The organism is Nocardioides sp. (assembly GCF_041393715.1).
Lineage (GTDB): Bacteria > Actinomycetota > Actinomycetes > Propionibacteriales > Nocardioidaceae > Nocardioides.
Genome location: NZ_JAWKJQ010000002.1, coordinates 278628 through 390166, shown reverse-complemented (window position 1 = coordinate 390166; position 111539 = coordinate 278628). Strand labels below are relative to the sequence as shown.

Below are 111539 nucleotides of genomic sequence, written 5' to 3'. Positions count from 1 at the left end.
TCGCCCCGACACGGCGGCGCGCCGTGGTCGCCGGCACCCCCGACCTCGAGGGCAACAGCGTCGAGGTGGTCCGGGCGCTGGCGTCGCGGATGCCGGTGCGTTGGCTGGTCTCGGCACCCGCCGAGGAGCTGGCGTGGCTGCTCGACGGTGTCCCCCGCGCCGACCGCGTCGAGCTGGTGTCACGACGGTCGACGCGGGCGCTGGTCTCCTACCTCACCTCGAGCCATGTGTTCTTCACCCACGGTCTCTACGGCTCGCCGCAGCCCCCTCGCCGGAAGACGTTCGTCAACCTGTGGCACGGCGACGGACCCAAGCGGCGCAAGGGCTTCGCCGCCATCCGGTCGAGCTACATCGTCGGCGGTACCGAGCTGTGGGGCCGGCGCCGCGGCGACACCTTCGGCGTCGGTCAGGACCGGGTGCTGGTGACCGGCAACCCGCGGATCGACCAGCTGGCCCGGCCCACGGACGCCGACGCCCTCGCGGCGCTGGGCCTCGACCCCGCCCGGCCGCTGGTGCTCTGGCTGCCGACGTACCGGCGCACCCGCTATCGCGGCCGCCGGCTCGGCGACGTCCGCAACTGGGCCGACGGCCAGGAGCTGAGCCGCGCGCAGCCGGTACAGGACATCCTGGCGTCGGCCGCCGACTGCGCCGCCGACCTGGGCATCACCCTCACCGTGAAGCCCCATCCGCTGGACGCCGACCGGTTCCGCGAGACCGGCCTGACGGTGCTCACCGACGAGGACCTGCTGCGGGCGCGGACCACGCTCTACTCCCTGCTCGGACGGACCGCCGGGCTGGTCACCGACTACAGCAGCGTCTGGACCGACTACCTCGCGGCCGACCGGCCGATCGGCTACTTCTGCCCCGACCTCGAGGACTACGACGCCGACCGGGGACTCAACGTCGTCGACTACCGGTCGGTGATGGCGGGCCCGCTCCTCGAGACGCCCGGCGACTTCGCGGACTTCCTCGCGTCCTGCCTCCAGGAGGGCGACGAGGCGCGCGCCCACCGACACGCCATCGCCCGGCTGGTCGGCGCCGAGACCCACCCCGGGGCCACGGAGCGACTGCTGCACGCCCTCGGCCTCTGACCCGGCGGTCGCGCGCCCTCAGCCGGCCGTCGACCGCAACAGCGCCCACCGTGGGCGCAGGGTGGCGTGCGTCGACACGTGCAGGAGCATCCGGGCGCGGGTCCAGGTGGCGGCGTAGACCATGGCCGAGACCGCGGTCGACGAGGCGGCCAGGCCGACCACTCCCCACTGCCAGGCGCACAGGGCGCCGGCGACCGCACGCACGGCGACCGCCACCCAGGTGATCACCGCGACGTCGCCCTCGTGGTGGGCCATCGACAAGGTGGTGCCGGACAGCCCGCTGACGGCGTTGAGGAGGAGCCCGGTCGCAAGGAGCGCGAGCGCCCAGGCGGCCTCGGAGAAGTCGGGGCCGTAGACGAGGGTCAGCACCGCGGCCGGCGCGAGCACCATGGGCAGCCAGAGCACCCCCGCGGCCGAGGTGGACAGCGTCGCGGCGGTGCGGACCAGTGCCTGCAGGCGCTCGCGGTCGTGACCGCGGGCGAGCCGCGCCAGCGCCGGGCTGAAGACCACCTGGAGCGCCGACGACGGCACGTTGAGCAGCATGGCCAGGCGCTGGCCGGCCGCATAGAGCGAGGTGCCGTGCCCGGTCAGCAGCGCACCGGCGACCCAGAGCTCCACGCTGGTGTTGAGGAAGCCCCCGGTCTGGCTGACCGCGAACTTCCAGTCGCGGCGGGCGGCGTGTGCCAGGTCGGCGAACAGCCGGCCACGCACCGGACGCGCGGGCCAGGAGCGGCGCATCACCCGGCCGGCCCACAGCAGCGGCACGAGCGCGCCGAGTGCCGTGCCCGCCAGGACGCCGAGCAGCCCCGGGGAGGGCACGGCCAGCCACACCACCAGCACGCACAGCGCCTGGGAGACCGCGATCAGCGCACCGCCGGACCGACCCGTCACCAGGCTCGCGGCCTGCACGTGGCCGAGCCCGCGCAGGAAGTTGGCGCTGATCTTCTGGTAGGCCGCCGTCGCCACCAGGACGCCGGCCATCGCACCCGCGGCCCAGGCCCGCGGGTCGCCACCGCGCCACCAGGCGACTCCGAGCGCGGTCGCTGCCGCGGCCACCGGTACGGGGACCAGCATCACCGCGCGGGCGCCGCCACGGAGCTGCTGCAGCTCGTCGTCGGAGTCGGCACTGGCGGCCTCCCGGAGCCCGGATCGGTGCACCCCGAGCAGCGCGAGCTGACCCACCAGGGCGGTGACGTTGAGGATCACCATCAGGTAGCCGAACCCCGCCGTGCCGAGTGCGCGGCCGGCCACCACGGAGTAGGCCAGATAGCCACCGATCGCGACGCCGTACGACGGCACGAAGTAGGTCAGGGAGCGGACCAGCGAGACCGACCGCGGTCGTCGGCCTGCGGCGGGCGAGCCGGCGCCGTCGGGTGCGTCGGACGGCACGGCGTGGCTCCTTCCCGGGCGCGTCTGCGCCGCCACCGGAGTCTACGGGGCCGCCGCCGGCGGAGGTGCGCACTCGGCACCGTAGGCTCCGCGGGTGACCCGAACCGGACGGCGGACCGCCGCGGCGGCGCCCGTGCTCGTCGCGGCGGTGGCCCTGATCGCGATCAACCTGCGCCCCGGTGCGACCTCGGTCGGCCCGGTGCTGGAGGAGCTCCGCGCCGAGCTCGGGATGGGCTCCGGGACGGCGGGCGTCCTCACCTCGCTGCCTCCGCTGTGCTTCGGCCTGGTCGGCGCACTCGCCGTCGGGCTGGCCCGGCGGGCCGGCGCCACGGCGGCCATCGCGCTGGGAGCGCTGGCCCTCACCGCGGGTCTGCTGCTGCGAGTGACCACCTCGTCGGTCTGGCTGTTCCTGGGTCTCACCGTGGTCGCCCTTGCCGGCATCGCGGTGGGCAACGTGCTCACGCCGGCCTGGGTGAAGCATCACGGTGGCCGGATCGAGGTCGCGCTGATGACGCTCTACAGCACCGGCCTGGTCGTGGGCGGCGCACTCGGCGCGCTGCTCACCGCACCCCTGGAGGGGACCTTCGGTGGCTGGCGGCCGGCGCTGGCCCTGTGGGGCGCGGCCGCCCTGGCCGCGGTGCCCCTGTGGGGCTGGCTCGCCCTCCGCGAGAAGCCGCTGCCGGAGGACCGCGAGGCCCCGATGGTGCGGCCTGCCCGGCAGATGGCCGCCTCCCCCACGGCGGTCGCGATCACCGCGCTCTTCGGCATCCAGTCGATGCACGCCTATGTGCAGTTCGGCTGGCTGCCGCAGGTCTACCGCGACGCCGGGCTGACCGCGACGCACGCCGGCGCCCTGGTGGCGCTGATCGCCGCGACGGGGATCGTCGGCAGCCTGACCATGCCCGTCGCGGCGGCGCGGGCGCGCTCGCTGGCCCCGTTCGCCCTGGTGTTCGGTGTCCTGCTCGCCGGCGGCTACGCCGGCCTGTTGGGCGCACCGGCCACGTTGCCGTGGCTGTGGGCCCTGATGCTGGGCGTCGCCGGCTTCGCGTTCCCGCTGGCGATCGCCCTGCTCACCGCGCGGACCCGGCACCCCCAGGTGACCGCGCAGCTCTCCGGCTTCGTGCAGTCCGTGGGCTATCTGCTCGCGGCGTCCGGCCCGGTGGCGGTCGGGCTGCTGCACCAGGCGACCGGCTCGTGGACGCTGGTCCTCTGGCTGCTGCTGGCCAGTGCCGTGCCCTTCACCTGGGCCGGGCTGCGCCTGTCGAAGCCGGCGTACGTCGACGACGAGCTGGGCTGACCGGACCCGCATCCCGGGCCTCGCCCGGGCGGTGTGACGGACGTGACGTCCCGAATCGCATCATTCCGGCCCGACCACCACGGTTCCGGAGTAGAGGGGCGCAGACGGCCGCGCCGACTGGCCGCACCTTGCACGCGGCCGGCTCGTGGAGCCGGCGCACGAGACGCAGGCGCCCCCCGTCCCGGACGGCGTCCGGGACACACCCGGCCCCGGAGGGGCCATCGCAAAGGGGGATCCATCATGTCCATCAACGGTCTCGCCACACGCACCCACACCTCGCGCGGCGCCCGCAGGCTCGCCGCCGTGGCGGCGGCACTGGCCTGCGTCGCCGTCGGCCTTCCCGCATCCCAGGCGCTGGCCGACACCGGCACCGACCCGGTGCTCGGCGCCTGGGTCCTGACGGGATACACCGACCCGCAGACCAGCCCGGACCCGCCCGCGGACCCCGACGACCAGAGCGGCGAGGACAACATCCTCAACGTCGTCCAGCTCGGGGAGCGCTCCGAGACGGTGGTGCCCGGCACGACCGTCCAGGAGTCGACCGGCTGGGTGACCGAGCAGCCCGAGGGAGAGGGCTGGGTGCAGGTCGACGAACGCCTGGTCGTGGACCAGGAGGAGATCGCGGCCACGCCGGACACCTGGGTGGACCGGGTGTGGCACGTGTACGCCGGCAACAACAGCTCCGACGTCGCACCGCCGGTCGACGACCCGCACTGGCAGGCGACCGGCGCCGACCCGCAGTCGGCCAACCACGCCTTCGAGAACCACACGCCCAACGTGCCCTACTCGGTCGACCGGGCGAACGACCACGGCTCCGACTGGTTCCTGTGGACCGCCACCCTGGTCCCGGGCACCGCGGCACAGGAGGGCGTCGCACACCAGGAGTTCGTCTTCGAGCGGACCGTCACCACGGCCGACCAGACGCTGTACCAGTGGGCGATCTACGAGCGGACCAACACACCGGGCCAGCCCGGCACCGACGACTCGACCGAGACCGAGGTGCAGGACGACAACGCGACCCGGCAGCCCGCGACGTCCCCGCGCCACCAGCGGGCGAGCGAGCGGGCGGTCCCGCTCTCCGTCGACGCGGGTCTGTGACGTGCGCCGGCTGCTGCTGTGCCTGACCGCCGTCCTCGTCCTGTCCGGATGTGGGGGCGCGACGGCACCGCAGGGGCCGGCGTCGACGACGACCCCGACGGCGGCCCCGACGGCGACCCCGACCTCCGCGTCGGTCCCGGCGTCTCCGAGCGCCTCCGCCACCCGGGCACCGACCGTGCCCACCCGGCTGCGTCTCGGTGACATCGACGCCGCCGTCGTCCCGATCGAGCTCGACGGCACCAGCCTGACTCCTCCGGCCGACCCGAGCGTGGTGGGCTGGTGGGGTCGGCGGGCCGGCGCCGCGCACGGCACGACGCTGCTCACCGGGCACACGGTCCACGACGGCGGCGGCACCTTCGACGACCTCGAGGACACGCCGCTGGGCACGCGCGCCCGGGTGGACGGTCACGTCTACCGGGTGCGATCGGTCGAGGTGATCTCCAAGGAGGAGCTGGCCCGGAGGGCGGAGGTCCTGTTCGACCAGGGCGGGCCGCCGCGGCTGGTGCTGGTGACCTGCGAGGACTACGACCCGGACACGGGTCACTACGCGAGCAACGTCGTGGTCGTCGCGACCCCGGTCGGGTGAGCGCCTACGGGCGAGGCGGCGGCAGGAAGTGCCGGAAGTCCTCGTGGGTCCAGCCGGTGTCGGCCCGGACCAGCACCACGGCGAGCGCCGCCGCGGCCACCAGCGCCGTCACCACCAAGGCGACCCGGACCGTGGTCCCCGCGGGGTGCGGCACGCCGCCACGGACCACGGTCTGACGCAGCGCCGGGATGATCCGCCCCAGCAGGTGCAGGCCGGTGGCGACACACCACACCGCGAAGAAGCCCTGGTGGACGGTGATCCAGTCGGCGCGGAAGCCCCCGAGGGAGAACAGCTGTTGCCGGGCGCTCTCCTCGCCATCGACCACGAGCCAGATCCCGCTGGCCAACAGCCCGAGCGTGGAGACCACCACGAGCGGCCCGAGCACGCGCAGCAGCATGGCCGGCGGACCGGCCTCGACATAGGGCGCGGAGCGGGAGTAGTAGCGCAGCATCCGCCACCCCGTGGTGGCGGTCTTGAGCAGGGCCGGCGGCACCAGCAGCGCGCCGAGTGCGACATGCCACGACACCAGGCCGCGGACGTCGAAGAGGGTCAGCAGCTCGGCCACGCCGAGGACCAGGATGACCAGCCCGGTCCAGGCCGTGAGGACCGCGTTGCCGGCCGGCCCGCCGGTGCGAGGCAGCGCGGGGTCGGGGCGATGGCTGCGTCCGGTGGCCTCCGCCACGGCGTCGGCGACATGACCGGGTGGCAGGTTGTCGAGGAACGTCACGCGCACAGCCTGGACCCTTCGTGCTGTGAGGGCGCTGAGGCGCGGACGGCCCGCGCCCCGAGAGCGCGAGCCGTCCGGTCGGGCCGCGGCCCGGCGCCGGTCAGTGGTGGGAGCCGGGCAGGTGGATCGCGATCACCCGGCCGTCGGACCCGTCGGGCTGCTCCTGGTCCTGGATGGACAGGTAGAGCAGCTTGCCGTTGCGGGAGAAGATCGGGCCGGTGCCCTCGCCACCGTCGCGGACGGTGGCCAGCTTCACGAGGCTGTCGGAGCCCAGGGTGCCCTTCGGGAGCACGTAGACCTCGTTGTTGCCGCCCGTGTCGGAGTTGGCCAGCGCGCTGCCGTTGTCCTCGAACACGTAGAGGTTGCCGGCTCGGTCGTAGCGCAGGTTGTCGGGCCTGCTGAGCTTGGCGAAGTCACCCTCGAGGAGCACGGAGGCGACCACGCCGTGCCGGGTGTCGCGCAGGTGCCAGACCCGACCCGGGTCGCTGCTCGAGGCCGACTCCGAGAAGACGACTCCGTTGCCGTGCTTGGCCTTGATGATCCCCTCGTGCTTCCAGAAGGAGTTGGTCGCGTCGGGGACGCCGACCTTGGCGGCCATCTCCGCCTCGGCGTTGGCGGGGTCGTCGATCGGCACCCAGCTGCCGGTGTTGGTGGCCCGGTCGAAGTTCAGGCCGTAGAGCTGACCCGTGGTCAGGTCGCGCTGCCGGTCGGGCACGAACTTGTAGAGGAACTGGAAGTTGCCGCGGTCGTCGGTGAGGTACCACGCACCGTGGGAGCGGACCTCCTGCTCGTGGCTCATCCGCCCCATGCCGGTCAGCTTCGTGGCGGCTCCCGTCTTCGGGTCGATCTCCCAGACCCAGCCGGACCGCTGCTCGGGGTCGTCGAGGAAGGGGAACTCCTCGTTGACCAGGAAGGTGCCCCGAGGGGTCAGCACGCCCGCGCACAGGTTGTGCAGGCCGGTCGCGATCAGCTCGCTGCGCTTGACGGTGGTCCCGTCGCGCCCGAGCGTCAGCCGGGAGACCGAGCCCCAGCCGTCGCTGTCACCGTCGTCGGTGGTGGCCTGCTCCGGGACGGCGCACTTGCCGGCGTCGCCCTGGTAGTCGCCCGGCACCGGCTTGGTGAGCTCGTGCGCCGTCAGCAGCTGCACCTGCCCGTGCGCGCCGCGCACCAGCTGGTTGCTGTCGAAGTCGCTGGGCATCGCGAAGGTCGCCCCCGACTCCGTGGAGGTCACCTGGTCGACGCAGTCGCGGACCAGCACGTCGTAGGAGTAGCCGGCGGGCAGGTCGATCACTCCGTCGGGGTCGGTCAGCACCGGTCCCGGGTCGAACCCGCGGCCGTGGCCCGGACCGGCCGTCACCGGACCTCCGGTCGCGCCGAGGATGAACACGGCGGTCGCTGCGACCGCCATCGCCTGGGTCGTGGATCTCATCAGTGCCGAGCCTCCTGTGTGGTCACGAGCGGGTGTCCGCCCTGGGGTACCCCACAGTCAGCGAGGCCAACGCCGTACGCCGGTCGCGCAAGGGCCGCGGGAGAGGCCGCGCAGGCGGGCTCAGCGGAACGGACCCCGCGGAGGAGGCTCAGCCGGCCGGCAACCCGGCGGCGAGCGCGGCGCTGCGCAACGTGGCCTCGAAGAGCTCCTCGCGGGCGGCCTCCGTCATCCAGGAGAACTGGCCGTAGACGTCGAGGCAGGTGGCGCCGTGCAGGGTGGCCCACGCCCCGATCATCGCCTGGTGGGTGGCCGGGCTGATCAGGTCGCTGAGCTCCCCGTGCTTCTCCCGGGCGCAGTCGACCATCTCGTCGGAGACCTCGGTGACCAGCGGGTCACCGAGCACGCCCAGCTCCGCCGCACGCAGGAACAGCGCCGCCAGCTGCGCCATCGCGTCGCGGGCGGCGTCGGTGGTCGGCCCCTCCTCGGGGGCGACGTAGCCCGGCAGCGGCATGCCCAGGATCAGCGCGAACTGGGCCGGCTCGCGTCGAGCCCAGTCACGGTAGGCCTTGCCGGCGGCCAGCCACCGCCCGGCGACATCGTCGGCGGCACAGCGCTCGCGGGCCTCGGCGACGGTGGCGCCCAGCTCGCGGTAGGCGTCGGCGATCAGGTCGGTCAGCAGCTCGTCGCGGTCGGCGTAGTAGCGATAGAGCGCCGGCGGGGTCATCCCCATCTCCTTGGCGATGTCGGTGAACCTCACCTCGGTGCCGCCGTGGTCGCGCATCAACCCGCGGGCGACCTGCTTGATCTCCTCGATCGTGGCCGCGCGCTGACGCTCTCGGCGGGTCAGGGTCCCGGCGACGCTGCTCACGGGTGACCTCCTTCGCAACACAGGCGGATGAACGCCGGATGACGGTTCTGTAACGCATCTTCACACGAGTGAAGAGACTTGACAAGTGACGCAGCATCGTGTTCGTTATGAGTCATCACTCATCCGAAGGAGCTTCACCCATGACCCTCCTGTCGCCGGACCGCCCGCTGGAGTCCGCCCCGACCGCTCCCCGCGTGGGCCCCCTGGGCCGGCTCGCCCGGCTGACCTTCCGCTACCGCGGTCGCACGCTGCTGGCCTGGCTGCTCGCCCTCGCGATCGCCGTCGGGCTGGCGTCGGCCTTCGGTGGCGACTTCAAGGCCGACTACTCCGCACCGGGCTCGGACTCCTCCCAGGCGCAGACGCTGCTCGAGGACCGCTTCCCGAGCGCCGCGGGCGACACCGTGGACGTCGTCGTCCACACCGACGCGGGCGTCGACGGAGCCCGATCGCAGATCGAGCAGGTGCTGACCGAGCTCGGCCGGGTCCCGCACGTGGTCGGGGTCTCCGACCCGTTCCAGGACCCCGCGGGCGTGAGCGCCGACGGCACCACGGCCGTGGCGCACCTCCGGCTCGATGTCGAGAACCCCGTCGACATGCCGGTCGAGGACAGCCAGCGGATGCTCGACATCGCCGCCGACTCGACGGGTCCCGGCCTCCAGGTCGCCCTGGGCGGCCAGTCCATCCAGCAGGCCGAGCAGGGTGAGATCGGCTCCGAGGGACTCGGCCTCGCCGCCGCGGCCATCATCCTGCTGCTGATGTTCGGGTCCGTGGTCGCCGCGGGGCTGCCGATCCTCGTCGCCCTCGCCGGCCTCGCCGTCAGCGGGACGCTGACCACGGTGCTGATCTCCTTCGTCGACGCGCCCGACTGGTCGACCTCGCTGGCCACGATGATGGGCATCGGCATCGGCATCGACTACGCCCTGCTGATGGTGACCAGGTTCCGCGAGTGGCGGGCCGCGGGTCTGGACCCGGAGGCGGCCGCCGTGGCCACCCTGGACACGGCGGGTCGGTCGGTGATCGTCGCCGGCACGACCGTGGTGATCAGCATGCTCGGCCTGTTCGCCATGGGGCTGTCGTTCATGCGCGGCGCGGCCGTGGTCACCATCCTCGGGGTCCTCGTCGTGATGCTGGCCAGCGTCACGCTGTTCCCCGCGCTGCTGGGCTACCTCGGCCGCCACGTCGACCGGCTGCGGCTGCCGGTCGGCCGCGGGCACCAGGTCACCGTCGCCGAGGGCGGTCACGTCGAGCCCTCACCGGGCTGGCTCGCCTGGAGCCGCCTGGTCGACCGGCACCGCCTGGTGTCCGCCGCGGTGGGCGTCATCGCGCTGCTGGTGATCGCGTCGCCGTTCCTCGGGGTGCGCTTCGGCTTCCCCGACGCCGGCAACAACCGCGAGGAGACGAGCAGCCGGCAGGCCTACGACCTGCTCGCGGAGGGCTTCGGCCCGGGCATGAACGGCCCCCTGCTGCTGGTCGCCGAGCTGCCGGCCGGCTCCGACGCCGGCAGCCTCGAGGGCGTCTCCGCCGCCGTCGCGGCGACGCCGGACGTGGTCGCCGTGGCACCCCCGGCACTCAGCGACGCGGGCGACGCCGCGGTCCTCACCGTCGTCCCCGCGACCGGACCTCAGGACCAGCAGACCGAGGACCTGATCCGCGACCTGCGCGACGACGTGCTCCCTCGGGCCACCGCCGGTACCGGGATCGACGTGCACGTCGGCGGCGTGACGGCCACGTCCATCGACAGCACGGACAACATCGCCAAGCGGCTCCCGCTGCTGATCGGCGGCGTGGTGCTGCTGTCGATGCTGTTGCTGCTGGCGGCCTTCCGGTCGGTGGCCGTGGCGCTGAAGGCCGCCGCGATGAACCTGCTGTCCGTCGCCGCGGCGTACGGCGTGGTGGCGCTGGTCCTGCAGGGCGGCTGGGCCGGCCGGCTGGTCGGCATCGACACGGCCACCCCGCTGCCGGCGTTCGTGCCGGTGCTGATGTTCGCGGTGCTGTTCGGGCTCTCGATGGACTACGAGGTGTTCCTCGTCAGCCGGATGCGAGAGGGCTGGCTGCGCACCCGCGACAACGAGCGGGCGATCCTCGGCGGCCTGGCCGGCACCGGTCGGGTGATCACCGCGGCGGCGGCGATCATGGTCGCCGTGTTCGCCGCCTTCATCCCGTCGCCCGACGTGGTGCTCAAGGTGATCGGCGTCGGCATGGCGTCGGCCATCTTCATCGACGCCACCATCGTCCGGATGCTGCTGGTGCCCGCGGTGATGTACCTGCTCGGGCGGGCCAACTGGTGGATGCCCGCGTGGCTGGGGCGGCTGCTCCCCGAGCTGCACGTCGAGGGCCACCCCGAGGAGCACCTGCGGCGGGTCGCGGAGCCGGCGGCCGGCTGACCCTGCTTCCGGGCCGCTCCGCAGCGTCTGCGGAGCGGCCCGCCTGGCCGGTCTTCCTAGGTCAGGCGCTCGAAGACCATCGTCGCCTGGATCCGGTCACCGCCGCCGAGCCCCTTGCTGCCCGAGGACGCCGTGGAGATGGTGTGCAGGCGGTAGCCGAGCGCCGCCTGGGCGTTGATCGCGTGCTCCAGCTCGGTGAGGTTGCCCGAGCCGGTCCCCCACAGCTTCTCCTTCAGGATCACCTGCAGGACGACATAGCTGGCGCCCTGCACGGCCGGTCGCGGCTGGGCGCCGGCGACCGCGTCCGCCTCGATCTTGCGGACCATGCCGCCCAGGCCTCCGCCGCCCTCGGCGGCCGGCGGCCTCTGGGGCTCGGCCGCCTGCGGCTCCTGGACCTCGTCGGTCCACTGCTCGCCGTCCCACCAGCGCTTCTTGCCCGCGCCGTCGTCGTACCAGCCTGCTTGCGCGTTGCTCACGGTGCCTCGTCTCCCCTGGGTCCGAACGTTGCGAGGGCAGACTATGCGTCGGGGCCTGCCGGGGTTCACGAAACCGCGCAACGGAGTGGACAGCCAGGGCTCGGCGATCGGGCGGTGTGCCGCCGGCCCGGCGACCGGCGGCACACCCCTCTGGGTCTCAGCCCTTCACGCACATCAGCGTGGTGAGCCGCGCGACGACCTCGACCAGGTCGGCCTGGGCCTCGATGACGGCGTCGAGGTCCTTGTAGGCGCCGGGGATCTCGTCGACCACACCGGCGTCCTTGCGGCACTCCACTCCCGCGGTCTGCGCCGCCAGGTCCTCGACCGTGAAGGTGCGCTTGGCCTGGGAGCGCGACATCGTCCGGCCGGCCCCGTGCGAGGCCGACCAGTACGACGCCTCGTTGCCCAGGCCCGTCACGACGTAGGACCCGGTGCCCATCGAGCCGGGGATCAGCCCGTACTCTCCGGCACCCGCGCGGATCGCGCCCTTGCGGGTCACGATCAGCTCCGTGCCGTCCGAGAGCGTCTCGCGCGCCACGTAGTTGTGGTGGGCCGAGATCTGCTCGTCGAACCCGACAGTGAGGCCGAGCTCGGCGAACTCCGCCGCGACCACCTGCTGGAACAGCGCCATCATCACCGCACGGTTGCGAGCGGCGTACTCCTGCGCCCAGGTGAGGTCTCGCAGGTAGGCGTCCATCTGCGGCGTACCCCCGAGGAACACCGCCAGGTCCCGGTCGGGCAGGTCGAGGTTGTGCTCGAGTCCCTTGGCCTCGCTGATGTGTCGCTCTGCGATCTCCTTGCCGATGTTGCGCGATCCGGAGTGCAGCATCAGCCACACCTGCCCGTCGTCGTCGACGGTCAGCTCGAGGAAGTGGTTGCCGCCGCCGAGCGTGCCCATCTGCTGCCGAGCGCGGCGCTCGCGGTCCTGCACTCCCTCGTGCAGCGAGCCGAAGCCGTCCCAGAACGACGACCAGCCGGCGAAGCGCCCATGGTCCAGGCCGAGGCGCTGCACGTGGGGCGCCGCGTCGTGGGACGCGAATCCCACCGGGATCGCCGCCTCGACCGCCAGCCGCAGCCGGTGCAGGTCGTCGGGCAGGTCGGCCGCGGTGAGGCTGGTCCGGGCGGCCTGCATGCCGCAGCCGATGTCGACGCCCACGGCGGCCGGCGACACCGCGTCGCGCATCGCCACGACCGAGCCGACGGTGGCACCCTTGCCGAGATGCACGTCGGGCATCACCCGGACGCCGTGCACCCACGGCAGGCGGGAGATGTTGCGCAGCTGGTCGAGGGCGGCGGGCTCGACCTCGTGCGGGTGGGCCCACATCAGGGTCTCGGCCCGGGCACCGGGAAGGGCGACCGGGAAGTCGTGCGTGGTGGTCATCATGATCGCCTCCTCTGGCGTTTCGTCGGATCGGATGGTGGTGCCCGCACCTGGACTCGAACCAGGCTGCCAGCCTTCGCAGGTCCGGAGGCACGTCTGAGCAGGCGTGAGCAACACCGGCGGGGTGACTGCCCGGAATCGAACCGAGGACCTCCAGAGCCACGATCTGGCGTGCAGACCCGCTACACCACAGTCACAGCACCCCCTCCAGGAATCGAACCTGGATCCCCGGTTCCGTAGACCGGTGCCTTCTCCGTTGGACTAAGGGGGTATGGCTGCTGGGTAGCCCTGCGCGCTTTCGCGGCCCCGCACGCAGCCGGTGCGGTGTTACTCAGGCGGCGGTCGTCCGCTTGGGCCGACCCCGCTTCTTGACCTTCTCGATGGGCTTGCCGCCCTTGATCAGGACACCACCCCAGACGCCCCACTCGTCCCGGCTCAGGCTGAGAGCGAAGCAGTCCGACCGTACGTCGCAGCCGGCGCAGACTGCCTGGGCCTCGACCAGGGCCTTCTGGTCAATCGGGTCGAAGACGTCGGGGTTCGCGTATCCCTCACAGCTCCAGGTGAGCGCACGCGGCGTGGGGTACCTGTAGGCCACAGTCACGCCCTTGCTGTCCAGGAGCTCGTCGATCTTCCTCTCCATGTGCCGGTCACCTCCAATGGCTGCTCGGTGGCACCAGGTCCTTGTTGTCCGGCTCAATTCAGCCGGGAGACGTTGGTGCCCCCGGCAGGACTCGAATCTGGGACCCTCGCCTTAACAGGGCGCCGCTCTGCCGACTGAGCTATCGAGCATCGTGCTCCAGTCCCGGAGCTGGTGGGGCCGCGAGGGATCGAACCTCGCCCTGCCGGGCTTCAACCGGCCGCGCCGCCTGCAACGCTTCAGCCCCATGCCGGCCCCTTGGTTGGCGCCGAGGTCGGGCAGGCGGGACTCGAACCCGCGATTCCCTGCTCCCAAAGCAGGTGGGATGGCCGCTTCCCTACAACCCGTTGCGTACCCGCCCCCGGACTCGAACCGGGATGCCCCGAAGGACACGACGTCCTGAGCGCCGCGCGTCTACCTGATTCCGCCAGGCGGGCTTGCCTCATCTGATCGAGCGGATGACCGGCCTCGAACCGGCTGTCTCCTGCATGGCGAGCAGGTGCGCGTCCACATGCGCTTCATCCGCGTACACGGGTTCGCCGCCGTGTCGGCTGGTGGAGCGGCGGGGTATCGAACCCCGGCCGGCGTACGTGCAAGGCAAGCCGGGACACCTGTCCCCGCCCCGACGTACCCACCGAGGGAGTCGAACCCTCACGCCACAGGGGCGCCGCTTCTTGAAGGCGGTGCGTCTGCCGGTTCCGCCACGAGAGCATCGGTGCCCCCAGCCGGGCTCGAACCGGCGTCCTCCCGGCTGAGAACCGGGCGTCCTTGACCGCTAGACCATGGGGGCGCGTGTGGTGTGCCGTGGACGGGGATCGAACCCGCGCGGCCCGGATTGAAAGTCCGGATGGGCAGCCAGCAGCCACCACGGCCCCGTCGACTTCCAACGCGCGCTCCGTACGGGACTCGAACCCGTGATCTCCCGCTCGACAGGCGGGCGTCCACTCCAGCTGGACCGACAGAGCCTGGCGGAAGGCGGAGGAGTCGAACCTCATGGCGGGGCCACGACCCGGGTAGCAACCGGGCGCCGGGCCACCCCGGCGTCGCCTTCCATCCGCGGAGGGAGCGAGGATCGAACTCGCACGCCCGTGTGGGCCTTCCGTTTTCGAAACGGCTGCCGTCGCCGGCCATCGGCTGGTCCCTCCTCGCAGCACGTTGTACGCCGGGCAGGACTCGAACCTGCATGCCCGCGAGGGGACCTGGTCTACAGCCAGGCGGGCCAGCCACTTGCCCAACCGACGCATGTGCCGCAGCGCTGGCATCCCCGACGTCTCCGCCGTGGGTCGCTGCGGCGACAGGAAGCCGCTCCCGCTGTCCGGGTCCGGATCCTGCCTGATGCTGTCCACTGTTCTGTTCGCCCTCACTCCCCATCGCTGGGGTCTGAGTCGGGAAAGGTGTCCCACGGCCATGTGACCGTCAGCCCGGTGCCACGTTGCTTGCCGGCCTCTCGGCCAGGTCGCGGGTCCGGTGCCCGTGGGACCTTCCACGATGCGCATGGACGGAGGGAATCGAACCCCCAGCCGCCGGTTTTGGAGACCGGTGCTCTTCCGGTTGAGCTACGTCCACTTGCTGCTGTTGTTGAGTTGTGCGCTCTTCGCTGTGATTCGTGGCGCGGCAACCGCGGCCGAAATGCAGAAGGGCCGCTCCGGAGGCTGCGAGTCCTGGGTCCTGGTGACCTCGTGGACTTCCGCCTCAGCTGGAGCGGCCCGGTTGCGTACCGGTGCTTGACGGCACCTACACGGGCGACTCCAGCTGGCTCGGCCACTGACCGTTGGTCTCGAGGCGGGGCGCATAGCCTTCGCTCCTCGACCGCAGCGGGGCAGCATCCAGCGCACGAGCCGCAAGGCGACTCGTGACGGCGTGGATCAGGCGCATGCCCATCTCCGTGGCCCTTCCGGTAGGTGCTTCCTGGCTGGTCCCTGTGACCGGCCGCGCACCAGGGTAAGGGCGGCCACCCCGTTTGGCCTAGCGGGTTTCTTGCCGGCCCACGCATGCGCTCGCCTGCCACAAGCATCTGGATGGCGCGCAGCAGCGTGATCAGGTCACTCAGTGCGACGACGGTCGTCGATCTCGCCTAGACCTCCTGCTGACCGCTGGCGGACTGGACAGACCTGACGGGGCAACGATCTCCTTCGAGGACTAGCGATTTCCGACGACGCTAGACATTGAAGCGGAACTCCACGACATCGCCGTCCTGCATGACGTAGTCCTTGCCCTCCATCCGGACCTTGCCGGCCTCCTTGGCCTTGAGCATGGAGCCGGCGGCGAGCAGGTCGTCGTACGAGACGATCTCGGCCTTGATGAAGCCCTTCTGGAAGTCGGTGTGGATCACGCCGGCGGCCTCGGGGGCGGTGGCACCCTTGCGGATCGTCCAGGCGCGGGCCTCCTTGGGGCCGGCGGTGAGGTAGGTCTGCAGGCCGAGGGTGTCGAAGCCGACGCGGGCCAGCACCTCGAGGCCGGGCTCGTCGACGCCGAGCTCGTGCAGCATCTCGAGTGCCTCGTCGTCGTCGCCGAGCTCGACCAGCTCGGCCTCGAACTTCGCGTCGAGGAAGATCGCCTCGGAGGGGGCGACCAGGGCGCGCATCTTGTCCTTCAGCGACTCGTCACCGAGCTCGTCGGCGTCGCAGTTGAAGACGTAGAGGTAGGGCTTGGCGGTGAGCAGGGAGAGCTCGCGGAGCAGGGCGCGGTCGATCGAGGTGGCGATGACGGGGGTGCCGGCCTCGAGGGCCTCGACGGCCTCCTTGGCGGCGGCGACGGCCGGGAGCAGCTCCTTCTTGCCCTTGGCCTCCTTCTCCAGCCGCGGGATCGCCTTCTCCAGCGTCTGCAGGTCGGCGAGGATCATCTCGGTCTGGATCGTGGTGATGTCGGAGGCAGGGTCCACCTTGCCGTCGACGTGGGTGACGTCCTCGTCGCGGAACACCCGCGTGACCTGGCAGATCGCCGCCGACTCGCGGATGTGGGCGAGGAACTTGTTGCCCAGCCCCTCCCCCTCCGACGCACCGCGCACGATGCCGGCGATGTCGACGAACTCGACGGTCGCCGGCAGGATCCGCTCGGAGCCGAAGATCTCGGCGAGCTTCGCCAGCCGGGGGTCGGGGACGCCGACGACGCCGACGTTGGGCTCGATGGTGGCGAACGGGTAGTTCGCCGCGAGCACGTCGTTCTTGGTGAGGGCGTTGAAGAGCGTCGACTTGCCCGCGTTGGGGAGTCCGACGATGCCGATGGTGAGGGCCACGGGCGGGGAGTCTATTGCCGGGCGGGTGGCGGCGACGAAACGGCGCCGGCGAATCGGCGTGGGGGACGCGACAGGTCCGCGACAGGTGGCCGGGCCAGGCTCCCGGCATCGACAACGCCGAGACCAAGGAGCTTCGCCCGTGCACACCCGCCACCGCACCAACCCCGGATCCGCCCACCGTTCGCCTCTCGGCTCGGTGGATGGCGTGACCTTCCACCTCATGCGCCACGGGGAGGAGCACCTCATCCGGAGCGTCGTGGAGGCATCCAGCCCTGCCTCGCGGTTCCAGCGCTTCCACACCCCGGTGCCCGTCGTCCCCGCTCGGCTGGTGTCAGCCTTGAGCAGGGTCGCGCCGGGCGAGCGCGAGATCGTCGTCGCCCTGCTGCGCGGACGCGCCGTCGGGCAGGCCGAGTGGACGCGGACCGAGGACCCGTACCCGCGGGCCGAGATCGCGGCGCTGGTCGCCGACGCGCATCAGGGCCACGGCATCGGGAGGGCGTTGGTCGCGCGCGTCGCCGAGCGAGCCTGGGGGGCCGGGCTTCGCGAGGCCGTCCTGTACGTGCGCCCCGAGAACCGGAAGGTCCGCCAGGCGCTGGGCCGCCGCGGCGCGATCACGGTGGCAGACACCTGCGTCCTGCCGCTGCGAGCGTTGCGTCCGCACCCCGTGGTTCGATGGGAGGGTGCGGTTCCGCGTCCTCGGACCTCTGACGGTCACCTCTGCGCGCGGAACTGACGTCACGCCGCGTGGGCGGCGCGGCGTGGACCTGACGGCGGCGCTGCTGGCACACCGACGCGGGGCGCTGCCCGCCGACACGCTGCTCGACCTGGTGTGGCCCGACCAGGCGACCCGGCTCGAACCCTCGGTCGTGCACACCGCCGTGGCGCGACTGCGGCGCTCCTGGGGTCCGGGCTCGATCACCCGCGACGCTCGGGGATACCGGCTCGGCGCCGAGGTGGACACCGACGAGGACGCCTTCATCGCGCACCTGCAGCGAGCCCGGCGCGCCGGCACCTCGGCGGCCGCCCTGGCGGCGTACGACGCGGCCGTGGCCCTCTGGCGCCCGGGCCCGGCGTACGGCGGCGCGAGCGAGGAGCTCGTCGGGCCCGACCGCGCCAGACTGGCCCAGCAGCGTGACGAGGCGAGGCTGGCGCTCACCCAGCTGCTCGTCGACGCGGAGGACGCCGCTGCCCACGAGCGTGCGCTGGCCGAGGCCAGGGCGCTGCTCGGGGACAACCCGCTGCTCGAACCCGCCCATGAGCTGCTCATCACCGCCCTGGCCAGGCTCGGACGCCAGGCCGAGGCCCTGGCGGCGTACGACTCTCTCAGGCTCACCCTGCGCGACGAGCTGGGCATCGACCCTGGACCCACCGCCGCCGACCTCCATGGGCGCCTGCTGTCCCAGGACCCCCAGCTGGTGATGCCGAGGCCCCGCACCCCCCGGCTCGAGCTCTCCCGCAGCCGTCCGCCGGCACCCCTGACCTCGCTGGTGGGCCGCGAGGCCGCGATCGAGCAGATCGGGGTCGCGGTCGGGCGCCGCCGGCTGGTCACGCTGACCGGGCCCGGTGGCGTGGGCAAGACGCGGCTCGCCGGCGAGGTGCTGCGTCAGCTCGAACGGGACCTGCCGCCCGACACGCTGACGGGCTACCTCGACCTCTCCGCCCTCGAGACGGCGGAGACCGGCGAGGTGGTCGACGGACTGGCCCGGGCGCTGGGGCTGCCCTCCCGCGGCGAGGGCGGGGTGAGCGCGCTGAGCGCGACGCTCGAGGGCCGGGAGGCGGTCGCCGTCGTCGACGAGGCCGAACGTCACCTCGCGGCCTGCCGAGCCGTCCTCGGTCCGCTGCTGGCGGACTGCCCCGGCCTGCGGCTGCTGGTGACCTCTCGGGAGCCGCTGGAGCTCAGTGGCGAGCAGCTGATCGACACCCCTCCCCTCGAGGTCCCGGCGCCGGCGGCGGGCACGAGCGAGATCCTCGCCTCTCCGGCGGTGCGACTGCTGGTCGACCGGATCGAGGATCGGACCGGCCCCCTGCGGGTCGAGGACCAGGCGGCCGGCGAGCTCGGCCGGCTGGTCAGGCAGGTCGACGGCATGCCTCTCGCGCTGGAGCTGCTGGCCCGCCAGGCGAGCGCCCAGCCCCTCGCCGCCCTGACGGAGCTGGCCCGCAGGCCGCTCTCGCTGGCCGGTGAGCCCGATCGCAACCCCCGCCACCGGAGCCTGCGTGACACGGTGGCCGACTCCGTGGAGGTGCTGGCGCCGGAGCAGCGGAGGGTCCTGGAGTGCCTCGGGGTCTTCGCCGCGCGGTTCGACGAACCCGCCGCGCAGGCGGTCGCCGGCGGCGGCAGTCAGGTGCGCGAGATCCTCCATGACCTGGTCCGGCGGTCGCTGGTCCGCGTGCAGCGCGACGACGCCGGCCTGGGCATGCGCCTCCTCGCCCCGGTGCGTGAGCTGTCCCTCGAGGGGCTCGCCGCACGCGGTGAGGTCGCAGAGTGCCGACGACGCCACCGCCGGTGGTACGCCGACCGGTGGCGCGACGCGCCGCGCAGCGACGCCCTCCTCATCTCCGTGCGCGACAACTACGCGGATCACCTGCTCGCACTCCGCACCGCCCTGGAGGACCAGGACGGAGCGCCGCTGGCCGACCTCGCGATCGCCCTGGCGCGGGTGTGGGCGGTCGCCGACCACCACGAGCCGGCGCGTCGCTGGCTGACCCGGGTCCTCGACAGCGGCCTGCTCGACAAGACGGCTGACGCGCGCGTCCGAGCCCTCCGCGCGACCCTCCTCGTGCACCGCGACGGCGCCGCGGCCGCCCAGGACCTCGAGACCGCGGCCCTCGCCCTCGAGGAGGCCGGGGACGACCGGTGGCTCACCACGGTGCGACTCAACCAGGGGGTGCTGTACGCCGACCGCGGTGACTATCCGCGAGCGAAGGAGACCGGCGCGGCGGCCGTCGCCCTGGCGCGGACGGTGGACGACGAGCGAGTGGCCGAGACCGTCAGCATCCTGGCGCTGTGGACCGCGCTGGTCACCCCCGCGGCCGCCCCGCCCCTCATCGACGAGGCCTGGGCGCTGGCCAACGCCACCGGCTCGACGATCTCGCTCGAGTCGGCCGTCAACAACCTCTTCATCGCCGAGATGCAGCTCGGACGGGTCGACCGAGCCCGACGGTTGCTCGACCAGGCCGCGGCGCGGGCTGTCCCGCACGCGCCGCCGCCGTTCCTGGTGATCGCCCGCGGCTGGTCTGCGCTCTACGACGGCGATCCTCGAGCAGCCGCGCTCCTGATGGGAACCCTGGTGCCGGCCCCGGGCGAGGACGCCTCGGACACCTACGCCGCCGAGATCTTCACCTGTCTGGGCCGAGCCCTCGTCGACCTGGGCGAACCGACGGGCGACCTGCTGCTCGCCGGCGCGGCCGAGGTCCTCGAGCGCCACGGCACCGTGCTCGTCCCGTGGCAGCGACCCACCCGCGTTCCCGGCCGCGGCGGCCTGCCCGCGGTCACCTCCAGCCAGGCTCTCGGCGCCTGGCTGGCCGACGTCGCGCGCGCCGCCGTACGCGCCGTCGAAGGTTCAGCCGATGTGTCAGGCTCGGGGCATGCACCTCGAGGAAGCTGACGCGAGCGCGCCCGCTCTGCGCGAGCCGGCCCACCTCGTGTCGCCGCGCGCGGTGACCTACTGGCGCACCTCCGCGCTGCTCGCCGCGGCGGTGCTGTGGGTGCTGGCGGGGGTGGTCTTCTTCCTGCTCGGCCAGCTGCCCGACGGGCGGCCGTGGTACGTCGGCCCGCTGGCGCTGCTCGTCGTGCTCGCCACGCTGGTGCGGATCGCGGCGATGCCGGCGGTGCGCTACCGCGTGCACCGGTGGGAGGTGACGCCGACCGCGATCTTCACCCGCTCCGGTTGGCTCTCGCGCGAGCAGCGGATCGCGCCGCTGTCGCGGGTGCAGACCGTCGACTCCCACCAGGGGGCGATGATGCGGCTGTTCAAGCTCGCGTCGATCACCGTGACGACGGCGTCGGCGGCCGGGCCGGTGCGCATCGACTGCCTCGACGAGGAGGTCGCGCGACGGGTCGTGGCCGAGCTCACCGAGATCACCGGCGCCTCCGAGGGTGACGCCACGTGAGCCTGCCTCCGGACCCCGCCCCGCCCCCGGGGGCGCCGGTCGAGGAGCTGCCCCCGCCCCAGGGCTCGCCGGTCGGGGGCCTGCCGCCGCCCGCCGAGGTGGATCGGGCCGTCGTACCCCCGGGGGCCGTGGAGCCCGAGTGGCAACGGCTCGACCCGCGGATGCTGCTGGTCGGTCCCCTGGGGTCGCTGCGCCAGTTCGCGCTGCCGTTGATCGTGGCGCTGTTCGGCCTCAGCAGCTCGGCCGGCGGGCTACAGGTGTGGATGATCGGCCCGGCGGTGGCGATCCCGGTGCTGCTCGGGCTGCTGCCGTGGCTGACCACCCGCTTCAAGATGACCGGGAGCCAGTTCGTCCGGCGCAGCGGGCTGCTCAACAAGAAGCAGGTCACCGCGCCGCTCGACCGGGTGCGCAGCGTCGACCTCGAGTCGAGCCTGCTGCACCGGCTGCTGGGGCTGACCAAGGTGCAGATCGGTACCGGCGTCGACGACACCCGGATCGAGCTGAACGCGCTGTCGACGGACCAGGCCGCCGCGCTGCGGGCTGCGCTGCTGGGGCGGCGCGAGGCCGGGCCCGAGGTCGCCCCCGGCGGGGGCAGCCACGTCGCCCGCGAAGGCGACGATTGTGCGGAAACGGCAGTCGACGGTGGCGGATTGCCCACGTTTGTGCCTAAACGACAGCATTCCGAAACCCCAGCCCCACCCCACCAGCTGGCCCGCATCGACTGGTCCTGGCTGAAGTTCGCACCGTTCAGCCTGTCCCGGCTGGCGGTGGTGGCGGGCGTGTTCGGCGTGGTGTCCCAGTTCGCCGACTCGCTGCCGTTTCTCGACCAGGAGCACCTCGACTCCGGCTGGCACTGGGCGACGTCGTGGGGGCTGCCCCTGCTGGGGGCGGGGGTCGCGACGGTCGCCCTGGTCGCCTGGCTCGCGATCTCGGTCACCGGCTACGTCATCCAGTGGTGGGACCTCTCGCTGACCCGCGAGCGAGGTTCGCTTCACCTGACCTCGGGACTGTTCACCACCCGGTCGGTGACCGTCGAGGAGGCCCGGGTCCGGGGCGTGGAGCTGACCGAGCCACTCCTCCTGCGGCTGGTCGACGGCGCCGAGCTCGCGACGCTGGCCACCGGTGTCGGGTCCGGGGGGACCACCAAGGTGCTCCCGCCGTGCCCCCGCGCGGTCTGCGAGCAGGTGGGTCACGAGGTGCTCGGCGCCGACGACGCGCTCACCCGGCCGCTGACCCGACACGACCACTGGGCGCGCCGCCGGCAGCACGTCCGGGCCCAGTGGCCGGCGCTGTTCGCGGTGGCCGGCATCCTGACCCTCACCGTCAGCTTCGACTGGCCCGGATGGGTTCCCGTCGTGGCGCTGCTCGCGTTCCCGGGCGCGGCGCTCGCCGCGGAGGCGTCGTACCGCCACCTGGGGCACCTGCTCACCCCGACCCACCTGGCCGCGGGCGCCCCGGCCGTGGCCCGTCGCCGGACCGTGCTCGAGCGGGACGGGGTGATCGGCTGGGTCGTCCAGCAGTCGTTCTTCCAGCGTCGGCGGGGGCTCGCGACGCTGGTGGCCACCACCGCCGCGGGCGGCGAGCGCGTCGTCGTCACGGACCTGCCGCTCCCGCACGCCGTGGCGCTGGTCGCCGAGGTGACCCCGGAGCCGGTCGCCCCCTTCCTGGCCTGAGGGCGCCGCGCCCTAGGCTCGTCACGTGCGCCTCGCGACCTGGAACGTCAACTCCCTCCGCTCCCGCATCGACCGCGTCGAGGCGTTCCTGCAGCGGCACGACATCGACGTGCTGGCGCTGCAGGAGACCAAGGCCCGCGAGGACCAGCTGCCGCTGATGGGCCTGCAGGCACTGGGCTACGACGTCGCCGTGGCCGGGGTCAACCAGTGGAACGGCGTGGCCGTGCTCAGCCGGGTCGGGCTCGACGACATCGAGGTCGGCTTCCCCGGCATGCCGCCGTACGGCGACCCGGCGGCCGCCGAGGCGCGGGCCGTCGCGGCCACCTGCGCAGGGGTGCGGGTGTGGTCGCTCTACGTCCCCAACGGCCGCAAGCCCGACGACCCCCACTACGCCTACAAGCTCGACTGGCTGGCCCGGCTTCGCGAGGCCGCCCGCCCCTGGCTCGACGGTCCCGACCTCGCCATGGTCGGCGACTGGAACATCTGCCCCACCGACGCCGACGTCTTCGACCCGGCGCAGTTCACGAACAGCACCCACGTCACGCCGGCCGAGCGGGCGGCGTTCCAGGGCTTCCTCGACGACGGCTATGCCGAGGTCACCCGCGGGCATGCCCCGGGCTACACCTACTGGGACTACTACCGCCAGCGCTTCGAGCGCGACCGCGGCCTCAAGATCGACTTCGTGCTGGCCAACCCGTCGCTGGCGGCCCGAGTGACCGGCGCGTTCATCGACCGCGAGGAGCGCGACCCGGCCGCGTTGCCCGGCGCTCCCTCCGACCACGCGCCGGTGGTCGTCGACCTGGACTGACCGCCCCTGCCGCTCCCGTCACACCGTGACTGTCGGTGGCGTCATCCACCCTGGTGGCATGGAGATCACCATGCTCGTCCTCGGGTTGCTCGTCGGTGTGCTGGTCGGCGGGGCCGCGACCGTGCTGGCTCTCAGCCGGCGTACCGTCGGTGGCACGCAGGGCGCCGCCGACCAGGCGGTGCTCCGCGAGGGGTTGGAGCGGCTGCACGACCAGCTCCGCGACCTCGACCACCAGCGCGCCAGCTGGCAGGGGCAGCTCGCCCAGCAGGTGCTCGACATGCGCCACTCCACCGACCTGCTCCGCCGGGAGACCCAGTCCCTGTCGACCGCGCTGCGTCGGCCCCATGTGCGGGGCCGCTGGGGCGAGCTCCACCTGCGCCGCGCGGTCGAGATCGCCGGCATGGTCGCCCACTGCGACTTCACCGAGCAGGCCCGGCTCGACGACGGCTCGCTGCGACCCGACCTGGTCGTCCACCTGGCCGGCGGCCGCCGGGTCGTGGTCGACGCCAAGGTGCCCCTCGACGCCTACCTCGACGCCGGCACCACCGACGACCCCGACGAGCGCGACCACCATCTGCGCCGGCATGCCGAGCAGCTGCGCCGTCACGTCGAGCAGCTCGCCGCCAAGCGCTACTGGCGGGCGCTGCCCGAGACGCCGGAGTTCGTGGTGCTCTTCGTGCCCGCCGAGTCGTTCCTGGCCGGCGCCCTCGAGACCAGCCCCGACCTGCTGGAGTACGCCGCCGCCCGCCAGGTCGTGCTGGCCACCCCCACCACCCTGATCGCGCTGCTGCGCACCGTCGCCCACGGCTGGCGCCACGAGGCGCTCGCCGACCGGGCTCGCGACATCCACGCGCTCGGCAGCGAGCTGCACGACCGGCTCGGCACCCTCACGGGTCACCTCGACACGCTGGGCCGCTCCCTCAACGCGGCGGTGGGCCACTACAACCAGGCGGTCGGCTCGTTCGAGGCGCGGGTCCTGGTGTCCGCCCGCCGCCTGGGCGAGCTCGAGATGACCGACGACGAGCTGCCCTCACCGCGGCAGGTGGAGTCGGTGGCCCGCTCGGTCGAGCCGGTGCCGCTGCGGGCCGCCGACCGGCGCGGCGCCCACGACGACGACCGCGCGAGCCCTAGCGTGGCCCTGTGACCGACGTCGTGACCGACGTGCCCGCCACGGAGTCGTCCGTGTGGACGCACGGCCGAGAGTCCGGCCCGCAGGTGGTCGTGCTCGGGGTCGCGGTCGCCCTCACGGTGGTGGTGCTCGACCTGGCCCTGGTCGGCGAGCTCAGCCAGTTCTTCGACCTCTGGTTCATCGTGCTGTGCCTCGGCCTGGCGGTGCTCGTTCGGCCCGACGGGTTCTTCACCGTCGGCGTGCTGCCGCCGCTGATGATGGCGGCGGTGTTCGCGCTGGTCGGCGCGGTGTCACCCGAGGCGGTCGCGCACGCCGACGACTCCGTGATCCAGGCGGTGGTGTCGGGGCTGGCCACCCACAGCAGCGCCCTGGTCGCCGGCTACGTCCTCTGTCTGGGCACGCTGCTGCTCCGCCAACGCTCGCGGCGCGGCTGACCGCCCACCAGCGCGGCGAGAGCTCAGCCCTCGAACCGGGCCGGGTCACCGGCCCCGGCCCGCACGACCTCCGGCACGCCCTCGGACCAGTCGATCACCGTGGTCGGCTGGGCGGTGACCTCGCCGCACTCCAGCACCAGGTCGACCTGGTGGTCGAGGTCCTCCTTGATCGCCCAGCCGTCGGTGCGCGCCTCCTCCTCGCCCGGGAGGATCAGCGTGGTGGACAGCAGTGGCTCGCCGAGCGCCTCGAGCAGCGTCTGGACCAGCCGATGGTCGGGGATCCGCACGCCCACGGTGCGCTTCTTGGGGTGCAGCAGCCGGCGCGGCACCTCGGGGGTGCCGGGCAGGATGAACGTGTAGGGCCCCGGGGTGGCCGCCTTGATCGCCCGAAACGCCGCGTTGCTCACGTGCACGAAGTGGCCGAGCTGCGCGAAGTCGCGGCAGACCAGCGTGAAGTGGTGACGTTCGTCGAGGTCGCGGATCCGCAGCATCCGGTCGCGTCCGTCGCGGTTGCCGATCCGGCAGCCGAGCGCATAGCCGGAGTCGGTGGGATAGGCGATCAGCGCGTCGTCGTCGCGGAGCGCGTCGACGACCTGCTGCACGAGACGGGCCTGCGGGTTGTCGGGGTGCAGGTCCACGAAGCGCGCCACGGCGTACTCCTCAGCCCCGCTGCGCGGCCCGCAGGTCGCGGCGCAGCTCGGGGGGCAGGGCGAAGATCAGGCTCTCCTCGGCGCTGTGCACGGCCCGGGCGTCGGGATAGCCGCGCTCGCGCAGGAACTCCAACACCCCCTGCACCAGCTCCTCCGGCACCGAGGCGCCCGAGGTCACACTGACGGTGCGGACGCCGTCGAGCCACGCCTCGTCGATCTCGCCGGCGTCGTCGACGCGGTGCGCCGCCGTGGCCCCGGCCTCGAGCGCCACCTCGACCAGCCGGACGCTGTTGGAGGAGTTGCCGGACCCGACCACGATCACCAGGTCGGCGTCGCGGGCGATCTCCTTGATGGCGAGCTGGCGGTTCTGGGTGGCGTAGCAGATGTCGTCGCTGGGCGGGTCGAGCAGCTGTGGGAACCGCTCGCGGATGGCCGCCACCGTCTCCATCGTCTCGTCGACCGAGAGCGTCGTCTGCGAGAGCCAGGCGACCTTGGCGGGGTCGCGCACCTCGATCTGGGCGACGTCGGCCGGGCTCTGCACGAGCTGGATGTGCTCGGGCGCCTCACCGGCGGTGCCCTCGACCTCCTCGTGGCCGGCATGCCCGATCAGCAGGATGTCGTAGTCCTCGCCCGCGAACCGCTTGGCCTCGTGGTGGACCTTGGTGACCAGCGGGCAGGTGGCGTCGATCGTCTTCAGCCCGCGGGCCTCGGCCTGCTGGTGGACCAGCGGCGAGACGCCGTGGGCCGAGAACACCACGGTGCACCCCTCGGGCACCTCCTCGAGCTCCTCGACGAAGATCGCGCCGCGCGACTCCAGGTCGGCCACCACGTGCTTGTTGTGGACGATCTGCTTGCGGACGTAGACCGGCGCGCCGTAGAGGTCCAGGGCCTTCTCGACGGTGATCACCGCCCGGTCGACCCCGGCGCAGTAGCCGCGCGGGGCCGCCAGCAGCACGGCGCGGTCGGCCTCCTCGGGCGTGAGGACCGGCGGCGTTCCGAGGTCGGAGGTCATGGTCGCCACTCTAGAGGGGGCGCCGTGACCCGGCCGAGTCGGCGAGCCCGCGGCTGCGGCGTACGCCGACGGGGTCGGCGCGGTGGCCTAGGCTCGCGCCGTGGCCCTGCAGACCTCCCCCGAGCAGCCGGCGCCGGTCCGGCAGATCGCCAGCGCGATCGCCGGCTGGGTCGACCGACTCGGTGCGGTGTGGGTCGAGGGCCAGGTCGCCCAGGTCAACCGGCGGCCGGGCGTCGGCACGGTCTTCCTGACCCTGCGCGACGCCGCGGCCGACATCTCGGTGCCGGTGACCTGCTCACGCGTGCTGTTCGACAGCCTCGACCCGCCGCTGGTCGAGGGGGCCAGCGTGGTGCTCCACGCGAAGCCGTCCTACTACGCCAACCGCGGCACGCTCTCGCTGGCGGCCCGCGAGATCCGGATGGTCGGGCTCGGCGAGCTGCTCGCCCGGCTGGAGCGCCGCCGCCAGCTGCTCGCGGCGGAGGGGCTGTTCGCCCCCGAGCTCAAGCGCTCGCTGCCCTTCCTGCCCACCTGCGTCGGCCTGGTGACCGCCCCCGGGTCCGCCGCCGAGCGCGACGTCCTCGACAACGCCCGGCGTCGCTGGCCGTCGGTGCGGTTCCGGGTCGTGCACGCCGCGATGCAGGGCACCCGGGCGGCCACCGAGGTCATCGAGGCGCTCGAGCGGCTCGAGCGCGACCCGGAGGTCGACGTGGTCGTGGTCGCCCGAGGCGGCGGCTCGGTGGAGGACCTGCTGCCCTTCTCCGACGAGGCCGTGGTCCGTGCGGTCCATCGGATGCGCACGCCGGTCGTCTCGGCGATCGGGCACGAGCCCGACCAGCCGCTGCTCGACCTGGTGGCCGACGTCCGCGCCTCCACCCCCACCGACGCCGCCAAGCTGGTCGTGCCCGATGTGGCGGAGGAGGTGCGCGGGGTCACCTGGGCGCGTGACCGGATCCGCGCCGTCCTAGGCCAGCTGGTCGCCCAGGAGCAGGCGGGGCTCGACGCGCTGCGGTCCCGGCCCGCGCTCGCCGAGCCCACCACGCTGATCGGCGCCCGGGTGGAGGAGGTCGACGCCTTGCTCCAGCGCGCCCGGCGCACCCTCGGCCACCTCCTCGACCGTGCCGACGACGACCTCGGCCACCAGCGCGCCCGGGCGCGTGCGCTGTCGCCGCTGGCGACCCTCGAGCGGGGCTACGCCGTCCTCCAGGGCGCCGACGGTCAGGTGCTCACCTCGGTGGCCGCCGTGGCCGCGGGTGACGCCGTGGCGGTCCGGGTCGCCGACGGCCGGGTGCACGCGACCGTCGACCGGCTCGAGCAGCTGGGGCCGGGTGCCGAGGAGCCCGCCGACGAGACCGACGAGGGAGCACACGATGGCTGACGAGCAGGCCGAGAGCCTGTCCTACGAGGTGGCCCGCGAAGAGCTGATCGAGGTGGTCCGCACCCTCGAGGCTGGCGGCGCCACCCTCGAGGAGTCACTGGCGCTGTGGGAGCGCGGCGAGCACCTCGCCACGGTCTGCCAGCAGTGGCTCGACGGGGCGCGTGAGCGGCTCGAGGCGGCCCGCAGCGGTGGCGACGACGACGGTTCCTCCTGACCGGCCGACCTCGCCCAGGGCCGACGGAGACCTAGGAGTCCGCGCCGGAGTCCGCGCTCGGGCTCGGCGTGCCGCTGCGCCCGTCGAGGGGCGCGGTGGTGAGCAGGCCCAGCAGGGTGCGCAGGTCCGCGTCGTCCGCGGAGCCGTAGACCAGCAGCGGCTGGTCACCGACCTCGGCGGCGTAGGCGTGGTCGCCCCCGCTGTCACTGAAGGTGCGCCACTGCGACGCCACCTCGGTGGGCAGGGTGACGGGGTCGCCCTCCACCGCGCGCTCGTCGACGTAGGTCGACACCAGCCCGTCGAGCGTGTCGCCCCCCTGCTGGATGCCGACGAAGTCGCCAGCGTCGGTGAGCATCCCCACCGTCCAGGCTCCCGGCTCCCGGCCGGCGGCCACGCTGGTCGCGATCCAGCCGTCGGGCAGCCGGGCGGGGTAGGCCGGCTCGAGACCCATCTGCTGCGCCTGGGCGGCGACCGACAGATAGTCCAGCGCCTCCGGCTGCACCTCCAGCGGGTCCCGGTTGAGTGCGCGGAAGCCGATGAACGCCGCGACCGCGAGGATCGTGACGATGAGCGCGCCCGCCATGCCACCCGCGGAGCGCTGGTAGCGCGCGCTGCGTCCGGGGCGCGGGGAGGACTGGCTCACGGCGACGATGGTGCCACGCGGCCGGGTCCCGGACGTCGTCGCCTCCGGGCTACGGTGTCCATGTCGGCGCCGCGGCCTACGGTGGGGGGACCATGACGACCCCGACCGACGCCGGCCCGCTCACCGAGCCCGCCCCGCCGCTGGCCGACCAGGCCCGCGAGGCACTGCGCCGCCTGGTCGGGCGGGCCGATGCCGACTTCCGCGACGGACAGCTCGAGGCCGTGGCCGCGCTGGTGGCCGACCGGTCGCGGGTGCTCGTCGTGCAGCGCACCGGCTGGGGCAAGTCCGCGGTCTACTTCGTGGCCACCGCGCTGCGGCGCGCCGCCGGCGCCGGCCCGACGGTCATCATCAGCCCCCTACTGGCGCTGATGCGCGACCAGATCGCTGCGGCCGAGCGGGCCGGCATCCGAGCCGTGACGATGAACTCCGCCAACGCCCAGGACTGGGACGCCGTCCGCGAGGCGCTGGCCGACGACGCCGTCGACGTGCTGCTGGTCAGCCCCGAGCGGCTCAACAACCCGCGCTTCCGCGACGAGCAGCTGCCCGACCTGGCCCGTCGCTGCGGGCTCCTGGTCGTCGACGAGGCCCACTGCGTGAGCGACTGGGGCCACGACTTCCGTCCCGACTACCGCCGCATCCGCGACCTGCTCGACGGGCTCCCCGCCGACACGCCCGTGCTCGCCACCACCGCCACCGCCAACGCCCGCGTCGTGCACGACGTCGAGGAGCAGCTCGGGGTCGGCGGCCGATCCGTGCTCACCGTGCGGGGCTGCCTGGCTCGCGACTCGCTGCGGCTGGGGGTGCTGCGCTCGATGTCGCCCGAGCAGCGCCTCGGCTGGCTGGTCGCCCACCTCGACGACCTGCCCGGCTCGGGCATCGTCTACACGCTGACCGTCGCGGCCGCCGAGGATGTCGCAGCGGCGCTCACCGAGGCCGGTCATCCGGTGGCGTCCTACACCGGGCGCACCGACCCCGCCGACCGGGAGCGCCTCGAGGACGCCCTGCGACGCAACGAGGTCAAGGCGCTGGTCGCCACCTCGGCGCTCGGCATGGGCTTCGACAAGCCCGACCTGGGCTTCGTGGTGCACCTCGGGGCACCGAGCAGTCCGGTCGCCTACTACCAGCAGGTCGGCCGGGCCGGCCGGGCCACCGAGCGGGCCGACGTGCTGCTCCTTCCCGGCCCGGAGGACAAGGACATCTGGCACTACTTCGCGAGCGTCTCGATGCCCCGCGAGGCCCAGGCCGACGCGGTGCTGCGCACCCTCGCGGAGGCCGGCCGGCCGCTCTCGACCGCCGCGCTGGAGACCGCGGTCGACGTACGCCGCACCCGGCTCGAGCTGCTCCTCAAGGTGCTCGACGTGGACGGGGCCGTGCAGCGGGTGTCCGGCGGCTGGGCGGCCACCGGCCGCCCGTGGACCTACGACGGCGAGCGCTACGACCGGGTGGCCGCGGCCCGGCGCGACGAGCAGCAGCTGATGCTCGACTACGAGCGCACCGACGGCTGCCGGATGGCCTTCCTCCAGGAGACCCTCGACGACGACACCGCCGAGCCCTGCGGGAGGTGCGACGGCTGCGCCGGGGTGTGGTTCCCCACGGAGGTCCCGGAGCGGGTGGTGGGCGCCGCCCGCGCGCGGCTCGACCGGGTGGGGGTCGACCTCGCGCCGCGCGCCCAGTGGCCGACCGGGATGGACCGGGTCGGGGTGCCCGTCAAAGGCCGGATCCCCGCCGAGGAGGCGCTGCTTCCGGGACGGGCCCTGGCCCGGCTGTCCGACCTGGGCTGGGGCCAGCGGCTGCGTGACCTGCTGCGCGACGACGCACCCGCCACGCCCGAGCTGCTCCGCGCCTGCATCCCGGTGCTCGCCGAGTGGGGCTGGGAGGACCGGCCCGTGGGTGTCGTGGCGATGCCGTCTCGCTCGCACGGACAGCTGGTCGCCTCGCTGGCGTCCGGGCTGGCCGAGATCGGCAGGCTGCCGCTGCTCGGCTCGCTCGACCCTGCGCGCGGCGGGCCGACCGGTGACATGGGCGGCAACAGCGCGTTCCGGCTCGCCGGGGTGTGGGAGCGGCTGGCGGTCGGACCCGACCTGGCCGCGACGCTGACGACCGCGCCCGGCCCGGTGCTGCTGGTCGACGACGTGGTGTCGTCACGGTGGACGATGACCGTGGCCGGGCGGGCGCTGCGGCTCGCCGGAGCCCCGGGGGTGCTGCCGTTCGCGCTCGCGGTCGACGGCTGATCAGGGGGCGGCGCGCAACGCCCGCAGCACGGCTCGGTGGACGCTCGGGTCGACCGCCATCCCGACGTGCGAGGCGCCCACCTCGACCGCCTGGGCCTGCGGGTCCAGACAGGCCCGCCAGTCGACCACCCCGTCGCGCCGCGAGTAGACCGCGGTGAAGGGCAGTCCGGCGGCCAACGGCACCCGACTGGAGTCGAAGCTCTCGCGGGCGCAGTCGCCGGCCACGCACTCCTCGGCCATCAGTCCTGGCATCCCGGCCCGGCTCAGCCGCACCAGCAGGTCGACGCCGGCGGCCAGGGACAGGTGGTGGGCACCGGGCGCCAGCATCGGCGAGCCGAGGGTGACCAGGCCGGCGACCAGGTCGGGCCGCCGCACCGCGAGGCCCCGGGCCAGCATCCCGCCCAGGCTGTGGCCGACGAGGTACGCCGGCCCGCCACGCCGCTGCACCACCCCCTCGAGCCGCTGCTCGAGCTGGGCGACGGCGTCGAGGGTGCAGCCCACGTTGAGCCCGATGCCGGAGCGGTAGGTCCGGTAGCCCGCATGCCGCAGCGTCCGCGCCAGCGCCGCGAGGGTCAGGTCCCCCGCGAAGAACCCGGGAACCAGCACGACGGGCGCCGGGTGCCGCGATCGGCCCGCGTGCTGCGGAGGCCGGCCGGCCGCGACGGCGTACCTCAGCGACTCGCCGACCACGCTGGCCTCCCGGAGCAGGGCAGCCAGCGGCGGCCGGACGAACCCGTCCGGCCGGAGGAAGGGCGCCGCCTGCGTCACGGAGACCGCGGTCATGCGCATGGACAGTACGCCTGCGCCGACGGATTCCTGTGCACATCGCCACATCCGCTGCCGAATCGTGCCCGCGCCGGGTTGACTGGACCCATGGCAGAGAGCCCGAGCGGCACGACGTCCGGCGGTGCGCCGGTCGCGGTCTCCGACGAGATGTTCGCGCCCGTCAGCCCCGGCGTCGAGCTGTGCTACCAGACCTTCGGCGACCCCGACGGCGACCCGTTGCTGCTGGTGATGGGGCTCAGCGGGCCGATGACCTGGTGGGACCCCGAGCTGTGCGCAGCCCTGGTGCAGCGCGGCTTCTTCGTGATCCGCTTCGACAACCGCGACACCGGTCGGTCGACCAAGATCGGTGGTGCGGTGCGCCGCGTCGACCTGGTGCGCGCCTTCGCGGGCCGAGGACGGCGGCCGCCGTACACGCTCTCGGACATGGCCACCGACGCGATCGGCCTCCTCGACCACCTCGGTCTGGCGTCCGCGCACGTGGCGGGCGTCTCGATGGGCGGCATGATCGCGCAGACCATCGCGATCGAGCACCCGGGCCGGGTCCGCTCGCTGACCAGCATCAGCTCCACCACCGGCCGACGCTCCGTCGGCTGGCAGCACCCGCGGCTGCTGCCGGTGCTCATCGCCCCGCGCGGCCCCGGCCGCACGGCGTACGCCGAGACCTCGGCGCGGACCTGGTCGATGATCGGCTCGCCGGCCTACCGCCAGGGGCACGCGGAGGTGCTGCGGCGGGCCGAGGAGACCTGGGACCGTGGCTTCTCGGCCAACGGGGTGATGCGCCAGATGCTCGCGATCCTCGCGCAGCCGGACCGCGGGCCGCGGCTGCGCAACCTCACCGTCCCCGCCCTGGTCCTGCACGGCGACTCCGACAAGATGGTCCACCTCTCGGGCGGCCGGGCCACCGCGGCGGCGATCCCCGGCGCGGAGCTGGTCGTGGTCCCGGGGATGGGCCACGACCTGCCCCGGCCGCTCTACGGCGACTTCGCCGACGCCATCCGGCGCACCGCCGACCGAGCCTGAACGCAGTCGACCCGCCAGAGCCTCGGCGAGGCGCTGGCGGGTCGACGTGCGAGGTCAGTCGGAGAGCCGGTCTCCGGACTCGGTGTCGAAGACGTGCACGTGAGCAGGGTCGGTCGTCACGTGGATCGTCTCGCCCTTGCCGACGTGGTGCTTGGCGTCGGTGCGCACGATGACCGTGCTCGGGACGCCGGCCACGTCGGAGGTGCCGTAGACGAACGAGTCGGCGCCGAGCTCCTCGACGACGGTCACCTTGATGGGGAACCCGCCCTCGTTGGCCGAGACCAGTCGCCAGTCCTCCGGCCGCACGCCGACGGTGATGTTGCCCTGCATCTTCTGGGCCGCTGCCGGGTCGACGGGGACGACGTAGCCGCCGATGGCTGCCTTGCCGTCCTTGGCGGTCGCCTCCATGAGGTTCATCTGCGGCGAGCCGATGAAGCCCGCCACGAACAGGTTGATCGGCTTGTTGTAGAGGGTCAGCGGCGAGTCGACCTGCTGGAGGTAGCCGTCCTTCATGACGGCGACCCGGTCGCCCATCGTCATCGCCTCGACCTGGTCGTGGGTGACGTAGACGGTGGTGACGCCGAGGTCGGCCTGCAGCTTCGCGATGTCGGTGCGCGTCTGGACGCGCATCTTGGCGTCGAGGTTGGACAGCGGCTCGTCCATGCAGAACACCTGCGGACTGCGGACGATGGCCCGACCCATGGCGACGCGCTGGCGCTGGCCACCGGACAGGGCCTTCGGCTTGCGCTCGAGGTACTCGGTCAGCCCGAGGATCCTGGCCGCCTCCTCGACACGCTTCTGCCGCTCCTCGGTCGGCACCTTGGCCATCTTGAGCGCGAAGCCCATGTTGTCGGCCACCGACATGTGGGGGTAGAGCGCGTAGTTCTGGAACACCATCGCGATGTCGCGGTCCTTGGGCGGCATGTGGGTGATCTCGCGGTCGCCGATGTAGATCTTCCCGGAGTTCACCTCCTCCAGGCCGGCGAGCATCCGCAGCGTGGTGGACTTCCCGCACCCGGAGGGGCCGACGAGAACCATGAACTCGCCGTCCTCGATCTCCAGGTCGATGCCTGGCACCGCGGGCTTGTCAGCCCCGGGGTACCACCGTTGTGCCTTCTCGAAGGTCACTGAGGCCATAGCAGGTGACTCCCTTCACCGGCAGGTACGTGCCGGACGATCCGTTGTGAAGTGACGGCGCTCACAGTAGCCCAGCGGCGGGACGACGGGAACCGCGGTAGGCGGCCCGTGGACACGGCCACACCGGCCGTCGTGTGACAGCCGTGTTACGGATTCGTGACCGTGGCGCCCTTGACGCCCCCAGCGCGTAAACGCTTACATCGGTTCGGGTGTGTGCGCTCCGTCACACCCTCGTGGACAGAGAGGCAATCCCGCTGATGCGACACTTCATCAAGCGACCCGCACTGGTCATGGCGACGACCGTGACCGCGGTCGGCATGGTTCTGGCCGGCTGTGCCAGCGACGACAGCTCCGGTGGCGGCGGCAGTGCGTCGGGCACCTGGCCCGGCGCCAACAACGACGCCTGTAGCGGCCTCGAGCAGCTGGCCGACTTCGGTGACCTCACCGGCAAGGAGGTCAGCATCTACACCTCGATCCTGCCGCCCGAGCAGCAGGCTCACGAGCAGTCCTACAAGCTGTTCACCGAGTGCACCGGCGCCTCGGTGAAGTACGAAGGCTCCGACCAGTTCGAGACCCAGCTGGTGGTCCGCGTCAAGGCCAACAACGCGCCCGACATCGCCTACATCCCGCAGCCCGGTCTGCTCAAGACCGTCGTCTCGTCGGGCAAGGTCGTGGAGGCCCCCTCCCAGGTGTCCGACAACGTCGACAAGTTCTTCGGCGAGGACTGGAAGGGCTACGGCACCGTCGACGGCAAGTTCTACGCCGCCCCGCTCGGCGCCAACGTGAAGTCGTTCGTGTGGTACTCCCCCAAGGCCTTCCAGAAGAACGGCTGGGAGGTCCCCCAGACCTGGGACGACATGCTCGCGCTGTCCGACACGATCGCGGCCACCGGCATCAAGCCCTGGTGTGCGGGCATCGAGTCCGGTGAGGCCACCGGCTGGCCGGCCACCGACTGGCTGGAGGACGTCCTGCTCCGCACCGCGGGCGCCGACGTCTACGACCAGTGGGTCAACCACGAGATCCCCTTCAACGACCCGCAGGTCGCCGATGCCCTCAACACCGTGGGCGGGATCCTCAAGAACGACAAGTACGTCAACGGCGGCTTCGGTGACGTGAAGTCCATCGCGACCACCTCCTTCCAGGACGGCGGCCTGCCGATCCTCGACGGCAAGTGCGCCCTGCACCGCCAGGCGTCCTTCTACGCCGCGCAGTGGCCGAAGGGCACTGACGTCAGCGAGACCGGCGACGTGTTCGCGTTCTACCTCCCGGTCATCAACGAGGGCGACAAGCCGGTCCTCGGTGGTGGCGAGTTCGTGGCGGCCTTCGACGACCGTCCCGAGGTCCAGGCGTTCCAGACCTACCTGTCGACCGACGTGTGGGCCAACCAGAAGGCCCAGGCCACCCCGGACGGCGGCTGGGTCAGCGCCAATAAGGGTCTCGACCTGGCCAACCTGTCCAGCCCGATCGACAAGCTCTCCGCCGAGGTCCTCCAGGACCCCAACGCGGTCTTCCGCTTCGACGGTTCCGACCAGATGCCGAGCGCCGTGGGTGCCGGTTCCTTCTGGAAGGAAATGACCTCGTGGATCACCGGCGAGAGCACCGACGACGCACTCAAGAACATCGAGTCGTCCTGGCCCGCCTCCTGATCTGACCCACCGGGGCGGGGCTCACCGAGCCCCGCCCCCGGTGGACAGATGTCTTGACTCCCGCCCGGCAACCTGCTGGCGTGGGGTCACTTATCTCGTGAGACCGCGCCGACGAAAGACGAGTTGCCGCTGTGACGACGTCAGAGAAGCTCACCCAGATGGTCATCGCCGTCGCCCTGTTCTTCGGGGTGATGGCACTCATCCTCCTCATCACCCAACGACTCCGCTCCCGCAACGGTGAGCGGGTCCAAGCCGCCGCATTCCTCGGCCCCGCGATGCTGCTGATCAGCATCGGCCTGCTCTACCCGGCGATCGCCACTGCGTGGCAGTCGCTGCACGGTGCCGGGCCGTTCGACCCGCCGTTCGTGGGTCTGGACAACTACAAGAACCTGTTCACCAACAGCCAGCAGCTGACCGTGCTGCGCAACACCCTGTTCTGGGTGGTGCTGACGCCCATCGTCTCGACCGCGATCGGGCTCATCTACGCGGTGCTCGTGGACCGCGCCAAGTTCGAGAAGTTCGCCAAGGCGCTGCTGTTCCTGCCGATGGCGATCTCGATGGTCGGTGCCTCGATCATCTGGAAGTTCGTCTACGCCTACAAGTCGAGCAGCACCGGTGACACCGTCGAGCAGATCGGCCTGCTCAACCAGTTCCTCACCTGGCTGCACCTCCCGACGTACAACTTCCTGCTCAACGACCCGTGGAACACCTTCTTCCTGATCGTGATCCTGATCTGGATCCAGGCCGGGTTCGCGATGACCATCCTGTCGGCCTCCATCAAGGCCATCCCCGATGACATCGTCGAGGCGGCCCGGCTCGACGGCGTCGGCGGCTGGAAGATGTTCCGCCACATCACGGTTCCCAGCATCCGGCCGTCGCTGATCGTGGTGCTGACCACGATCACCATCGCCACCCTGAAGGTGTTCGACATCGTGCAGACCGCCACCGGCGGCAACTTCAACACCAGCGTGCTGGCCTACGAGTTCTACCGTCAGGACTTCGTGGCCGGCAACCAGGGTCTGGCAACGGCCATCGCCGTGGTCATCTTCCTGCTGGTCACCCCGATCGTCATCTACAACGTCCGCCAGATGCGGAAGCTGGAGGCCCGATGAGCACCCAGACAGAGGTCACCACCGCGACCCAGACCGGCCCGCCCCCGCAGTCGGCCGCCAGCGCCGCCAAGGAGGGTCTCACCGGCCGCGTCGCGTCCGCGATCGCGCTGGTGATCGCGCTCCTGTGGACCGTCCCGACCTTCGGGTTGTTCGTGTCGTCCTTCCGGCCGGAGGAGGACGTGAAGTCCAACGGCTGGTGGAACGTCTTCACCGACCCGAGCTTCACGATGCAGAACTACCAGGACGTGCTGAGTGGCGGGTCCTCGGGCGAGAGCCTGACGACCAACCTCGTCAACTCCATCGTGATCACGATCCCGGCGGTGCTGATCCCGATCAGCCTGGCCACCCTGGCGGCGTACGCCTTCGCCTGGATGGACTTCAAGGGCCGCGACGTGTTGTTCGTCGGCGTCTTCGCGCTCCAGATCGTGCCCATCCAGGTCACCCTGGTGCCGCTGCTGTCGCTCTACACCGACCCGCCGTTCAACCTGATGCCGCTGGCCGGGCGCGACGCCCCCGCGGGAGGGCTCTATGAGCTCTGGCTGTCGCACACGATCTTCGCGCTGCCACTCGCGATCTTCCTGCTGCACAACTTCATGCGGGAGATCCCCGGCGAGCTGATCGAGTCGGCACGCATCGACGGGGCCGGGCACGTCCAGATCTTCACCCGGATCATGATCCCGCTGATGATGCCGGCCATCGCGGCGTTCGGGATCTTCCAGTTCCTGTGGGTGTGGAACGACCTGCTGGTCGCCCTGGTGTTCAGCTCGCCGGATGTCTCGCCGCTGACCGTCAAGCTGGTCAGCCTGGTGGGCCAGCGCGGTGAGGACTGGCAGCTGCTGGCCTCCGGCGCGTTCGTCTCGCTGGCGATCCCGCTGGCGGTGTTCATCGGACTGCAGCGCTACTTCGTCCGCGGCCTGCTGGCGGGCAGCGTCAAGGGCTGAGGCCATCGACGACGATGCCCGGCGCCTCCTGATCCACCGGGACGCCGGGCATCGTCGCTTCCGGCGGCATGCCTCGGACGAGCGGTCAGCGAAGGAGGTGGAACCGTGACCGGCATCAACGACGTCGCGCACGAGGTCGGCCTCTCGACGGCCACCGTCTCACGGGCGCTGCGCAACCTGCCGGGCGTCTCCGAGGAGACCCGACAGCGCGTCGTCGAGGCCGCCCAGCGACTCGGGTACGTCGCCTCCCCCGCCGCCTCCGTGCTCGCGGGGGGCGAGACCCGGACGATCGCGGTGGTCGCGCCGTTCGTGACGCGCTGGTTCTTCGCCACCGTCGTCGAGGGGGCCGAGAGCGTGCTGCGGCAGCACGGCTACGACGTGCTGCTCTACAGCCTCGGTGGCGACCAGGCCACCCGCAGCCGCGTGTTGCACAGCCACCAGCTGACCAAGCGGGTCGACGGGGTGCTGGTGCTCGGCATCGAGCCCACCGACGACGAGGAGCTCTGGCTGCACACGCACGCTCCTCCGGTCTCGCTGGTCGGCGCCCGGATGGAGGGGTGCCCCAGCGTCAGCATCGACGACGAGAGGGCCGCCCGGATCGGCCTGCAGCACCTGCTCGACCTCGGGCACCGCCGGATCGCCTACGTCGGCGGCTCCGCCACCGAGCCACTCGACTTCAGCACGCCGCGAGCCCGGCTCCGGGGCTACCGCAGCACCCTGACGACGGCCGGCATCCCGCTCCGAGCGGAGTACGAGACCTACGGCCACTTCACGATCGAGGGCGGTTTCGAGGCCGGCGGCGAGCTGCTGTCGCTGGAGGACCCGCCGACCGCCATCTTCTGCGCCTCCGACGAGATGGCGATCGGCGTGCTCAGCGCGGCGCGTGAGCGTGGCGTGTCCGTGCCGGGGCAGCTCTCGGTGATGGGGATCGACGACCACCTGCTGGCCCGCTACATCGGACTCAGCACGGTCCGGCAGCCGGTGGTCGAGCAGGGCCAGATCGCCGCCCGCAACCTGCTCGAGGTGATCCGGCAGCGACGGCTGGCGCCCTCCGACCGGGTGCTGTTCGGTGACACCGTGTTGCCGGCCGAGCTGGTCGCACGGACCAGCACCGGACCGGCCGACGCGGACCGCTCGGTGCCGGGGAGGCGCTCGACCTAGCCGCCGCCGAGCATCCGCCGGACGCCGGTCTTGGGGGCACCCTTGCGGACCACCGAGACGCCCGCCATCAGCGCGAAGCCCTTGACCCGCACCACCGGCGAGTCGGGCGTCAGCTCGGCCGGGACCTTGTCGCGGGACTGGCTGAAGTCGCCCATCACCCCCACCCCCTCGACGACCACGTGGGTGGACTGGTCGACCACGATGTCGACGCCGGCCATCACCGCACTCACCGTGATCACCGTCTCGGCGGCCGAGAAGGTCGCCTCGCGCAGGTCGATCCTCACCCCGCCCATGAACGCCGCCACCCGGTGCTCCGGAGGCACCAGCCAGGCGCCGACCCGCCTGGTCTCACCCAGGATCGCCAGGGAGCTGTCGTGGGTCACCGAGGCCGGCAGGTTGGCCGGCCGTGGCGCCGCCGGTGCGGTGGCCGGGTGGGCAGGCAGGTCGGCGGTGATCGGGACCAGGTCGGCATAGGTCTTGGCGGCATAGGCCGCCTCCAGCCGCTCGTCGAGCTCGTCGAGGTCGATCCGGCCCTCTCCGGCGGCCTCGCGGAGCACGTCGGCCACCCGATGCCGGTCGGCATCGGAGATGCGCAGCTGTGCCGCGTCGGGACGTCGTGCGGGCATGCTGCCGGGGTGCTCGGCCTCTGCTGCCATGGGGCCAGGGTAGTCGGCCGGGCGCGGCTCCGGCTCGACTAGCCTGGCGGTCGTGAGCACCCCTCCTCCTGCCCCCGCCTCCGAGCGGGCCACCGGCCCCGAGTTCCGCTACGCCGACCTGTTGCCCACCCACGGGTCCAACGGCGCCCCGGAGACGCCGTACCGGCTGCTGACGACGGAGGGGGTGTCCACCGTCGAGGTCGACGGGCAGCGGTTCCTCCGCGTCGAGCCCGAGGCGCTGCGCCTGCTCACCGAGACGGCGATGCACGACATCAGCCACTACCTCCGGCCGGGTCACCTGGCCCAGCTGCGCCGGATCATCGACGACCCGGAGGCGTCCGGCAACGACCGGTTCGTGGCGCTCGACCTGCTCAAGAACGTCAACATCTCGGCCGGCGGCGTCCTGCCGATGTGCCAGGACACCGGCACCGCGATCGTGATGGGCAAGAAGTCCGAGGGCGTGCTCACCGGCGGCGGTGACGACGCAGAGTCGATCAGCCGGGGCGTCTTCGACGCCTACACCCGACTCAACCTGCGCTACTCCCAGCTGGCGCCGCTGACGATGTGGGAGGAGAAGAACACCGGCACCAACCTGCCCGCCCAGGTGGAGCTCTACTCGATGCCCACTCCCGCCTCCGGCCCGGAGTACAAGTTCCTCTTCATGGCCAAGGGCGGCGGCTCGGCCAACAAGTCCTTCCTCTACCAGGAGACCAAGGCCGTCTTGAACCCCGAGCGGATGCTGGCGTTCCTCGACGAGAAGATCCGCTCGCTCGGCACCGCCGCCTGCCCGCCCTACCACTTGGCGGTCGTGATCGGCGGCACCAGCGCGGAGTTCGCCCTGAAGACCGCGAAGTATGCCTCCGCCCACTACCTCGACGACCTGCCGACCTCGGGTTCGGTCAGCGCACACGGCTTCCGCGACCTCGAGCTCGAGGAGGAGGTCTTCAAGCTCACCCAGGGGTTCGGGATCGGCGCGCAGTTCGGCGGGAAGTACTTCTGCCACGACGTGCGCGTGGTTCGGCTGCCGCGGCACGGGGCGTCCTGTCCGGTGGCGATCGCGGTGTCGTGCTCCGCTGACCGGCAGGCCCTGGGGAAGATCACCGCCGACGGGGTCTTCCTCGAGCAGCTCGAGACCGACCCGGCGTCCTACCTCCCCGACACGACCGAGGCCGATCTCATCAGCGGCGGCGAGGTGGTCCGGATCGACCTCAACCGGCCGATGTCCGAGATCCTGACCGAGCTCTCGCAGCACCCCGTGAAGACCCGTCTGTCGCTGACCGGTCCCCTGGTCGTGGCGCGCGACATCGCGCACGCCAAGATCAAGGAGCGCCTCGACGCCGGCGAGGAGATGCCGGCGTACCTGCGCGACCACGCGGTCTACTACGCCGGCCCGGCCAAGACACCGGAGGGCTATGCCTCAGGGTCGTTCGGCCCGACCACCGCTGGCCGGATGGACTCCTACGTCGAGCAGTTCCAGGCCGCCGGCGGGTCGAAGGTGATGCTCGCGAAGGGCAACCGGTCGAAGGCGGTGACCACCGCGTGCGCGTCGCACGGCGGCTTCTACCTCGGCTCGATCGGCGGGCCGGCCGCACGGCTGGCGCAGGACTGCATCAAGTCGGTCGAGGTGCTGGAGTACCCCGAGCTCGGCATGGAAGCCGTCTGGAAGATCGAGGTCGAGGACTTCCCTGCCTTCATCGTGGTCGACGACAAGGGCAACGACTTCTTCACCGACCCCGCAGGCAGCGTCACGGTGCCGCTGTCGGGGATCCGGGTCCGCTCCGCGGAGTAGGCGGGCCCAGACCTCCGCGGCTCGTCGGCCGACCGCTTCGCCGTGGTCGCCGTGGTGTGCGTCATCCACCGCGGCCGCCCGGGCGCTCCCTCCGTATGACGTCCCCGCGCCGCACCCGTTGCGTCATCCACCCCGGCCGCCCGGGCGCACCCTCCGTATGACGTCCCCGGGCCGGGCCCGTTGCGTCATCCACCCCGGCCGCCCGGGCGCTCTCTCCGTATGACGTCCCCGGGCCGGGCCCGTTGCGTCATCCACCCCGGCCGCCCGGGCGCACCCTCCGTATGACGTCCCCGCGCCGCACCCTGCCTGGCGACAAGCGGAACCGGCGAGCCTCAGGCGCTGGCGCCCAGCCGCGACCACCCGCCGGCGATGAGCGCGCGCTCGATCTGCGCGAAGAACTGGTCGGGGGCGAGCCGCAGGCCCAACAGCGGGAGCCGCAGCACGGTGCAACCCTGCAGCGACACGTGGTTCTGCCTCAACGCATCGTCGACGACGGAGGGCGCCGCGAGGTGATGGATGCCGTCGATCTCGACGGCCACCGCGAACGACTCCCAGAGTGCGTCGAGGTAGTAGTGACCACCGCGCCCGCGCCGACGAGCCTGCCGGGAAGGCTCCGGCAGACCTCGACGCCGGCACTCCCGGGCGAACTCCAGCTCACCCAGGAGCGGACCCCGCCGGCAAGCTCCAGCACCAGCTCGCCCAGGAGCACACGTCGCTTGTCTCTCCTGATCCGCAACAGCTCGCTCGCCAGGAGCTCGACACTCGTCAGACCCTGCTGGACCGCCAGCGTCACCAGGAGCGCGGCCTGTTTCGCCGACTTCGCCCACAGGGCAGCGCGCACGGCCGCCACCTCAGGGCGTGCTCGAGGTGGCCCGGACCCGGCCGCGACATCGTCGGCCTGCCATCGACGAGTCTGCCGGACGTTGAGCCCGGCGGTCCGCCGTACTCTCGCCCCGCGCGGCACCGAGACCCTGATGGCGTCGGCCGTGAAGCCCTCGAGGCCGGCTGCGAGCAGGGCGGCCGACCCGTCGAGGAACCCTCGCGGACCGCCCTCGAACACGGCGACCCAACGACGTGCCTCGACGGTGAGCGGGCCGGTCGTGATCGAGATCGACTGCGAGAGACACCGTCGCCACCGACGCGCGACCAGCTGGGCGCGCAGCTGACTGCGGGTCACGCCGAGGCCGTAGAGCTGGCGTCTGCTGATGATGTTGGCCTGGTCCGCCGCCAGCTCCATGGCTCGGGTCATGGGCGACGGGGCGTGGAGCGTCTGCGACATCCTCCGACGATGGCGGCAGGCCCGGTCGAGCGCCAGGACCGATCGCCCGCCTGTGGACAACCCCCCACGACGTCATCCGGATCGCTCGCCCTGACGCTCCCTTCGTATGACACTCCCACGGACGTCATCCGGATCGCTCGCCCCGACGCTCCCTTCGTATGACGCAACCACGGCGACCCCGGCCCTAGGGTCGAGCCATGGGCCGACCGAGGGAGGTGGCGAGGGCGGAGTCGCCGCGCGGGGAGCTCGTCCTGCGGCGCCGGTACGACGGCAAGCGCGAGGTGCTGGAGCTGCGGGCCAACGGCGTGTTCGTGATGGACACGGCGGAGACGTCGTCCGAACGCGCCCTGGCTGACCGGGCCCTCGCGGCGACCGGCCGGCCGCACCACGTGCTCGTGGGCGGGCTCGGCCTGGGCTTCACGCTCGCGGCGGTGCTCACCGACCCGCGGGTGCAGCGATGCACGGTCGTCGAGATCGAGCCGGCACTGGTCGACTGGCTGCGCGACGGGACGGTGCCGCACGGTCCGGCGCTGCTGGCCGACCCCCGCGTCGAGCTCCTGGTCGACGACGTGGCGGCGGTGCTCGGCGCGGCCGAGCGGCCGACGTACGACCTGGTGCTGCTCGACATCGACAACGGACCGGGCTACCTCGTGCACGACGCCAACGCCGCCGTCTACGAGGCAGGCTTCCTCGCCGACCTCCGGCACACGATCCGGCCCGGCGGGGCCGTGGTCGTCTGGTCGGCGGCCCGCGAGCCAGGGCTGCTCGGGCACCTGAGTGCGGCCTACGACACCGCGGAGGAGCTCGACCAGCCGGTCACCCTGCAGGGTCGCGACGAGCACTACTGGCTCTACGTCGGCCATCGAGGGCTCGACGGCATCGCCGAGTAGCCTCGACGGGGTGAGCGAGGAGACCAGGACCGAGCACGACTCCATGGGCGCCGTCGAGGTCCCCGCCGACGCGCTGTGGGGTGCCCAGACCCAGCGGGCGGTCGAGAACTTCCCCGTCAGCGGCACCACCATGGAGCCGTCGCTGATCCATGCGCTGGCGCTGGTCAAGGCCTGCGCGGCGGGGGTCAACGGCGAGGTCGGAGTCCTCGACCCGGCCCGAGCCCAGGCGATCGAGGAGGCGGCCGCCCTGGTCGCCGACGGCGGCGCGGACGCCCACTTCCCGATCGACGTGTTCCAGACCGGGTCGGGCACCAGCACCAACATGAACGTCAACGAGGTGGTCGCTCGACTCTGTGCGCTGGACGGCGTCGACGTGCACCCCAACGACCATGTCAACGCCGGTCAGTCCTCCAACGACACCTTCCCCACCGCGATCCACGTGGCCGCCGCTCGCGAGGTCGTCGACGACCTGCTGCCCGCACTCGACATCCTCCGGCGCAGCCTGCACGCCAAGGCCGAGGAGTACGCCGACGCCGTCAAGGCCGGCCGGACCCACCTCATGGACGCCACGCCGGTCACCCTGGGGCAGGAGCTGGGCGGCTACGCCGCGACCGTCGGCTACGCCCGGGAGCGCCTCGAGGCCGTGCTCCCCCGCGTCCGTGAGCTGCCGCTCGGCGGCACCGCCGTGGGCACCGGCCTCAACGCCGCGCCGGGATTCGCGGCCGCGGTCATCGCCGCGCTCGCCGAGCGCACCGGCCAGCCGTTCACCGAGGCCCGCAACCACTTCGAGGCCCAGGGGACCCGCGACTCCCTGGTCGAGCTGAGCGGCGTGCTCCGCACCATCGCGGTGGGACTGACCAAGATCGCCGGCGACCTGCGCTGGATGTCCAGCGGCCCGGCCACCGGGCTCGGAGAGATCCATCTCCCCGACCTGCAGCCGGGGTCGAGCATCATGCCCGGCAAGGTCAACCCGGTGATCCCCGAGGCCACCCTGATGGCGTGCGCACAGGTCATCGGCAACGACGCCACCGTCGCCTGGGCCGGCGCCGCCGGGACCTTCGAGCTCAACGTGATGATGCCGGTCATCGCCCGCAACCTGCTCGAGTCGGTGCGCCTGCTCGCCTCGGTCTCGCGGCTGCTCGCCACCCGATGCGTCGACGGGCTCACGGCCGATCGCGACCGGATGCGCCGCTATGCCGAGGCCTCCCCCTCCGTGGTCACCCCGCTCAACCGTCACCTGGGCTACGAGCGGGCCGCCGCCGTGGTCAAGCGAGCGCTCGCCGACGGGGCCACGATCGCCGACACCGTCCGTGCCATGGGCTTCGTGGAGGGCGGCGAGATCACCGAGGAGCAGCTGGAGGCCGCACTCGACGTGGACCGGATGACCGGCCGCTGAGCGCGGCCGGCCGTCCTCGACTCCAGGACCCGGACTCAGCGCCGGGTGATGCTCTGCCGGCGCTCGGCGCGAGGTCCCACGTTGCCGACGAGGTCGGCACCAGCGACCCGGACCCGCAGCTGGCCCTTGGTGAGCTTCTTGACGCGCACCTTCCAGGCACCGGTGCCCGAGGGGGCACGCGTCGCGGCCTTGGTCTTCTTCCAGGCGCTCGCGGGCGTCGCGCCGGCCCTGACCCAGACGCCCCGCGCGGGCAGATAGGCGTACCACCGGGAACCGCGCTTCTCGATCATCCTGACCTTGACCGGAGCGACGCCCGTCTCGGCGTCGATCGCCTTGCCCTTGACGTAGCGCCACGAGGCCAGCGACGCGGCGCGAGCCGGCTTGGTGATCGTCAGGGTCGGGCCCGCCACGTCGGCGGCGACCACGATCTCGCTGGTGGGCAGCGTCGCGACGTTGCCCGCCTCGTCGGTGGCGTGCACGGTCGGGGTGAAGGTGCCGGCCGCGGCGTAGGTGTGCGTCATCGAGGTCCCGGTGAACGGCTCGACGGTGCCGTCGCCCCAGTCGGCCGAGACCTCCAGCGCCGCGGTGGCGGAGAAGTCGTCGGCGAGCGAGACCTCGGTCAGGGTCACCTCGGTGAAACCGACCCAGGCCGTGGCCGGCCCGGCGGTGAACACGCCCGTCGGCGCCGTGGTGTCACCCACGACGACGGCGGCGAGGGTGAGCACCACGCTGTTGCCGCTGACATCGGTCAGCCGCACCTGCGGGATGTAGCGACCCAGGCCGGCGTACGTGTGGTCGGCGGTGGTGCCGGTCGACCACACCTGCCAACCACCACCGTCGCCCCAGTCGATGTCGCGGAGGATCTCGTTGGTGGCTGTGGCATCGTCGGACAGCTCGTCCTGGGTGATGGTGGCCATCATGTCGGTGGCCGCGACCGAGAAGGCGCCGGTCGGTGCGGTCAGGTCGGGGAGCAGCAGGCTGACCGAGGTCGCGGTCCCCTTGCGCTTCCCGTTGTACGGCGTCACGGTCACGACGACGGTCTGGCCGGCACCGGCCGAGGTCGTGGCGCTCCAGGTCGTGCCGGTCGTCGAGTACGAGCTGACGACCGTGCCGCCCAGCGACAGGCTGACCTGGTAGTTGGTGGTGTCGCTCGCGGCGTCCCAGGTCGAGTCGACCTGGTAGCCGGCGGGCTTGCTGGCCGTGGCGGCGAGATTGGTCACGGGTCCCGGCTTCACCGGCGGAGCGGCCTGGGCAGGGGTACCGGTGAGCAGGATCGCGCCCACGACGGTGGCGGCGGTGACGAGGCGGGTCCACGAGGCGGTCATGGACAGACTGTGAGCGTTGGTCTCGACGATGGTTGCCGATCGCCCGGAGACCACCCACCTGCGGCGGCCAACCACCCGTTCGGGCCACTCGGCACCGGCCCGGAAGGGCCAGGGCACCGCCGTCAGTACCAGTTGTTCTCGCGCTTGAACGCCCAGGCTCCGCACGGGGTTCCGTAGGAGCTCTGGATGTACCCCAGCCCCCAGCGGATCTGCACCTCGGCCGAGGTCATGTAGCCCGGCGGCAGGTCGTGGAGCCCGGTCAGCGCCTGCGGGATGCCGTAGGCGGTCGACGTCGGGTTGTCGGCGTCGACCTGCCACCCGCTCTCGCTGAGGTAGAGCGAGTCCAGGCAGGACCACTGGTCCTCGCCGAAGCCGTACTCCGGCATCAGCGCCCGGGCGATCACCCGGGGGTCGGCGTCCGAGATGTCCTCGGTGCGCGACTCGGCGCGTCCGGTCGGGACCGACAGCGCGGCCGCCTTGGCCGGGTCGGTGGCTGCCCGGTGGTCCGTGCGGGAGCCGGCGAAGGCCGCCTGCCGAGCTGCCCGCAGCGTCGCCCCGGTGTGCGCGATCGGTGCCGAGGCCGCGTAGGAGCTCGGCTCCGCCGACGCCGTCTGCCCGAGCAGCACCCCACCCGTCACCACGGTGCCGGTGGCGGTCGCCGACAGCGCGCCGAGCACCGCGGTGTTGCGGACCGCGGTCCGGGAGGCGCGACGTGCCCGGGCACCCGCGGACGCGTCGGCGTCGCGGTGCTTGGGAACGTGAGCGCGATGCTTGGCCACCGGGGTCCTTCGGGTACGGCGTCTGGGCGAGCCCGCCTCGCCGTTCCCCGAACCCGGCGACGTAGGCGTCAGCCAGACTGTGCCTCAGCACCCACCGGCCCGGACGCGAACGACGCAACTGCCCCCGAGAGCCCGGTCACAGCGCCCCGGGACAGCCCACTGAAGTCACACCCGTCACATCAGTCACAGGTGGTGTGGACCGGTGAGCACCCAGGCCGTCGCGGTCCCGGCGGACCTCAGACGGTGACGTTCTCCAGCATCTCGGTGACCAGCGCCGCGATCGGTGAGCGCTCGGACCGGGTGAGGGTCACGTGGGCGAACAGGGGGTGGCCCTTCAGCTTCTCGACCACCGCGACGACACCGTCGTGACGGCCCACCCGGAGGTTGTCGCGCTGCGCGACGTCGTGGGTCAGCACCACCTTGGAGTTGGCACCGATCCGCGACAGCACCGTGAGCAGCACGTTGCGCTCCAGCGACTGCGCCTCGTCGACGATCACGAAGGCGTCGTGCAGCGACCGGCCGCGGATGTGGGTGAGCGGCAGCACCTCGAGCATGCCCCGGTCGAGCACCTCGTCGATCACGTCGCGGGTGGTGACGGCACCCAGCGTGTCGAAGACCGCCTGGGCCCAGGGCGACATCTTCTCCGACTCCGACCCCGGCAGGTAGCCGAGCTCCTGGCCGCCGACCGCGAACAGCGGACGGAAGACCACGACGCGCTGGTGCAGGCGCCGCTCCATGACCGCCTCCAGACCCGCGCACAGCGCGAGCGCCGACTTGCCGGTGCCGGCGCGGCCACCCAGGGAGACGATGCCGACCTCCGGGTCGAGCAGCATCTCCAGCGCGATCCGCTGCTCGGCCGAGCGGCCATGGATCCCGAACGCCTCCCGGTCGCCGCGCACCAGGTGGACCTGCTTGTCGGGTCCGACCCTGCCCAGGGCGGTCCCGCGCTCGGAGACCAGCACCAGCCCGGTGTGACACGGCAGCTCGCGAGCGGCGTCGAGGTCGAGGTTCCCGTCGTCGTAGAGCTCATCGAGGTCGGCGCCGCCGACCTCCAGCTCCGCCATGCCGGAGTAGCCGGTGTCGGAGTCGGAGACCGCCTCGGCGCGGTACTCCTCGGCGACCAGGCCGACCGCGGAGGCCTTGATCCGCAGGGGCAGGTCCTTGGAGACCAGCGTGACGTCGTGGCCCTCGTTGGCCAGGTTGCGGGCGACCGCGAGGATCCGCGTGTCGTTGTCGCCCAGCCGGAAGCCCGACGGCAGCGACTCCGGGTCGGTGTGGTTGAGCTCGACCCGGATGCTGCCCCCCAGCTCGCCGACCGGGACCGGCTCGTCGAGCCTGCCGTGCGAGACCCGCAGGTCGTCGAGCTGGCGCAGCGCGCTGCGCGCGAAGAAGCCCAGCTCGGGATGGTGTCGTTTGCCCTCCAGCTCGGTGATCACCACCACCGGCAGCACCACCTGGTGTTCGGCGAACCGCCGCAGCGCGCCCGGGTCGGCCAGCAGCACGCTGGTGTCGAGCACGAAGGTGCGGGTCTGGGTGGCGCGGGCGGGCCGGCGCGACGCGGGCTTCTCGGCGGATGTGCGGGACGAGGTCGACACGACTTCCCCTTCGGCGACCGGGACGCACACCCGCGCCCGGCCTTCGGCTCATGACACGCGGTTGGGACGGGGTGCTGCCCGAAGGCCGGGGTGCCGGCCTCCTCGCGCGCGGGCGGGTGCCCCCGCGGTGCGGTCGCAGTGGGTCACGAACGGGCCTCCCGACGAGAGCGAGCTTCCCCACTCACCCTCATCGCGACGGTACGACGCGACACCGGCCACCCAGCCGCGACACGCCCGAACGCGTGATGACGGTCGGGTGAACCCCACACCGATCCGGGGCCGGTCGGCCGGCGGCCCAGGGTGCCGACGAGGCGTCGAGGCGAGGACGCTCAGGCGCCGAAGCGCCGCTGCCGCTGGGTGTAGGCGCGGACCGCGCGCAGGAAGTCGACCTTGCGGAAGTCGGGCCAGTAGGCCTCGCAGAAGTAGAACTCGCTCTGCGCGCTCTGCCAGAGCAGGAAGCCGCCCAGCCGTTGCTCGCCGGAGGTCCGGATGACCAGGTCGGGGTCGGGCTGGCCACGGGTGTAGAGGTGCTCGGCGATGTGGTCGACGTCGAGTGCCTCGGCCAGCTCCTCCAGCCGGGTGCCGCGCTCCGCGTGCTCCTGGAGCAGCGCCCGCACCGCATCGGCGATCTCGCGGCGGCCGCCGTAGGGGACTGCGATGTTGACGAGCAGACCGTCGACATCGCTGGTGGCCTCCTCGGCCGACTTCAGCCGCGCGGTGAGCGGCGCCGGCAGCAGGTCGAGCGCGCCGACGGGGTGCAGCCGCCACCGACGTTGCGCGGCGAGCGCCTCCACGGCGTCTCCGATGACGTCGAGCAGCGTGTCGAGCTCCTCCGAGGGACGATTGAGGTTGTCGGTGGACAGCAGCCACAGGGTGACGACCTCGACCCCCACCTCCTCGCTCCAGTGCAGCAGCGGCTCGATGTTGGCGGCACCCGCCCGGTGGCCGCTGGCCGAGTCGAGGCCGACACCCTTGGCCCAGCGCCGGTTGCCGTCGAGCATCACGCCGATGTGCTTCGGGATGCGGTCCTTGGGCAGTGCCTGGAGCATCCGGGCCTCGTAGGCGGGGTAGAAGAGCCGGCGTACCCGCTCCTTGAGCACCGCCGTCATCGCCACGCGACGATCGTAGCCGGGGTGGACCGGTCCTCGGCCGTTCCGGCACGTCCTGGCGCGTGGCGGAGAACACGTCACGGATCGTCCGACCGCCACCTAGGCTTGCGACATGAACGACGCCCTGCGGTCGCGGCTCGGCGAGCTCCACGAGCAGCTCGACGACGTGCTCGACGACCTCAAGCCGCGGCTTCGCGGATGGCTGCACGCCGCGACCGCACCGCTCACCCTGGCGGCCGGCATCGTCCTGATCGCTCTCTCCCCCACCGCCGCCACCCGGGTCGGGTCGGCGATCTACGCCGCCTCGGCGCTGCTGCTGTTCACCGTGTCGGCCGTCTATCACCGGGGGCGTTGGTCACCGCGTGTGTTCGGGTTCCTGCAGCGCTTCGACCACGCCAACATCTTCCTGCTGATCGCGGGCTCCTACACCCCGTTCACGCTCCTGCTGCTCGACGGCCGCGACCGCACGGTGATGCTCACCGTGGTCTGGGTCGGAGCGGCCCTCGGGGGGCTGTTCCGCATCTTCTGGATCAACGCGCCGCGCTGGCTCTACACCGCGATCTACCTCGGCCTCGGCTGGGCCGCGCTGGCCTACGCCCCGGAGTACTACCAGGGCGCCCGCGAGCTGGGCGTCGGCATCGGCACGGCCGTGCTGGTGCTCGCCATCGTGGGCGGCGCGCTCTACACCCTCGGCGCCGTGGTCTACGGCTTCCGTCGTCCCGACCCGTGGCCGCGGTGGTTCGGGTTCCACGAGGTGTTCCACACCTTCACGATCCTGGCCTTCGTCACCCACTACGTCGGCGTCTCCCTGGCGACGTACTCCCTGCGCTGACGCGCGACCTCACCCCAGCGCGAGCACGAACATCGTCAGGGCCACCAGCCACCCGACCGCGGCGGCGACCAGCAGCGTCCAGCCGATGCCGGCCCGCACCGCCCGGGCGACGAGCCACTCCAGCCCCTGGTAGGCCAGTCCGAGGACGGCGATCGCGAGCGTCACGTGGAAGAGCGCCGCCAGGGCGATGCCGACGATCAGGCCCGCGCGGGCGTACTTCCCCCACGCGAGCGCCAGCACGGACGGGATCACGATCGCCCCGGCCAGCCCGTAGCCGATCTCGCTCCACCAGCTCCCTTCGGGGATCCACGGCAGCGTCCAGGCCCAGGGATAGCCGCGGTCGAAGACCTGCGCCGTCGCGCAGGCGCCGAGGTAGGCGATGGTGCCCACCAGCAGCGCGATCACCGCCCGGTAGTAGACCTTGTTGCGAGCCGGCCACACCCGGCGCGGGCCCTGCCAGAGGGAGGCGGTGGTCACCGCCGCCCAGACCAGCCACCGACGCACCAGCCCGACGTGGGCGTCGCGCATCGCGTTGCGGAAGACCACGTCCGCGTCGATGCGGTCGAGGGGCTCACCCGGTGGGTCCAGCCGGTAGGTCGGGTTCTGGTCGGGGTCGCACACCAGCCCGTCGTGGACCAGGGCGGCCGGCAGGTGGGTCCCCGACTTCGGCACCAGCCAGGTGAACCAGGACGGGACCGAGGTGAGGTCGGTGGTGTACTCGCTGAAGACGTCGGGCACCGTGATCGTGCGCTGGTGCTCCTCGTCGTAGTAGGAGATCGTCGCCAGCAGCGCGAACTCCTCCTTGCCCCGGTCGGTCAGCATCCGCCAGAGCATCACGTTGTCGGGCGTGTGCGGCCAGGTCCTCCGGCGCTCGGCCTCGTCCATCGGCTCGCCGTAGCTGAAGTTGCCCGGGTCCGGTGTGGTCGTCAGCTCCATCGCTCCAGGGTGGCACTGTCGTGGGGCTCCAGAAATGACCCGCGCGGCAGGTATCTGGGGTTCCGGTGGTCGCCCGGGTTTGCGTCATACGCGCAGGCCGCCCCCACGACCGGACGGTATGACATCCCCGCCGGCCGGGGCTTGCGTCATACGCGCCGGCCGCCCCCACAACCGCACCGTGACGCCCCCGCCGACCCCGGGCTTGCGTCATACACCCCGGCCGCCCCACAACCGCACCGTATGACGCCCCCGCCGACCCCGGGCTTGCGTCATACACCCCGGCCGCCCCCACAACCGCACCGTATGACGCCCCCGCCGACCCCGGGGCTTGCGTCATACGCGCAGGCCGCCCCCACGACCGCACCGTATGACGCCCCCGCCGACCCCGGCTTGCGTCATACACCCCGGCCGCCCCCACGACCGCACCGTATGACGCCCCCGGCGCGGGCAGGACCCGCCCGACCTCAGAGCTCGGCGGCGGAGGTGACGGGTCGCTCGCAGACCTGGTGCCGGCAGACGTACGCCGCGGCGCGCCCGTCGACCGCCCTCCGGCCGACCAGCAGCGGGATGTCCTCGCGGGCGTCGTCGGCCACGACCACCACCGCGCCGGGCCGGCGCCGCGCGGCGGCCGCGAGGGCGTCGCGATCGGCCCGGGCGGCCCGACCACGGCCACCTCCTCCGGGCCGTCGAGCATCGACTGCGCGGCAGCGAGACTCCAGCCGACGAAGCGAGGCGCCCGCAGGGCCAGCCCGGCCACGGAGGCGAGCGCCTCCTCGGCGGCCTGTCGGTGCCGGCCGGAGCCGGTCAGTGCGGCATAGGTGGCCAGCGCGTGGACCGTCGCGGAGAGACCCGACGGGCTGGCGTTGTCGGACGGGTCGCGCGGCCGGGCGACCAGCGCCTCGGCGTCGTCGGCGGTGTCGAAGAACCCGCCGTCGTCGGCGCGGAAGTGAGCGAGGGCCACCTCCAGCAGCTCCTCGGCACGCCGCAGCCAGGTCGCGTCACCGGTCGCCTCCACGAGGGACAGAAGCCGCCGGCCACGGCGCCGTAGTCCTCGAGGACACCGGCATGCGCGCCGACGACCCCGTCGCGGGAGGCGCGGCGCAGCCGACCGTCCACGAGATGCAGGTCGACCAGCAGCCGCCCGGCGGCCACCGCCGCGTCGACGTACGCCGGCCGGTCCAGGCGCAGGCCGGCGTCGACCAGGCCGGTGATCGCGAGCCCGTTCCAGGCGGCGACGACCTTGTCGTCGCGGGCCGGCCGCACCCGGTCGGCCCGGGCGGCGAGCAGGGCCGCGCGCACCCGGCGCCAGCGGTCGACGTCGTCGGGGTCGTGCAACAGCTGCAGCACCGACGAGCCGTGCTCGAAGGTGCCGTGCTCGGTGACGTGGAAGAGCTCCGCCGCCCACCCGCCGTCGTCAGGGCCCAGCACTTCGGCGAGCTGATCACGGGTCCAGACGTAGAACTTCCCCTCCACGCCCTCGCTGTCGGCGTCCAGCGCCGACGCGAGCCCGCCCTCCGCGGTGCCCAGCTCGCGGATCATGAAGTCCGCGGTCTCCGCCGCGATGCGCTCCCCCAGCGGTCCGCCTCGACGGGCGTAGAGCCCGACCAGCTGGGCGTTGTCGTAGAGCATCTTCTCGAAGTGCGGCACCACCCACGCCCGGTCGACGGAGTAGCGCGCGAACCCGCCGCCGATCTGGTCGTAGATCCCACCGCGGGCCATCGCCTCGAGGATCGCGTCGAGCATCTCCGGCTCGGCGCGCCGGCGCAGCCACTCCAGTGCCATCGACGGCGGGAACTTCGGGGCCTTCCCGAAGCCCGGCGTCTGCGAGTCGAACTCGCGGCGCAGGGCCGCCTCCGCCTTCTCCAGCTCGGGCGCACCCAGCGGCCCGGCCGCGTGGCTGGCCTGCTGGTTGAGGAAGTCGCGCAGGTCCGACCCGACCCGCCGGATGTCGTCGCCACGGTTGGTCCACGCGTCGACCAGCGCCTGCAGCACCTGCCGGAACGACGGCTGGCCATGCCGCGGCTGGTCGGGGAAGTAGGTCCCGGCGAAGAACGGGTTGCCGTCGTGGTCGAGCACGCAGGTCATCGGCCAGCCGCCCTGCCCGGTCATCGCCGTGGTCGCCTGCATGTAGACCGCGTCGACGTCCGGTCGCTCCTCCCGGTCGACCTTGACGCTCACGAAGTGCTCGTTGAGGTACGCCGCCGTGTCGTCGTCCTCGAACGACTCGTGCGCCATCACGTGGCACCAGTGGCAGGCGGCGTAGCCGACGCTCAGCAGCACCGGGACGTTGCGCGCCCGCGCCTCCGCGAACGCCTCGGGCCCCCACTCCCACCAGTCGACGGGGTTGTCGGCGTGCTGGAGGAGGTAGGGCGAGGTCGCGGACGCGAGTCGGTTGGCCACGATCCCCAACCTACGTGGCCCCCGCCACGTCTCTCGGGCGGCCACTTGCCCCGCGGAGTCGACCTGGGTCATCGTGCGGGCATGTCCGAGGTGACGGCACGACGCAGCGCGGGCGGCAGGCTGCTGCTCCTGGGCGTCGTCGACGTCCTCGTGGCGGGGGTCGCGGCGATGGCGGCGTTCCACTGGTTCGGTGCGGTCAGCGGCGACGACACGAACCCGCCGACCTGCTACAACGGCGCCGGCCACACCGTCTCGTGCGCGCTGACGCAGCCGGTGGTGATGCTGCCCACGTTCATCGTCGTCCTGCTCGGGCTGGTCGCGGTGCAGCTCGCCCGAGGACGACGCGGCCGCTAGGAGGCCCCGAGATCCGGCAAGGTCGGCCACCGCGCGGCCGCCCAGGTGAAGGACAGCGCGTGGCTCACCCGCGCCACTCCCGCCGCAGCAGCCCGAAGACCCACGAGTCCGACACCTCACCGTCGACGACACAGTCCTCGCGGAGCGTGCCCTCGCGCACGAAGCCGAGCTTCTCGAGAACCCGTGCCGAGGCCAGGTTGCGCGTGTCGGTCTCGGCCTGGACCCGGTTGACGTCGAGGGTCTCGAAGGCCCAGGCCAGCAGCGCACCCGCGGCCTCCGTCGCATACCCCTGCCCCCAGGAGGCCTCGGCGAAGCAGTAGGTGATCGCCGCGCTGCGGTGCACGGGACTCCACCTGGTCAGGCTGCACCAGCCGACGAACACATCGTCGGCGACCCGGTCGACCGCCAGCCGGACGCCGCTGCCCTCGGCCGCCATCGCCCGGGAGGCTGTCAGGAACGCCTCGGCCCGCTGGGGTTCGGCCCAGGGCGGTGAGTCCCAGTAGCGGAGCACCGTGGCGTCGCTCTGCAGCGCGAACAGCGGCCCCGCGTCGGCCTCGTCGAACCGACGCAGGCGGAGCCGGTCGGTGGTCAGCGTCGGCGTGGCGAGGGGCACGAGAGCCATGCTGCCCGGCCTCGACGCTTCCCGCCCACCGGTTTCCGCTCCCCTTCGTCCATCGTTTGCTGCAGAAGACCCCGCGACACACCGACGGGAGGGGCCGAACGCGGCAAACGATGGACGACGGCGTCAGGCGGAGGCGACCGCCTCGCGCTGGGCGAGGATGTCCAGCGCGATGTCGACGATCATGTCCTCCTGGCCGCCGACGAGGCCACGCCGGCCGACCTCCATCAGCAGGTCGCGGGTGTCGACGTCGTACTGCGCCGAGGCGTTCTCGGCGTGCCGGAGGAACGACGAGTAGGAGCCGGCGTAGCCCAGGGTGAGCGTCTCGCGGTCGACCCGGACCGGTCGGTCCTGCAGGGGGCGGACCAGGTCCTCGGCGGCGTCCTGGAGCTGGAACAGGTCGCAGCGGTGCCGCCAGCCGCGCAGGTTCGCGACGGCGATGAACGGCTCGATCGGGCAGTTGCCGGCCCCGGCGCCCTGGCCGGCCAGCGAGGCGTCCACGCGATAGACCCCCTCCTCGACGGCGACCACCGAGTTGGCCACCGAGAGGGAGAGGTTCTCGTGCGCGTGGATGCCGATCTGGGTGCCCGGGTCGAGCACGTCGCGGTAGGCGCGGATCCGCTCCTGCACATCGTGCATCAGCAGCCGGCCGCCGGAGTCGGTCACATAGACGCACTGGGCGCCGTAGGACTCCATCAGCTTGGCCTGCTGGGCCAGCGAGGCCGGGTCGCTCATGTGCGACATCATCAGGAATCCCGACACGTCCATGCCGATCTCGCGCGCGGTGGCGATGTGCTGCGCGGCGACGTCGGCCTCGGTGCAGTGGGTGGCCACCCGCACGGAGCGGACCCCCAGGGAGTAGGCCTGCTTCAGCCCCTCGATGGTGCCGATGCCGGGCACCAGCAGCGAGGTGAGCACGGCGTTCTGGATCACCTCGGCCGCGGCCTCGATCCACTCCCAGTCGGTGTGCGAGCCGGGGCCGTAGTTGAGCGAGCCGCCCGCGATCCCGTCACCGTGCGTGACCTCGATGGCGTCCACGCCCGCCGCGTCGAGCGCGGCCACGATCTTGCGGACGTCGTCGGGCTCGATCCGGTGCCGGATCGCGTGCATGCCGTCGCGCAGCGTGACGTCCTGGATGTAGAGCTCGACCTGGTCGTCAGGGGTCTGGATGCTCATGCCGACACCTCCTCGGTCCGGGTCCGGGCATCTCGCATCTTCGCGGCGATGTGCTCGGCGGTGCGCATGGCGGCCGAGGTCATGATGTCGAGGTTGCCGGCGTACGCCGGGAGGTAGTGGGCCGCGCCTTCCACCTCGAGGAAGACCGACACCTTGTGGGTGACCTCCACGTCGCCGACGCCCTTGCCGAGCAGCGTGTGCACCGGCTCGCCCTCGGGCAGCCGGGTGAACTGCACGGCCTGCTTCATCCGGTAGCCGGGGACGTACTCGGCGACCTTCTCGACGACGTCCTCGATCGACTCGCGGATCGCGTTCTGCGCGAGCTCGTCGGGGTCGTTGATGAGGCAGAAGACCGTGTCGCGCATGATCAGCGGCGGCTCGGCCGGGTTGAGGATGATGATCGCCTTGCCCTTCCAGGCGCCGCCGATCACCTCGACGCCGTGCGCCGTCGTCTCGGTGAACTCGTCGATGTTGGCGCGGGTGCCGGGGCCGGCGGACTTCGACGCGACGGAGGCGACGATCTCGGCGTAGGGCACGTCGGTGATGCGCGAGACGGCGTAGACGATCGGGATCGTCGCCTGCCCACCGCAGGTGACCATGTTGACGTTGTCGGCGTCCTCGTGGGTCTCCAGGTTGACCACCGGCACCACGAACGGGCCGATCGCCGCCGGGGTGAGGTCGACCAGCTTCTTGCCGTACGGCGCCAGCTTGGCCGCGTTGACCCGGTGGGCGCCGGCGGACGTGGCGTCCATGACGATGTCGATCTCGTCGAAGTGGTCCATCGCGATCAGCCCGTCGACGCCCTCGTGGGTGGTCGGCACCTTGAACCGGCCGGCTCGAGCGAGCCCGTCGGACTCCGGGTCGATGCCCACCATGGCGGCGCACTCGAGCGTCTTGCTGATCCGCAGCATCTTGATCATCAGGTCGGTGCCGATGTTGCCCGACCCGATGATGGCGACCTTGGTCTTCGCGGTCTGAGGTGTGTCGTTCATCAGTCGTCCTTTCCGGAGAAGCGGGCGGTCACGGTGCCGAGACCGGTGATGGTGGCGGTGACGACGTCACCGGGGCCGACGTCGGCCATCGGACCGAGCGCGCCGGAGAGCACGACCTGACCGGCGCGCAGCGGCTCGCCGAAGTCGCGGGCGGTGCGCGCCAGCCAGGACAGCGCGTTGAGCGGGTCGCCGAGACAGGCGGCGCCGTTGCCGGTGGAGACCTGCTCCTCGTTGCGGCTCATCGTCATCTCGACGTCGACCGGCGCGAAGTCGTCGAGGCTCCGGCGCTCCGAGCCGAGCACGTAGAGCCCGGAGGAGGCGTTGTCGGCCACCGTGTCGCCGAAGCGGATGTTCCAGCCGGCCACCCGGGAGTCGACGATCTCCAGCGAGGCCACGGCGTAGTCGACGGCCGCCGCCACCTGGGCGACGTCGAGGTCGCCGTCGACGAGGTCGTCCTTGAGGACGAAGGCCACCTCGGCCTCCGCCTTGGGCTGGAGCAGCCGGCTCATCGGCACGGTCTCGGTCTCGGCATAGCCCATGTCGTCGAACAGCACGCCGAAGTCGGGCTGGTCGACGCCGATCTGGGCCTGCACGGCCTTCGATGTGAGGCCGATCTTGCGACCGACGACGGTGGCGCCGGCGGCCAGCCGGGCGGCCGTCAGCCGCTCCTGGACGGCGTAGGCCCGGTCGACGTCGGTCTCGCCGATCAGCTCGCGCACGGGGTCACAGGGGACGCCGGCGGCCGCCGCCTGCAGCAGGCGTTCGGCGGCCTCGACGACCTCAGGGGTGGGCTCGTTCGACACGTTGGCTCCTCGGGGCACGGACAACTCAGGGGGTATCCCCACGATGCTGGCCGGTGCGCGCCCATCCCAAGCAGATCGTTCCACTCACCGGAACGACTGACGCCTCATGGCCGGGTGGCCGAGGCCCGCATCTCCTCGCGGCGGGCCAACGTGGCCGCGATGCCGGCCGCCGCCGCCTTCACCGCGCCGGCGACGGCGTCGGGACGGAAGCGGGTCGGCGGACCGGCCACGCTCACCGCCGCCACCGGCCGGTCGGCGGCGTCGAGGATCGGGGCAGCGGCGCAGACGATGCCCACGGCCGACTCCTCGTACTCATAGGCCACGCCCGTCTCGACGATCGCGTCGAGCTGCTGGCGCAGGCGGCCGGGAGCCGTGAGCGTCCGCGCGGTCAACCGGGTCAGCGGGCGGCCCAGCACCTCGGCGCGCACCGACTCGTCGGCGTAGGCCAGCAGCGCCTTGCCGATCGCCGTCGAATGGACCGGCATCCGACCGCCGATGCGGGTCGGCGACTGGCCGTGCCGGTGCCCGGTCACCTTGGCGACGTAGACCACCTCGCCCTCCTCGCGGACCCCCAGGTGCACGGTCTCGTGGGTGCGCTCGTAGAGGTCCTCCAGGAACGGCGTGGCCACCTCCATCAGGGTCCGTTCGAGGGAGGCGAGCATGCCGAGCTCGAACAGCCGCCCCCCGAGGTGGTAGGCGCCGTCCTCCTGCGTCAGCAGCCGCGCCCCCAGCAGGTCGCCGACGACCCGGTGCACCGTCGTCTTGGGCAGCCCGGTCCGCCGCACCAGCTCGGCCAGGGTCAGGCCGTGGTCCTCCGCGGTGAAGGCCTGGAGCACCAGCAGCGCCTTGCCGAGGACCGTGCTGCGATCGGGGACGCCCACGAGCCGGAGCATAGAGGTGCCGGCCGAGACCGACCCCTAGACTTCGCGCCATGCGGGTGTTCGTGCTGTCCACCGGGCGCTGTGGGTCGACGACCTTCGAGCGCGCCTGCAGCCACATCACCAACTACACCGCCGGCCACGAGACGCGGCGACGCTTCCTGTTCGAGCGCCGCTTCGAGTACGCCGACCAGCACATCGAGTCCGACAACCGGCTCAGCTGGTTCCTCGGCGGGCTGGCCCGCCGCTTCGACGACGACGACACGTTCTACGTGCACCTCACCCGCGAGCGGAACCTGGTCGCCCGGTCCTACGCGCGTCGCTTCGACGGCCGCTTCCACTCGAGCATCATGAGGGCGTTCGGCCAGGGCATCGTGGTCCGGAAGCGGTGGGACCCGAGCCAGCACGTCAAGGTCGCCCGGTTCTACGTCGACACGGTCACCGACAACATCCGTGAGTTCCTGCGCCACCGGACGCACACCATGGACTTCCCCCTGGAACGGGCCAAGGAGCTCTTCCCCGTCTTCTGGGAGCGGATCGGCGCCGAGGGCGACCTCGAGGCGGCGATGGCGGAGTTCGACGTGCGGCACAACGCGGAGCGACGCCCCGGGGCCTCCGGACGCCCGCCCGAGACCGTGGCTGGTCCGGCCGACCTAGGCTGAGGACATGGACGCGCACGCCTGGGACACCCGCTACGCCGACGCCGACCTGGTCTGGTCGGCCGAGCCCAACCTGTTCGTCGCCCGCGAGTGCGCCGACCTGCCCGTCGGGACGGCGCTCGACCTGGCCGCCGGCGAAGGACGCAACGCCATCTGGCTGGCGCGGCAGGGCTGGGACGTCACGGCGGTCGACTTCTCCCAGGTCGCGCTCGACAAGGGGGCACAGGTGGCCGGCGACGCCCCGGTCCGCTGGGTCCACGCCGACGCGACGAGCTGGCAGCCGGACCGCGCCTACGACCTGGTGGTGCTGGCCTACCTCCAGCTGGCCGCAGAGCAGCGCGCCGCCGCCGTCCGCGTCGGCTTCGATGCGCTGGCACCGGGTGGCACCTTCCTGGTCGTGGCCCACGACAGCACCAACCTCCGGGAGGGGACCGGCGGACCGCAGGACCCCGCGGTGCTCTACACCGCGCAGGACGTGCTGGCCGACCTCGACGGCCGCTCGTACGACGTCCAGGTCGCCGAGCGGGTCGAGCGCGTGGTGGCCGGAGGTGGCACCCACCGGCATGCCGGTGACGCCGGGGCCGTGGCCTACGACTGCCTGGTGCGGCTCACCCGACGCTGACGCCGAGGATCACGACTCCTCGGTGTGCGCGGCCTCCTCCGCGGCGTCGCGCGCGTCGTCGGAGTCGTCGGGCTCATCGGTCTCGTCGGTCTCGTCGGCCGCCTCGGCAGGCGGGTCGCCGAACACCCCGGCGTCCTTGGCGGCCTGCGCCTTGCGGAGCTGCTTGGTGAAGTTGAACAGCAGGAAGACCGTGGCCCCGATCAGGACGACGAAGATCAGCGCGCCCCACGGGCCGGCGACCACGTCGTCGTCCTGGGGCACCGGGTCCTGAGGGGTCGTCGTGACCGCGAAGGCGAGGGTCTCCATGCCGCCAGTGTCTCAGGACGGGTCGGCGACGCCGGCGAACAGGTCCGACTCGGGCGTGGGGCTGTCGACGTGGCTGACCACGAGCTCGAAGTCCTCGTGCGGCCAGACCTTCTCCTGCAGCTCACGCGGGATCGCGAACCACATGCCGTCGGGGTCGATCTGGGTGGCATGGGCCAGCAGCGCCTGGTCGCGGACTCCGAAGTAGTCGGCGCACTCCACCTGGGTGGTGATCCGCGCGTCCCACTCCGGCTCCGGCTTCCACTCCGCGAGCCGCTCGGCCCAGGGCGACTCGAGACCGTGCTCGATCATGGCGTCGTGGAGGGCCTGCATCCGCGGCCGGTTGAACGAGTGGTGGTAGTAGAGCTTCAGCGGCTGCCACGGCTCGCCGGCGTCGGGGTAGCGAGCCGGGTCGCCGGCGGCCTCGAAGGCCGCCACACTCACCCGGTGGCACATGATGTGGTCGGGGTGCGGATAGCCGCCCCGCTCGTCGTACGTCGTCACGACATGCGGCCGGAACGAGCGGATCAGCCGCACCAACGGCTCGGCGGCCTCCTCGACCGGCACCGACGCGAAGCAACCCTCCGGCAGCGGGGGCTTGGGGTCGCCCTCGGGCCAGCCGGAGTCCACGAAGCCGAGCCAGTCCTGGGTCACGCCGAGGATGTCACGCGCCCGCTCCATCTCCTGGCGCCGGATCTCGGTGATGTTGGCGAGGATCTCGGGGCGGTCCATCTTGGGGTTGAGGATCGAACCGCGCTCGCCACCGGTGCAGGTGACGACGTGGACGTCGACGCCCTCGGCGACGTACTTCGCCGTCGAGGCAGCGCCCTTGCTCGACTCGTCGTCGGGGTGCGCGTGCACGTGCATCAGGCGGAGACCGGCGCGCGGGTGCGCCGCGCGGGAACGGTCGTCGGATGGCTCCTCAGGCATGCGGAGAAGTCTAGGTGGGCGACCCGGGCCCGCCGCAGCCCGCGCCAGGATGCGACCATGGCCGGGTGAGCGCAGCGCCCCGGTCGACCGACGAGCTCCTGCGGCAGCGCTACGGACGTGGTGGCCGGGCCCGCGGGACGCTCGTCGCCGCCGTCGTGGTGTCGGCGGCGTTCCTGGTGTGGCTCGGCTGGGCCGCCTGGTCGCACGCGACTCCCACCGTCGAGTCCGACCTGGTCGGCTTCAGCGTGGTCGACGACCATGCCGCCACGGCTCGGGTCGACGTGGTGATCCACGGTGGCGTCGACCCCGACCAGGCCGGCGTACGCTGCCTGGTGCGGGCGAGCTCCGTGGACTTCACCCCGGTCGGCGAGCTGTCCTGGGTCCCCACCCCCGGACGCAACGAGGTCACGGTCCGGACCGAGCGACGGGCGACGACCGTCGAGCTCGTCGGCTGCACGGCCACGGACCAGAAGCGCCCGCGCTGACCAGCGGTTTCGGCCGAGAGATCGGCAATTCCCGCGCCCGCTTGCTACGCTGGATGGTCAGTTGATCCCGCAGGGCTGACCGGGCCGCCCAGGCCCGGGTCGTGCAGCCGACGGAGTGCCGCACGAGAAGCCCGCGCCCTCCGTTGACGCATGACCCGACTCTAGGCGTGCGCCGGACGGCCGCCGGGCCCAGGCACCACAGACCAACGCAGGTGCGGCGGTACGCCGCCGGCTTTCCCCGAGCACCTCAGGAGAAGACCCATGACGCAGTCCAGCGAGCAAGAGACGATCTGGCTCACCCAGGAGGCCCACGACAAGCTCGTGGCCGAGCTCGAGGAGCTGCGCGGCCCGGTCCGCCACGAGATCATCGAGCGGATCAGCGCGGCCCGCGACGAGGGCGACCTCAAGGAGAACGGCGGCTACCACGCCGCCAAGGACGAGCAGGGCAAGGTCGAGGCCCGCATCCGCCAGCTGGAGGAGATGCTGCGGCGTGCCGAGGTCGGCACCCCCGAGGACGACGGCACCGTCTCCCCCGGCATGAAGGTCACCATCCGCTGGCCCGGCGACTCCGACACCGAGTCGTTCCTGCTCGGACACCGCGAGATCGAGGACGACCAGCTCGATGTCTTCTCGCCCCAGTCGCCGCTGGGGTCGGCGATCCTCGGCGCGCGCGTCGGCGAGACCGTCACCTATGTCGCGCCCAACGGCAAGGAGCTCGCCGTGGAGGTCGTCGAGGCGGTTCCCTACGCCGGCTGAGCCCGTTCGCCGCTGAGCTCCGGCCGGGTGGCCGGGCCCCATCCATCGAGGTCGGTCGATGCCTCCGAGGAGCGAGATCGCGAAATTTCCCCTCAGAAACTGCGATGTGGCTCCTCGGAGGAGGAAAACCCGTCAGCCGCCGGCGCTCACCCGATAGCCACACTCGCGCAGCCGGGTGACCACGAGCTCGGCATGGTCGGCACCGCGGGTCTCGAGCTGCAGGGCCACCTCGACCTCGTGCAGGCCCAGGGCCGGCGAGATCCGCTCGTGCGTGAGGTCGATGACGCTGGCGCCGAGCGAGCCGATCTCGGTGAGCAGCCCGGCAAGCCCGCCGGGGAGGTCGGAGATGACCACGCCGAGGTAGAGGTAGCGCCCCGCGGCGGCCATGCCGTGCCGGATCACCTTGCCCAGCAGCAGCGGGTCGATGTTGCCGCCGGACAGCACGGCCACGGCCGGCGTGGCATAGGCGGTCGGGTCGTCCATCAGCGCCGCCACGGCCGCGGCGCCGGCCGGCTCGACCACCTGCTTGGCCCGCTCCATCAGCGCCACCAGCGCCCGCGCCAGTGAGTCCTCCGAGACGGTCACCACGTCGTCGACGTACTGCTGGACGGCGGCGAACGTGACGTCTCCGGGCCGACCCACCGCGATGCCGTCGGCCATCGTCCGCATCGTCTCGAGCTGGACCGGGTGCCCCTCCGCCAGCGACGGAGGGAAGGCGGCGGCCTCGGCCGCCTGGACGCCGACGACCCGGACCTCGGGCCGCTGGGTCTTCACGGCGATGGCCACGCCCGCGAGCAGCCCACCCCCGCCGGTGGGGACCAGCACGGTCTCCACCTCGGGTGCCTGCTCCAGGATCTCCAGGCCGCAGGTGCCCTGGCCGGCCACGATGTCGACGTGGTCGAACGGCGAGATGAAGACCGCGCCGGTCTCCTCGGCGTACTCCTTGGCTCGGGCGATGGCCTGGTCGAGGTACTGCCCGTGGAAGATGACCTCGGCGCCGTAGCCCCGGGTCGCGTTGACCGTCGGGATGGGCGCGCCCTCGGGCATGAAGACCGTCGACCGAATGCCGAGCAGCTGGGCGGACAGCGCCACGCCCTGCGCGTGGTTGCCCGCCGAGGCCGCCACCACTCCGCGGCTCTTCTCGTCGTCGGTGAGCCGGCTGATCCGGAGATAGGCGCCGCGCGGCTTGAACGAGCCGGTGCGCTGCAGGTTCTCGCACTTGAGCCGCACCGGCCCGCCGGCGAGCGCCGAGAGCCACCGCGCGCCCTCCATCGGGGTGCGGATCGCGATCCCCTGGAGCAGCCCGGCCGCGGTCCGGATGTCGTCGAGGCCGACTCCCGGAGGGTCACCCATCGCGACCCTCGGCGGCGTGGTCGTCCGCGTCGTCGGCGGCGGCTGCCGCATCGGCGGCGGGTGTCTCGTCGGGGTCCATGTCGTCGCCGACGGCGCCGTCGTCGGCCTCACCGTCGGGTGGTCCCGCACCGGCGGCGAGGTGCTGGACCACGGCGTTGCCCGCGGCAGCCAGCGGTACGGCGACCAGGGCGCCCGCGATGCCGGCGGTGATCACGCCGCACCCGATCGCCACGATCACGCCCAGCGGGTGGACCGACACGAACCGACCCATCAGGAAGGGCTGGAGCACGTGCCCTTCCACCTGTTGCACGGCGATCACGCCGGCGAGCATCAGCAGCGCGGTGATCGGGCCCTGGTCGACCAGCGCGACGAGCACGGCCACCGCGCCGGCCACCGTGGCACCGACCATGGGCACGAAGGCGCCGAGGAAGACCAGCACGCCGATGGCGGCGACGAACGGGACACCGAGGACGGCCGCGACGATCATGATGCCGATCGAGTCGGCCAGCGCGACCAGGACCGTGGCCCGCACGAACTGGGTCAGCGAGTTCCACGCCACCCGGCCGGAGCTGTCCACACGCTCGCGGGCCGCCCGGGGCGCGATCCGGACCGCCCAGCTCCAGATGCGGTCGCCGTCGGCGAGGAAGAAGTAGGTCGAGAAGAGCACGATGAAGAAGCCCGCGAAGACATGCCCGATCGTGGTGCCGAACTCGGTGACGGTGCCGACGACCTCACCGTTCTGGGCGCGGTCGGTGATGGACGTCTGGGCCCGGTCGATGTAGTCGTTGATCTGGCTGTCGGTCGCGTGCAGCGGCCCGGTCTTCAGCCAGTCCTTGATCTGCCCGAGCCCGTCGGCCACGGAGGTGGCCAGGTCGTTGGCACCGTTGGCGACCTGCTGGCCGACGAAGGTCAGCAGACTGACCACCACGACCAGGCCGCCCACCACGACGAGCCCGGCCGCCAGGCCGCGCGGGATGCCGATGTCCTTGAGCACCCGCACCACCGGGACGGACAGCGAGGTGATCAGCAGCGCCACCACCAACGGCAGCGTGATGACCGCGAAGAACGCGAGAACCCCCAGCAGGATGTAGACCGCGAAGCCGATCACGATCAGCCGCCACGACCAGGCCGCCGCCAGGTCGAGCCCCCACGGCACGTGTGCGCGGCGATGCCCGTCGGCGGTGCGGTCCTCGGCGACCGGCTCGGTGGCGCTCACGGCGACAGGCTACCCACGCGAGGGCGGGTGCAGGGTGGAGGCGAGCCGGTGAGCGGCCCACGGATGCGACGCAGCGAGCAGCCCCGCGGCGGCCAGCACGTAGTCGGCGTCCACGGCCACCCGCGGGTCACGGGGCAGCTGCCAGCCGCCCTCGATGTCGGCGCCCGTGCTGCCGGCGAAGACCCGGGCGGCCACGCCCGGCCGCCCGGCTCGGAGCACGCCACCCGACCCGACCAGCAGGTCGACCTCGCGCAGGTCCTTGCCGGTGCGCTCCACGACCCGGCCCTCGGGGCTGAGCACCACCCGGCTGCGTCCGGCATGCCGTCGCAGCGCCAGACCGATGGCGGCCCGCGCGATCGCCTCGTCGATGTCGGCCTCGTGGTCACCGTCGGGGAGGTAGCCGGGGTCGTCGTGACGGCGCGCTGCCGCGTCGGCGTACTCCTCCAGCCCGGCCTGCTCGACCGTCGTCACCGCCGACCAGCGCATGCCCAGGTCACCCTCGACCGTCCGGGTGACGGGCGTGGTGGCCACCACCTCGCGCCCCAGGCCGCTGTCCTCGGGGTCGACCTCGACCACGGAGTGCACGTCGGTGGTCGCGCCCCCGACGTCGACGACGACCACGTCGCCCACGCCCGGATGCTGGGCGCCGAGCCCGCGGGCGAGCAGCTCGACCCCGGTCAGCACCACGTCGGGCGTGGCCCCGCGGACCATGGCGGTGAAGTCGGCCCGGGCGCTCAGGTGCTTGCCGCCGATGACATGCACCAGGAACATCTCGCGGATCGCCGCCCGGGCACTGTCCGGCGTCAGCACGCCGATCCGGGGAACGACGTTGTCGGCCAGCACGTACGGCGTCCCGGCCGCGGTCAGGATCGCCGCCACCTCCGGCTGCGCCTCGGCGTTGCCCGCGACCACCACCGGGCCACGCCAGCCGCACGACACCAGCTCGCGGGCGCAGCCCAGCAGCGCGTCGGCGTTGCCGCCGTCGGTGCCGCCGGTGAGCAGCACGACGTCGGGCGTGACGCCGGCGACCTCGCGCAGGTCGTCGCCGCGGCTGGCGGAGAACACGCCGACCACCTTGCCGCCGCTGGAGAGCGCGACCCGCTTGCCGGCCTCGGCGGTGACCAGCTCCTCGTTGCCGACGACGGCGATCCGCAGGCCGCCACCGGCGCTGGAGCAGGCGAGCACCGGCGCGGTCGCCGCCCGCGGGTCCTGGGCGACCAACGTGCTCAGGCAGGCGTCGAAGCCGTCGAGCACGTCGGTGTCGATCGTCGTCGGATGCGAGGCCGCGGCCGCGATCCGGCCGCCGGCGAGGTCGACCAGCGACGCCTTGGTGAACGTCGACCCGAAGTCGACGCAGACGGCGGCCTCGGCGTCGGCAGACAGCGGGTCGCCGACGGGCCGTGCGGCGACTGGCCCGTCAGCCACCGGCGCCGCCGAGCGCGCGGTCCAGGTCGGCGAGCAGGTCGTCGGCGGTCTCGATGCCCACGGAGAGCCGCACCAGGTCGGCCGGGACCTCGAGGTCGGTGCCGGCGACCGACGCGTGGGTCATCCGACCCGGATGCTCGATCAGGCTCTCGACGCCGCCCAGCGACTCGCCGAGCGTGAACACCTCGGCGCGGGCGCACACGTCGAGCGCGCGCTGCTCGCCGCCGGCGACCCGGAAGCTGACGATGCCACCGAAGCGCCGCATCTGGCGGGCGGCGATCTCATGGCCCGGGTGATCCGGCAGCCCGGGGTAGAAGACCTCCGTGACCTGGGGGTGGTCGCTGAGGAACGCCACCACCCGCTCGGCGTTGTCACAGTGCCGGTCCATCCGCACGGCGAGCGTCTTCAGGCCGCGCAGCACCAGCCAGGCGTCGAACGGTCCGGCCACCGCGCCCAGGGAGTTCTGGTGGAAGGCCAGCTGCTCGGCCAGCTCGAGGTCCTTGACGACCAGCGCCCCGCCGACGACGTCGGAGTGGCCGCCGCAGTACTTCGTCGTGGAGTGCACGACCACGTCGGCGCCCAGCGTCAGCGGCTGCTGGAGGTACGGCGACGCGAAGGTGTTGTCGACCACCAGCAGTGCGCCGGCGTCGTGGGCGATGCCGGCCAGCGCCTCGATGTCGCCGATGCCGAGCAGCGGGTTGGTGGGCGTCTCGACCCAGACCAGCCGGGTCTCCCCCGGGCGGATCGCCGCTCGCACCGCGTCGAGGTCGGCCGCGGGCGCAGGGTCGTGCACCAGGCCCCAGGCGGCCTCCACCTTGTCGAACAGCCGGAAGGTGCCGCCGTAGGCGTCGTTCGGCAGCACCACGTGGTCGCCGGGGCGGCACAGCGTGCGGACCAGGGTGTCCTCGGCGGCCAGCCCGCTGGCGAACGCGAAGCCAGCCTCCCCCTCCTCGAGCGCGGCGAGGTTGCCCTCCAGGGCGGCGCGCGTCGGGTTGCCGGTGCGGCTGTACTCATAGCCGCCGCGGAGCCCGCCGACGCCGTCCTGCTTGTAGGTCGACGTGGCATAGATCGGCGGGATCACCGCGCCGGTCATCGGGTCCGGCGCATAGCCGGCGTGGATCGCCCGGGTCTCGAAGCCGGACTTGGACCGGTGCTGCTGCTCGCTCACCCTGGTGACACTAGTGCGCGGGCCCTCCGAGCCGTCACTCGGCGAGCTCGTAGTCCAGGGTGATCCGGTGGGTGCCGTCGGCGTCGATGACCAGGGCGCCGGTGCCGGTCAGGCCGGCCAGCGCGCCGGTGCCGCTGCCGGGCACGATCACGAACAGCTCGTGCAGTCGCTCACCGTGACCCAGCGTGGTCGCGGAGTGCACGAAGTTGAACGTGCCGCCGCGTCCGTCGACGGCGCCCTCGAACGACTCGGTGGCGACGTAGGTCCCCACGCCCGACTCGTTGTCGAAGCAGAACGAGAACTGGGTGATCGACCGACCCTCGAGGCCGCCCTCGAACCGCTTCACCATGTGCGCGTGGCCGGTGTCGAGGGCGGTCTCGATCTCGGGCGTCCAGGCGGACGGCGTGAAGTCGTCGACGGTGAAGGTGCAAGAGGTCTGGGTGCTCGGCATGGTCAGCACCCTAGGCCCGACGCGCCCCCGTGCTCGACGCAAGGCTTTCGTCATACTTTCCGGGATGGGTGTGGTGCCGCCGATCGTTGCACCAGATGAACCCACGAGAACGAGGAGCAAGACGTGTTCTTCACCCGCACCGCCAAGCCGATGCCGACCGCCGAGACCGCGCTCTCCGGCCGCACCTCCCGCCCGTTCCCGCTGGCCGAGCGCCACCTGGTCCTGGACGCCCCCCTGGTCACCGACGAGGTGCCCGACGGCTATCAGGTGGCGATCTTCGGGCTGGGCTGCTTCTGGGGTGCCGAGGAGGTGTTCTGGCAGGTGCCGGGCGTGTGGTCGACCTCGGTCGGGTACGCCGGCGGGCTGACGCCGCACCCGTCGTACGAGGAGGTCTGCAGCGGCCGCACCGGTCACACCGAGGCCGTCCGCGTGGTCTACGACCCGGCGCGGGTCTCCTTCGCCGACCTGGTCACGGCGTTCCTCGAGGTACACGACCCGACGCAGGGCATGCGCCAGGGCAACGACGTCGGCACGCAGTACCGATCGGCGATCTACTGGACGACCCCCGAGCAGGAGACGGTCGCCCGCGACCTGCTGGCGCGCTACCAGCCGGCCCTCACCGAGCGCGGCTACGGCGAGATCACCACCGAGGTGGCCCCCGCACCGGACTACTACTACGCCGAGGACTACCACCAGCAGTACCTCGTCAAGAACCCGCACGGCTATCGCTGCCACTCCGCCACCGGGGTGCGGTTCCCCGCGGACGGCTGATGGCGCTGGAGCTGCGGCCCAACTGCGAGGGCTGCGACAAGGACCTGCCGCCCGAGGCGACCGAGGCTCGGATCTGCACGTTCGAGTGCACGTTCTGCAACGAGTGCGTCGACAGGCTCGACAACGTCTGCCCCAACTGTGGGGGCGGCTTCAGCCCACGTCCGATCCGCCCCGCTCGGGAGTGGCGGCCCGGGCTGTCGGTCGGTGAGCGACCGCCGTCGACGCTGCGGGTGCACATGTCGGTCAGTTGGGACGAGGCTGCCGAGCTCAGCGCCCGGGTGCGCGACATCCCGCCTGCCGAGCGCTGAGCCGACGCCGTACGCCGGCTCCGCGGGCGTGGCAGGATCGCCGCATGGCCCACGTGAGCGACTCCCTGGCTCGATGGCACGCGGTCGTCGAGTCCGCGGACCCCAGCGCGGTGCCCGGCCTGCTCGCGGAGGATGCGGTCTTCCGCTCCCCGGCGCTGTTCGCGCCCCAGGAGGGTCGTGCGGTGGTGGCGGCCTATCTCGGCGCGGCGATCCAGGTGCTGGGTCCGGAGTTCCGCTACCACCGCGAGTGGGTCGGCGAGGAGTCGGCGGTGCTGGAGTTCACCTCCTCCGTCGAGGGTCGCGAGAAGTGCACGGCATCGACATGATCACCTGGGACGGCGCCGGGCAGATCGCCGAGTTCACGGTGATGGTGCGGCCCTTCTCGGCGCTGCAGGCCCTCATGCAGGCGATGGCCGCGCAACTGTCCGCGTGATCGTCACGATCCGCGTGACGATCGGCACGCGGAGCGTGCCGGTACGCAGATCCCTCACCGACGCTCGTCTACATTCTCGTCTACACCGAGGATATGGCCTCCCCGACACCTCACCACAGTGCGCGTTCGGCGCCCAGACCGAGCGCCTGCAGTCGCTGCCAAGGCGCGGCAGACCCGGCATCGACGTGCTGCATGCTGCGATCGACGCGCCGAGCGGCAAGAGTTTCTCCGCGGGCTGAGTGAGGACTACCAGCAACTGCGCAACGACCCCGAGCACTGGCAGGATTACCTGGCCGAGCGTCAGAGTGGGACGCTCGCGTGATCTGGCGAGGCGAGGTCTACGAGGTCGATCCCTGACCAGGCCGATCGGGCACGAGCCCGCATTCCGGACGCCCGGGCGTGGTGGTCACGGTGGACATCCTGAACAACAGCCCTGGCCAGTTGGTCATCGTCGTGCCCATCACCTCGGCCTTCTACCGCCTGCGCAACCACATCGAGGTCGAGCCCGGGGCCAGCGGACTTGATCACACTTCCTACGCCCGCTGCGACCAGCTGCGCGTCGTGTCGACCGAACGGCTGGCTGCTCGGCTAGGGATGATCGCGCCCGACCAGATGCGAGACATCGACCAAGCCTGCGCTTCGTACTCGACCTGTGACCAGCGTGAGACCCGTCCATACGAGCGAGCAGCGGAGCGCTCTCTATCTCACAAGCCGATGGACGTGCGGACACTCACGACTTGAGGAGCGTGGCGTCGTCGGGGGCTACTAGCGAGCGTTGGGTAGTCCATTCCATTCGCGCGCCAGCAGGGCGTACTGATAGTCCGTCGACCCATCCGAGGTCGGCGTGCCAGAGTCCTCGACTCATGCTGCTCACGCCTCATACCGGCCTTCTCCAGCACGCGCACCGAGGCGATGTTGTCGGCATTGCACCCGGCCACCACCCGGCGAAGCCCGAGATGATCGAACGCGCCGCTAGGAGACCGAGAGCCAGATCGCTGGCCACGCCTCTTCCAGTGAACTCCGGATGGACGATGTAGCCGATGAGCCCATCGGTGCCGGTGGGCATCCCGGGCTGACCGGTGCCGTCGACAATCTCAAGGAACCCCATCGCGGCGACCGTCCCGTCCAGCTCGGCGACACGGCGTCGGTCTGGTCGGGCACGGCTAGCCACTCTCGCCGAAAGGCCTCCGGGTCCACGCTAGTGCGGATCATGAACCGGTTAACCTCAGGTCGTTGCGGAACGAGAGCAGCCGCTCGATGTCGGCCGCGCCGGCCTCTCGCAACACCAGCGAGCCAACGTGCATCGGCCACGGCGTCGGGGTCACACCCCGCATGAGATTACCCGAGTCGACGTCAGTCACCACAGCCGGGTTTGTGAGCGCCGCCAGCGGCGCTGGCTGAACCGGAGCCGCCATGAACTGGCCGCGGTGTGACAAGCCCGCAATGGCGGTGTTTGTACGCAGCGGCGGCAACCCCAAAGCGCATGGTCACGCGGAGCGTACCAGTTGTGGGATGAAGTCACGCGGAGCGTGCCGGTGCGGATCCCGTACCGCGCTCCGCGAGCCTCCGTCATCACGTCGGGCGAGTCTTCATCAGGCGAGGGGGACGGTGAACCATTCGGATGCGACGAAGAAGAGGCCGGCAGCCTTCAGCAGATCTCGCTTTGGCTGGTCATGAGGGCCGCGGACGACGACCACTCGGACGGCACCGCAGGCGCGCCCAGCCTGTCGCTGCGTCGAGAAGGGCAGCCCCGGAGGTCTCCCAACGGTCAGGTGAGCTGACCGTGAAGTCGTCGATGAGCGAGGACAAACCCCGGGGTCGTAGACCGGGGGTGCCGACAGAGTGGTGATGATGACGAATCCGTCCACCGAGCCATCCGCCGCTTCCATGCCTGCGAAGGTTCCGACTTCGGCGTCCTCGACGAGATTCGCGAGCCAGGGCTGATGGACCTTCGCGGCATTGGTCGCCGGACGCTGGAACACCGGCGCGTGCGGCTGGTACTCGCGACGGCACTCATCTCGGCCAGCTCAACCATGCGCTCGACGTCGAGTTGCGAGGCCTCTCTGGGAGCCATGCCTTGAAGGTAGCAACACGGAATCGTGGCCGCCGCCCACAAGCGGGTAGTCACCCGGAGGCCGGAGGGTGACCCGATGCTGGACCGGTACGCCCGCGACGATCGGCACCGGGAGTCCGGGTCGCCGGGTTCCCGCGCGGCACCGCAACCAAGCGAGTTGCTCAGGACATCACAGAGGTGACGGTTCTCATGATCGGAGGCAACCCGATGGCCACCATGGTCTGCGCCAACTCCACCTCTCCCGCCGCGGAAGTTCTGGGCGCGGCCTCAGCCATGGGACCCAGCGGCGCCGATGCCGCGTGCGACCCGATCGGGCCAGCCCCACCCCGGACGAGTCCATCGGGGATCCACGGTCCCGGCGTCACCGATGATCGCCCTTCTGATCGCCGTAGCCCGCGCTCCCCTCCGGCTGCGGCGCCACCACCGAGGAACCTGGAGCTGGCACCACCGGCCCGTCGGCCACCGCGACGCCCTCGTCCACGCCCACGCCATCGCCCACCTGATCCGAGACGGCCACCCTCACCCACGGCACCGGTGACGCCGACCAGCACGCGGGCCCGCGGGCTACCGCTCGCTGACGCTGGGCATGTCCTCTGCCGACGCCGTCGCCACCGGCCAGCTGGCAGAGGTCTGCACTCGCGGTCTGGGGCGGGTCGTGAAGGGCCACCCGCAGGCGGCGGTGTGCCTGACCAAGGAGGGCGGCCTGATGGCGATCTTCGCTGATGCGACCATGGCCACTCCCGAAGGCATCCACCTGGGCAGCACGCTGGCCGAGGTCAAGGCCGCGTACCCGAGTCTCAAGAAATCGGTCGACTTCTTCTACGTCCCGATCAACGCGACCTCGAGGTATGAGTTCCTGATCACCGTCGACTCGAAGACGGTTTACGAGTGGAACCTCAACACCACCAGCCAGACGTGCTTCAACTGACGGTGGGGCGTCCTGTCCGTTCCATGCCGGCCGTCGGATTGCGTCAAGCGGAAGAGCGAGGCCGGTGGATGACATTCGAGTTTCGCAACGCCTGAACCCAGCAGTCGGAGATCGGTGGGGTCAGGGCAGTCACTGACGAACTTGAAGCAGGCCCGCAGGTCTCTCACTCTGGCAGCGCCGACGGCATCCAGCGCTCGCGGTCCGCACAACGATCCCCAACCGGTCACCCTGCGCGATTCAGGTTTCATGATCAGGCTGCCGCGATCCACGGCATCCCCCGCTGGGGGACGCCGTGCGGCGACGCGGGCGACCACGGAGCGCGGGCGATCAGGATGACGCAGCCCCTTCCCTTCGTGGTTTCTCCAATTCGATCGGTGCGGGCAGCCCTCCAAACGAGCTGTCCTCTCGGTCGGGGCCGATTCGACGCGTCCGGATGGGCCAGAAGCTGAGGTCGCCGAACACTCGGATCAGGGAGGGGACGAGCAGTGCCCTGACGACGAAGACGTCGATGAAGAGTCCAACCGCCATCGCGAACGCGAGCTGTCGGAACGGGAGGAGCGGCACGATGGCCAGGACACCAAAACTTGCGCCCAAGGCGGACCCGGCGGCCGCAAGCGCGCGCGTGGTGGGTGGGCTCACGGTGACCAAGACCTCGGGGACTTCTCGCTCAGGGACCTGGTCCCAGATCTTGCCGACGGAGAAGACGTTGTAGTCGGATCCGAAGGCCAGCAGAAGCACGGCGGCCGCGAAGGGGACGTAGAAGGTGAGGCCCTGGCCGGGTGCTACGGACTCGAAGACGCTCGTCGTGATGCCCAGCGTTGCCGCCACCGAGAGCACCGATGCGGAGAGGAGGTAGGTCGCGGCCACGGCCCCACGCAGGAAGACCAGGAGCAGCAAGAAGTTTATGAGAAGCGCAGCGAGCGCGATCCGGGCCAGGTCGGCCTCGGTGGAATGGACGATGAAGGACGCCGCCTCAGTATCTCCGCCGAGGCCTTCATCACGAACGCCTTCGAGGCCACTGGTCCGCAGGATTGCGGGTAGCCGTCCCCTCAGCTCGTCGACATGCCCGATCGCGGCCGCGCCGAGCGGTTGGTCGCTGAAGACGATGAGGTATCTGACGGCTCCGCCATTGGGGGCGAGGAAGACGTTGTACCTACGGCTCACGGGGAGGTCGGCTGGGCCGAGCACGCCGGCCACACCCGGCTCAGCCCGCAGCTCGTCACCCAGGGTACGGAGAGCCTTGCCTTGTCGAGCCAGGCCGTCGCCCTCGACGAGCAGGATTGTAGGGGACAAGATGCCGTCGGCGAAGCCGAGCTGCGCTTGCGTTGCGGCCCGGCGCACCGCGGTGTCTTGGGGCAAAGAGGCAACAAAGGAGACCCCGAGGTCCATCCGTGACACGGGAGTGGCCGCGGCGACGAGGGCCAGGACGCAACCGAGCACCACCATCCCCGCGACCTGACGGTCGGCCGCGATCCGAGCGATGATCCCCTCCAGCACGCGCGGCCGTCCCTGCCCGACCGGGACTCGAGGCTGGGCGCCAGGCCAGAAAGCCGCTCGGGCCGTGACCGCCAGCAGAGCCGGCAGCAGGGTCAGGCACACCAGCAGCGCAACTATCACGGTGAGGACGAGCGGCGGTGCCAAGGCGCGGAAGAACTGCGACGCGGCCACCGCGAGCACACCACTGCCGAGGGCGACAGCCAGGCCCGCGGTGGCAACGATGTGAGCCGACCTGGCGGTCGCCCCTTCCACGGCATCCCTCGGGTCGTCGATGCGCGCGCGCTCTTCCCTCAGCGATGACATCAGGAAGACCACGTAGTCGGTCGACACCCCCAACAGCATGGCTACGACTACTGGGCGCAACTCGGCCGGTGTGGACAGCCCCAGGAACCTGTCCGCGATTGAGGCCAAGCTGAGGGTCATCAGGTAGCCTACGCCAGCCACGAACAACGTCAGCACCGGAGCCACCAGCGAGCGGAAGGCGATGCTGACGATGGCGAGAATCGCGATCATCGTCCAGAGCTCGACGGTCGGAAGCTTCTCGGAGATGATGTCGCCCTGCTCGGCACGCGCCGGCACCGAACCGGTCACACCCACCGTGTTGTCCCGGGGTCCGAAGTAGCGGTCGGCGTACCGTTGCGCGGCACGGCGCTGGCGTCCGACGCTGGCAGTCGGGTCGACCAATAGATAGGTCAGGGCCGTGGTGCCGTTCTCGCGCGCTCCCGGGAAGAGCTGGAAAGAATTGGTCAGCGGGATGGCGCCCAGGATCGGGGCGACGTCCGGGTAACGCCCCTCGTTCACGGCCACCGCGTTCGTGACGGTCCTGGCCTGGTCGTACACCGACAGTCCATCCGGGTCCCGCTGCACCAACGTGGTGCGGGCCAACAACGGGAACCCGAACTCGTCCAGGGATCGCAGCTCGGTCTGTATCGATGGGGTTTGGGGGTGAGCATGCCTTCGAAACCGTTGCTGTCCTCCAGCTCGCCAGGAGTCCACACGATGGAAGCTGCGACCAACATCGCCCAGAACCCGATCACGACCCATCTCAGCCGGACCAGCAGACGCGCATACGCGCGGCCCACCCGCCCGCGCCGAACGCGATCACGGCCGGCGCAGGGCACCACCCGCCGACTCATGGTCGGGGCCTGGTCAGCCCCAAACGCTCCAACTCCGCGTCCGCGAGAGCCCGCGGATCGGCGGCCAAGAGCCTCCACGGATCGCCGGTGATCGCGCGGATCTCCCCATAGCTCAGGTGAGCGACCGCCCGAGCACCCAAGTAGCGGTTCAGCCCATCCTCGTCGGCATGCCGGAGCAACGCGGCGCGGATCGTACGCACGTCCCGACGCCGCGCCAACCGGAGAGGGAGGTAGAGCCCGAACACCGGGGCCATCGGGACCGCAATGATGGAGATGCCGAGCAGGACGGCCAGCTGGCGCAGCTCGCCTTTGACCTCCTGGCCCCGGACCGTGACCTCCTGCCCCGTTGCTGTCACGTCAGCGCCTACCGCAGCAGCGTCGTCACCCACGACCGGGAGAGACCCGAGTTTCGTCAAAGCTTCGCCCGAGGAATGCAGCGCGGTCCCCGAGACCGCCAGAGTGTCACCCACGTCGGCCACCTGCCACAGGGTCACACAGGTCCACACACCGATGAGAAGCCAGAAGGCCACCCAGACGAGGTTCAGCGAGTCGAGGAGCCGGACGGTGGAGGCATCGGCTGCCCTAGCATTCAGCTGCATGGGACCTCCCGATCAAGGTAGGCGCATAGTACGCTGAACCCGGCCGAAAGGGGTCGATGACAATGCCCGACGACAAGGAAGTCGACCCCCGCAGAAGTCGGGCGACTCGACGCCCCAGACGCCCTCCGGCGCGCCCTCGTCGCCTCTCCGGATCTGGCTCCCGGCTGCCGCCTTCCTGGTTGGTGCACTGATCGGTGGCATCGTCGTCGGTGTGGCTTCCGGCAGCGCCGATGGGCAAGAGTCGGGAGACTCGCCTTCGGCTGCGGACAGCACTGCAACCGCGAGTTCGCCCGGTCCGCAGGACACTACGGTGGTGATCCCCGAGGAGTGCTCTCTCGCTTCGGACTCCGTCCAGGAGGCCGTCAGCCTGCTACGCGAAGCGGCCGGCTACGTGCGTGACTTCCGCCCCAAAGAACTCCGCCAAACGCTCGACGACCTCGAGACCACCGACGCCGAGCTCCGCGACCACGCAACCAAGTGCTCCGACATCGAAGTCAACACCCCTTCACCCGAATAGCAATTGGCTGACAGCCCTCGCAGTATCACCCCCTCTTCGCCGTCCCATGACGACAGGCCGGGAGTCGCGATCGACTCGGTCTCGCTTGCCGAAGGGGCTACCGGCGCCCCCGCCACTACGGGCGGACGAAGACGCCCATGCGCCCAGCAGACCGGAAACCGTTTCTCGCGTAAAAGGCAGCAGCACTGCCGTCACGAGCAGTAAGCAGATACCAGTGCTGCACCTCCCCGAGTCGCTCTGCGAGCGCCTGCAGTATCCGCGTGCCATGTCCCCTCCGCTGCTCCGAAAGGCGTACGCACATCTCCTTGAGCAGGAAGTGGTCCTCGGCGCCGAAGCGCTCCAGGTGACCGAGGGCGAATCTGAGGAGCCTGCCGCCGTCATCCAGCAGGCAGAGACCAACCGCCCGTGGGGTAGTCAGGAACTCGCCCAGCCGCTGCGCGGCGTCATCGGCCCGCCAGGATTCATTCCAGGGCGGGGCGCTGAAGGTCTCGATGTAGAGGGACACGCAAGGGGCGAGGTGCGCGCGCGTCATGGTCGTGATCACGCGCGAAGGGTCTCACGCCAGCTGGACGGCTGCCATGCCCACATCGGCTGCCGTTCGTCCCCTAGGCCGAACCGCCACCGGCGAGCGCCGATCGCTCCGGCGCCGTCGGGCTGGTCGCGTCGACAGCCGATCGGCGAGCCGCGATGAGGTGCAATTCAGCCTGAGCAGTCGACTGCGACCGCGAGGGCGGTGCAGATCTCACGCATTCGGGGCTCAGCCACTCTCCCGAGACGTTCGACCAGGATCGCAATCGAGACGCTTTCGACTGAGTCGAGATTGACCACCGAGCGCAGCGGCACCGGGTCGTCTCCGGGTTCGAGAAGCACCTCGCTGGCGAGACCTCGGATCGTGGTCGTACATGGGGCGATCAGGGCGCGGCGGTGGCGCGGAATGACCGCGTCCCGCGACAGAACGACGACGGGACGACGACCGATCTCGGCCATCTCGCACCACCACACTTCCCCGCGTTCGGGGAGGTTGGTCATGACGCTGCGACCGCGCGCCTGAACGAGGCTAGGTCTCCCCATGCGTCTGGCGCATCGAGCGGGTGGGTGTCGTATGCGGCGTAGCTGGCGTCCACTTCGGCAGAGCGATGGCGGGCCAGCAAGGCGGCCAGGGCTTCATCGACAAGTGCGGAGTCGGGCTTCCCGGACGCCTTGCGCGCGTGATCGAGGAGTTCGGCGTCCACGGTGGTGCTCAGGCGTGTGCGACTCATGGCATAAGTATGCCACGCCCATTGCTGGGCTCCGACCTCGCGTGCCGGGTGACACCCGCAAGCAGAACTCGCTCCGGGAACCCCGCCGGCGGGTGGCCCCACGCAGGATCGACGCCCCGGATGACCCGTCCGCAACGGGTCACCGGTGACCGCGCGCGATCCGGGCAGGGCCCGGTTGGCGGCGTACCCGACAATGGAGCCATGCCCGAGGAGCCCGACCAGCCCGAGCGGCCCGACCAGCCCGAGCCGCGCGGTGTGGACCTGCCCCGCAAGGCGGTCGCGCGGACGGCACGGCTCGCGGCGCTGCCGCTCGGCTATGCCACCCGCACCGCCGTCGGGCTGGGCAAGCGGCTGGGTGGGCAGACCGCGGAGTCGGTGGCCAGCGACATCCAGCAGCGCACCGCCGAGCAGCTGTTCCGCACCCTGGGCGAGCTCAAGGGCGGGGCGATGAAGTTCGGGCAGGCGCTGTCGGTGCTGGAGTCGGCGCTGCCGGAGGAGGTCGCCGCGCCCTACCGCGACCACCTCCGCAGACTGCAGGACTCCGCGCCCCCGATGCCGACGCAGACGGTGCGCCAGGAGATCGAGAAGGAGCTGGGTCCCGACTGGCGAGAGCAGCTGGTCTGGCTCGACGGCGGGCCGGCCGCGGCCGCGTCGATCGGCCAGGTGCACCGGGGCCGGTGGGCCGACGGGCGCGAGGTGGCCGTCAAGGTGCAGTACCCCGGCGCCGGTGAGGCGCTGATGAGCGACCTGCGCCAGCTGTCGCGGCTGGCGCGCGGCGTCTCACCGCTGTTCCCGGGTGTCGACGCCAAGCCGCTGATCGCCGAGATCCAGGCGCGGGCGGCCGACGAGCTCGACTACCACCTGGAGGCCGAGGCGCAGCAGGCCTTCGCCGACGCGTTCGCCGACGACCCCGACATCATGGTGCCGCCGGTCGTCGCCGCCGGCACCACCGTGCTGGTCTCGGAGTGGCTCGAGAGCCCCCAGTCGATCGCGGGCATCATCGCCGAGGGCACCCGCGAGGAGCGCGACCACTACGGCGAGCTGCTCGTCCGCTTCCTGTTCAGCGGTCCGGCGCGCACCGGCATGCTCCACGCCGACCCGCACCCCGGCAACTTCCGGGTGATCCCCCACGCCGACGGTTCACCGGGCCAGCTGGGCGTCCTCGACTACGGCGCGGTCGCCCGGCTGCCGGAGCGGCAGCTGCCCCGGGCGATGGGCACCCTGATGCGGATCGCGGCCCACGAGCAGCCCGACCGGCTCGTCGACGGGCTGCGCGCCGAGGGCTTCATCCGCGACAACGTCAAGGTCGAGCCCGAGCTGGTGCTGGCCTACCTCGCGCCGTTCGTCGAGCCGACCCGCACGGAGCGCTTCCGCTTCTCGCGGGAGTGGATGCGCGGGCAGTTCCAACGGCTCAACGACCCCTCGGACCCGACGTTCGCGATGGCGACCAAGCTCAACCTGCCCCCGAGCTACATGCTGATCCACCGCACCTGGCTGGGCGGCATCGGGCTGCTGTCACAGCTGGAGGCGGAGGCGCCGTTCCGGGCGATCCTCGAGGAGTCGCTGCCCGGCTTCGCGGACCCTCGGTAGCGCTCAGAAGCGCCGAGCGTTCTCCACCGACACCAGCCGGGTCGTCTCGCCGGTCGACGCCTCGAGCACGCCGGCCGCGAGGTCCAGGAAGTACGCCGGCCCGGGGCCGTAGTCGACCTCGTCGGTCCCCTGTCCCCCGCGGATCACCTCGCTGAGCGAACCGAAGCTCTGGGGGAACACGTCGTCACCGGCGCCACCCGACACTGCTCTCGCGCCCGAGAGCTGGTCGTCGCCGGCCCGCCCCCGCAGCAACACCGTGTCGAGGTTGCCGGTCAGCACGTCGGCGAACGGCGTCCCGACCACCACCTCGACCTCGGCGACGCTGTCCGACCCGCGCCCGGTCGCCGTGCCGCGGGTGAGGTTGACGCTCACCGGCCCGCCGCCACCGCTGAACCGCAGTACGTCGACCCCGGCCCCGCCGCGGAGCACGTCGTCACCGCCGCGACCGTCGATGACGTCGTCGCCCTCGAGGCCGCAGATCACGTCGTCGCCGGGGGTGCCCACCAGCACGTCGGGCCCGGGGGTGCCGGTGATCGTGCAGGCCCGCGCGGTCGCGCGTCCGGAGACCAGCACGCCCTCGGACCGCCCGCGAGCGTTGACCGCGACGACCTCGACGGTGGTGCCGAAGGCCGTCGGCACGGCGGTGGCCACCTCGAAGGACCGTGCCGCCGCGGGAAGCCGGACCGTCTTCCGGGTTCCCACCTCGTCGGGCGCGGAGCGCTCGGCATAGCTGACGTCGTAGCCGGTCACCGGGCCTCTCCCGGTCCGGGCCGGCGCCTGCCACGCGACCGTGAGCCGGTCCGGCTCGGCCCCCACGGTGACCTCCCGCGGAACCGACGGCACCCCGTCGGCGTAGACCAGGGCGTTGGCGGTCCATGGCCAGTCGGCGTCGCTCGGCCCCTGGGCATAGGCCCCCACCAGCAGCCGGTCGCCCGGCGTGGCGACCACCCCTGCCGCGTCGCCCGGGCTGGGCTCGAGCCGCCAGGAGTCGCTGGCGGGGTGGTAGGCCCACGCCCCGTGCGGCCAGTCACCGCCGTCGGCGCGCCACACCAGCACCCGGCCCGAGTCGAGGGCGACGATCCGGTCGCCGGGGTAGCGCAACGGCGCCGCGTCGGCCCAGGTGTCGGTCACCGGGTCGAACAGGCGGGACTCACCTGCCCGGACCGACAGCACCCGCCCGTCGCCGAGCACCGCAGCCAGCCCGCGGGTCGAGCGCACCCCGAGGCCGCGCAGCCTGTTGGTGTCGGGGTCGTAGACCATGTCGGCGAACCCGCGGTCGGTCCTGAGGGTCGTGAAGACCCGCCCGTCCGGGAGCGCCAGCGGTTGGGTCCCGAGACTCCCGCGGGGATAGGACGCGGGGCTCCACGTCTCGTCCGCCGGGTCGAAGACGGCGTCGACGCCACCCGTGGCCAGCACCCGGCCGTCCGGGAGCGCCACCAGGGCGCGAACCGACCGGGCCCGTGGCAGGCGCTGGGTGCGGTGCCAGGCGTCGGCGACGGGGTCGTAGATCGCCGACCACCAGGTGAGCCCGCCGGACCAGCGGTGCCGACCACCGACCATCAGCACCCGGCCGTCGGCCAGCACGACCCCCTGCTGCTGGCTGCGTACGCCGCCCGGCAACGGCGCCGCGCTCGACCAGCTGTCCGTCGCCGGATCGTAGATCTCGGTGGCGTCGGTGAACCACCGCAGCTGCCACGCGACCCCGGGATCGGGCGCCGCGGTGTAGCCGCCGGCCGTGAGGATGCGGCCGTCGGCCAGCCGCAGCCACGGCGCGAAGGCATGCGACTGGGCCGGCGCGGCGGCCGGCTGCCGGCCGAGGTCGGCGTAGGAGAGGGTCGGCACGGCGACCAGGACCAGGGAGACCGGCACGAGGGCGGCCCACAGCAGCGCGGCGGCGCCGCGGCGTAGCCTCATCGGATCCCCATGTCTCCTCGGAGCAACCCCCGCTCGCGGCCCTTTGTACCGACATCCGGGCCCGGGATCAACGAGCGACGCCCCGGTCAGTCACCCACCCAGACGCCGCGACCGCCCCCCCCGCCACCCTCGGAGTAGGCCGCCGGGCCGCGCGAGCCGAGGTAGGAGCCGACCACGGCGGCGCCGAGATCGTCGAGCTCGGGGGCGATGACCCGGCCGTCGACCCGGTCGGCCATCTGTTGCACGAACCTGGCCAGACCGGGGTCCTCACCCAGCCGGAAGAACGTCGTCTGGGCGCCGAGCCGAGCGGCGGCGTCGAGCTCGCGCACCGCGTGGGCGATGGTCAGCGGGTGCGGTGGGTAGGCGAAGAACACCTCGCCGTCGGACTCGAGATGGGAGGTCGGCTCGCCGTCGGTGACCACCAGCAGCACCGGCTGCGCGTTGGGGTGCTTGCGGAAGTGCCGGTTGGCGAGCAGCAGCCCGTGGTGCAGGTTGGTGCCCTTGTCCCAGCGGGCGTCCAGCGCGGTCAGCTCCTCGATGTCCATCACCTGGGCGTGACGCCCGAAGCCGACCAGCTGGAGGTGGTCGCCCCGGAACCGCGAGCGGATCAGCGTGTGCAGCGCCAGGGCGGTGCGCTTCATCGGCACCCAGCGGCCGTCCATCGCCATCGAGAACGACGTGTCGACCAGCAGCGCGACCGCCGCCTGGGTGCGCGCCTCGGTCTCGACCACCTCGACGTCGTCGACGGTGAGCCGGACGCCGCCGCGGGGGTCGCCGCCCTCACCGACCACCCGGCGTACGGCGTTGCCGACGGTGCGCGTGACGTCCCACGGCTCGGTGTCGCCGAACTCCCAGGCGCGGGTGGCCCCGGACCTCTCCCCCGCCGCGCCGGCCAGCCGCACGTCGCGCTCCCCCTGCCGCGCCGAGGACCGCTCCGCGACGTCGCGCAGCAGCGCCTTGCCGAGCTGGCGCATCGCCTTGGGCGAGAGCCGGAGCTGCCCGTCGGTGCCGCGACGCAGCAGCCCGTGGTCACGCAGCGCGCGCTCCAGCTCCTGGAGGGTGCGGGCGTCGACGGCGGCGTCCTCACCGAGCTGGCGGCGCAGCGCGTCGAGGTCGACGTCGTCGAGCCGCGCGCCGCCGTAGGACTGCGAGAGCTGCTCGGAGAGCGCGTCGAGCTCGGCGAGGTCCTGCAGGACGCCGGTGCCGTCGCCCAGCCCGAGCCCCTGCTCGCCGCTGAACTGCTCCGAGCCGTCCCAGTCCTCGCCGGGCCGCAGCGAGCGGAGGTTGCCGTCGAGGCGGCTCAGCGACTCCATCAGCTGCGGCGACCCGAACGCCTGGCCGGCCAGCGCCTCGAGCTCGGCCCGCTGGTCGGGTGACATGGAGCTGAGCATCCGCTGGGCGGCGGCCGAACGCGCGGCGAGGGCATCGAGGAGCTCGTCGACGCTCTGCGAGTCCTCGGGGAAGAAGTCGCCGTGCTTGTCCATGAACTCGCGGAACTGCTCGTCGGTGTCCTCGCCGCGTGCGTGCGCCTCGAGCAGGTCGTTGAGGTCGGACAGCATCTCCTGGACGGCGGCGCGGTCCTCGTCGGTGGCGTTCTCCAGCGCCTGCTTCATGCCGGCGAAGCGCTGATCGAGCAGCTCGCGGCCGAGCAGGTCCTTGATCTGCTCATAGGCCTCGCGGGCGTCCCCGCTCTGCCAGTCGTACGACGACAGCTCGGTGACCGCAGCGGCGGTGGAGGCGGGCAGGTTGTCGAGCTGCATCTCCCGCAGCGCCCGGTCGCCGTCGTCCATGGTCACGTCGCGGGCCAGCTGCTTGCGCTCCTCGAGGACCGCCCGGTCGAGCAGCTCCTTGACCTGCTGGAGGGTGCCGTCGAGGGAGTGCTGCCGGGTGAGCTCGCGGCGCCGCTCGGCGACCCGGCGGGCCAGGTCGTCGAGGCCGCGCTGCTCGCGCCCGCCGCGGCGCAGGAACTCCTGCATCGCCCGCTCGGCGCTGTAGCCGGCCATCACGTCCTGGCCGATCGCGTCGAGCGCCTCGGCGAGGTCGACCGGGGGCGCCAGCGGGTCGCCGCCGGCGTAGCGGCCGTAGCGGGACCGATGGTCGCGCCCGCTCGCCCGGGACATCGGGCTCAGTCCTTCACCCGGCGCACCGACGCTCCCGCCCGCACCGTGCGGGGGATCTCGGCGACCTCGTCGACGCGCGCGAGCAACGCGGCGACCTCGTCGTCGCCGGCCGAGGTGTCCAGCCGGACGGCGTACCCGATGCCATTGGAGGACCAGGTGTCGGCGTCGAAGTCGCCGTCGGCGCGGACCTCGACGCCGTGGAGCAGCACGCCCGCCTCCGCCGCCTCGCGATAGAGGTCGTTGAGGACGCAGGCGGCGACCGCCAGGTGGAGCAGGTGGGCGCCGGTGAAGTCGGTGACCACCGAGACGCCCTCGTCGGTCCACGCGTGGGGCAGGGTCACCCCCTCCGCCGCTCGCAGGGTGCCGGCGCCCGCGGTCACCGCGAAGCGACGGGCGCCGATCTCGGCGACGCGCTCAGCCATAGACCGTCTCACCGCCCGCCGAGTCCTTGCCGATCTTGCGGGCGAGGTAGAGCCCCTCGAGCGCCAGCTCGAGCGCCGAGGCGCGGGCGCCGTCGGTCTGGGCGTCGAGGCGGTCCATCACCTGGTCGTAGAGGTCGGACTCGCCCAGCACCGGCAGGCCGGCCAGGAAGTCGCGGGCGGCGACCTGCTCGCCGGTGGTGACCAGCGCGCCGGCCTCGATCGCGTCCACGAGCAGCGCGAAGTCGATGCCCCGCAGGTGCTGGCGGACGGTCTCGGCGGTGGCCGTGCGCAGCAGGTGCGTGAGGATCTCGGCCTCACGACCCTCCTCACCGGTCTCGAACTCGACCTTGCCGCCGAGCACGTCGACCGCGGCCTCGAGGTCGACCAACCGGGCCACGCCCTGGTCCTCCCCCTGGGACGTGGCGCGGTGGAGCGCCGCCGCCGCCGTCGTCTCGGCGCCCGCGATGGCGAACCGCGCGGAGACCCCCGAGCGCTGGTCGACCGCCGAGGACTCCCGCAGCGCGCGGGTGAAGCGGGCCAGGATCTCGACCAGGAAGTCGGGGACCTCGGCGACGAGGTGGGCCTCCTGGCGGATGACCGCCACCTCGTCCTCGATCTGCACGGGATAGTGGGTGCGGATCTCCGCGCCGAAGCGGTCCTTGAGCGGGGTGATGATCCGGCCGCGGTTGGTGTAGTCCTCGGGGTTGGCGCTGGCGACCACGAGCACGTCGAGCGGCAGCCGCAGGACGTAGCCGCGGATCTGGATGTCGCGCTCCTCCATCACGTTGAGCATCGCGACCTGGATCCGCTCCGCGAGGTCGGGCAGCTCGTTGATCGCGACGATGCCGCGGTGGCTGCGCGGGATCAGTCCGAAGTGGATCGTCTCGGGGTCGCCCAGGGTCCGCCCCTCGGCGACCTTCATCGGGTCGACGTCGCCGATCAGGTCGGCGACCGAGGTGTCGGGCGTGGCCAGCTTCTCGGCGTACCTCTCGCTGCGGTGCCGCCAGCCGATCGGCAGGTCGTCACCGAGCTCGGCCGCCCGGCGGCGGGACTCGGGGCTGATCGGGTCGAAGGGGTGCTCGCCCAGCTCGGAGCCTGCGATCACCGGAGTCCACTCGTCGAGCAGCCCGACCAGGGTGCGCAGCAGGCGGGTCTTGCCCTGCCCGCGCTCGCCCAGCAGCACGACGTCGTGGCCGGCGATCAGCGCCCGCTCGAGCTGCGGGATGACGGTGTCCTCGAAGCCGTGCAGGCCGGGCCAGGGGTCCTCGCCTGCTCGCAGCCTGTCGAGCAGGTTGTCGCGGAGCTCGTCGCGCAGGTGCTTCTGCTCGTGGCCGGAGGCGCGGAGCTCCCCGACGGTGGCGGTCGTCGGAGGTGTCTGAGTCACGGACTCACGCTACTGCGGACCCCCAAGGTCTTCGCTAGCCTCGGGCCACCGACCCGGGCCGGCTCGGAGGCCCCCGACAGCCGAGGCGGTGGCCGATGCGCCGCACCACTCTCACGCTGCGGCACGCCGGCGTGCTCGCGCTCGCCCTGCTGGCCGCCGGCTGCGGCGGCGGTGGCGGTGGCGATGACTCCGCCGGGGCGCCGACGGAGACCGTCACGGTGTCGGTGGCGGCGAGCGACGCGCCCTCCGACGGCCAGCGCACCCCAGGTGCCTCCGGCCCCGCGAGGTCGACGAGCCCGACCGGCTCGACGACAGGGTCGGCGAGCGCCCCGATGAGCCCCTCGGCCGACGAGACGCCACCCGACGTCGACCTGCTGCTCTCGATGGACGCGCCCCCGAGCAGCGTCTACGCCCACCACGGGCCGAACTCCACGGCCACCAGCAGCGCCGGCTACTCCGCCGACATCAGCCCCCGGGCTACCGCGTCAGGCTCACCGGAGCGATCAACGGCGGCATCGCCGAGGACACCGAGGCCGGCGTCATCGCCACGTCCGGCACCTACTCGGCCCCGGCCGAGGGCTACTACAACATCCACTGGAGGGCGAGCTGGGACGGCGAGCTGACCGAGCCCGGTGGCCTCATCGACGACGTCAACGCCAAGATCTCGATCTCCTTCTCCGGAGGCCAGTTCGTCTTCGACGACCACGTGCTCTCTGCGGACTCCCAGCGCAACGCGACGGTGCCGCTGGTCGGCAGCCGGGAGGGCGACGTCGTCGGCTACCTCACCGAGGGTGAGCCCTACTCCATCCAGTTCAACAACTTCTGCAGCATCGACACGGCCGGGCTCGGCACCGGCACCGCCTGCTCGATCGACCTCACCCTGGAGCAGCTCACGCTGAGCTACGTCGGCGAGCGGCTCTGACCGCCAGCCCCCTCAGAGGTCGACGAGCCCGTCGATGCTCTCGCGGAGCAGGTCGGCGTGGCCCGCGTGCCGGGCGTACTCCTCGATCAGGTGGACCAGGATCCACCGCAGCGAGAAGGGCTCGCCGGTGCGGCGCCCCGGCCGCACCGACAGCGCGTCGAGGCCGGCGCCGCGCAGCGCCTCGTCGATGCGGGCGTCGGCGGTGGCGATGGCGCGGTCGTAGAGCTCGAAGAGGTACGCCGGCTCGTCGTCAGCCGCCGTGTGCCACTCCCAGTCACGGTCGGCCTCCCAGTCGACCGACGCCCAGGGCTCGCCGAGCTCGTCGCCACCGAACGTCTCGACCAGCCAGCCCTCCTCGACGACGGCGAGGTGCTTGAGCATCCCGCCGAGCGTCATCGTGGTGGGCGGGAGCGTCGTGGCCAGCTGCTCGGCGGTGAGTCCCTCGGCCTGCCGGCGGAGCGTGGCGCGGTAGAAGTCGAGGAACGATCGCAGCGTGGTCACCTCGTCGGCGGCCAGCGGCGGGTCCTGCTTGTGCGTCGTGGGTTCGCCCATGAGGCTCACCCTAGGCGCCCCCTACCATCACGGGCATGGGACGGTGGCCGACGTACGACGAGGTGGGCGCGCTGCCCTGCGGGGACCGCCTGGTGGTGCCGCCGGAGTACGGCGACGAGAACGGCCACCTCAACGTCCGGCACTACCTCGGCATCCTCGACGACGCCGAGTGGGTGGTCTTCGAGCAGGTCGGGCTGGGGTCGGACCTGGCGCAGCGCGGCATCGGCGGCGTCTTCGCCTTGGAGCAGCACCTGACCTACCGCCGCGAGGTCGCGGTCGGCGACGAGGTGTCCGTCGGTGTGCGGCTGCTCGGCCGGACCGGCCGGATGATCCACCTGATGAGCTATCTGGCCAACCACACGCACGGCGAGGTGTCCGCCGCGATGGAGGCGCTCAACTGCTACGTCGACCTCGGCACCCGCCGGCTGACCACGATCCCTCAGGAGCAGGCGGACGGACTCGACCGCGTGATCGCCGAGGCCGCCCTGCCCTGGCAGCCGATGCTCAGCGGCACGATCACCCCGCGGTGAGCCTCACCCTCGCGGGTGCGGGTCGTGCGGATGCCGCGGGTCGGCGGCGAAGATCTTCTCGTAGAGGTCGTAGACGAAGGCCGCCTTGGCGTTGTTGTAGAGCATCCCGTCGGTGAACCCCTGCGTCGCGACCTGCCGCTTGTGGGCGGCGTAGGCGTCGCGGTCGTCGGGATGCGCGCGCAGCCAGTCGCGGAACGCCGTGGTCCGCTGCGGCTCGACCGCGCCCGCGGAGAAGACGTGCAGGTTGGTGCGCGGGTCGTGGTGACGCAGCAGTCGGTGCTCCTCCCAGTCCGGCTCGCGGATCCGAGCTGGAAGCCGGCGGCCTCCAGGCGCGGGACGTAGGCGTCCTCGTCGGCCGAGTCGGCCACCGTGAGCTCGGCGTCGATGACGTCCTTGGCGGCCAGCCCCGGCACGGAGGTCGAGCCCACGTGGACGACGTCGAGGGCGTCGTCGCCGAGCGCCTCCTCGACCATTGCCCGGACCCGCTCGAACTCGGCGGGCCAGGCCGGGTCGGGGTCGACGACAGTGATCTGCTCGGGCTGCCAGCTCGGGAGTCGGACCGCGGCGATCGCCTCCTCGTCGGGCGGGTCGAACGGCCGCCAGAGCGGATGGGTCGCGGTCATGTGAGCCGCCCGGTGGCCGGGTCGCGGGTCGTCACGCAGTAGCGGCGTCCCGTCGGGTCGGTGAGCACGGTCCAGAACTCCTCGTCCGGGTCGGCGACGGCGCCCAGTGCCAGGTGGCGCGCCACCTCCGCCTCGCGGTCGGTGGTGCCGAGATCGAGGTGGGCGGTGACGGGACCCTCCTCGTCGTCGGTGCGCTGGAGAAGCACGTCGAGGGCCAGCTGACGGTCGGGGCGCAGCCAGGCGAACTCAGGGCGCCGCGCCAGCACCTCCGGGCTGGCCTCGAAGACCCCGGCCCAGAACGCCGCCTCGACGTCGTACGACGACCGCGGCAGGTCCAGGCAGACCTGGTAGACCATGCTGTGGTGACCGTCCGGCCAGGTCGTCGGCGTCGGGCGGACGCTCGCCGGGTGCGAGACGAAGCAGAACTCGAATCCACCGGGCGAGCGCAACACCACGTAGCCCCGGTCCGCGAGCTCGGCAGCACCCAGCCCGACGGCCCGGTCCGCGGCCGCCCGCGGGTCGGCGACGTGGACGTCGAGGTGCACCCGGCCGGGACCGTCGTCGAGCCGCTGGACCCGCAGGTAGTCATCGCCCGTGGGCGGCATCAGGGTGGCGAACTCTCCCCGGGCGCCGCGGGTGGGCGAGAGCGCGAAGCCCGTGACGCCCCGCCAGAACGCCACCCCGCGCTCGAACGAGCCGGCCTCGAGGTCGAGCATGGCGCTCAGCCAGAAGGGGCTCCAGGGGTGCACGGGGTCAGGCTAGCCGCGCGCGTGTCCTAGGGTGCAGCCATGTCACGCGAGGCGTTCGTCGAGGCCCTGTGCCGGCCGGAGCTGGCCGACATCGTCGACCTGGTCTGCTGGGTGGAGGACGGGCCGGACGGCCGGGTCCCCTTCGCCGCCAACAGCGTGGGCCGGGTGCGGTTCCATCTCGACGGGCCGGCGGAGGTCGTGGCCGGGGAGAACCCGATCGGCGGCGAGGACCCGCTGGCGTTCCTCCCCTATGAGCGCGAGCTGGCCGACCCGTCGCCGAAGCGGTCGACGGACAACGCCTACCCGCTGGCCGCCCGGCGGCTGCTGTCCTTCTTCGCCGACCCCGACCGGAGCCCCGACCTGGCGATCGTGCACAGCCCGCGGCACTACTTCCCCGACGAGGGCGGGCACGTCGGCGAGCACGGCTCGCTCGACGCCATCCAGTCCCGGGCCCCGTTCATCCTCAGCGGCGCGGGCGTGCAGCGGCTGGGTTACGTCGACGACCACGCCCGGCTGGTCGACGTGGGGCCGACGCTGGCGCACCTGGCCGGCGTACCGCTGGAGGGGCTGCGGGACGCCCACGGTGCCGCACTCGACGGGCGGCCGCGCACGGAGTGGTACGACGCCGCGGCGCCGCGCACCCACGTGGTCGGCATCCTCTGGGACGGCGGCCACTGCGGCGAGGTGCTGCACCTCGCGGAGACCGGCGAGCTCCCCGGAGTCGCACGGCTGGTCGAGCGAGGGGCTCGCGCTGCGCGGCGGCGCGGTCGCGGAGTTCCCGAGCATCACGCTGACCAACCACACCGCGATCCTCACCGGCGTCGGACCCGGGCGACACGGCGTGATGGGCAACGTCTACTACGACCGGGCGACCGGCGAGCGGGTGGTGCCCAACGACCAGAGCACCTGGCACCGGTCGGCCGACTGGCTGCGGCCGGGCGCGCGGACGATCTTCGAGATGGTGGCCGACCACCTCGGCCCGGCCGAGCGGGTGCGCACCGCGAGCGTGGACGAGGCGATCGACCGCGGCGCCGACTACGCCACCATGGCGCTGATCCGCGCCTCGGGCGAGAGCGGTGCCGACGCCCTCGACGACGCGCTGCCCGACCCGACGGTCTCGCCGTTCCTCGGGGACCCGGCGTACCTCTCCGACGACTACTTCCGCTGGGGCGTGCGCGTCGACGACCTCGGGCTGCAGCAGATGATGGACCTGTGGGCCGACCCGCCGCGGCGCCGGTGCTGACCTGGTGGGCCAACGTCGTCACGGATGCCGGTCACCACGGCGGCGGCCCGCGCTCGGCGATGGCGCGTGACTCGCTGCGGCAGTCCGACGCCCGGCTGTCGGCGTTCCTCGACCATCTCGAGGGGCTCGGCGTGCTCGACGACGTGACCTTCCTGCTCACCGCGGACCACGGCTTCGAGGGCTCCGACCCGACCTGCACCGGCTCCTGGACGCCGGCTCTCGACTCCGTCGGCCTGCCCTACCGCGACGAGGGCCCCGGCCTGGTCTACCTCCTCTGACCCTTGTCGGCTCCTCTGGCCTTGTCGATAGTTTCCAGGTGCGTTCGGCACCACTTTCGGCGGGGAAATGGTGCGAACGTCGGACTATCTCAGAGGGGGTGGCAGTCGTCGCCGCACCGTCGGAGACTCGGTGCCGGCCGCGATCCCCGGAGCGGGTGGGCCGTCGCTGTGGGCCGAGGGGCGATGCAGGACCGCGCCGCTCGGCGCCACGTGTACGTCGTCGCCCGCGACGCTCGCCGTCCCGTCGACCAGCAGCGTGAAGCCATGGGCCTCGGCGGGCGGGAAGGCCAGCGTGACCTGGGGGTTGGCCGCGATGTTGGCCACGCTCCCCCGCCCCGGCCCGACCACCAGGAGGACACCGTCGAGCACCGTGGGCTCCACGGTGACGACCTTGACCCGCCCGTCGCCGGACACCGTCATCAGGTAGCCCGGCCCGAACTCCGTCAGCGCCTCGGCCAGCCGGTCCAGCGACACGGGGATGCTCATGCCGCCAGCCTACGACCCGCGGTTCCGCGATCGTTTGCTGCAGAAGGCCCCGCGACACGCCGTGCGGTGGGGCCGAACGCAGCACACGATGGTCAATCGGGAAGGTCCACCCACTGCTCGCCGAGGAGGAGGGGTGAGGCGGTGCCGCCGGTGAGCTCGGCGAGCCATCCGGTGAGGGACGCCGCCTCCGCGGGCGGTACGCCGACCCGCAGGGTTGCGAGGGCGGCGTAGTCGACCCCCAGGACCGCCACGCCCCGGGTGCGCAGCGCGCTCTCGACCCGCCCCGCCTCGGCGTGGTCGAGCGCGACGGCGTACTCCTGCTGACGCTCGCGGACCAGCACGCCCGCCTCGTCGAGCCCGGCGCGGACCGCGTCGCCGTAGGCCCGACCAGGCCCCGGCCCCGAGCAGCACGCCACCGAACCACCGGGTGACCACCGCGACCACGTCGCTGACCTCGGCCCCGAGCAGCACCTCCAGCATCGGCGCCCCGCGGTGCCTGCCGGCTCCCGTCGTCGCTGGACCGCTGCAGCTCGCCCCGGGGCCGACCACGAAGGCCGAGCAGTGGTGCCGAGCGTCCCAGTGCGCCCGCCGCTCCTCCTCCACCACCGCCCGCGCGCCCGCCTCGGAGGCCACCCGCACCACCCGACAGCGGAAGCGCGACCGCTTCACCTCGATCTCGGCCACCGCCTCCCGCGCGACGGTGCGGTAGCGGTCACCAGACACCGAGCACCTGGCCGCCGATCCGCACCACGAACGCGGCCACCACCACCACGAAGAACCCCGGACGAACCGCGACCCGCGCGCGACCGCCGTGCGCGCCGAGATAGCCGCCCACCAGGTTCGCCGCCCCCATCGCCAGCCCGACCTTCCAGAGCACCGCCCCCTGCGGGACGAACACGCACAGCGCCGCGAGGTTGGTCGCCCAGTTGGCCAGGCGGGCCTTGGCCGACGCCTCGACGAACGCGTAGCCCAGCAGACCGACCAGCGCGAACACCAGGAACGACCCGGTGCCGGGGCCGAGCGCACCGTCGTAGAACCCGATCACCGCACCCGTGGCCATCGCCGCCGCCACGTGACGACGTCCCTGGAAGCGCAGCGCGGTCCGCTCACCGAGCTCCGGCCGCAGCACCACCACGACCCCGACCACCACGAGCGCCACGACGACGATCGGCTCGAAGGCCTCCCGTGGGATCCGGCTGGCCACCGCCGCGCCCGCCAGCGACCCGACGAACGCCAGCGCCATCAGCGGCCCGAAGGTGCGCGGGTCGGGGCGGACCCGGCGATAGTAGGTGCCGGCCGCCACCGAGGTGCCGCAGATCGAGGCGAGCTTGTTGGTCGCCAGGATCTGCACCGGCGCCGCGGACGGCAGCCCGACCACCAGCGCGGGCAGCTGGACCAGCCCGCCACCGCCCACGACAGCGTCGACGAAGCCGGCCATGAGTGCCGCAGCCACGAGGAAGACCAAGGTGCTGCCGGCCACGTCCACGCGTCGATCGTAGGGCGACCGCTCGGCTCCTCCGGAGGCGCCGGTCCGATGCGTACGCCGCCCGCTCGCCCTATCCTCCCCAGAACGCCGGCCGCAGGCGCCGGCGCCGACGAGAGGAAGACCCGATGCGTCCCCACCACCGCCAGGTCACCGTTGCCGCCGTGGCCGCCCTGACCGGAGGCGTCGTGGCCATGGCGGCCCCGACGGCGGCCAAGGGCCTCTTCGCCGCCGGCAACGCCGACAAGGTCGACGGCTACCACGCCAAGCAGCTGAGCAAGGTGCAGTACTGGGGCTCCGACACGGACTTCGACAACTTCGACTCCTGCCCCTACGTCACCGTCATGAAGCGCACCTTCGCAGCTCCGGCGGCCGGGAAGATCGTCCTCAACGGCCAGGTGAACGCCGCGCGCGACGGCGATGACCCGGACCCCGCGGCGCTCGCGGTGCGGATCCTCGTCGACGGCAAGGTCGCCACCGCCACTGGGATCGCCCGGCTCGTCAACAACTCCGTGCGTGAGGCCTCGGCGACGACGATCGGTGGCGCCAAGGTCGCCCGGGGCAAGCGGACCCTGAAGCTCCAGGCCTCCGAGTGCACCGTGGGCATGGCCTACCTCGTCAGCGAGTCGATGACGGTGACGTTCTCGCCCTCGGGCGGCGCGGGCACACCGCCGGCGTTCCGCGGCGACGGCCACTGACGGCGCCGCGGAGCCACCCTCAGCTCCAGCCGCACCCGTCGGAGCCGGGGAGGTCGCCGGGCCTCACCGACATCAGCGTCGGCAGGTCCGGGCGACCGCCCTGCCGCTGGTAGACGCCGGCACCCGCCTCGCTCACCAGCCAGAGCCGGCCACCGGAGAAGGTGATGCCCTCGGCTCCCGGGAAGAAGCCGCGAGTGCCCAGTCGGCGGGACACCAGCTCGCCGCAGAACGTCGTCGACCTGGCCAGAAGCAGGCCGCCGGGCCGCCACGCAGCCCCTTGCACCCGGCTGGGCACCCGCCGCGCCGCTGCCGGTACGACGGCTCCGGGGCCGCCGCCGGGACCGACCCGGGTGACGCCGTCGGCCAGCAGGTCGCGCACCCGCACCCAGTGCACCCAGGACCGCCGGTGCGCCGCCCACCCGACGACCGCGAGCCGTCCCGGGCGTCGCGCGAGCGCGGAGCCCCGCACCGGACGGTCCAGCCGCCACACCCGCCGCACCGGGTCCGCACCGCGGGCCAGGGCCGCCGGGTCGAGCAGCCACAGCCGGCCGGTCTCGGCCAGCCACAGCCCCTCCGGGCCGAGGGCCAGACCGCCGCCGTGCCGGCACACGATCCGCTCCCCGCCCGGCCCACCCACCGACCCCGTCACCCGACGCCGGAACGCCGACGTCTCGCCGGTGGCGGTGTCGGCCACCAGGAGCTGGCAGAAGCGATGGCCGAGCTCACCCTCGCGATAGCCCGACACGAACGCGACACCATCGGCGACGACCAGCCCCTGAGGCACGAAGCCGCGCTGCGCGGGCGCCAGGTCGACCCCCGTGCAGACCGCTGCCCGACGGGCCTCGTCGAGCGACCCTCCCTGTGGGCACCCCGTCGCGTCGGCCGACGACGTGAACGCGCCGTCGCGACGCGGACCACCGCCCGCTCCGCCGCCGAGGAACACCATCGCGGTCGCCCCCGCCAGGGCGGTCACGATCGCCAGCGCGAGCAGCGGTCGAGCCCACCGCCGTGACCTCACGCGCAGCTCCGGTGGACCGCGCTCAGCCCTGGGCCAGGAAGGCGAGCAGGTCCTGGCGGGTGAGCACGCCGACCGGCTTTCCGTCGTCGTGGACGAGCACGGCGTCGGCGCCCTCCAGCATCCGCACCGCCGCCTGGGCGGGCTCGGAGGCGCCGATCGTCGGAAGCGGTGGCGACATGTGCTGTTCGACGCTGTCGGTGAGCCGCGCGTCGCCGGCGAAGAGCGCGTCGAGCAGGGCCCGCTCGGAGACCGACCCGGCCACCTCGGCCGCGACGATCGGCGGCTCGGCGCGGACCACGGGCATCTGGGACACGCCGTACTCCTGGAGGATGGCGATCGCCTCGGCGATCGTCTCGCCGGGATGGGTGTGCACCAGGTCGGGCAGCGTCCCGGACTTGCCGCGCAGCACCTCGCCCACCGTGCGGGCGCCCGCGTCGCCCGCGTCGACGGAGAAGCCGTACTGGGCGAGCCACGAGTCGCTGAAGACCTTGGAGAGGTAGCCCCGCCCGGAGTCGGGCAGCAGCACCACGATCACCGCGTCGTCACCCGCCGGCGTACCGGCCAGCTCGCGCGCCAGCTGCGCGGCGGCGTAGGCCGCCATCCCCGACGACCCGCCCACCAGCAGGCCCTCCTCGCGTGCCAGGCGGCGGGTCATCGCGAACGAGTCGGCGTCGGAGACCTCGATGATCCGGTCGGCGACGTCACGGTCGTAGGTCGAGGGCCAGAAGTCCTCGCCCACCCCCTCGACCAGGTAGGGGCGGCCGGTGCCGCCGGAGTAGACCGATCCCGCCGGGTCGGCCCCGACGATCTGGACCCCGGCGTTGCGCTCCTTGAGGTAGCGGCCGGTGCCCGTGATCGTCCCCCCGGTGCCGACGCCCGCGACGAAGTGGGTGATCCGGCCCTCGGTCTGCTCCCACAGCTCGGGACCCGTGGTCTCGTAGTGCGACCGCGGGTTGTGCGGGTTGGAGTACTGGTCGGGCTTCCAGGCGCCGGGCGTCTCGCGGACCAGCCGGTCGCTGACGTTGTAGTAGGAGTCGGGGTGCTCCGGCGGGACCGCCGTCGGGCAGACCACCACCTCGGCGCCGTAGGCGCGCAGCACGTTCTGCTTGTCCTCGCTGACCTTGTCGGGGCACACGAAGATGCAGCGGTAGCCGCGCTCCTGGGCGACCATCGCCAGCCCGATGCCGGTGTTGCCCGACGTCGGCTCCACGATCACCCCGCCCGGCCCGAGCTCGCCCGACTCCTCCGCGGCGTCGATCATCCGGACCGCGATCCGGTCCTTCACCGAGCCGCCGGGGTTGAGGTACTCCACCTTGGCGAGCACCAGCGGCCCACGCTCGGCGGTCCCACAGCCCTCCGGCAGGTCGAGCGACCGCGACAGACGCAGCAGCGGGGTGTGGCCGATCAGGTCCAGGAGCGAGTCGACGTACTGCACGACCTCAACCTAACCGCCTGCGAGGCCCCCTCGGGCATCCGTACAGTGGAAGTCATGGGGAAGGCGGCCGCTGCGCGCAAGCTCGCCTCCGCTGCGGTCTACGGCGGAGGCGGGCTCTCTGCTGCCGGCGCCGCGATCTACGGCCTGCTCCGAGCGGAGGCCGGCCTGGCCCGGCGCACCATCGGCGAGCCGAAGGACGGCCCCCCTCCCGACGCCACCGGGTGGTACGGCCGGGGTCGCCCCGGGCCCGCCATCCGGATCGCCCTCTTCGGCGACTCCAGCGCCGCGGGATACGGCGTGCACCGCGTCGAGGAGACGCCCGGAGCGCTGCTCGCCTCCGGCGTGGCCGAGGCTGCCGATCGCCGCGTCCACCTGCGGGAGTACGCCGTGGTCGGCGCGCAGTCCTCCCACCTCGGCGCCCAGATCGACCAGGCGCTGAAGACGACGCCCGACGTGGCGGTGATCCTGATCGGCGCCAACGACGTCACCCACACGGTGCTGCCCTCGGCCTCGGTGCGCCATCTCGGCGAGGGGGTACGCCGGCTCCGGCAGGCCGAGTCCGTCGTCGTGGTCGGCACCTGCCCCGACCTCGGCACCATCCAGCCGATCGCCCCGCCGCTGAAGCAGGTGGCCCGCTCGTGGTCGCGCCGGCTGGCGGCCGCGCAGACCATCGCGGTGGTCGAGGCGGGCGGCCGCTCGGTGTCTCTCGGCTCGATCCTCGGCCCGGAGTTCGCTGCCGCGCCGGCCATCCTGTTCGGCCCCGACCGCTTCCACCCGTCGGCCGACGGCTACCGCGCGCTGGCCTCGGTGCTGCTGCCCTCGGTGCTGGCCGCACTCGGGCTGCTCCCCGACGAGGAGGTCGAGCGGGCGCACCGCGAGCGCGCGGTGGTGCTGCCGGTGGCCAACGCCGCCGTCGAGGCGGTCCGGCACCCCGGCACCGAGCTGGACGGCACGGAGGTCAGCGGCGACCAGCGCGGCCTCCGCGGCCGCTGGGTGCGGCTGCGGCACCGCGGCCGGCAGCAGCAGGGCGATGTGGAGTCGCCCGACGAGGTCGAGTCCGCCGAGGCGTCGCAGACAGTGGGCTGACGCGTCGCAGACGGTGAGCCGACGCGTCACAGACGGCGCGGCGGACTCGCGAGCGCCACGAGCGGCGCGGGGGACGACGAAGCCCCCGGACCACGAGGGTGCCGGGGGCGTCGTCGGTGCTTGCGTCGGGTCAGTCGCCGCGCAGGATCGCGAGGATGCGCAGCAGGTTGGTGTAGATCCAGACCAGGCTCACGGTCAGGGCGAAGGCGGCCCGCCAGGACTCACGCTCGGGCAGCCCGGCGGCGATGCCGTTCTCGACGAAGTCGAAGTCGAGGATCAGCATGAAGACGCCGAGGGTGAGCCCGATGATCGCGGTGACCAGGCCGAGCCCGCCGGTGCCGAACAGCCCGGTGTCGATGCCGAACATGCTGAGGACGAAGGAGAGCAGGCTGAGCCCCACCATGCCGAACATGCCGGCGATCACGAAGGTGCGGAACTTGCCGCCGACCTTGATGTCGAAGAAGCGGTAGGTCGCCAGCGTGCCCGCCAGGGCGCCGAAGGTGCCGAGCATCGCGGTCATCACGATGCCGCCGCCGTACCACGCCTCGAACGCCTTGCTCAGCGCGCCGAGCGCCACACCCTCCGCGGCGGCGAAGGCCAGCACCAGACCGGGGCTGACCACGCGCTTGAAGGAGTTGACCAGCGACAGGATGAACGCACCGCCGGAGCCCAGCATGATCGCGGCGCTGAGCTTGCCGATCGCGGCCTGGTCGGCCAGGCCGGTGCCGTAGGAGATGTCGCCGATGTAGTACCACGTGATCGCAGCACCGAGGATCACCAGACCGAGCGTCATCGCGGTCTTCTGGACCACGGAGTCGATGGTCATCCGATCGGTGGCCACCGGGGCGGCGGGGCCGCCGGTGCTCCAGGTCGACGGGTCGGAGTAGGGCTGCTGGGGGGTGCCGTAACCTGGCTGAGCGCCGCCGGCACCGGGGTAGGTGGTGTTGCCGTAGGCGTTCTGGGTCGCGGTCCCGTTGAACTCCGCGGAGCGGTTGAACACCGGGTTGTTGCTGCGCATCGTGGTCTCCTCCTTGGAGGCCGAGGGTCCGTGCCACCGTGGCGACGTACCGCAGGAACGGCCGACTCTACCGGCTGTCTCTCTGGAGAACGTGCGAGCCCCACCGGGTGTTCCCGCCGAGCCGGTCGATCCGTCACACTGCCTGACGTGGGCGAACACGGCGCCGGCGCGGAGCCGGAGGGCTACGACGACGGGTGGGACTCCACCGCCCGGCTGGTCGACGGCCACTGGGTGGAGCGCACCCCGCGCCGTCCCGAGCGAGCGGCTCCGTTGCGCCGGGAGGCGAGCCTGCTGCCGTGGCTCGGCCCGCAGCTGCCGGTGCCGGTCCCGCGGCCGGTGGTGGTCTCCGAGGACCCGCTCGTGCTCCGACACGAGGTGATCGTCGGCGAGCCCTGGGACGGCCACGGCACCGGCATCGCGCGCACCGTCGGCGATGCGGTGCGCTCGCTGCACCGGGTCTCCGCCACCGACGCCAAGCGGCTGGGCATCCCCGAGCTGACGCCCGAGGGGTGGTACGACGACCTCGTCGGCGAGGTGCTGCCGCTGGTGACCGAGGGGCTCCGGCAACGCGGCCGCTGGCTGCTCGACCGGGTGGCGACCTATCCACTGTCCAGCCTGGTCCACGGCGACCTGGTGGCCGACCACCTGCTCGTGCGGGACGGCCACCTGGCCGGCATCATCGACTGGTCGGACTGCGGCGTCGGCGACCCGGCGCTCGACCTCGCGTGGCTGCTGCACGAGACGCCGCCGACGACCGCCGACGCGGTCGCCCGCGCCTACGGCGTCAAGCGGGGGATGCGCGCCCGGGTCCTCGACTGGCATGCGCTCGGTCCCTGGCACCAGGTGCGGCACGGGCTGCGCGAGGGGGACGAGACGGTCTGGCGTGACGGGCTGCGCGAGGTCGAGGAGCGACTGCCGCTGGTCCCCGACCAGCCGCCACCGCCCTCGCGGGTGCCCCCGCTGGGACTCGAACCCAGACTGCGCCGCTTTTAAGGCGGCTTCCTCTGCCGGTTGGGATACAGGGGCCGCGTGCACCGGATGCTATGCCGTCCCCGCAATGGTCCGTTCGAGCCATGTGCCCGTGTCCCGGTGGCCCTAGCGTCGTTCGGACCATTCCGAGGGAGCGATGTCGCCCGGCCCCCGCACGCCGAGGTCACTTCCGCGCACTCGAAAGGCACCACCAGATGAAACGCCATCTCACCCTGCTGTTCGTGGCCGTCGCCTTCGCGATCGGCAGCATCGGCACCGCCACCGCGGCCGGTCTGATCACCGGCAAGCAGATCAAGGACAAGTCGCTCCAGGCCAACGACCTGCTGGTGCGGGTCGCCACCGCCCAGACCGACAACGACGCCTCCAACCAGGTGTCTGGCACGTCCACCCTGCTCAAGGTGAAGGTCAACGCGCCGACGAAGGGCTACCTCGTCGTCACGGCCTCCTCCGACGTCTACGCACCGACCAACCCCGACTACGGCAACTGCTGGATCCAGCTCGGCGACAAGTACGCGCTGGGCTCGGAGCGCAGCATCCGCCTGGTGCCGACGGACAACGGCGAGGAGGACTGCAACACCAACGTCGTGATCCCGGTGGCCGCCGGCACCCGCACCGTGAAGTTCGTGTCCTCACAGGGCGGCAACCTGGTCTTCGACGAGACGACGCTCTCGGCGGAGTTCGTGCCGTTCAACGGTCAGGGCAAGCGCCCGACGGGAGCGGAGATCTCCGGCGCCGTCGTGGTGGCCAAGCCGGTCCTCAAGCACAGCGGCAACTGACGCACGGCATTCGGCCCGCGGGCGACCGGACCAGGTCGTCCGCGGGCCGGACGCTGCCCGCGCTGCCGGCGGTCGCTACGGCGACGCGGCCCGCCCGAGGACGTCGTCGAGCATCTGCTCGGTGAGCCGGCCGGTGAAGGTGTTCTGCTGGCTGGGGTGGTAGCAGCCGAGCAGCCGGATCTCGTGGTTCCCCCGGGTCAGGGTGGCCTCCGTGCCGTGACCGAACCTCGGCCTGGGTCTGGGGCCGGCGTACCCGATCGCGGCGAAGCCGCGCAGCGCCGCGTCCCAGCCGTAGCCACCCAGCGCGACGACCACCTCGACGGTCGGGACGAGCAGCGCCAGCTCGGCCTCCAGCCATGGAGCGCAGCTGTCCCGCTCGCCGGTCGTCGGCTTGTTGTCGGGCGGCGCGCACCGGACCGCCGCCAGCATCCGGGCGCCGACCAGCCGCTGCCCATCGCCGGCGTGGGTGCTCGTCGGCCCGGTGGCCAGGCCGACGCGGTGCAGGCTCGCGAACAGCCAGTCACCCGATCGGTCACCGGTGAACACGCGACCGGTGCGGTTGGCGCCGTGCGCCGCGGGCGCCAGGCCGACCAGCAGCACCCGCGGCCGGGGGTCTCCCCACCCGGGCACCGGCCGGCCCCAGTAGGGCTGGTCCGCGTACGCCGCCCGCTTGGCCGTCGCCACGTCCTCCCGCCAGCGGACCAGGCGCGGGCACGCCCGGCAGACGCTGACCCGGGCGTCGAGCTCGCTGAGGCTTGTGGTCCGTGAGGTCGACGTTTGGCCCACAACGTCGCGATTTCCGTCGCCCAGCGCGTCGTTTCTGCCCAATCGACGGTGGTCCGGACCGTCGGCGCCCTCTGACTCGGCGCGACGCACGGCACCCGCCAGCCGTCGTACGCCGGCCGCGGAGCGCGCGATGGGCGTGGACCCGTCGGCCACCTCCCCCGGCCAGCCCGAGCCGGGCGGCACCGGGCTCTCGAACGGCTCCCCCGTCGCCGGGTGAGGAAGCGTCATGACCTCCTCCTCAGCGATAGTCCGCTACGTTCGACACCATTTTTCGCCCAGAAGTGGTGCCCTTCGTAGCGGACTATCGCCCATGGGGCGGCGCTCACACCAGCGACCAGGCGATCCCGTCGAGGATGTCGCTCTCGGAGACGACCAGGCGGTCGACCGGCGTGCGGACCAGCACCCGGTCGAGGATCAGGGCGCCGGCAGCGATCACATCCGCCCGCCCGGGCGCCATGAAGGGCAGCGCGCGCCGCTCGGCCACCGTCATCGAGACCAGCCGCAGCACGAACTCCCGGACGTCCGCGACAGAAGGGGTGGACTGGTCGATCCTCTCCGGGTCGTACGCCGGCAGGTCCAGCACCCCGGCCGCCACCGTCGTGACGCTCCCCGCGACCCCCACGACGCTGCGCACCGCGGCCAGGTCGACCCCGCTCCCGTCGAGCTGCGCCTCGATGTCGCGCACGCACGCAAGGATCTCGGCGGTCGTCGGGGGGTCGGTGTGCAGGTGTCGTTCGTGGAGGCGCACCGACCCGATGTCGAGCGAGACCCCTGCCACCGGGCCGCCCTCGCCCGACGCCGGACCCAGGACCAGCTCGGTCGAACCGCCGCCGATGTCGACCACGAGCACCGGTGGCTCCGCCGCCACCCGGAGGTTGCGCACCGCGCCGTCGTAGGACAGCGCTGCCTCCTCGTCACCGGACAGCACCTCGGGCCGGACCCCGAGCCGGGCGACCACCCCGTCGGTGAAGACGGCGGCGTTGGAGGCGTCGCGGGTCGCGGAGGTCGCGCAGAACCGGATCGCGGTCACGTCGTGCTCGGCGATCAGCGCGGCGTACTCGTCGAGGCAGGCGAACGCCCGCTCGAGCGCCTCGTCGGCCAGCTCGCCGGTGGTGTCGACGCCCTGGCCCAGCCGCACCGTCCGCGACTCGCGGACGGCCACCTCGGGGAGGTCCCCCACCAGCAGCTTGATGGTGTTGGTGCCGCAGTCGACCGCCGCGATCACGACGACTCCCCGTCCGCCGCGGCCACCGTCACGCACGGCCCCGCGGCCCACCAGTCACCGATCCGCTCGAGCACCTCGTCGCCCAGGGGGTTGACGCCTCGTCCCATCGCCAGGGCCTGGCCGGCCAGGACGTGCAGGCACTTGACCCGGTCGGGCATCCCGCCGGCGGAGACCCCCTCGATCTCGGGCACCGAGCCGAGCTCGGCGCGGGCGGCGAGGTAGCGCCGGTGCGCGTCGGCGTAGGCCGTGGCCAGCTCCTCGTCGGTTCCGAGCCGCTCCGTCATCTCCCGCATCACCCCGGAGCCCTCGAGGGTGCCGATCAGCGAGGCGGCCCGCGGGCAGGTGAGATAGAACGTCGTGGGGAACGGCGTGCCGTCGGGCAGCCGGGGCTCGGTGGCCACCACGTCGGGCAGCCCACACGGGCAGCGATGCGCGACACCGTGGATCGCCCGGGGCGCCCTGCCGAGCTGCTCGGCGACGGCGGCCTCGTCGCGGGGTTCGATCACCCCGCGTCACCGTCGCGGATCGTGGTGTCGGGTGGCGCCTGGTCCTTGGGTGGGTTGCCGGCCAGCTCGACCGACGCCCAGGCCGAGTCCCACCACGCGGTCGGGGGCGCCTCCACGTCGGCCGGGTCGCCCAACGACGCCTCGGGGTCGAGCGGCTGACCGTCGCCGTCGACCACCACGAAGGACTGCTCACCCGGCAGGACGTAGCCGAACCGCTCCCGCGCCTGGGTGCGGACGTAGGCGGGGTCGTCCCAGCGCTGCTTCTCCCGTTGCAGCACCTCGATCCGGGCCTGCTGCTGCGCGATCTGAGCGTGCAGCGCGTCGAGGTGGGCCCGCTGCTGGAGGTAGGCCTTCATCGACGAGGCGTAGGACATCAGCAGGACCAGCAGCACCAGCGTGAGCACCGCCATCCGGCCGGTGAAGCGGGGACGCCGGCGCGACGGCTCCGCGGCGCCGGACCCGTGGGCCTCACGTGGCCCACCGGAGCCCCCGGCGGCCCCGTCGGCGAGCGGGCGGGCGCCGGTCGCGGGGCGCGCGGCACCGCGGGCGGCCGGACGACGACGGTTGTCGCCGGGCCGCCCGGCCCCACGGTTGCCGCGGGCGGGCTCGCCCGGCCGACGTCGGGTCATCCGCTCAGCCCTGGTAGCGCGGGAACGCGCCCTTGCCGGCGTAGCGCGCGGCGTCGCCGAGCGCCTCCTCGATCCGGACCAGCTGGTTGTACTTCGCGACCCGCTCGGAACGCGCGGGAGCGCCGGTCTTGATCTGACCGCAGTTGGTGGCCACCGCGAGGTCGGCGATCGTGGTGTCCTCGGTCTCACCCGAGCGGTGGCTCATCATGCAGCGGTAGCCGTTGCGGTGCGCCAGCTCGACGGAGTCGAGGGTCTCGGTCAGCGACCCGATCTGGTTGACCTTGACCAGCAGCGCGTTGGCCTGGCCGCCGGTGATGCCGCGCTGCAGCCGCTCGGCGTTGGTCACGAAGAGGTCGTCGCCGACGATCTGGACCTTGTCGCCGAGCTCGTCGGTGATGGCCTTCCAGCCCTTCCAGTCCTCCTCGTCGAGCGGGTCCTCGATGGAGACGATGGGGTACGACGACACCAGGTCGGCGTAGTAGGCGATCATCTCGTCGCTGGATTTCTTGCCGCCCTCGAAGGTGTACTTCCCGCGCGAGCAGAACTCCGTGGCGGCCACGTCGAGGGCCAGCACGATGTCCTTGCCGAGCTTGAGACCGGCCGCCTTGACCGCCTCGCCGATCAGGTCGAGCGCGGCCCGGTTGCTGTCGAGGCTGGGGGCGAAGCCGCCCTCGTCGCCGAGCCCGGTGGCCAGGCCCTTCTTCTTCAGCACCGACTTGAGCGCGTGGTAGACCTCGGCGCCGGTGCGCAGCGCCTCGGCGAAGGTCGGGGCGCCGACCGGGGCGATCATGAACTCCTGGACGTCGACGTTGGAGTCGGCGTGGGCGCCGCCGTTGAGGATGTTCATCATCGGCACGGGCAGCAGGTGGGCGTTGGCGCCGCCGACGTAGCGGAACAGCGGCAGGTCGGAGGACTCCGAGGCCGCCCGGGCCACCGCGAGGGAGACGCCGAGGATCGCGTTGGCGCCGATCTTGGCCTTGTTGGCGGTGGCGTCGAGCTGGATCATCACCTGGTCGACGAGCCGCTGGTCCTCGGCGTCGAGACCGACCACGGCGGGAGCGAGGTCGTCGAGCACCGCGGTGACGGCCTTGCGGACGCCCTTGCCGAGGTAGCGCTTGCCGCCGTCGCGCAGCTCCACCGCCTCGAAGGCACCGGTGGAGGCGCCGCTCGGCACGGCCGCCCGGCCATAGGCGCCGTCGTCGAGGGCGACCTCGACCTCGACGGTGGGGTTGCCTCGCGAGTCGAGGATCTCGCGGGCGCCGACTGCTGCAATGGAAGCCACGGGTGCTCCTGGGAACGACGGACGGTTGACCTTCGTCAGCCTAGCCCGGTCGCCGCCCCCCGCCCGGGAGGCCCACGCTGCGGAATCCGGCTCGGGCTCGGCCGCATCGGCCAGCGCTCACCCGAGGCGCCGGCGTACGGCGTGGCGCAGGGCCTGCTCGGGGTCGGCGCCCGCGGCCCGCGCCTCGACGACCAGGGCGAGCAGCCGCTCCCCGAGGTCGCCTCCGGGGTCGGCGTCCACCGGCGCGCCCTCCCGCGCGAGCCGGTCCACCACCTTGTCGGCGTAGAGCAGCGCCGGCAGCGAGCCGGGGAGCCCGTCGGTGACGGAGTCGCGCTGCTTCTCCTGCGCCTTGATCGACTCCCAGACCTCGTTGATGGTGTGGGCATCGCCCTGCGGTGCGTCACCGAACACGTGCGGGTTGCGCCGGCGCAGCTTGGCGACGATGCCGGCGGCGACGTCGGCCATGGTGAAGTCGCCCTGCTCCTCCGCCACCACCGCGTGGAACCAGACCTGCAGCAGCAGGTCGCCGAGCTCCTCGCGGAGATGGTCGGGGTCGCCGGTCTCGATCGCCTCGACCGTCTCGTGGGTCTCCTCGAGCAGATAGCGCACCAACGAGGCGTGGGTCTGCTCGCGCTTCCACGGGCACTCCCGGCGCAGCTGCCGCATCACCTCGGTCAGCTCGGCCAGACCCGCGACCGTGGGATCGGCGTCCGCCACGGGACCGGCGGTCTCAGGCGCCGCAGCGCTGCGAGGCGGGCAGCCCCTGGGCGATGGTGGTGAGCTGCAGCGAGTCGGTCACCTGACCGTCCTTGGCCGCCCGGCTCACCGGGAAGCCGATCGACGCACCGGGCGTGATCGTGACCTGGTTGGAGGTGTCCGAGCCCTCCGAGGCGGCCGGGAACGACACCTCCGAGAACCGCGGGTCGCGCACGACGGTGTGGTTGTCGGTCCACTGCTGGTCCACCAGCGAGGCGCGGCCGTTGAGCTGGTCCGCCGACGGGGTCGACACGCCCTCGTCCTCCAACAGCTTGGTGGCCGCCTGGGCCGTGACCGACTGACGGTAGAAGGCGGCGCTCTGGACGTCCACCACGACCTCTCGCTGGTCGTCGGGCAGGCTCGCCAGCTGCGCCTCGAACGCCGCGATCTGCTGCTCGAAGGCAGCGCCGGGACCCACGGAGTACTCCGCGGCGATCTGGTCGCCGATCGCGCGGTTGACCATGCCGGTCAGCATCAGGCTGCGCGCGAAGCCCATCGTCAGGACGTTGCCGGGGTTGTTCTCGGCCAGCGCCTCGCAGAACGTGATCGAGGCGTCGTCCACCTGCGCGATGGTGATGGTCTGGTCCCCCACCTGGGCGGCGACGCCCGGGCGGGCGGAGCCGCAGCCCGCAAGCAGCGCGACGGCACCGGCGACGGCACCCGCGCGGACCCAGCGGGAACGGGCGAGACGGGAACGGGGTGACCTCACGACGGCTCCTTGCTGGCTGTCACGGTGCTCTCCATCGGGGCGGCCGGCTCGCGCTCGTCGAGGACGTCGTCGATGACCGACCGGGCCCATTCAAGCAGGGCCAGACCAACGATAGGACGTCCGCCGATCCCGCCGGTCTGCGGCCTGGGCACCAGGACGGTGCCGAGCGCCGCCTTCACCACGCTCCCGGGGTGCAGCCGCTGCAACCTCAGGGTCCGCGACTCGGCCAGCTCGACCGGTGCGAACCGGACGTACTTCCCCGAGATCGTCACCTCGCCGATGCCGGCCTCGCGGGCCCGGGCCCGGAAGCGAGCGACCTGCAACAGCGACGTGACCGGCTCGGGCGCGTCGCCGTAGCGGTCGTGCAGCTCCTCGGCCAGCAGCAGCACGTCGTCGTCGGAGCGAACCTCGGCGAGCCGCTTGTACATCTCCAGACGCAGCCGCTCCGACGGGATGTAGTCGTGCGGCAGGTGCGCGTCGACCGGCAGCTCGATGCGGACCTCGGTCAGCTCGGGCTCGCCGTCGCCGCGGAACTCCTGGACCGCCTCGCCGACGAGTCGCACGTAGAGGTCGAACCCGACGTCGGCGATGTGTCCCGACTGCTCGCCGCCCAGGAGGTTGCCCGCGCCCCGGATCTCCAGGTCCTTCATCGCGATCGCCATGCCGCCGCCCAGGTCGGAGTGCTGGGCGAGCGTCGCCAGCCGCTCGTGGGCGGTCTCGGTCAGCGGCTTCTCGGCGGGGTAGAGGAAGTAGGCATAGGCCCGCTCCCTGGACCGCCCGACCCGGCCCCGCAGCTGATGCAGCTGGGAGAGCCCGAGCATGTCGGCGCGCTCGATGATCATGGTGTTGGCGTTGGAGACGTCGAGGCCCGACTCGACGATCGTGGTGCACACCAGCACGTCGAACCGCTTCTCCCAGAAGTCCAGCATCACCTGCTCGAGCTGGTGCTCCCCCATCTGCCCGTGACCGACGGCGACCCGCGCCTCCGGCACCAGCTCGCGCAGCCGCGCCGCGGCCTTCTCGATGGAGTTGACCCGGTTGTGGATGAAGAACACCTGCCCGTCGCGGAGCAGCTCGCGGCGGATCGCGGCGGCGACCTGGCGGTCGTCGTAGGCCCCGACGAAGGTGAGCACGGGATGCCGCTCCTCGGGCGGGGTGGTGATGGTCGACATCTCGCGGATGCCGGTGATCGCCATCTCGAGCGTCCGCGGGATCGGCGTGGCCGACATGGACAGCACGTCGACGGAGGTGCGCAGCCGCTTCATCTGCTCCTTGTGCTCGACACCGAACCGCTGCTCCTCGTCGACGATGATCAGCCCGAGGTCCTTGACCTTGACGTCGGGGTTGAGCAGCCGGTGGGTGCCGATCACCAGGTCGATGCTGCCGTCGGCCAGTCCCTCGGCGGTGGCCCGCGCCTCGGCGTCGGTCTGGAACCTGCTCAGTGGCTTGATGACCACCGGGAAGCCGCTCATCCGCTCGGTGAACGTCGCGAGGTGCTGCTGCACCAGCAGCGTGGTCGGCACCAGCACGGCGACCTGCTTGCCGTCCTGGACCGCCTTGAACGCCGCCCGGACCGCGATCTCGGTCTTGCCGTAGCCCACGTCGCCGCAGACCAGCCGGTCCATCGGCACGGTGCGGCGCATGTCGGCCTTGACCTCGTCGACGGTCGAGAGCTGGTCGGGGGTCTCGGTGAACGGGAAGGCGTCCTCGAGCTCGCGCTGCCACGGGGTGTCCGGCCCGAAGGCGAAGCCCTGCGTGGCCTGGCGGGCGGCGTAGAGCTTGATCAGCTCGGCCGCGATCTGGCGTACGGCGCGGCGCGCCCGGCCCTTCCGTTTGGCCCAGTCGGCGCCGCCGAGCCGGTCGAGGGAGGGCTGCTCGCCGCCGACGTAGCGGGTCACCTGGTCGAGGGCGTCGGCCGGGACGAAGAGCATGTCGGGGGGGCCGCCGCGCTTGGCGGCGCCGTACTCCAGGACGAGGTACTCGCGGGTCGCGCCCTGGACCTCACGCTGGCGCATCTCCACGAAGCGACCCACGCCGTGCTGCTCGTGGACGACGTAGTCGCCCTTGGTCAGCTCCAGCGGGTCGATCTGCCGCTTGCGCCGCGCCGGCATGGACCGCATGTCGCGGGTGGCCGCACCCTGGCCCGCCAGGTCGTCGCCGGTGAGCACGACCAGCCCGTGGGCGGCGTCGACGAAGCCGTGGCCGAGCGAGCCGGTGGTCACCGTCACGACGTGCGGGTCGAGCAGGTCGGGCCGGGCCAGGTCCTCGACCAGCCGCCCCGGCAGGTCGTGCTCGGCCAGCGCCTCGACGGTGCGCTCGGCGGTGCCGTGGCCGGGCTGCACGACGACCACCCGGTGCCCGGCACGCAGCCAGCCGCCCAGGTCGGCCATCGCGCCCTCCAGGTCGCCGCGATACTCCTCGGTGGGCTGCGCGGTGAGGGTGCGCACCGGGACTCCCGCCTCGTCCGCCTGCTCGTCGAGGCCGAACGGGCTCACCGACCACCAGGCCTGCCCCCGCGCGAGGGCGTGGCCCCGCACCTCGCCCAGCGAGCGGTACGACGCCGCGCCGAGGTCGATGGGCGCCTGCCCCCCACTGGCCGCCGCGGCCCAGGAGGCGCCGAGGAACTCCTCGCTGGTCGCGACCAGGTCGTGAGCCCGGCTGCGCACCCGCTCGGGGTCCATCACCACCACATGGGTGTCGGCGGGCAGCAGGTCGACGAGCAGCTCCATCGCGTCGACCAGCACCGGGGCGAGCGACTCCATCCCCTCCACGGAGATGCCGGCGGCGATCTGGTCGGTCATCTCCAGCAGCTGGGGGTGGCGTCGGCCCAGCTCGGCCGCGCGCCGGCGTACCTCCTCGGTGAGCAGCAGCTCGCGGCAGGGCGGCGCCCACAGCCGCTCCGCCGGCGCGAGGGTGCGCTGGTCGGCGACGGAGAAGGAGCGGATCTCCTCCACGTCGTCGCCCCAGAGCTCCACCCGCAGCGGGTGCTCCTCGGTGGGCGGGAAGACGTCGACGATGCCGCCGCGCACCGCGAACTCGCCACGCTTCTCCACCAGGTCGACGCGGGAGTAGGCGGCGCCGGCCAACCGGCTGACCAGGTCGTCCAGCGGCGCGGTGTCGCCGGCGACGAGCTCGACGGGCTCCAGGTCGCCGAGGCCGGCGACCTGGGGCTGCAGCACGGACCGGACCGGCGCCACGACCACGTCCAGCGGGCCGTGCCCACCCTCGGCGTCGGGGTGGACGAGCCGGCGGAGCACCGCCAGCCGCCGCCCCACGGTGTCGCTGCGCGGGCTGAGCCGTTCGTGGGGCAGGGTCTCCCAGCTCGGGAACAGCGCCACCCGGTCGGCCGGCAGGAAGCAGGCGAGCGCGTCGGTCAGGTCCTCCGCCTCCCGCGCGGTCGCGGTGACCGCCAGCACCGTGCGGCCGGCGCCGGCGACCGCCGCCACGACCAGCGGGCGCAGCGACGCGGGCCCGACCAGGTCGAGAGCCGGGGTCAGCGACCCGCGGGCGTCGTCGACGGACTCGGCGAGCGCGGGATCGGCCAGCACGGCAGGGACGAGTCCGGCGAGTGGCACGCGGTCTCCTGGGGCGAGTGGGCAGCACGAACGCCCCCGATCGCCGCCAGGACGGGGTCGCCGACGCGGCTCACGGAGGTCGTGCCCGAGTCTACGGGCGATAGTCCGCTACGTTCCGCACCACGTGCCGGGGGCGAACTGGTGCGGAACGTAGCGGACTATCGCAGGAGGTCGGGAGGGGCCTGCCCCCTCGGGGCGGGCTCGGCGAGCGGACTAGACCGCCGGCCGGGACACCGGGGTGAGCGCGCCGATGGCGCCGGGCAGCCACTGCGGCCGGCAGCCGCAGTCGTCGGAGCAGGGCAGGAAGGTGTGCATGGCGTGGCCGCACTCCTGGCACGGACGGTCGTGCGACAGCATCTGCTGCTCCGCCTCGCTGTCGTTCGGGTGGTCCCACATGGCCCTGTCCTCCTCTCCCGGCTTCCGGTGTCGCGGCCCTCGTGATGAGGACCCAGTGATGAGACGGGTCTCATCGACGCTCGTGACGTCGGTCCGCGACATATTCAGGAGGAGATGTCAAGAGGCGCGCTGATACGCCTCGGCCGGGGATGGGTACGGCCCGGTCGGCGCTACAGGGAGGCTGCGATCTCGGCCTCGGAGCGAAGGATGCAGAACTCGTTGCCCTCGGGGTCGGCGAGCACCATCCACCCGGTGCCGGGGCCGTACTTGCCGCGGAGGTCGGCCACCTCGGTCGCGCCCATCGCCAGGACCCGGGCGATCTCGTCGTCGCGCCCGCCGCTGCGCGGTCGCAGGTCGAGGTGGACCCGGTTCTTCACGGCCTTGCCCTCGGGAACCTCGATGAACAGCAGCCGATGGCCGGTGTCGGGGTCCAGGATCAGGCACTCCTCGTCGCCGGCCTCGTTGGGGTCCTCGCTGTCGTCGACATAGCCCAGCAGCAGCTTCCACCACTCCGAGAGCTCGTAGGCGTTGCCGCAGTCGATGCTGGTGTGCGAGATGAACGACGTCATGCGCCCGATTCTCCCGCCCGCACGCCATGGGCGGCCAACCGGGTCAGCAGCGCGTCATGGCCCTCGTCGAGGTGCCAGCACTCCGCGCGCAGCCCGACCTCGCGGGCCGCCACGACGTTGTCGAGGAGGTCGTCGATGAAGAGCACCTCCTGCGGCTGCGCGCCCAACCGGGCCATCGCCCGGTGGAAGAACTCGGGCGAGGGTTTGGACGCGCCCAGCCAGGCGGAGACGAAGTGGTCGTCGAACAGGTCGGCGTACCCCAGCTCGTGGAGCATGTACGCCGCCCGTGACCGCGCCTGGTTGGTGGCCAGGTGGACGCCCCGCCCGGTGCGTCGCACCGCCTCGACCACGCCGACGCTCTGCGGCGCCACCTCGATGGTCAGCCAGATGTCGGCATAGAACGCGGCCGGGTCGGCGTCGATGCCGAACTCCGCCAGCCTGCTCCCGACCTCGGGCAGGAAGTCGGCCACCCCGTCGAGGCTGGCCAGCTCGTCGCGGTTGAGGATCTCCAGCAGCTCGGCGGCCCGGTCGCCCGCGTAGGCGGCGACCGCCGGGACCCATCCCCCCGGGCGCGTCTGCATCACCCCGTCGGCGTCGAACAGCACGTGCCGGACAGGAGCGGACGACGAGGTCACCCCTCGCGGAGCCTGGCCGGCCGGCTGGCTCACTCGGTGCCGTGCCGGCGTACGAACTCGAGGATCTGCTCGGCGAGCTCGGGCCGGCAGACGATGAGGTCGGGCAGTGACACGTCGTCCTGGTTGTAGACCAGCTCGGAGCCGTCGACGCGCGAGCAGAAGAGGCCGGCGGCCCGGGCCACGGCGACCGGGGCCGCGTTGTCCCATTCGTACTGACCGCCGGCGTGGACGTAGGCGTCGGTGACGTCACGGGTGACCGAGATGACCTTGACACCGGCGGAGCCCATCGGGACCAGCTCGGCGTCGATCTCCTCGGCGAGCGCCTCGACGAAGGCCGGGGGCCGGGTGCGGGAGACCGCGATCCGGGGGCGCGCGGAGGTCCGCGGGGGCACCGACGGCGGCGCGGCGGTGCTGAACGTCTCCCCGAGGGCCGGCTGGGCCACGGCCCCGGCCACCAGCTCGCCGCGCTCCCACAGCGCCACGTGCACCGCCCAGTCGTCGCGCGGCGGCTCGGAGAACTCGCGGGTGCCGTCGAGCGGGTCGACGATCCACACCCGGTCCGCCTGCAGACGCACCTTGTCGTCCTTGCCCTCCTCCGAGAGCACGGCATCGCCCGGGCGGTGCTCGGCCAGGAGGTCCATCAGCAGCCGGTGGGCGGCCTGGTCTCCGGCGTCCTTGAGGTCGCGGCCGGTGAGCCCCTCCTCGCGCACCTCGAGCAGGCGGTGGCCCGCGGTGGTGGCCAGCCAGGCGGCAAGCTCGTGGTCGGACCCGAGGTCGGGGCTGTCGGTGGGCGTCTGCGCGTCGGTCACGGGACGAGCCTACGAGGCTCAGCTGCGGGTGCGCCGCAGCACTCCCCACTGCGGACGCAGGGTGGGCTGGGTCCAGAGTCCCAGCAGCCGCTTGGCCTGGACCCAGAGCACGGCATAGGTCACCGAGGTGACGATCGCCGAGCTGGCCGCCAGCCCGGCCACGCCGAAGAGCAGCGCGGCCGCGATGCCCGCCACGATCCGGACCACCGTCGAGACGGTCTGGATGGTGGCCACGGTGCCCTCGTGGTGTGACATCACCAGGGCGACGCCACACAGGCCGGAGCCGACGTAGACCACGTTGCCGAGGGTCAGCAGGAACAGCGGCAGGGCGGCGCTGGAGAACTCGTCGCCGTAGAGCAGCCCCAGGATCAGCTCCGGGGTGAGGAGCATCGGCAGCCAGAGGAACGACGTGCCGACGGCCGCCAGCGTGGCGCCGGTGCGCAGCACCGACTCCAGGCGCGCCGTCTCGCCGCGGGCGATGAGTCGCGCGGACACCGGTGCGAAGACCACCTGGATCGAGGTCAGCGGGATCATCAGCAGCAGCGCCAGCCGTTGGGCGGCGGCGAACTCCGAACCCGCCTCAGAGGTCAGCACCACGCCGGCGATCCAGATCTCGACGGTGCCGGCGATGTAGAGCGCGAGCTGGTTGGCGGCGAACCTCCAGTTGCGCCGGACCGCCCCGGGCAGGTTGCGGAACAGCTCGAGCTCGGTCGCCGCCACCGGCGCGAGCCGCTGGTGCACGATGCGCCCGGCCGCCATCACCGGCACGGCGAAGCCCAGGACCAGGGCGCCCACCGCCCCGGCCAGCCCGAGCTGGGGCGCCAGCTGCCAGGCGAGCAGCAGCAGCACCGCCTGGGTGAAGCTGACGACGGCACCGCCGGACCGGCCCTCGAGCAGGCTCGCCTGGCGCACGTGGCCCAGGCCGCGCAGGTAGTTGGCCCAGAGCTTCTGCTGACCGCTGAACAGC

113 protein-coding genes, 15 tRNA genes and 4 pseudogenes (2 of these 132 cut by a window edge) are annotated in these 111539 nt (G+C 72.3%); 46 read left to right on the top strand and 86 right to left on the bottom strand.

Annotation, left to right across the window (positions count from 1 at the left end):
• Window positions 1-1091: the 3' portion of a CDP-glycerol glycerophosphotransferase family protein gene (locus R2740_RS04900; protein ID WP_371301555.1), read on the top strand. 67 nt of this gene lie to the left of the window's left edge; 1091 of the gene's 1158 nt are visible here — the last part of the coding sequence; the start codon falls outside the window, past its left edge; the stop codon is at window positions 1089-1091.
• A gap of 18 nt (window positions 1092-1109) precedes the next feature.
• On the opposite strand, the gene R2740_RS04895 is transcribed toward R2740_RS04900, so the two are convergent.
• Window positions 1110-2480, bottom strand: a complete 1371-nt coding sequence (locus R2740_RS04895; protein WP_371301554.1) for a lipopolysaccharide biosynthesis protein — start codon at window positions 2478-2480, stop codon at window positions 1110-1112.
• A gap of 94 nt (window positions 2481-2574) precedes the next feature.
• On the opposite strand from R2740_RS04895, the gene R2740_RS04890 reads away from it, so the two are divergent.
• The 3 genes from R2740_RS04890 (at window position 2575) to R2740_RS04880 (ending at window position 5461) form a co-directional block, all read left to right on the top strand.
• Window positions 2575-3777, top strand: a complete 1203-nt coding sequence (locus R2740_RS04890; protein ID WP_371301553.1) for an MFS transporter — start codon at window positions 2575-2577, stop codon at window positions 3775-3777.
• Window positions 3778-4017: 240 nt separating this feature from the next.
• Entirely contained in the window at window positions 4018-4875 is an 858-nt protein-coding gene (locus tag R2740_RS04885; RefSeq protein WP_371301552.1) for a hypothetical protein, read from the top strand.
• A gap of 1 nt (window position 4876) precedes the next feature.
• Window positions 4877-5461, top strand: coding sequence for a class F sortase (locus R2740_RS04880; RefSeq protein ID WP_371301551.1), 585 nt, complete (start codon window positions 4877-4879; stop codon window positions 5459-5461).
• Window positions 5462-5465: 4 nt separating this feature from the next.
• Here R2740_RS04880 and R2740_RS04875 read toward each other — a convergent pair whose 3' ends face one another.
• From R2740_RS04875 to R2740_RS04865, 3 genes are all read right to left on the bottom strand, one after another.
• Window positions 5466-6188, bottom strand: a complete 723-nt coding sequence (locus R2740_RS04875; protein WP_371301550.1) for a hypothetical protein — start codon at window positions 6186-6188, stop codon at window positions 5466-5468.
• Window positions 6189-6288: 100 nt separating this feature from the next.
• Window positions 6289-7617 carry an alkaline phosphatase PhoX gene (locus R2740_RS04870; RefSeq protein ID WP_371301549.1) on the bottom strand — a complete coding sequence of 443 codons (1329 nt, stop codon included), beginning with the start codon at window positions 7615-7617 and terminating at the stop codon, window positions 6289-6291.
• A 148-nt stretch (window positions 7618-7765) separates the two neighbouring features.
• A complete protein-coding gene (locus R2740_RS04865; protein WP_371301548.1) occupies window positions 7766-8485 on the bottom strand; it encodes a TetR/AcrR family transcriptional regulator in 720 nt (239 codons plus the stop codon).
• 140 nt (window positions 8486-8625) lie between these two features.
• Here R2740_RS04865 and R2740_RS04860 point away from each other — a divergent pair, with 140 nt between their 5' ends.
• On the top strand, window positions 8626-10869 hold the full coding sequence (locus R2740_RS04860) for an MMPL family transporter (RefSeq protein ID WP_371301547.1): 2244 nt from the start codon (window positions 8626-8628) through the stop codon (window positions 10867-10869).
• A 56-nt stretch (window positions 10870-10925) separates the two neighbouring features.
• Here the strand turns inward: R2740_RS04860 and R2740_RS04855 are convergent, their stop codons facing one another.
• From R2740_RS04855 to ychF, 18 genes are all read right to left on the bottom strand, one after another.
• Window positions 10926-11345, bottom strand: a complete 420-nt coding sequence (locus R2740_RS04855) for a DUF2510 domain-containing protein (protein ID WP_371301546.1) — start codon at window positions 11343-11345, stop codon at window positions 10926-10928.
• Between the two features lie 157 nt (window positions 11346-11502).
• Window positions 11503-12726 (bottom strand): RtcB family protein, encoded by a 1224-nt coding sequence (locus R2740_RS04850; protein WP_371301655.1) that lies wholly within the window; start codon window positions 12724-12726, stop codon window positions 11503-11505.
• 123 nt (window positions 12727-12849) lie between these two features.
• Window positions 12850-12923, bottom strand: a tRNA-His gene (locus R2740_RS04845).
• A 2-nt stretch (window positions 12924-12925) separates the two neighbouring features.
• A tRNA-Arg gene (locus R2740_RS04840) sits at window positions 12926-12997 on the bottom strand.
• A gap of 60 nt (window positions 12998-13057) precedes the next feature.
• Entirely contained in the window at window positions 13058-13366 is a 309-nt protein-coding gene (locus tag R2740_RS04835) for a WhiB family transcriptional regulator (RefSeq protein WP_371301545.1), read from the bottom strand.
• 169 nt (window positions 13367-13535) lie between these two features.
• Window positions 13536-13610, bottom strand: a tRNA-Phe gene (locus tag R2740_RS04830).
• 27 nt (window positions 13611-13637) lie between these two features.
• Window positions 13638-13710 (bottom strand) — tRNA-Pro (locus R2740_RS04825).
• Between the two features lie 5 nt (window positions 13711-13715).
• Window positions 13716-13800 (bottom strand) — tRNA-Leu (locus R2740_RS04820).
• A 16-nt stretch (window positions 13801-13816) separates the two neighbouring features.
• A tRNA-Gly gene (locus R2740_RS04815) sits at window positions 13817-13889 on the bottom strand.
• Between the two features lie 26 nt (window positions 13890-13915).
• Window positions 13916-13987: transfer RNA gene (locus R2740_RS04810), tRNA-Ala, on the bottom strand.
• Between the two features lie 92 nt (window positions 13988-14079).
• A tRNA-Glu gene (locus R2740_RS04805) sits at window positions 14080-14153 on the bottom strand.
• A gap of 10 nt (window positions 14154-14163) precedes the next feature.
• Window positions 14164-14235 (bottom strand) — tRNA-OTHER (locus tag R2740_RS04800).
• A 19-nt stretch (window positions 14236-14254) separates the two neighbouring features.
• Window positions 14255-14328: transfer RNA gene (locus R2740_RS04795), tRNA-Asp, on the bottom strand.
• Window position 14329: 1 nt separating this feature from the next.
• Window positions 14330-14415 (bottom strand) — tRNA-Ser (locus R2740_RS04790).
• A 5-nt stretch (window positions 14416-14420) separates the two neighbouring features.
• Window positions 14421-14508, bottom strand: a tRNA-Ser gene (locus tag R2740_RS04785).
• Window positions 14509-14521: 13 nt separating this feature from the next.
• Window positions 14522-14605, bottom strand: a tRNA-Tyr gene (locus tag R2740_RS04780).
• Between the two features lie 251 nt (window positions 14606-14856).
• Window positions 14857-14929 (bottom strand) — tRNA-Trp (locus R2740_RS04775).
• Window positions 14930-15521: 592 nt separating this feature from the next.
• Window positions 15522-16598, bottom strand: a complete 1077-nt coding sequence (ychF, locus tag R2740_RS04770; protein ID WP_371301544.1) for a redox-regulated ATPase YchF — start codon at window positions 16596-16598, stop codon at window positions 15522-15524.
• Window positions 16599-16737: 139 nt separating this feature from the next.
• Here ychF and R2740_RS04765 point away from each other — a divergent pair, with 139 nt between their 5' ends.
• The 7 genes from R2740_RS04765 to R2740_RS04735 are packed head-to-tail and all read left to right on the top strand — an operon-like array spanning window position 16738 to window position 24752.
• Window positions 16738-17331, top strand: a complete 594-nt coding sequence (locus R2740_RS04765; protein WP_371301543.1) for an N-acetyltransferase family protein — start codon at window positions 16738-16740, stop codon at window positions 17329-17331.
• Between the two features lie 25 nt (window positions 17332-17356).
• Window positions 17357-20203: a BTAD domain-containing putative transcriptional regulator gene (locus R2740_RS04760; protein WP_371301542.1), complete on the top strand. Its 2847-nt coding sequence runs from the start codon at window positions 17357-17359 to the stop codon at window positions 20201-20203.
• Entirely contained in the window at window positions 20184-20708 is a 525-nt protein-coding gene (locus R2740_RS04755; RefSeq protein ID WP_371301541.1) for a PH domain-containing protein, read from the top strand. The genes R2740_RS04760 and R2740_RS04755 overlap by 20 nt, the downstream gene beginning before the upstream one ends.
• Window positions 20705-22381: a PH domain-containing protein gene (locus R2740_RS04750; RefSeq protein ID WP_371301540.1), complete on the top strand. Its 1677-nt coding sequence runs from the start codon at window positions 20705-20707 to the stop codon at window positions 22379-22381. Before R2740_RS04755 ends, R2740_RS04750 begins: the two co-directional genes overlap by 4 nt.
• A 25-nt stretch (window positions 22382-22406) precedes the next feature.
• Entirely contained in the window at window positions 22407-23189 is a 783-nt protein-coding gene (locus R2740_RS04745; RefSeq protein WP_371301539.1) for an exodeoxyribonuclease III, read from the top strand.
• A 58-nt stretch (window positions 23190-23247) separates the two neighbouring features.
• Complete coding sequence (locus R2740_RS04740; RefSeq protein WP_371301538.1) at window positions 23248-24333, top strand: DNA recombination protein RmuC; 1086 nt, start codon at window positions 23248-23250, stop codon at window positions 24331-24333.
• On the top strand, window positions 24330-24752 hold the full coding sequence (locus tag R2740_RS04735; RefSeq protein ID WP_371301537.1) for a DUF6542 domain-containing protein: 423 nt from the start codon (window positions 24330-24332) through the stop codon (window positions 24750-24752). The genes R2740_RS04740 and R2740_RS04735 overlap by 4 nt, the downstream gene beginning before the upstream one ends.
• 23 nt (window positions 24753-24775) lie before the next feature.
• Here R2740_RS04735 and R2740_RS04730 read toward each other — a convergent pair whose 3' ends face one another.
• Together R2740_RS04730 and R2740_RS04725 are read right to left on the bottom strand one after the other, a co-directional pair.
• Window positions 24776-25402: an L-threonylcarbamoyladenylate synthase gene (locus R2740_RS04730; RefSeq protein WP_371301536.1), complete on the bottom strand. Its 627-nt coding sequence runs from the start codon at window positions 25400-25402 to the stop codon at window positions 24776-24778.
• 10 nt (window positions 25403-25412) lie between these two features.
• A complete protein-coding gene (locus tag R2740_RS04725) occupies window positions 25413-26414 on the bottom strand; it encodes a 4-hydroxy-3-methylbut-2-enyl diphosphate reductase (RefSeq protein ID WP_371301535.1) in 1002 nt (333 codons plus the stop codon).
• Between the two features lie 100 nt (window positions 26415-26514).
• Here R2740_RS04725 and xseA point away from each other — a divergent pair, with 100 nt between their 5' ends.
• Together xseA and R2740_RS04715 are read left to right on the top strand one after the other, a co-directional pair.
• Complete coding sequence (xseA, locus tag R2740_RS04720; protein ID WP_371301534.1) at window positions 26515-27789, top strand: exodeoxyribonuclease VII large subunit; 1275 nt, start codon at window positions 26515-26517, stop codon at window positions 27787-27789.
• On the top strand, window positions 27782-28003 hold the full coding sequence (locus R2740_RS04715; RefSeq protein ID WP_371301533.1) for an exodeoxyribonuclease VII small subunit: 222 nt from the start codon (window positions 27782-27784) through the stop codon (window positions 28001-28003). The genes xseA and R2740_RS04715 overlap by 8 nt, the downstream gene beginning before the upstream one ends.
• 31 nt (window positions 28004-28034) lie before the next feature.
• Here R2740_RS04715 and R2740_RS04710 read toward each other — a convergent pair whose 3' ends face one another.
• Window positions 28035-28646 carry a DUF4245 family protein gene (locus R2740_RS04710; protein WP_371301531.1) on the bottom strand — a complete coding sequence of 204 codons (612 nt, stop codon included), beginning with the start codon at window positions 28644-28646 and terminating at the stop codon, window positions 28035-28037.
• A 92-nt stretch (window positions 28647-28738) separates the two neighbouring features.
• On the opposite strand from R2740_RS04710, the gene R2740_RS04705 reads away from it, so the two are divergent.
• Window positions 28739-30877, top strand: coding sequence for an ATP-dependent DNA helicase RecQ (locus R2740_RS04705; RefSeq protein ID WP_371301530.1), 2139 nt, complete (start codon window positions 28739-28741; stop codon window positions 30875-30877).
• Here the strand turns inward: R2740_RS04705 and R2740_RS04700 are convergent, their stop codons facing one another.
• Entirely contained in the window at window positions 30878-31660 is a 783-nt protein-coding gene (locus R2740_RS04700; protein WP_371301529.1) for an esterase/lipase family protein, read from the bottom strand. It lies immediately after the preceding gene.
• Window positions 31661-31750: 90 nt separating this feature from the next.
• Between R2740_RS04700 and R2740_RS04695 the strand changes: the two genes are divergently transcribed.
• The gene (locus R2740_RS04695) at window positions 31751-32683 is read left to right on the top strand and encodes an alpha/beta fold hydrolase (RefSeq protein WP_371301528.1); all 933 of its coding nucleotides are present in this window, start codon (window positions 31751-31753) and stop codon (window positions 32681-32683) included.
• A 54-nt stretch (window positions 32684-32737) separates the two neighbouring features.
• On the opposite strand, the gene R2740_RS04690 is transcribed toward R2740_RS04695, so the two are convergent.
• Window positions 32738-33820 carry an ABC transporter ATP-binding protein gene (locus R2740_RS04690; protein WP_371301527.1) on the bottom strand — a complete coding sequence of 361 codons (1083 nt, stop codon included), beginning with the start codon at window positions 33818-33820 and terminating at the stop codon, window positions 32738-32740.
• 233 nt (window positions 33821-34053) lie between these two features.
• On the opposite strand from R2740_RS04690, the gene R2740_RS04685 reads away from it, so the two are divergent.
• From R2740_RS04685 to R2740_RS04670, 4 genes are all read left to right on the top strand, one after another.
• Window positions 34054-35466, top strand: coding sequence for an ABC transporter substrate-binding protein (locus R2740_RS04685; RefSeq protein WP_371301526.1), 1413 nt, complete (start codon window positions 34054-34056; stop codon window positions 35464-35466).
• Window positions 35467-35597: 131 nt separating this feature from the next.
• The gene (locus R2740_RS04680) at window positions 35598-36578 is read left to right on the top strand and encodes a carbohydrate ABC transporter permease (RefSeq protein WP_371301525.1); all 981 of its coding nucleotides are present in this window, start codon (window positions 35598-35600) and stop codon (window positions 36576-36578) included.
• Complete coding sequence (locus R2740_RS04675; protein WP_371301524.1) at window positions 36575-37519, top strand: carbohydrate ABC transporter permease; 945 nt, start codon at window positions 36575-36577, stop codon at window positions 37517-37519. The genes R2740_RS04680 and R2740_RS04675 overlap by 4 nt, the downstream gene beginning before the upstream one ends.
• Before the next feature lie 105 nt (window positions 37520-37624).
• Entirely contained in the window at window positions 37625-38680 is a 1056-nt protein-coding gene (locus R2740_RS04670; protein ID WP_371301523.1) for a LacI family DNA-binding transcriptional regulator, read from the top strand.
• On the opposite strand, the gene R2740_RS04665 is transcribed toward R2740_RS04670, so the two are convergent.
• Complete coding sequence (locus R2740_RS04665; protein WP_371301522.1) at window positions 38677-39336, bottom strand: DUF1707 domain-containing protein; 660 nt, start codon at window positions 39334-39336, stop codon at window positions 38677-38679. The two genes, R2740_RS04670 and R2740_RS04665, sit on opposite strands and share 4 nt — an antisense overlap.
• A 52-nt stretch (window positions 39337-39388) precedes the next feature.
• Here R2740_RS04665 and R2740_RS04660 point away from each other — a divergent pair, with 52 nt between their 5' ends.
• Window positions 39389-41125 (top strand): fumarate hydratase, encoded by a 1737-nt coding sequence (locus tag R2740_RS04660; RefSeq protein ID WP_371301521.1) that lies wholly within the window; start codon window positions 39389-39391, stop codon window positions 41123-41125.
• Window positions 41126-41457: 332 nt separating this feature from the next.
• Here the strand turns inward: R2740_RS04660 and R2740_RS04655 are convergent, their stop codons facing one another.
• Both R2740_RS04655 and R2740_RS04650 read right to left on the bottom strand, forming a co-directional pair.
• Window positions 41458-41664, bottom strand: a complete 207-nt coding sequence (locus R2740_RS04655; protein ID WP_371301520.1) for a hypothetical protein — start codon at window positions 41662-41664, stop codon at window positions 41458-41460.
• On the bottom strand, window positions 41601-42404 hold the full coding sequence (locus tag R2740_RS04650; protein ID WP_371301519.1) for a hypothetical protein: 804 nt from the start codon (window positions 42402-42404) through the stop codon (window positions 41601-41603). The genes R2740_RS04655 and R2740_RS04650 overlap by 64 nt, the downstream gene beginning before the upstream one ends.
• Window positions 42405-42601: 197 nt before the next feature.
• Between R2740_RS04650 and R2740_RS04645 the strand changes: the two genes are divergently transcribed.
• Together R2740_RS04645 and R2740_RS04640 are read left to right on the top strand one after the other, a co-directional pair.
• Window positions 42602-43294, top strand: a complete 693-nt coding sequence (locus tag R2740_RS04645; protein ID WP_371301518.1) for a spermidine synthase — start codon at window positions 42602-42604, stop codon at window positions 43292-43294.
• 10 nt (window positions 43295-43304) lie between these two features.
• Complete coding sequence (locus R2740_RS04640; RefSeq protein ID WP_371301517.1) at window positions 43305-44690, top strand: class II fumarate hydratase; 1386 nt, start codon at window positions 43305-43307, stop codon at window positions 44688-44690.
• Between the two features lie 35 nt (window positions 44691-44725).
• On the opposite strand, the gene R2740_RS04635 is transcribed toward R2740_RS04640, so the two are convergent.
• The 4 genes from R2740_RS04635 to R2740_RS04620 all read right to left on the bottom strand — a co-directional run bounded on the left by R2740_RS04635 (window position 44726) and on the right by R2740_RS04620 (window position 49498).
• Window positions 44726-46015, bottom strand: coding sequence for a PKD domain-containing protein (locus R2740_RS04635; protein WP_371301516.1), 1290 nt, complete (start codon window positions 46013-46015; stop codon window positions 44726-44728).
• A gap of 122 nt (window positions 46016-46137) precedes the next feature.
• Window positions 46138-46794, bottom strand: a complete 657-nt coding sequence (locus R2740_RS04630) for a lytic transglycosylase domain-containing protein (RefSeq protein WP_371301515.1) — start codon at window positions 46792-46794, stop codon at window positions 46138-46140.
• 236 nt (window positions 46795-47030) lie between these two features.
• Window positions 47031-48311, bottom strand: a complete 1281-nt coding sequence (locus R2740_RS04625) for a PhoH family protein (RefSeq protein ID WP_371301654.1) — start codon at window positions 48309-48311, stop codon at window positions 47031-47033.
• Between the two features lie 407 nt (window positions 48312-48718).
• Entirely contained in the window at window positions 48719-49498 is a 780-nt protein-coding gene (locus tag R2740_RS04620; protein WP_371301653.1) for an isoprenyl transferase, read from the bottom strand.
• Window positions 49499-49610: 112 nt separating this feature from the next.
• Here R2740_RS04620 and R2740_RS04615 point away from each other — a divergent pair, with 112 nt between their 5' ends.
• A complete protein-coding gene (locus R2740_RS04615) occupies window positions 49611-50330 on the top strand; it encodes a hemolysin III family protein (RefSeq protein WP_371301514.1) in 720 nt (239 codons plus the stop codon).
• Window positions 50331-50339: 9 nt separating this feature from the next.
• Here R2740_RS04615 and R2740_RS04610 read toward each other — a convergent pair whose 3' ends face one another.
• The 3 genes from R2740_RS04610 to R2740_RS04600 form a co-directional block, all read right to left on the bottom strand.
• Window positions 50340-51266, bottom strand: coding sequence for a DUF1353 domain-containing protein (locus tag R2740_RS04610; protein ID WP_371301513.1), 927 nt, complete (start codon window positions 51264-51266; stop codon window positions 50340-50342).
• Between the two features lie 464 nt (window positions 51267-51730).
• The gene (locus R2740_RS04605) at window positions 51731-51859 is read right to left on the bottom strand and encodes a hypothetical protein (protein ID WP_371301511.1); all 129 of its coding nucleotides are present in this window, start codon (window positions 51857-51859) and stop codon (window positions 51731-51733) included.
• Window positions 51860-52070: 211 nt separating this feature from the next.
• Window positions 52071-53666: a thioredoxin domain-containing protein gene (locus R2740_RS04600; protein WP_371301510.1), complete on the bottom strand. Its 1596-nt coding sequence runs from the start codon at window positions 53664-53666 to the stop codon at window positions 52071-52073.
• 81 nt (window positions 53667-53747) lie between these two features.
• Here R2740_RS04600 and R2740_RS04595 point away from each other — a divergent pair, with 81 nt between their 5' ends.
• Entirely contained in the window at window positions 53748-54020 is a 273-nt protein-coding gene (locus R2740_RS04595) for a hypothetical protein (RefSeq protein ID WP_371301509.1), read from the top strand.
• A 64-nt stretch (window positions 54021-54084) separates the two neighbouring features.
• Here the strand turns inward: R2740_RS04595 and R2740_RS04590 are convergent, their stop codons facing one another.
• From R2740_RS04590 to R2740_RS04570, 5 genes are all read right to left on the bottom strand, one after another.
• Window positions 54085-54642, bottom strand: a complete 558-nt coding sequence (locus R2740_RS04590) for a GNAT family N-acetyltransferase (protein ID WP_371301508.1) — start codon at window positions 54640-54642, stop codon at window positions 54085-54087.
• Between the two features lie 123 nt (window positions 54643-54765).
• Window positions 54766-55815, bottom strand: coding sequence for a 4-hydroxy-2-oxovalerate aldolase (gene dmpG / locus R2740_RS04585; protein WP_371301507.1), 1050 nt, complete (start codon window positions 55813-55815; stop codon window positions 54766-54768).
• Complete coding sequence (locus R2740_RS04580; protein ID WP_371301506.1) at window positions 55812-56807, bottom strand: acetaldehyde dehydrogenase (acetylating); 996 nt, start codon at window positions 56805-56807, stop codon at window positions 55812-55814. Before R2740_RS04580 ends, dmpG begins: the two co-directional genes overlap by 4 nt.
• Window positions 56807-57610 carry a 2-keto-4-pentenoate hydratase gene (locus tag R2740_RS04575; protein WP_371301505.1) on the bottom strand — a complete coding sequence of 268 codons (804 nt, stop codon included), beginning with the start codon at window positions 57608-57610 and terminating at the stop codon, window positions 56807-56809. The genes R2740_RS04580 and R2740_RS04575 overlap by 1 nt, the downstream gene beginning before the upstream one ends.
• A gap of 104 nt (window positions 57611-57714) precedes the next feature.
• Window positions 57715-58491 (bottom strand): IclR family transcriptional regulator, encoded by a 777-nt coding sequence (locus tag R2740_RS04570; protein WP_371301504.1) that lies wholly within the window; start codon window positions 58489-58491, stop codon window positions 57715-57717.
• Between the two features lie 50 nt (window positions 58492-58541).
• Between R2740_RS04570 and R2740_RS04565 the strand changes: the two genes are divergently transcribed.
• Both R2740_RS04565 and R2740_RS04560 read left to right on the top strand, forming a co-directional pair.
• Window positions 58542-59150, top strand: coding sequence for a hypothetical protein (locus R2740_RS04565; RefSeq protein ID WP_371301503.1), 609 nt, complete (start codon window positions 58542-58544; stop codon window positions 59148-59150).
• 4 nt (window positions 59151-59154) lie between these two features.
• Entirely contained in the window at window positions 59155-59769 is a 615-nt protein-coding gene (locus R2740_RS04560) for a class I SAM-dependent methyltransferase (RefSeq protein ID WP_371301502.1), read from the top strand.
• Between the two features lie 9 nt (window positions 59770-59778).
• On the opposite strand, the gene R2740_RS04555 is transcribed toward R2740_RS04560, so the two are convergent.
• Together R2740_RS04555 and mca are read right to left on the bottom strand one after the other, a co-directional pair.
• Window positions 59779-60075: a hypothetical protein gene (locus R2740_RS04555; protein WP_371301501.1), complete on the bottom strand. Its 297-nt coding sequence runs from the start codon at window positions 60073-60075 to the stop codon at window positions 59779-59781.
• 12 nt (window positions 60076-60087) lie between these two features.
• Window positions 60088-61002 (bottom strand): mycothiol conjugate amidase Mca, encoded by a 915-nt coding sequence (gene mca, locus R2740_RS04550; RefSeq protein ID WP_371301500.1) that lies wholly within the window; start codon window positions 61000-61002, stop codon window positions 60088-60090.
• A gap of 65 nt (window positions 61003-61067) precedes the next feature.
• On the opposite strand from mca, the gene R2740_RS04545 reads away from it, so the two are divergent.
• A complete protein-coding gene (locus R2740_RS04545) occupies window positions 61068-61487 on the top strand; it encodes a DUF4307 domain-containing protein (protein WP_371301499.1) in 420 nt (139 codons plus the stop codon).
• 261 nt (window positions 61488-61748) lie between these two features.
• Window positions 61749-62243: a transcription elongation factor GreA gene (gene greA / locus R2740_RS04540; RefSeq protein WP_371301498.1), complete on the top strand. Its 495-nt coding sequence runs from the start codon at window positions 61749-61751 to the stop codon at window positions 62241-62243.
• Window positions 62244-62375: 132 nt separating this feature from the next.
• Here the strand turns inward: greA and ilvA are convergent, their stop codons facing one another.
• Genes ilvA through R2740_RS04515 form a run of 5 tightly spaced genes read right to left on the bottom strand, consistent with a single transcriptional unit; the run spans window position 62376 to window position 67856 of the window.
• Window positions 62376-63596, bottom strand: a complete 1221-nt coding sequence (gene ilvA, locus R2740_RS04535; RefSeq protein ID WP_371301497.1) for a threonine ammonia-lyase — start codon at window positions 63594-63596, stop codon at window positions 62376-62378.
• The gene (locus R2740_RS04530) at window positions 63589-64812 is read right to left on the bottom strand and encodes an AI-2E family transporter (protein WP_371301496.1); all 1224 of its coding nucleotides are present in this window, start codon (window positions 64810-64812) and stop codon (window positions 63589-63591) included. The genes ilvA and R2740_RS04530 overlap by 8 nt, the downstream gene beginning before the upstream one ends.
• Window positions 64813-64821: 9 nt before the next feature.
• Window positions 64822-66237: a glutamate mutase L gene (locus R2740_RS04525; protein ID WP_371301495.1), complete on the bottom strand. Its 1416-nt coding sequence runs from the start codon at window positions 66235-66237 to the stop codon at window positions 64822-64824.
• Window positions 66230-67405, bottom strand: coding sequence for a cystathionine gamma-synthase (locus R2740_RS04520; protein ID WP_371301494.1), 1176 nt, complete (start codon window positions 67403-67405; stop codon window positions 66230-66232). Before R2740_RS04520 ends, R2740_RS04525 begins: the two co-directional genes overlap by 8 nt.
• A gap of 34 nt (window positions 67406-67439) precedes the next feature.
• Entirely contained in the window at window positions 67440-67856 is a 417-nt protein-coding gene (locus R2740_RS04515) for a DUF3224 domain-containing protein (RefSeq protein WP_371301493.1), read from the bottom strand.
• 123 nt (window positions 67857-67979) lie between these two features.
• Here R2740_RS04515 and msrA point away from each other — a divergent pair, with 123 nt between their 5' ends.
• From msrA to R2740_RS04485, 6 genes and pseudogenes are all read left to right on the top strand, one after another.
• A complete protein-coding gene (gene msrA / locus R2740_RS04510) occupies window positions 67980-68627 on the top strand; it encodes a peptide-methionine (S)-S-oxide reductase MsrA (RefSeq protein WP_371301492.1) in 648 nt (215 codons plus the stop codon).
• Window positions 68627-68935 (top strand): DUF1272 domain-containing protein, encoded by a 309-nt coding sequence (locus tag R2740_RS04505; RefSeq protein WP_371301491.1) that lies wholly within the window; start codon window positions 68627-68629, stop codon window positions 68933-68935. Before msrA ends, R2740_RS04505 begins: the two co-directional genes overlap by 1 nt.
• 44 nt (window positions 68936-68979) lie before the next feature.
• Complete coding sequence (locus tag R2740_RS04500) at window positions 68980-69261, top strand: nuclear transport factor 2 family protein (protein WP_371301490.1); 282 nt, start codon at window positions 68980-68982, stop codon at window positions 69259-69261.
• Window positions 69243-69368: a hypothetical protein gene (locus R2740_RS04495; protein ID WP_371301489.1), complete on the top strand. Its 126-nt coding sequence runs from the start codon at window positions 69243-69245 to the stop codon at window positions 69366-69368. The genes R2740_RS04500 and R2740_RS04495 overlap by 19 nt, the downstream gene beginning before the upstream one ends.
• Window positions 69365-69607 carry a hypothetical protein gene (locus R2740_RS04490; RefSeq protein WP_371301488.1) on the top strand — a complete coding sequence of 81 codons (243 nt, stop codon included), beginning with the start codon at window positions 69365-69367 and terminating at the stop codon, window positions 69605-69607. The genes R2740_RS04495 and R2740_RS04490 overlap by 4 nt, the downstream gene beginning before the upstream one ends.
• A gap of 142 nt (window positions 69608-69749) precedes the next feature.
• Window positions 69750-70109: pseudogene (locus R2740_RS04485) on the top strand (type II toxin-antitoxin system PemK/MazF family toxin); the annotation flags it as partial.
• Here R2740_RS04485 and R2740_RS04480 read toward each other — a convergent pair.
• The 3 genes and pseudogenes from R2740_RS04480 to R2740_RS04470 all read right to left on the bottom strand — a co-directional run.
• Window positions 70073-70324: pseudogene (locus R2740_RS04480) on the bottom strand (GNAT family N-acetyltransferase); the annotation flags it as partial. The pseudogenes R2740_RS04485 and R2740_RS04480 overlap by 37 nt on opposite strands.
• Window positions 70246-70539, bottom strand: a complete 294-nt coding sequence (locus R2740_RS04475) for a GNAT family N-acetyltransferase (protein ID WP_371301487.1) — start codon at window positions 70537-70539, stop codon at window positions 70246-70248. The pseudogene R2740_RS04480 and the gene R2740_RS04475, both read right to left, overlap by 79 nt.
• 421 nt (window positions 70540-70960) lie before the next feature.
• Complete coding sequence (locus tag R2740_RS04470) at window positions 70961-71350, bottom strand: hypothetical protein (RefSeq protein WP_371301486.1); 390 nt, start codon at window positions 71348-71350, stop codon at window positions 70961-70963.
• Window positions 71351-72028: 678 nt separating this feature from the next.
• Here R2740_RS04470 and R2740_RS04465 point away from each other — a divergent pair.
• Complete coding sequence (locus R2740_RS04465; RefSeq protein ID WP_371301485.1) at window positions 72029-72370, top strand: hypothetical protein; 342 nt, start codon at window positions 72029-72031, stop codon at window positions 72368-72370.
• Window positions 72371-72697: 327 nt separating this feature from the next.
• On the opposite strand, the gene R2740_RS04460 is transcribed toward R2740_RS04465, so the two are convergent.
• Both R2740_RS04460 and R2740_RS04455 read right to left on the bottom strand, forming a co-directional pair.
• Complete coding sequence (locus R2740_RS04460) at window positions 72698-74707, bottom strand: MMPL family transporter (RefSeq protein WP_371301484.1); 2010 nt, start codon at window positions 74705-74707, stop codon at window positions 72698-72700.
• 292 nt (window positions 74708-74999) lie between these two features.
• Window positions 75000-75602: a hypothetical protein gene (locus R2740_RS04455; protein WP_371301483.1), complete on the bottom strand. Its 603-nt coding sequence runs from the start codon at window positions 75600-75602 to the stop codon at window positions 75000-75002.
• A gap of 310 nt (window positions 75603-75912) precedes the next feature.
• Here R2740_RS04455 and R2740_RS04450 point away from each other — a divergent pair, with 310 nt between their 5' ends.
• Complete coding sequence (locus R2740_RS04450) at window positions 75913-76119, top strand: hypothetical protein (RefSeq protein ID WP_371301482.1); 207 nt, start codon at window positions 75913-75915, stop codon at window positions 76117-76119.
• A 115-nt stretch (window positions 76120-76234) separates the two neighbouring features.
• Here R2740_RS04450 and R2740_RS04445 read toward each other — a convergent pair whose 3' ends face one another.
• From R2740_RS04445 to R2740_RS04435, 3 genes are all read right to left on the bottom strand, one after another.
• Window positions 76235-76663, bottom strand: a complete 429-nt coding sequence (locus tag R2740_RS04445; protein WP_371301481.1) for a GNAT family N-acetyltransferase — start codon at window positions 76661-76663, stop codon at window positions 76235-76237.
• Window positions 76664-76818: 155 nt separating this feature from the next.
• Complete coding sequence (locus tag R2740_RS04440) at window positions 76819-77148, bottom strand: type II toxin-antitoxin system PemK/MazF family toxin (RefSeq protein WP_371301480.1); 330 nt, start codon at window positions 77146-77148, stop codon at window positions 76819-76821.
• Complete coding sequence (locus R2740_RS04435; protein ID WP_371301479.1) at window positions 77145-77378, bottom strand: hypothetical protein; 234 nt, start codon at window positions 77376-77378, stop codon at window positions 77145-77147. The genes R2740_RS04440 and R2740_RS04435 overlap by 4 nt, the downstream gene beginning before the upstream one ends.
• Window positions 77379-77579: 201 nt before the next feature.
• Here R2740_RS04435 and R2740_RS04430 point away from each other — a divergent pair, with 201 nt between their 5' ends.
• Window positions 77580-78968, top strand: coding sequence for an ABC1 kinase family protein (locus tag R2740_RS04430; RefSeq protein ID WP_371301478.1), 1389 nt, complete (start codon window positions 77580-77582; stop codon window positions 78966-78968).
• A gap of 3 nt (window positions 78969-78971) precedes the next feature.
• On the opposite strand, the gene R2740_RS04425 is transcribed toward R2740_RS04430, so the two are convergent.
• The 4 genes from R2740_RS04425 to R2740_RS04410 form a co-directional block, all read right to left on the bottom strand.
• Window positions 78972-80882: a fibronectin type III domain-containing protein gene (locus R2740_RS04425; protein ID WP_371301477.1), complete on the bottom strand. Its 1911-nt coding sequence runs from the start codon at window positions 80880-80882 to the stop codon at window positions 78972-78974.
• Between the two features lie 86 nt (window positions 80883-80968).
• Window positions 80969-83002, bottom strand: a complete 2034-nt coding sequence (locus R2740_RS04420; protein ID WP_371301476.1) for a VWA domain-containing protein — start codon at window positions 83000-83002, stop codon at window positions 80969-80971.
• Window positions 83003-83007: 5 nt separating this feature from the next.
• Window positions 83008-83424, bottom strand: coding sequence for an OsmC family protein (locus tag R2740_RS04415; protein ID WP_371301475.1), 417 nt, complete (start codon window positions 83422-83424; stop codon window positions 83008-83010).
• The gene (locus tag R2740_RS04410; RefSeq protein WP_371301474.1) at window positions 83417-84808 is read right to left on the bottom strand and encodes a magnesium chelatase; all 1392 of its coding nucleotides are present in this window, start codon (window positions 84806-84808) and stop codon (window positions 83417-83419) included. The genes R2740_RS04415 and R2740_RS04410 overlap by 8 nt, the downstream gene beginning before the upstream one ends.
• 706 nt (window positions 84809-85514) lie before the next feature.
• Between R2740_RS04410 and R2740_RS04405 the strand changes: the two genes are divergently transcribed.
• Entirely contained in the window at window positions 85515-85730 is a 216-nt protein-coding gene (locus R2740_RS04405) for a hypothetical protein (RefSeq protein ID WP_371301473.1), read from the top strand.
• A 12-nt stretch (window positions 85731-85742) separates the two neighbouring features.
• Here the strand turns inward: R2740_RS04405 and R2740_RS04400 are convergent, their stop codons facing one another.
• A complete protein-coding gene (locus R2740_RS04400; RefSeq protein ID WP_371301472.1) occupies window positions 85743-86282 on the bottom strand; it encodes a DinB family protein in 540 nt (179 codons plus the stop codon).
• 35 nt (window positions 86283-86317) lie between these two features.
• Here R2740_RS04400 and R2740_RS04395 point away from each other — a divergent pair, with 35 nt between their 5' ends.
• Window positions 86318-86812: a thioesterase family protein gene (locus tag R2740_RS04395; protein ID WP_371301471.1), complete on the top strand. Its 495-nt coding sequence runs from the start codon at window positions 86318-86320 to the stop codon at window positions 86810-86812.
• Window positions 86813-86929: 117 nt separating this feature from the next.
• Here R2740_RS04395 and R2740_RS04390 read toward each other — a convergent pair.
• From R2740_RS04390 to R2740_RS04380, 3 genes and pseudogenes are all read right to left on the bottom strand, one after another.
• Window positions 86930-87285, bottom strand: a pseudogene (locus R2740_RS04390) (GrpB family protein); the annotation flags it as partial.
• Between the two features lie 146 nt (window positions 87286-87431).
• Window positions 87432-88184, bottom strand: coding sequence for a VOC family protein (locus R2740_RS04385; RefSeq protein WP_371301470.1), 753 nt, complete (start codon window positions 88182-88184; stop codon window positions 87432-87434).
• Window positions 88185-88226: 42 nt separating this feature from the next.
• Window positions 88227-88988 carry a hypothetical protein gene (locus R2740_RS04380; RefSeq protein ID WP_371301663.1) on the bottom strand — a complete coding sequence of 254 codons (762 nt, stop codon included), beginning with the start codon at window positions 88986-88988 and terminating at the stop codon, window positions 88227-88229.
• On the opposite strand from R2740_RS04380, the gene R2740_RS04375 reads away from it, so the two are divergent.
• Both R2740_RS04375 and R2740_RS04370 read left to right on the top strand, forming a co-directional pair.
• Window positions 88936-89427, top strand: a complete 492-nt coding sequence (locus R2740_RS04375) for an alkaline phosphatase family protein (protein WP_371301652.1) — start codon at window positions 88936-88938, stop codon at window positions 89425-89427. The genes R2740_RS04380 and R2740_RS04375 overlap by 53 nt on opposite strands.
• Window positions 89397-89705, top strand: coding sequence for an alkaline phosphatase family protein (locus R2740_RS04370; protein WP_371301469.1), 309 nt, complete (start codon window positions 89397-89399; stop codon window positions 89703-89705). Before R2740_RS04375 ends, R2740_RS04370 begins: the two co-directional genes overlap by 31 nt.
• Window positions 89706-89789: 84 nt before the next feature.
• Here the strand turns inward: R2740_RS04370 and R2740_RS04365 are convergent, their stop codons facing one another.
• The 4 genes and pseudogenes from R2740_RS04365 to R2740_RS04350 all read right to left on the bottom strand — a co-directional run bounded on the left by R2740_RS04365 (window position 89790) and on the right by R2740_RS04350 (window position 91677).
• Window positions 89790-90191 carry a pyridoxamine 5'-phosphate oxidase family protein gene (locus R2740_RS04365; RefSeq protein WP_371301468.1) on the bottom strand — a complete coding sequence of 134 codons (402 nt, stop codon included), beginning with the start codon at window positions 90189-90191 and terminating at the stop codon, window positions 89790-89792.
• A 92-nt stretch (window positions 90192-90283) separates the two neighbouring features.
• Entirely contained in the window at window positions 90284-90607 is a 324-nt protein-coding gene (locus tag R2740_RS04360; RefSeq protein WP_371301467.1) for a DUF1949 domain-containing protein, read from the bottom strand.
• A 31-nt stretch (window positions 90608-90638) separates the two neighbouring features.
• Window positions 90639-90797: pseudogene (locus tag R2740_RS04355) on the bottom strand (YigZ family protein); the annotation flags it as partial.
• A 106-nt stretch (window positions 90798-90903) separates the two neighbouring features.
• Window positions 90904-91677: a TSUP family transporter gene (locus R2740_RS04350; RefSeq protein ID WP_371301466.1), complete on the bottom strand. Its 774-nt coding sequence runs from the start codon at window positions 91675-91677 to the stop codon at window positions 90904-90906.
• 125 nt (window positions 91678-91802) lie between these two features.
• On the opposite strand from R2740_RS04350, the gene R2740_RS04345 reads away from it, so the two are divergent.
• Window positions 91803-92372, top strand: coding sequence for a hypothetical protein (locus R2740_RS04345; RefSeq protein WP_371301465.1), 570 nt, complete (start codon window positions 91803-91805; stop codon window positions 92370-92372).
• Window positions 92373-92391: 19 nt separating this feature from the next.
• Here R2740_RS04345 and R2740_RS04340 read toward each other — a convergent pair whose 3' ends face one another.
• Both R2740_RS04340 and R2740_RS04335 read right to left on the bottom strand, forming a co-directional pair.
• A complete protein-coding gene (locus tag R2740_RS04340) occupies window positions 92392-93390 on the bottom strand; it encodes a hypothetical protein (protein WP_371301464.1) in 999 nt (332 codons plus the stop codon).
• Window positions 93391-93412: 22 nt separating this feature from the next.
• Window positions 93413-94825 carry a cystathionine beta-synthase gene (locus R2740_RS04335; RefSeq protein ID WP_371301463.1) on the bottom strand — a complete coding sequence of 471 codons (1413 nt, stop codon included), beginning with the start codon at window positions 94823-94825 and terminating at the stop codon, window positions 93413-93415.
• Window positions 94826-94879: 54 nt separating this feature from the next.
• On the opposite strand from R2740_RS04335, the gene R2740_RS04330 reads away from it, so the two are divergent.
• Window positions 94880-95911, top strand: coding sequence for an SGNH/GDSL hydrolase family protein (locus R2740_RS04330; RefSeq protein WP_371301462.1), 1032 nt, complete (start codon window positions 94880-94882; stop codon window positions 95909-95911).
• A 130-nt stretch (window positions 95912-96041) separates the two neighbouring features.
• On the opposite strand, the gene R2740_RS04325 is transcribed toward R2740_RS04330, so the two are convergent.
• Window positions 96042-96929, bottom strand: a complete 888-nt coding sequence (locus R2740_RS04325; RefSeq protein WP_371301461.1) for a Bax inhibitor-1/YccA family protein — start codon at window positions 96927-96929, stop codon at window positions 96042-96044.
• 30 nt (window positions 96930-96959) lie between these two features.
• Here R2740_RS04325 and R2740_RS04320 point away from each other — a divergent pair, with 30 nt between their 5' ends.
• Window positions 96960-97922 carry a phosphotransferase gene (locus R2740_RS04320; RefSeq protein ID WP_371301651.1) on the top strand — a complete coding sequence of 321 codons (963 nt, stop codon included), beginning with the start codon at window positions 96960-96962 and terminating at the stop codon, window positions 97920-97922.
• Here the strand turns inward: R2740_RS04320 and R2740_RS04315 are convergent.
• Window positions 97882-97955: transfer RNA gene (locus tag R2740_RS04315), tRNA-Leu, on the bottom strand. The two genes, R2740_RS04320 and R2740_RS04315, sit on opposite strands and share 41 nt — an antisense overlap.
• Before the next feature lie 158 nt (window positions 97956-98113).
• Here R2740_RS04315 and R2740_RS04310 point away from each other — a divergent pair.
• On the top strand, window positions 98114-98695 hold the full coding sequence (locus R2740_RS04310; RefSeq protein WP_371301460.1) for a hypothetical protein: 582 nt from the start codon (window positions 98114-98116) through the stop codon (window positions 98693-98695).
• Window positions 98696-98770: 75 nt separating this feature from the next.
• Here R2740_RS04310 and R2740_RS04305 read toward each other — a convergent pair whose 3' ends face one another.
• The 13 genes from R2740_RS04305 to R2740_RS04245 form a co-directional block, all read right to left on the bottom strand.
• The gene (locus R2740_RS04305) at window positions 98771-99709 is read right to left on the bottom strand and encodes a uracil-DNA glycosylase (protein WP_371301459.1); all 939 of its coding nucleotides are present in this window, start codon (window positions 99707-99709) and stop codon (window positions 98771-98773) included.
• Between the two features lie 94 nt (window positions 99710-99803).
• A complete protein-coding gene (locus tag R2740_RS04300; protein ID WP_371301458.1) occupies window positions 99804-100706 on the bottom strand; it encodes an exopolyphosphatase in 903 nt (300 codons plus the stop codon).
• Window positions 100703-101212: a DUF501 domain-containing protein gene (locus R2740_RS04295; RefSeq protein WP_371301457.1), complete on the bottom strand. Its 510-nt coding sequence runs from the start codon at window positions 101210-101212 to the stop codon at window positions 100703-100705. The genes R2740_RS04300 and R2740_RS04295 overlap by 4 nt, the downstream gene beginning before the upstream one ends.
• On the bottom strand, window positions 101209-101841 hold the full coding sequence (locus R2740_RS04290) for a septum formation initiator family protein (protein ID WP_371301456.1): 633 nt from the start codon (window positions 101839-101841) through the stop codon (window positions 101209-101211). The genes R2740_RS04295 and R2740_RS04290 overlap by 4 nt, the downstream gene beginning before the upstream one ends.
• Window positions 101842-101845: 4 nt before the next feature.
• Window positions 101846-103123, bottom strand: coding sequence for a phosphopyruvate hydratase (gene eno, locus R2740_RS04285; RefSeq protein ID WP_371301455.1), 1278 nt, complete (start codon window positions 103121-103123; stop codon window positions 101846-101848).
• A 117-nt stretch (window positions 103124-103240) separates the two neighbouring features.
• On the bottom strand, window positions 103241-103840 hold the full coding sequence (locus tag R2740_RS04280) for a MazG family protein (RefSeq protein WP_371301454.1): 600 nt from the start codon (window positions 103838-103840) through the stop codon (window positions 103241-103243).
• A 13-nt stretch (window positions 103841-103853) separates the two neighbouring features.
• Window positions 103854-104588: a hypothetical protein gene (locus R2740_RS04275; RefSeq protein ID WP_371301453.1), complete on the bottom strand. Its 735-nt coding sequence runs from the start codon at window positions 104586-104588 to the stop codon at window positions 103854-103856.
• Window positions 104585-108163, bottom strand: a complete 3579-nt coding sequence (mfd, locus tag R2740_RS04270) for a transcription-repair coupling factor (RefSeq protein WP_371301452.1) — start codon at window positions 108161-108163, stop codon at window positions 104585-104587. Before mfd ends, R2740_RS04275 begins: the two co-directional genes overlap by 4 nt.
• A gap of 213 nt (window positions 108164-108376) precedes the next feature.
• Window positions 108377-108559, bottom strand: a complete 183-nt coding sequence (locus tag R2740_RS04265; protein WP_371301451.1) for a hypothetical protein — start codon at window positions 108557-108559, stop codon at window positions 108377-108379.
• Between the two features lie 170 nt (window positions 108560-108729).
• Window positions 108730-109128 carry a VOC family protein gene (locus R2740_RS04260; RefSeq protein ID WP_371301450.1) on the bottom strand — a complete coding sequence of 133 codons (399 nt, stop codon included), beginning with the start codon at window positions 109126-109128 and terminating at the stop codon, window positions 108730-108732.
• Window positions 109125-109763, bottom strand: coding sequence for an HAD family hydrolase (locus tag R2740_RS04255; protein WP_371301449.1), 639 nt, complete (start codon window positions 109761-109763; stop codon window positions 109125-109127). Before R2740_RS04255 ends, R2740_RS04260 begins: the two co-directional genes overlap by 4 nt.
• A gap of 29 nt (window positions 109764-109792) precedes the next feature.
• Window positions 109793-110572, bottom strand: coding sequence for a 3'(2'),5'-bisphosphate nucleotidase CysQ (locus R2740_RS04250; RefSeq protein ID WP_371301448.1), 780 nt, complete (start codon window positions 110570-110572; stop codon window positions 109793-109795).
• A gap of 18 nt (window positions 110573-110590) precedes the next feature.
• On the bottom strand, window positions 110591-111539 hold the 3' portion of the coding sequence (locus tag R2740_RS04245; RefSeq protein WP_371301447.1) for a lipopolysaccharide biosynthesis protein. Its footprint extends 422 nt past the window's final position; only the last 949 of its 1371 coding nucleotides appear in the window; its start codon lies off the right edge, out of view; its stop codon occupies window positions 110591-110593.

What these genes read in the sequence shown, in the direction of transcription:
- R2740_RS04885 (WP_371301552.1), top strand. Translation starts at nt 4,018, where the DNA reads ATGTCCATCAACGGTCTCGCCACACGCACCCACACCTCGCGCGGCGCC.
- R2740_RS04870 (WP_371301549.1), bottom strand. Translation starts at nt 7,617, where the DNA reads ATGAGATCCACGACCCAGGCGATGGCGGTCGCAGCGACCGCCGTGTTC.
- R2740_RS04860 (WP_371301547.1), top strand. Translation starts at nt 8,626, where the DNA reads ATGACCCTCCTGTCGCCGGACCGCCCGCTGGAGTCCGCCCCGACCGCT.
- R2740_RS04850 (WP_371301655.1), bottom strand. Translation starts at nt 12,726, where the DNA reads ATGACCACCACGCACGACTTCCCGGTCGCCCTTCCCGGTGCCCGGGCC.
- R2740_RS04835 (WP_371301545.1), bottom strand. Translation starts at nt 13,366, where the DNA reads ATGGAGAGGAAGATCGACGAGCTCCTGGACAGCAAGGGCGTGACTGTG.
- R2740_RS04755 (WP_371301541.1), top strand. Translation starts at nt 20,184, where the DNA reads ATGCACCTCGAGGAAGCTGACGCGAGCGCGCCCGCTCTGCGCGAGCCG.
- R2740_RS04740 (WP_371301538.1), top strand. Translation starts at nt 23,248, where the DNA reads ATGGAGATCACCATGCTCGTCCTCGGGTTGCTCGTCGGTGTGCTGGTC.
- R2740_RS04725 (WP_371301535.1), bottom strand. Translation starts at nt 26,414, where the DNA reads ATGACCTCCGACCTCGGAACGCCGCCGGTCCTCACGCCCGAGGAGGCC.
- R2740_RS04715 (WP_371301533.1), top strand. Translation starts at nt 27,782, where the DNA reads ATGGCTGACGAGCAGGCCGAGAGCCTGTCCTACGAGGTGGCCCGCGAA.
- R2740_RS04705 (WP_371301530.1), top strand. Translation starts at nt 28,739, where the DNA reads ATGACGACCCCGACCGACGCCGGCCCGCTCACCGAGCCCGCCCCGCCG.
- R2740_RS04700 (WP_371301529.1), bottom strand. Translation starts at nt 31,660, where the DNA reads ATGACCGCGGTCTCCGTGACGCAGGCGGCGCCCTTCCTCCGGCCGGAC.
- R2740_RS04695 (WP_371301528.1), top strand. Translation starts at nt 31,751, where the DNA reads ATGGCAGAGAGCCCGAGCGGCACGACGTCCGGCGGTGCGCCGGTCGCG.
- R2740_RS04690 (WP_371301527.1), bottom strand. Translation starts at nt 33,820, where the DNA reads ATGGCCTCAGTGACCTTCGAGAAGGCACAACGGTGGTACCCCGGGGCT.
- R2740_RS04675 (WP_371301524.1), top strand. Translation starts at nt 36,575, where the DNA reads ATGAGCACCCAGACAGAGGTCACCACCGCGACCCAGACCGGCCCGCCC.
- R2740_RS04665 (WP_371301522.1), bottom strand. Translation starts at nt 39,336, where the DNA reads ATGGCAGCAGAGGCCGAGCACCCCGGCAGCATGCCCGCACGACGTCCC.
- R2740_RS04650 (WP_371301519.1), bottom strand. Translation starts at nt 42,404, where the DNA reads ATGTCGCAGACGCTCCACGCCCCGTCGCCCATGACCCGAGCCATGGAG.
- R2740_RS04645 (WP_371301518.1), top strand. Translation starts at nt 42,602, where the DNA reads ATGGGCCGACCGAGGGAGGTGGCGAGGGCGGAGTCGCCGCGCGGGGAG.
- R2740_RS04635 (WP_371301516.1), bottom strand. Translation starts at nt 46,015, where the DNA reads ATGACCGCCTCGTGGACCCGCCTCGTCACCGCCGCCACCGTCGTGGGC.
- R2740_RS04620 (WP_371301653.1), bottom strand. Translation starts at nt 49,498, where the DNA reads ATGACGGCGGTGCTCAAGGAGCGGGTACGCCGGCTCTTCTACCCCGCC.
- R2740_RS04615 (WP_371301514.1), top strand. Translation starts at nt 49,611, where the DNA reads ATGAACGACGCCCTGCGGTCGCGGCTCGGCGAGCTCCACGAGCAGCTC.
- R2740_RS04610 (WP_371301513.1), bottom strand. Translation starts at nt 51,266, where the DNA reads ATGGAGCTGACGACCACACCGGACCCGGGCAACTTCAGCTACGGCGAG.
- R2740_RS04595 (WP_371301509.1), top strand. Translation starts at nt 53,748, where the DNA reads ATGTCCGAGGTGACGGCACGACGCAGCGCGGGCGGCAGGCTGCTGCTC.
- R2740_RS04590 (WP_371301508.1), bottom strand. Translation starts at nt 54,642, where the DNA reads ATGGCTCTCGTGCCCCTCGCCACGCCGACGCTGACCACCGACCGGCTC.
- dmpG (WP_371301507.1), bottom strand. Translation starts at nt 55,815, where the DNA reads ATGAGCATCCAGACCCCTGACGACCAGGTCGAGCTCTACATCCAGGAC.
- R2740_RS04580 (WP_371301506.1), bottom strand. Translation starts at nt 56,807, where the DNA reads ATGAACGACACACCTCAGACCGCGAAGACCAAGGTCGCCATCATCGGG.
- R2740_RS04565 (WP_371301503.1), top strand. Translation starts at nt 58,542, where the DNA reads ATGCGGGTGTTCGTGCTGTCCACCGGGCGCTGTGGGTCGACGACCTTC.
- R2740_RS04560 (WP_371301502.1), top strand. Translation starts at nt 59,155, where the DNA reads ATGGACGCGCACGCCTGGGACACCCGCTACGCCGACGCCGACCTGGTC.
- R2740_RS04555 (WP_371301501.1), bottom strand. Translation starts at nt 60,075, where the DNA reads ATGGAGACCCTCGCCTTCGCGGTCACGACGACCCCTCAGGACCCGGTG.
- mca (WP_371301500.1), bottom strand. Translation starts at nt 61,002, where the DNA reads ATGCCTGAGGAGCCATCCGACGACCGTTCCCGCGCGGCGCACCCGCGC.
- greA (WP_371301498.1), top strand. Translation starts at nt 61,749, where the DNA reads ATGACGCAGTCCAGCGAGCAAGAGACGATCTGGCTCACCCAGGAGGCC.
- ilvA (WP_371301497.1), bottom strand. Translation starts at nt 63,596, where the DNA reads ATGGGTGACCCTCCGGGAGTCGGCCTCGACGACATCCGGACCGCGGCC.
- R2740_RS04515 (WP_371301493.1), bottom strand. Translation starts at nt 67,856, where the DNA reads ATGCCGAGCACCCAGACCTCTTGCACCTTCACCGTCGACGACTTCACG.
- R2740_RS04505 (WP_371301491.1), top strand. Translation starts at nt 68,627, where the DNA reads ATGGCGCTGGAGCTGCGGCCCAACTGCGAGGGCTGCGACAAGGACCTG.
- R2740_RS04500 (WP_371301490.1), top strand. Translation starts at nt 68,980, where the DNA reads ATGGCCCACGTGAGCGACTCCCTGGCTCGATGGCACGCGGTCGTCGAG.
- R2740_RS04465 (WP_371301485.1), top strand. Translation starts at nt 72,029, where the DNA reads ATGTCCTCTGCCGACGCCGTCGCCACCGGCCAGCTGGCAGAGGTCTGC.
- R2740_RS04455 (WP_371301483.1), bottom strand. Translation starts at nt 75,602, where the DNA reads ATGCAGCTGAATGCTAGGGCAGCCGATGCCTCCACCGTCCGGCTCCTC.
- R2740_RS04440 (WP_371301480.1), bottom strand. Translation starts at nt 77,148, where the DNA reads ATGACCAACCTCCCCGAACGCGGGGAAGTGTGGTGGTGCGAGATGGCC.
- R2740_RS04435 (WP_371301479.1), bottom strand. Translation starts at nt 77,378, where the DNA reads ATGAGTCGCACACGCCTGAGCACCACCGTGGACGCCGAACTCCTCGAT.
- R2740_RS04430 (WP_371301478.1), top strand. Translation starts at nt 77,580, where the DNA reads ATGCCCGAGGAGCCCGACCAGCCCGAGCGGCCCGACCAGCCCGAGCCG.
- R2740_RS04425 (WP_371301477.1), bottom strand. Translation starts at nt 80,882, where the DNA reads ATGAGGCTACGCCGCGGCGCCGCCGCGCTGCTGTGGGCCGCCCTCGTG.
- R2740_RS04420 (WP_371301476.1), bottom strand. Translation starts at nt 83,002, where the DNA reads ATGTCCCGGGCGAGCGGGCGCGACCATCGGTCCCGCTACGGCCGCTAC.
- R2740_RS04415 (WP_371301475.1), bottom strand. Translation starts at nt 83,424, where the DNA reads ATGGCTGAGCGCGTCGCCGAGATCGGCGCCCGTCGCTTCGCGGTGACC.
- R2740_RS04400 (WP_371301472.1), bottom strand. Translation starts at nt 86,282, where the DNA reads ATGGGCGAACCCACGACGCACAAGCAGGACCCGCCGCTGGCCGCCGAC.
- R2740_RS04395 (WP_371301471.1), top strand. Translation starts at nt 86,318, where the DNA reads ATGGGACGGTGGCCGACGTACGACGAGGTGGGCGCGCTGCCCTGCGGG.
- R2740_RS04365 (WP_371301468.1), bottom strand. Translation starts at nt 90,191, where the DNA reads ATGAGCATCCCCGTGTCGCTGGACCGGCTGGCCGAGGCGCTGACGGAG.
- R2740_RS04345 (WP_371301465.1), top strand. Translation starts at nt 91,803, where the DNA reads ATGCGTCCCCACCACCGCCAGGTCACCGTTGCCGCCGTGGCCGCCCTG.
- R2740_RS04330 (WP_371301462.1), top strand. Translation starts at nt 94,880, where the DNA reads ATGGGGAAGGCGGCCGCTGCGCGCAAGCTCGCCTCCGCTGCGGTCTAC.
- R2740_RS04325 (WP_371301461.1), bottom strand. Translation starts at nt 96,929, where the DNA reads ATGCGCAGCAACAACCCGGTGTTCAACCGCTCCGCGGAGTTCAACGGG.
- R2740_RS04310 (WP_371301460.1), top strand. Translation starts at nt 98,114, where the DNA reads ATGAAACGCCATCTCACCCTGCTGTTCGTGGCCGTCGCCTTCGCGATC.
- R2740_RS04305 (WP_371301459.1), bottom strand. Translation starts at nt 99,709, where the DNA reads ATGACGCTTCCTCACCCGGCGACGGGGGAGCCGTTCGAGAGCCCGGTG.
- R2740_RS04290 (WP_371301456.1), bottom strand. Translation starts at nt 101,841, where the DNA reads ATGACCCGACGTCGGCCGGGCGAGCCCGCCCGCGGCAACCGTGGGGCC.
- R2740_RS04265 (WP_371301451.1), bottom strand. Translation starts at nt 108,559, where the DNA reads ATGTGGGACCACCCGAACGACAGCGAGGCGGAGCAGCAGATGCTGTCG.
- R2740_RS04260 (WP_371301450.1), bottom strand. Translation starts at nt 109,128, where the DNA reads ATGACGTCGTTCATCTCGCACACCAGCATCGACTGCGGCAACGCCTAC.